The organism is Paenibacillus sp. GYB006, from assembly GCF_036577645.1.
Taxonomy (GTDB): domain Bacteria; phylum Bacillota; class Bacilli; order Paenibacillales; family Paenibacillaceae; genus Paenibacillus.
Window position 1 is genome coordinate 230,687 of the sequence record NZ_JARBDA010000004.1, and the last position, 115,343, is coordinate 346,029.

A 115,343-nucleotide genomic window follows, 5' to 3' on the forward strand; every position below is an offset into this window, starting at 1 on the left:
TTTTTGATGGTGAACGGTTAATCGGATTCGGAGTTCTTGCACACCGGCTTAGAGGGAAGAACCAGGATCAACTTCAGGTGGACTTGATGTATGTTTCAAGAGCAATGGCAGCGTCATAACTGAGGAGTTGGATCAGGAGCTTTTTGATAAATAACCCAAAGATATACATATGGTGATACAGCTGTAGTTTAAAGATCATAACTTCCCCCATGACAAAAAACCTCGAAATTTGAGGTTTTTTGTTGTAAAAAGATTCAAAATCTTGAGAAAACATCCTAGAAAACAGTTTAGAAAACGCTTACAATTACTTTTGAAACCAAGCGTGGATGATATAAGGTCCACCGAATAGGAGGATGAATGAAGTTGAACAAGAAGGGATTAGGGAGGAAATTAATGACCGTATTACTCAGTGTATCTATGCTGCTATTGACGCTAGGTTCAGTAGGCAACTCGCCTGTTGAAGCTGCACCTAGTTTTGCTAAAGGAGCTGATATAAGCTGGGTGGCAGGAATGGAAGCACAAGGGTACAAATGGAAAGACAAGAACGGAGTCACTCGAGATGTACTGGAAATATTGAAGAACGATTATCAAATGAACTCTGTTCGTTTACGTGTATGGGTGAACCCAAATATGAGTGATTACGCAAGCGGTTACATGAATGCAGAGAAAGCGTCTGAACTAGCCTTACGTGCAAAAAAACTAGGTATGAGTGTTATGCTTACCCTGCATTACAGTGATTCTTGGGCAGATCCAGGACAGCAGAACAAACCTTATGCATGGCGTAATTATACGTTTGAGCAGCTAATGGATGCTGTGTGGACTCATACTGTGTACGTGATGAATACGATGAAGAACAAAGGAGTTACTCCAGACTGGGTGCAGATCGGCAACGAGACGAATGATGGAATGCTGTGGGATGACGGGAAAGCATCGGTGAACATGAAAAATTACGCATGGCTAGTGAATACAGGTAATAACGCAGTTAAATCGGTTAGCAGCAGTACGAAGACCATCGTTCATATAGCGAATGGTGATAACGGAACGGTACTTGATTGGAATATTGGTGGACTTGTTGCAAACGGAGCGACTTTCGATGCTGTTGGTCTATCCTTGTACCCGTCTTCCACAGACTGGTCTAGCGCAGTAACAAAGACAGTAACAAATGCGAAACTTATGGTCTCGAAGTATGGGAAAGAAGTACTCATGTCCGAAATTGGAATGGACTACAATCAACCCACTGAGGCTAAAAATTTTATTGCCAAAATAAAAACGGAATTCCGCAATATCTCTGGAGGTAAAGGTTTAGGCGTATTCTATTGGGAACCGCAAGCTACACCAGGATATAATGGGGGTTACAATAAAGGAGCTTGGCAAGCAGATGGTAAACCAACCATCGCATTAGATGGATTCTTGAATTAATAGCACACTTATATTTTTTAAATCGTTATAATAGACAGAAAGAGCCGCCATTAGACGCGGTTCTTTTTGTTGTCACACAATTAAACCGGCTTTCACTCAATCGATCGTATAAAGTGCAAGAATTACATAGATATAATGATAAATCATAGGCTATAATTAGCCAAAGGGATTATTCCTCTGACTGCATATCAATAATAGGCCAGATCGCTTGAGGGAAGGGCTGAACTAACTAGACATAAAGGGGGGGATAATGGTTGGTTGAGATTGTAAGAGGTGATATTGCTTATGCTGCGGAGGATATCATTGGCCATCTGGTGAATTGTAAGGGAATCATGGGAGGCAGTATTGCAAAACAAATTAAAGTAGAATACCCAGAAGCCTATTCTTCCTACATTACACTGACCAATAGTGAGATTTCACTATTAGGACAAGTTCAATTTATTCAGACCAAAGGAAAGTTCATCGCGAATCTCTTTGGACAGAAATATTATAAAAGAGGTATATTACGTAAAAAGCAATCGTGTAATAAAAAAGCGTTAGAAAAAGCATTGGTGGAACTTCGCCACTTTGCTAAGTCTCATCAATATTCTATCGCTTTACCTTATCGTATGAGCTTTAATCGGACGGGTACGGAGTACCAGGATATCCTTAATATAATTCACCGGGTGTTCGCTGATTATCCGGTCACTTTATATTCTATTATTGATCTAGAAAATCAAAGTGAGGAAGAGTGAATTACATACTTACGCTCTCAGCAAGCTGTCATACATACATATAGCTTATTTCATCATATGTTCCATCATGAAGCCGTCATTTTGACGGTTTTTGTTTGTAGACGAGATCAGTTTTGATTTTTGGCCGATCAGCTGGGAACGTGCGGAACGAATGGCCTCTTTTCATGAATCAAAAACGACAATTATCGCAGACAGTAAACTTCTCTATGTTCGTTCTGAGGAAGATAAAGAGCGTTTCTTGAAATTACGTGATACTATATTGGACTTTCAAAGACCAGAGAATCGTATGAAATGGGTTGAAAAAGCAGAATCGGAATTGGATAATGTATATGTACACTTATATAAGTTAGAGACAGCAAGTCTTCCCAATCAGATCACTTTTTACCGAATCGAAGCTCACGCTATCCTAACGAACTTACTTGAAAGTCTAGCACTCTTAAATCAAACGTATTTCACCAAAGGTTTCGGTAAGAATAGAGAGCAAATCATGGGCTTTCCTCTTAAACCAGCTAACTTGGAGAAAGACATGAACATCATATTACATAGTGATCGAAGAGAAGACATCTTACAAGCTTGTCAGCAGCTGACAAAGGAAACACTTGAAATCATTTTAGCTGAAAAAGAGAAGTACCCGGGCTCTCCTTCATACCCCGATCGACTAAAAGGATTTTACGAAGAGTTCAAAGGAGCGTTAGATAAAATCATTACAGCTTGTGAACAAGGTGATTATGATACTGCCTTCTTCAATAGCATTCATGTGCAGGATGAAACTGCTCGTTCTTTATATTTCGCTGAAAAGGGGCGCTGGCCAACGAACCTGACCTCACATTCGGCCTACATGGATGGATATATAAGAGCAGGACTTCCTGAACTGATTCCACTATTAGATGTTAATCGTTTATCCGTATTACAAGCAGCTGTAGAGCGCCTGAGCACATTACTAGAACACCATCTTCAAGTAAATGGTGTTATCATTAATCGATTCGATGATAATGAACACTTTGCCGCATTTCTTCGAGACTCACACATTAAATAAAACAATCCTTAAAAATGGTAAGGAAGAAATTCTTATTCGTTTAGAGGAATATTTCGGGGCTTTTTTTGTTGAAGAAGTGCATTAAGATACAAAAATTAGACCCTACTGGCGAAGTGCTGGTAGGGTCTTTGCCTTGTTTCTAAGAGATCTCGTTTATATTGTTACCTTTAACTAATAGCGTTGTGAATATAAATGTTAATAAGACGATGATACCCAAACTTGCTATTTGTAAAAAGGTGTTAAGTGGTTCAGGGAATATGATATATTGGAAAATTATATCTTTAAAAATAAAAAATAAAATTTTGAAGATTCCCCAAAACACCAAAACATTAATTACCCATTTTCTGATGTTGATGATAATATCACCTTCTTTATTAACTTATTAAGTATTTATCTGTATTTTCTGCAACTTCTCCATTATCTTGGAAATTTTTATTTAAATCAATATTTTCGAAGCCATCTGTTTTTTCAACAGCTTATAATTTTCAAATACATAGTATCACCGACTGAAAACGATTTGTCAGATCATCAATATAAGTTTCGTACACCGATGTCACATTAAGTCCCTACCAATAGTTATATATCATAAGCAGTTAAAAAAGGGTGGACGAAAGGGGGAACGGGGCGTTGGAATTACAAGATCATATTGATCAGATTCTCCAGGGTCATGTGGAGTTATTTGAGCAAATTGTGCAGAAACATCAGCGAAGTATTTCTACCTTCTGTTATTTTATGCTTGGTGACCAGCAGGAGGCAGAAGATGCGACGCAGGAGGTATTTTTTAAAGCTTACCGGAATTTAGGCAATTATCGACATAACAGTGAAGCACTCTTTAAGTCATGGCTGTATAAGATTGCATCGAATTACTGCAGCAGTTTACTGCGAAGGAAGAAAATGTGGCAGCTTCTCATGCCCTTGATTCGTAATGAAGAATCTGAGAAAAGTGCAGAACAGATTTTTTCTGAGCAATTTGATCCTCATTTGCCCTGGATGAAAGTATTAAGCCCGGGCGAGAAAGAAATGTTAGCGCTGCGAGTCATCGAAGATAAGCCTTTTGATGAGATTTCTCAGATCTTAGGTATTAGTCCGGCAGCCGGGAGAAAGAGATATGAACGATTGAAGAACAAACTAAATAAGAATAGAACCCAGTGGGAGGCTTGGAAGTATGAACAACGAACAGAAAGTTGATCAATTGATTAAGTGCATGCAAAATCAAAGTACAAGCTTACCTGATATGGATGTGAAGGATCGTGTAATGGATCGGGTGTACAGCTTTCACAGATTCCATTTTACTAAAGATTTCGGGAGAAAAATACGGAAGTATCCGGTATGGCTTACAGCGGCAGCACTTCTATTCGTCACAACGGTATCCGTCAGTGCGGCGACATTCTTTACAACAGACTGGAACGGGATTCAGGTTAGGATTGATGGTTCTATTGAAGGTTCGACTCCAAATGCCTCTGTGGGCAGTAGAGCACCTTTTAAAACGCAGCTGGATGAAGCCGTCGCTAAGATGAGTGATACTTGGAAGGTCGTATCCATAGAAGAAGCGGAAGAGCAAATGGATTTTACTGCATTAAGACCGAAAATAATAGATCCTAATTATATTTTATCTGAATCATTTGGCGTACTCACGCATGATACCAACTACCGAGTAAAGTCAGCAGATGAATGGTGGTTAGGCGGGATATATGATGTGTTTCGCTTGGATCAAAACGATATTGTTGTTAAGCAAACGATAGATCTTGAGATGACACAATCAATTAGGGATCAAAAGACAATGTCTCTCACCTTCCAAGATGCCTCATGGGAAAATATCGAAATAGCTAATGATGCGCTGGCGATGTATACTACAACCGGTAATGAAAACTTATTGATAATTAATTACAAAAATTCGCATCATCAGGTGATCTCTATTGAACTACAGGGAAATGTTACAAAAGAAGAGTTAATCCAGCTGGCTAAAAGCTACCTTTAATGTGATAGACATATCTTAATTCAATGATGATGAGCAGGCGCTTTGGCGCTTGCTTTTGTTTTTTTGACTGTATACACAAACAACTATAATATGAAAACATGAATTACATAGGAGAGGAATTATACCATGACTAAAAAGATGTACTACGATTCTGCTTATCAGACGGAGTGGGAGACAAATATAATAGAAACCATCGAGAGAGAAGATGGTTATGATGTCGTTTTAGAAAAGACTGCTTTCTATCCGCACGGTGGTGGACAACCCTGTGACACAGGCTACATTCAGGGCATTCCAGTAATAGATGTCGTAACTCATGGAGATCGTGTCCTACATAAGCTTGATCGTGTTCCTGAGGATCGTGCGGTATCATGTAAGATCGATTGGGACCGGCGATTTGATCATATGCAGCAGCATAGTGGACAGCATTTACTCTCGGCAGTATGTCTGGATTTGTATGAAATGAAGACACTGAGCTTTCATTTAGGTGTTGATTATTGCACGATTGATGTGGAAACGGCTGAACTAAAAGCGGAGCAACTTGAGAACATTGAGCGCGAGGCGAACCGCCACATCTATCTCAATCATCCGATTCTTTCTTATTGGGTGGATGAGACAGAAGTGAAATCAATCAACCTGGTGAAACAGCCTACCGTGAGTGATGATATTCGTATTGTAGAAATCAAAGATGTGGAATACAACGCATGCGGTGGAACACACGTCTCGTCAACGGGCGAAATCGGTATCATTAAGCTGCTCAAAATGGAAAAACAGAAGGGGAACACTCGTATTTACTTTAAATGTGGATATAGAGCGCTAGAAGAGTTTAATGAAACACAGCAGATCCTCGGAGCTTTGTCCTCCCGATTCAAAACAGCGAAGGATGAGATTCTTCACCGAATTGAGAAATGGGAGCAAGAGCAAAAACAACTGCAAGCGGAGCTTGCTCTGCTTAAAGAACAAAATAACGAGTATCTTGCAGCGCAGTTACTAAATAACCAAGACGGAAATATCATTGCAGAAATCTTTGAAGATAAAACAGTTAAGGACCTGCAAAGCCTAGCAAGTACACTTTCCGCGCGCAGTCATGCTGCGATATTGCTGACAACCAAGGCAGAGAATAAAGTTGTCTTGTCACAGAATAAGGAAGCAGGTCATTCCTGCGGGGCATTTTTCAAAGCTCACTTAGGAGCGTATAACGGAAAAGGCGGAGGCAGCGAGATACTGGCTCAGGCAGGATTTTCAACTTGGGAGGATGCTCAAGCATTTTATGAATTTTCCTCTCAGACCCTTAAAGGACAATAGAGAAGCAGAAGAACAGGATGAGCCTAGCAGGGCTTGTCCTTATTTTTTTGTGAAAGGATACAGCGAAATGTTATCGAATTAGATGAATACCAGACTTTTGGAGGGGATAACTTGATTTCTGAACTGACTATACAAATTCGAGTTTCGGATTTTGAAGAAGGGCTGCATTGGTATACAACGTTATTACAAAGGACACCTGATTTTATTCCTCACAACGGTTTTGCTGAATGGGAAGTCTTACCTGGTTGTTGGCTTCAAGTAGCCGAAGGTATTCCCTCTGAAGGAAGCGGCCCCATCCGGTTCGGGGTAACTTCAATTGAAGAAGAAAGAAGCAGATTGATGAGTGAACTTCATATGGTTCATTTTGAAATATGCTCAAGAGAAGAGGTGCCTGCTAAATGGGCTACTTTTGCAGATCCTTGGGGGAACCGGCTAGGTTTCTTTGAAAATATTAATGAGTAACGGAGGTGGGTCATGTTTGGGTATATGGAGGAATTCACGGAGCACTACACTATGTTGCTGAAATACACTAACTTTACCGCTACCGATCAGTCAATATCTCCATCTTATGAATTTACATATCAACATCCAAATGATCCTCATCTTAGGAAGCTCCGCGAGCAATACCATTTGAACGAAGTTGCGGGTACAGGGGATGAAGTATCACAGATTATCAATTTGATGAAATGGGTGGATCAAAGATTGATACATGGAAATGAACCTCCACCTAAACTTGTTCATGCCCTTGCTGTGTTAGAGATGACGGAACATGCAGTTATGAAAGTGAATTGTTACGTAATTGCAACGGTACTAACTGAAGTTTATCTCAGTTTAGGTTTTCCTGCGCGCCGTATTCACTGTGGGCCTTATGATGCGTACGATCTGGACAGTCATGTTGTTACTGCTGTGTATTCGTATCAGCTCAGGAAATGGTTGTATATGGACGCTTCATGGGGTGTTTATGTTACCGATTCTGAAGGAGTCTTAATGAGTCCAGAGGAATTCCGTTACCATATGGCGTCGAATGTCCCCCTCATAATTCAAAGCACAAATAAGAATGAGGAATGGAGCGATTTCTACAAAGGCTATATGACCAAAAATCTGTTTTGGTTTCTTTGCCCATGTGATAGTCAATTTCATTACGAAGGTACCAACCCGAAGAAAGAGTTCTGTGCCTTAGTACCGGAACATTATTATCCCCTTGAACTCAGGGCCGAATCTCCATATCGAACTAGTGTTCATGTCACATCAGAGAACTCCGTATTTTGGCGAGCTCCCGAAGTATAACATCATATAATAGAATAAGAAAAAGCCGTAGTCTCATGACTTCGGCTTGTCTCATTACGCTGTCTTTACAAGGTATGTTGTTAATAGATGAGTTCAATCTCATGTTCTTGAAACAGTTGTTTCCATGTATCCGAAGGCTCTTGGTCCGTAATGACAACATCAATGTTTTCAAAATGAGACAAATGAACAAAAGCGGTTCGATCAAACTTAGTATGATCAGCCAAAAGAATAACTTGTTCAGCTTGTTGAATCATTTTCCGTTTAAGCTCACATTCTGCTTCGTTAGAATCCATAATACCGTGATCAAGAGATAAGGCTTTACAGCTCATAATAAACTTGTCTACATGATATTTGCGGGCTGTCTCATGCGCCACGGTTCCCACTAACGACATAGAAGGGGCTCTTAGCGTACCTCCCGTAGAAATAATCTGGTGACCTGAAGCAGCAAATTCTTGGAGTATAATTGAACTTGTAATTACGGTTAGACCTTGGCGCATATTTAGTATTTTCAGTAATTCGATAGAACTTGTACTTGGATCCATCATTAATGTGTCACCATTATGAATATACGAAAGCGCTTTCTGTGCAATATCTTGTTTAATGTGCAAATTGGTAGCATGACGCGTGTAGAAGGGGAGATCTTCATTGGAATGTCGGTTCATAATAGCTCCGCCATAGGTCCGGGTGAGCACCCCTTCCTTCTCCAGTTTCTCTAAATCTCGCCGTATGGTCTCTTCGGTGACTTGAAATTTTTGGCTAAGTTCGGATACGAGTACTCGTTTATCCTTGTTGGCAATATCGATGATCATCTGGCGTCTTTCGGCTGCGAGCATACGAACTCCTTTCTGAAACGAGGCAATATTTGTATGATTATTATAATTTGAAATCAAGAAAAAGTATAGAAATCGCCCGATATTAGACTGATAAGTGTTGATTTCGTAAATAAATATTGAAGTTTTGATCTATATCAGATATAATCGGGAACAATTCAGTTCTTTGTTACATAAAAAGGAGATTGCCTTATGAACTGCTTCCCATTATTACAATCTTATTATCATTTTAATCAGCGTTAGCACGCCTTCGATAAAATCGGAGGAAGGCTAACGCATTTCGCGTTTGGCCTTCCTGCGGCAAGTAAAAACGCGCAGGACCAAAAGGTCCGGCGCGTTTTTTATTTTTGCCAATGGAAGGGAGAGAATTACGATGATGAATACACAAATCATTGCTAATCAAAACTTACGGAACAAGGAACAAATCGAAAATTACACAAGAAAGGTCATCGCTTTGTTTTCTAAGGGCAATCAATTCATGATTGCTAGTGAAAAAAGTTCGAATGAAAAAGAGTCAGCAGCATGGGTTCGGATTCATAATAGCGAATCCCCTCAGATTGACAGCTTAAAACAAGAAGGTCAAATGTTGTGCATGGTGTTAGACATATTTGAACATTTGGAGATCCCAATCATCATTCGGTGGAGTGCTAAGCACGGAAGGAGAGATGCAGATTCCTCTTCACTCATTGATATGATGGATAAGTTAGGGATTCTGAGCCAATCTGAGTATGAAGATCTAAACTCTTTTTTATTAGAAGAAGGGATCGTGACCTACGAAATTATAGAGCAGGAGAGCCGGCAGGTACTTGGTACTGGAACAAGCTGGAGTAAGACGAGGTCTGCTGCTTGGCAGTTTGATACTCGGTTGATAGCTGGGGCCTACATGTCGATTCAAGAGAAGAGTCTGCATATAAAGAGAAAGTTCGATGTACTCATCCGATCTGGAGTAGAGCTTTTGTCTACATCGAGACTAATGGCTGCTGAACTGCGAGATGCTGGTTTCCAAGTTGAGATCAACCAAGTACCGGCTCTTACCGTAGATAGTGAACATGCAAGATTCATTACAGATTCAGAGGCACGTTACTTCATTACACCGGGTGAGAGACATAAGATAATTGGTGAGACCCCTGTATTATTAAAGGATCAGCTGGTACAGACCATGATAGATGTTAAAATGGATCACGCCATTCATTTGATGACTCAGGTTTTATTATAATGATATCTAATATATTCCGAGATTCAGAAGGTTTGAAATGGTTTATAAGCTCTATATGCTTTTCAAATCAGAAATTTTCATGTACATTAAAGAAGAATACTTGAAAATAAGGAAATTAGAGGAAAATAAAATGAATAATAATGTAGATATCTTAACGAAGGAACATATGACGATGGCTAACCTAGAAGAGTACGATCATCCTGCTCTATACGACGTGGAGAATGAAGGATATGATAGTGATTTTGCTTTTATTGAGAAATGGGCATCGCTCATGGGAGGCACGGTCATAGACCTGGCTTGCGGGACCGGAAGAACAACAATCCCTTTAGCAGAGCGGGGATACCCTATGATTGGAATTGATTTTCATGAAGGTATGCTTGAACGTGCTAGACATAAGTCTGCACAAGAGCATTCGGATATTCGTTGGGAACTACAGAATTGTGAGGAACTGAACCTTGATGTGAAGAGTGCACTTATATTTATGGTAGGTAATGGTTTTCAGCATTTCCTAACGAACGAAGCACAAGATAAACTGCTTCATTCTGTATGTAAGCACTTAAAAGAAAGCGGTATATTTATATTTAACACGCGTTTCCCTAACAAAGAAGAGTTGCTAGCACCGGCAGAAGAGGAATACTGGAAGACTTATAAGGACGAGCAAGGTAAAGAAATAGATGTGTATACAAAAAGTGATTACGATGCGCTGACGCAAGTGCAAGAGTATGAAATATCTCGCAGATTAAAACAAGAAGATGGAACAGTGCAGTCTGTTCATCAAAGCAGATTGAAACTCCGCTATACGTATCCGATGGAGATGGAAAGAACGCTCGCAAAACATGGTCTAAAGGTTATTGAATTGTATGGAGACTGGGAAGAGAATCCTCCCGCGGATTCGAAACCGGAACTGATATATGTCTGTCAGAAAGAAAAAGAATGTATCCAATAAGGAGCGGACCGAGAACCTTCTCGAAAGAGATATTTCTCGGTCTTTTTTATAAGAAAACTACCTGCGAGAGGATGAATGGTTTGAAACAGAGGACATTCTTTATGATTTTTCTCTTCATCATCGTAAGCCTTGTTGGAGTGACGATAGGGGTGCAATACGCTCGTACCTTTACCTCTTTCCAATATCTCGTCATGAAACATATAAGCGATACAGATGAAGTGACATCCCTCCGAATTAGTTATACACCACGGGATGAAGAGTGGATTGAAGTTACCGATCAGAATCAAATTCATGAGATAGTGGACGATTTAGCTGACATTCGACTGATGAGAACAAAGGATATCCCATCCTTCGATTCAATGATTTACAAAATGGAGATTGTAGTGAACAAAACTGATTATAGATTTACTATTGTCTATGGAGCAGATAATTATCTATATATCCGTACTAGTGGTAAGCTCAAAAATCACAAATCTTATTCTCAAGGATATAAAATCATAAGTGATTATGATCCAGCGGATGTATTGTCTATCAGTAATAATCATTAAGATAGAAATGTCGTAGATCTAAGGGGAAAAGAGGGAGAATGTTGAACAATGAATCGATTGAAATAAAGAAGATCAGAAAAAATACGCTTCGCTTGATTACAATTGTTGGCTTAGCCTGTATCAGTATCTTAGGCTATGCCGTCTATTGGGCCTTGTTCGATACGAATAGATTACCAAGAGGAGAATATCTTACAGAAGTGGACTCACCAGACGGAGCATATACAGTAAAAGCTTACCGTATAAATGGAGGAGCCACCACGTCCTTTGCGATACGAGGGGAGCTAGTCATGAACGACCAGAAAGGCAAGTCCAAAACGATCTATTGGAATTACCGCGAAGATAACGCAGCTGTGAAATGGATTGACAGCGACACGGTACATATTAATGGGCATACTCTAAACGTGCCTAATGAGAAATTCGATTTTAGAACACAATAAAATACATACAAAAAAAGGCACTGCTCCGAAGGAACAGCGCCTTTTAAAGTTACATAAAAAGATCCATAATGAGGACACCAGCAAGTCCTACCAACGAAATAATGGTTACCATGACAGACCAAGTTTTAATGGTTTTACCGATACTAAGGTTAAAGTACTCTTTGTAAATCCAGAAACCTGCATCATTCACGTGTGAGAAGGTAACGCTTCCCGCGCCAGCAGCAAGTACCATAAGCTCTGGACTTACTCCAGTTGCAGCAACAAGAGGTGCGGCAATACCAGCGGCTGTCATACCTGCTACCGTAGCAGAACCTACCGCAATTCTTAGAATAGCTGCGATCAGCCAGGTAAGAAGTAGCGGAGAGAGGCTCGAACCCGACATAAGATCGGATATATACTGATCAATATGGCTGTCAACCAGCACCTGTTTGAACGCACCGCCGCCTGCAATAATGAGGAGGATCATTCCGATACCGCTTACAGATTCACTAAGAGATTGCATAACTTCCGGCATTTTTTTACCTAAATTTAAACCGAAAGTGAAGATCGCGACAATAACGGAGATTAACAGAGCTACATTCGCGTTACCGATAAAATTAGTGATGGGTGCAATCGCTGAATCGGGTGCAACAAGTTCAACCACGGTTTGCAGTGCGATTAAAATCACGGGTAGTAGAGCAGTGAAAAGGCTGATTCCAAATTTAGGAAGTTCTTCTTCTTTAAATTCTTTTGGATTAAATAGACCTTTTGGAATTTCAATTTCTAGAAATTCTTTTTTGAATAACTTAGTATACACAGGGCCTGCAAGAACAAAAGCAGGAATAGCAATGATGATTCCTAGGATCATAGTGAGCCCGATATTAGCTTCAAACACATTGGCAACGGCTGTTGGGCCAGGGTGCGGGGGCACAAAACCATGCATCGTAATTAGGGCAGCGATTACAGGCATACCCAGATAAAGCACCGGAACTCTAGCTGCAAGAGCAATCGTAAATACTAAAGGAATCAAAACAACAACACCAGTTTCAAAGAATAAAGCGATTCCAACAATAGCAGCTGTAAAGACAGCCGCAAGCTGTGTTCTCTTTTCTCCGAAGGCACTAATCATCGTTGTCGCAATACGCTGCGCACCGCCTGAGTCCGTCATTAGCTTCCCAAGAATCCCCCCAAAGATAATAATCATGGTGAGATGCCCAAGTGTACCTCCCAGCCCAGATTCAATAGATCCTATGGCCTCGGTCGGTGTCATTCCTTCTAGCATAGCAACCGCTAGAGAAACAATAATCAAAGATAAGAAAGCGTTTAACTTACAAACCATCATTAATACTAATAATAGTACAACTCCAATAGTAACAGATATAATCGGCATTCATTTTTCCTCTTTTCCATTATCACTTCATTAAAGAAGGCCACTTCCATAAGGAGTGTACTCACATATTAACTTTTTAGATGAATAAACATTCTTCACGAAAGAGTAATTACTAAGTTACACCCCTTACTTCAGGACTCAGTTACAAATAAAACAGATTACTTTTTGCTTAACATTTCAACAACTTCTCTTAAATCCGTTTTCGTTCCTACGTTTCCAGGGAAGATAACATAGGAGATTCCAGGGAATTTGCTCTCATCATCTGTAGTCCAGACCGGAATTCCTGGACGAATTTGACCTGCTACCGTCGCTCTTTTTACTTCAAGACCGTTTGTTCCAATGTCACTTGAGGTAATGCCGCCTTTAGCAATAATGTAGGAAGGTCTAACTTCTAAACGTTTCACGATACTTGTAACTGCATCTGAAATTTTTACAGAAAGCTTCAACTCTTCTTCTTGTTTGCCTTCTCCAAGATCTAAACGTTCTCTTCTTGTGTATACGGCAACATTGGTCCCATTTAAAATAAGTTTATTGGTTTCTTCAATGACTCGATTCAATTCATTTTCGAATTTCTCAGGTTCTAACACAAGATGAACGTCAAACTCAATGAATTCGATGTCATTTGATTTTCTTAGTTCCTCGAATTGTTCCGTTGTTTTCTTAACATGGGATCCGATAATGACGAGTCCGCCGTGGTTAGTAGATTCACTCATAATCTCATCACGAGAGAGCAGGGCTTTATCACTCACACCGCCGATTACTTTTGTAAGTGCTGCAGCACTTCTGAACAGGAAGTTCTTTCCTTTATTCATTGCTCGAATAAGGGCAATGGTAAAGACTTTTACATCAGAATAGTCGACCGCATTCACAATTACTTTATTAAAATCTTCCACTTTCAGCAGCTGCTGTTCAATCGTTTCGATATCCACTGCGCGCAGGCTGTCCAGCGAAATATAAGTCATATCCTCAGCTTTATATTCACCGTTCGATTTTTCTTCAGCCCATTCACCTAAATGTGATTTGGTATAACCAAAGGTGCGATCTTTCGCAAATTCAGTTTCGCCGGCAGGAACGAGCTCCGTATCGTTTTGAACATAGTGAATATTATCAATGGTGAAACGGCCGCCTTCTTTAAAGAAAGGAAGAATGATCTCACCATCAAATTTCATATCCGAATTCGCTTCCACCGTTTCTTTCAACACTTGTGTTTCCAGTGGGTAGTGTCCGCGTAATGTAGAATCACCACGGCTGATGATGGTAAATTCGCGATCATTTCTCTTCGCAGCTTCCACGATATTTGCAGCAATTTCTTGATGCGCCTTTGTTGTTTCAGCAGCCGTAAATCCACGTGAATTCGTTAAGATAAAGAACATGGAGTTCTCTTCTTGAAAACCTTTTTCAATACTGTCCAAAGACCAATCCGTATAAACGGAAATACCGTGAACGGTTTGAACACCTGTTGGGTCATCATCGAGAACAATGATTTTTTTGTTGAAATTTGATAACTCTTTTTGAATCGTTTCATTCACATGCGTTGTATCAAAAGAAGGGATTTTGCTGAAGACTTCCTCCACAGATCTTTTATTTGTGCTCATTGCTAGAACCCCCAACTTCGACATTCGCTAGTTTTTCGTAATACTGTACGATACCGCCGTGATCATCCATCAGTTTGCCGTCAACTTTCAAGGCATGGAAGATTTCTAAGAGGTGACTAGATAGAGGGAGAGGTACACCAATTTCATGCGCAGTATCCATTACATTCGTAATATCCTTCATATTGATCGCAATTGTTCCACCTGGAGCAAAGTTTCTGTCCAAGATTAAAGGAACTTTAGCATCGAGTACTGCACTTCCTGCTAGTCCGCCTCGGATGGCTTGATACATCTTCTCAATATCGATACCTGCTTTTGCAGCTAGGACAAGAGCTTCTGACATCGCAGCAATGTTAAGGTTTACAATGATCTGGTTTGCGAGTTTCGCAGTAACACCGCATCCGCTGTCTCCGACGAGAGTAACAGCACTACCCATATCAAATAGAACTGATTTTGCTGCTTCGAATACGCTTTCTTTACCGCCGACCATAATAGCTAATGTACCATCTATAGCTTTAGGTTCACCGCCGCTGACTGGTGCATCTAAGAAACCGACGCCTTTTTGGGCTGCTTCTTCAGCAAGTGCTTTGGTAACGGCAGGGGTAATGGAACTCATATCAATAATAATGGAACCTTCTTTAGCTCCAGCTAAAATTCCGTTCTCACCGAGTACAACAGATTGTACATGTTTAGAAGCAGGAAGCATGGTGATGATGATTTCGCTGTTTTCCGCAACTTCTTTTGGTGTATTTGCAGCAGTTGCACCTGCTTTTAGTAATGTTTGAACCGCTTCTTGATTCAGGTCATTAACGATTAGTGTGTGTCCGGCTTTTCTGAGGTTTAAAGCCATTGGTTTCCCCATAATACCTAGTCCGATAAATCCTACTTTTTTTGCCATGATTTTTTCCTCCTATTAGAAAATTTTATGTAAGGTCTGAAGTGACCTTGATTTGGTTCTTGCCCATGTACTTCACTATAATCAGTCATTCGCTTATCGTTATCAGATCAGTGATTCTGTGGAAAGTAAAAAGGCAACCGCTTACAATCGTGTTTTCGTTCTTATTGTATACTATAACAATGATTTTGTATACAATTAGACTTAAAATTGTATACAAAAAGTGTGTTGGTTGTAGACAACTATGAATTTATCGTATGCTATATCTCTCTTGCCAATTATATATATAAGATTTTTCTGTGGTAATTTGGTAATATGAGTAATAACTTGTAATGAAAACGGAGGTGAAGTTAGTGCTTGAAGGTAACAACTCACGACCGGCGTATCATCAATGTTACGAAATTCTCCGTGATAAAATATTAACCGGTGAGCTTTCTAGCGGTACGAAGATCGTCGAAGAAAAACTCGCTGCAGAACTTGGCGTCAGCAGAACACCCATAAGAGACTCTATACGCAAATTAGAAAATGAAGGTCTTATTGTTAAAAAGAAAGTAGTAAAGCCAACGGAGAAGGACTTGCGAAATATATTTAGTGTGAGAATCTTGCTGGAAGGGTACTCAGCTCGGTGTGCGGCAATTTTCTTAAAAGATAATGAAATTGAAAAACTGTACCAATATGTAGAGGTTGGCAGAAAGGGAACGAAAGAAGAGATTATGTCTGCCAATGAAGATTTTCATAATGATATTGTGAGAGCAAGCAATAATCCGTTGATGATTGATATCATTGACCGGATGCAAGCTATCATTTACTTACTCCGAAAAACCGTTGTTATCTATAATCGGCCTCATCTCATTGATGAACATGAAGAAATATATGAGGCAATCAAGATCAGAGATGGAGATAAAGCGGAAGAATTGATGAAAAAACACTTAGAAAATGACTTGAACTTTTATCTGCATGTCATGAGTAATGACTAGTGTTTTCATTCTAATAGGTATAGAAATCATCTCACTTCACTAAAGTGAGAAATGTTTTTCTATCCATTTTCGTAACTGATTCATATTACATGTCGTTATTACCTACATAAGAATACAGGTAACTGAATACGAATAGGTGGTGACGGTATGGTAAGTGAACCAGCTGGTTTTTGGTCGCGTTTTTTAGCAGGGCTGCTTGATGGAATCATCGTAGGTCTCCCGTTGTACATTTTGTCTAATCTCCTGACCGGATCTACGGACGACAATTGGGTGACGCAACTGCTTCTTTTCCTTTATTCGCTGCTTCTCCCTGTCTTTTGGGGAGGATGTACTATCGGAAAACGACTATGTGGTATCAAAATACAAACGGTATCAGACGAGGGACCCCCAGGAATCGGAACGATGCTGCTGCGCAATCTGGTAGCGGGCTTCGTATATGGAATTACGCTCGGGATAGGCTGGATTATCAGCTTGTTTATGGTCGTATTCAGAGAAGATAAACGTTCGATTCACGATTTTATTGCGGGGACAGAAGTAGTTCAATTTAAGTAATGACTACGAAATCAGGACGATTGGGATTTTCTCAAAGTCCTGATTTTTTTGTTCTATTCTCTCCATAGAGTCCGTATAAGGAAGATGATTTGAAGAAAAAGATATTTGGTTTACATAACAATTATTATGTAAACCAAATAAAATGATTACTTAAATAAGATCATTTTAAGTACAAAATTAAAGCTCACCATATCCTGATAGAAACTGATTTTCATAGAATCCCTAGTTTTAATTAAAGGCATATGTCCTTTCCCTTCTTTTCAAGGTATTATTTAATAGAAACCAAATGGTTGCTGTAAAAGTATAAAAGAAAGAGATGACACAAGATGAGTACATATAAGACGTTGTTTTTTGATGTAGATGACACGCTGCTTGATTTTGGTGCGGCAGAAAATAATGCCCTTCAGCTGTTATGTAAAGATATGAAGCTTCCTTTCACACCTGAAATAGAAGCCAGTTACAGAACGATTAACAAGCAGTTATGGAGAGCTTTTGAAGAAGGGACGATTAGTAGAGATGAAGTGTTACATACTCGATTTTCCCTTTTCTTTAAGGAATGGGGATTCGAAGCGGATGGCATTCAATTGGAGCAAACGTACCGAAGTTATCTTGAACAAGGACATATGCTCATGGATGGGGCCATGGAATTAATAACGGAGCTGCAGAACCATTATGATATTTATATCGTAACGAATGGAGTTTCAAGGACACAAGATATTCGATTGCGTAATTCAGGGCTTCACCCGCATATGAAGCAAATTTTTGTCTCCGAAGATACCGGTTATCAGAAACCGATGAAAGAGTTCTTTGATTATGTATTTGACCGGATTCCGGATTTTGATCCTTCGTCTGGACTAATCATTGGCGATTCGCTGAGTGCAGATATTAAAGGCGGCCACCTTGCCGGTCTTGATACCTGTTGGTTTAATCCAAAAAGGCTAGTTAATTCTACAGATATCATCCCTACGTATGAAATTTCAAATTTACAACAGTTACACACCATATTATAGAAAAATTACCATCTAAATCAGAAACCGCATTGTATACATACGATGCGGTTTCTACTTGTTTTATGAAGTTTGACTCCACATTTAGAATTAGGAATACAAAACTAATAATCTTATAAATCCTCACTATTATTAGTTTTTATCACCTTAATGTTCGTAAATAAAACAAAATTCGACATGAAAATCCTAAAATCATTGACAATTTTCTACTTTTTACTTATGATGGGGATGTTCTTTTGACATGTATAAATATTAAATTGAATATAAAACGACCTAACTGGGGGACACAGCATGAGTACTTTCACAAAACAGTATGAAGAAATTAAACAAATTGCTAACCGTATTTTTGACAATCCTGAATTAGGTTACAAGGAACACAAAACACACCAAACGGTTCTAGAATTTTTACTTGAAGTTAATCCTGAGCTTACATATGAGGTGTTCTGTGGCACAGGAATTAAAACGACACTCGGAACAGGTAAATCGCTGAACCTTGGATTTATAGCTGAACTCGATGCGGTTTATGCACCGTCTCATTTTCACGCAGATCAGGAAACCGGTGCAGCACATAACTGCGGACATTACACGCAAGTAGCAATAGCCCTCGCACTGTATAAGCACTATTTTACGACGAAAGCATATGAATCCTTAGATTTTGCACTTACCTTTATTTTTGTTCCTGCGGAAGAGTATCTTGATTTACCTTATCGTGCTGGACTGAAAGCGAAAGGGAAAATAACCTACTACGGCGGTAAACCTGAAGCGATGAAACGTGGCATTTTTGACGATATTGACCTGGGAGTATGTGTTCATTCCATGGGCGGAGAATATCCGAAACGTACCATTGAAATCAATTGTGATCTAGCAGGTTTTCTGTATAAGAAGTATACATTTAAAGGTCGTGCATCTCATGCCGGATTTGATCCATCTTCAGGTACAAATGCGTATAGCATGTCCACTTTATTTAATGTAGCGCTTGGTATGCAAAGACAGCATTTTAAAGATGCAGAAAAAGTGAGAATGAACCCCATTGTGATGCAGTCGGATATGTCTACGAATGTAATCCCTAACCAAATCACAGTCGGAACGGACCTTCGTACACAGTCTGTCGAATATATGAAGGAAGTTGCTAAGCAGATGGATCAGGCTGCAAAAGGAAGTGCCATTGCCATGGGCGGAGAGGTTGAAGCTTCTACACAGATGGGTTATTTACCATTTGTACAAGATCGTTATCTTTCTGAATTTGCGCTGGCTGCATACAAAGAGAATGAAGCGATTGAAGAAATACTTGAAGGTAACGCAATTAGTGCGGCAGGGGATATTGGAGATTTATCGTTCATGATGCCTTGCATTCAAATTGGCTACAGTGGTTTTACAGGTACGATTCATGGTGATGATTTCAAAGATATTGATCCGGAATTCATTTATGAAATTTTCCCTAGATATTTGACAGAAGTTTTTAACAAAATGAACGGCCAACTCGACAAATCTAGAATCTATCGCCGTACGTTCGCTGAGTATGAAGCTCTTCTAACTTCTATTACGGAGTAATCTTTATTCACTAAATAGATCAATGAGACAACAAAGAATATACAGAAATGAGGATTTTGGTTCATGAAATCAAAAGGACATCTTGTTTATCTTATCTTATTTGCTTTATTTCTCATTACAGCGGCAGAATGGATTGGAACTCAGTCCATACCGATCGGCAGCATTACTATTAACTTGCTTCCACTAGTGTTTGCTATTCTAATTGCTATGATTCTAGGAACTGCTATTTTTAGACGCGGTATTATGAAAAAGGTGTACAGTAAAGAAAACGTGAACTTCGCAAGTAAATATCTGATTTACATCATGTTACCTCTTATGGCACGTTACGGAGCGGATGTTGCTCCTAAATTGAGAGAAATTCTTGATGTTGGCTGGGTCTTCTTGCTGCAAGAGATCGGTAACCTCGGAACTGTACTGCTTGGTCTTCCTGTGGCGATTCTACTGGGTCTTCGCAGGGAAGCGATTGGAGCTACACTAGGGCTTGGACGTGAAGGTGAACTTGCTTATATCTCTGAGAAATATACACTCGATTCCAGCGAAGGACGCGGGGTATTATCACTGTATATTATAGGTACACTTTTTGGAACCTTGTTCTTTAGTATTATTGCACCTATTCTTCACGCTTTAGGTTTCTCTATTGAAGCACTGGCTATGTCTTCCGGAGTGGGTTCATCTAGTATGATGGTTGGAGCTTCTTCTTCCCTGATCGCCTTAGCTCCAGATCAAGCTGAAGTCATCAACAGTTATGCTGCAGCGAGTCAATTACTGACAAGCTTCCTTGGAACGTACACCATGGTATTTTTGGCTGTTCCGCTGCAACGTTTTATGTATAATCTGTTTACTGGAGGTAAAAGGTAATGGTACTGGATAAAAAACATTGGATGAAAGCAGGACTTGTACTTTTGCTAAGTGTCTCGCTTATCCTATTTACGGATATTATGAAACAACTTCGGATCGGTGAGGGCGTTACCGTCTCATGGCATACGATTGGCGGACTGGCTGTATTATGGTTGTTCTCTATGATTGGTATTTTGATTTCTTCATTAATGAAGAAAGTGCCTGTTAAAGTACTGCAAGAGTTTCCTGTACTTGGCTGGGTATCGATTACATCACTCATATTCTGCCTTAGTTCTGATGTGTTTGTAGAAGCTATTCAAGCGGTTAACTTCTTATCGATTACTACACCTATTTTGGCTTTCGCTGGGATCTCCGTCGTAGATCGTCTGTCAGATCTTCGTAAAACATCTTGGCGTGTTGCTATTGTTGCGTTATTCGTATTTACCGGCACATACCTTGGCAGTGCCATCTTATCTGAAATTGGTCTTTCGTTAACTCGTTAGTAATACTATTTTCACTTATGCAAATACTATACAAAGAAATGGCAAATAACCTATTCATAAGAATAGGTTATTTCTTTTATTTCGGGTAAAAAGACAGTGAGTTTCAGATATACAAATATATCTAGGCATAAAAAAACAGAAATCTGTATATAATTGCAAGATGTCCTCTTTGTAATATATCTTGACATGAAAAAATGATTTTTATACTATAAAATTAATATAGCGTAAATTAATAAAAATAAGTATAATACAAAAATGCGTTATTAAATTTTTATGTTAATAATACTAACAAGAGATCGTTAAGGACATCGTTCCCTTAAACGAATATACAACATGATGGAGGTTTGAGATGCAAGACATTTTACAAAAAGGAATTAGTTTGATTAACGATGTGCTTTGGTCTTACGTTCTAATCGTCTTATTGGTTGCGATCGGGATTTACTTCACATGGAAATCAGGTTTTATGCAGTTCACTTACATAAAAGACATGTTCCGTGAACTCAAAGGATCGAACAAGAAACAAAAAGGTGAAATTACTGCTTTCCAAGCATTTTGCATCAGTATGGCTGCTCGTGTCGGAACAGGTAACATCACGGGTATCGCTCTCGCAATCGGTATTGGGGGTCCCGGTGCTGTATTCTGGATGTGGATTATTGCAATCATCGGATCTGCATCTAGTTTTGTAGAAAGTACACTTGCTCAGGTTTATAAAATCAAAGACAAACAAGGGTTCCGCGGTGGACCTGCCTATTATATGGAACAAGGGCTTAACAAGCGCTGGATGGGAATCCTGTTTGCTATCCTGATTACCGTATCCTTTGGACTCGTATTTAATGCAGTTCAAGCCAATACAGTAGCAACAGCTTTCCAAAATTCATTTGGAGTTGAACCGTTATGGCTCGGAATTGCGATGGTTGTAGCTTTCGGAATTATTATTTTTGGCGGTATTAAACGAATCGCGAAAATCTCCGAGTACATTGTCGTTGTCATGGCCGTTATTTATATCGGTATTGCTTTCATTGCGGTACTAATCAATATTACGGAAGTTCCTGCGATGATTGCTACCATTGTTAAACATGCATTTGGTTTTGAACAGTTTGCGGGTGGTACACTTGGTGCAGCGCTCATGCAAGGGGTTAAAAGAGGACTCTTCTCCAATGAAGCAGGTATGGGTAGTGCGCCAAATGCGGCTGCTACAGCAACAACAAGTCACCCAGCTAAACAAGGTCTAATTCAAGCTTTAGCTGTTTTGATTGATACGCTGATTATTTGTACAAGTACTGCTTTCTTGGTACTGCTCTCAGGTGCTTACACAGATCCATCTGTTAATACAGAAGGGATTGTACTTACACAAACTGCACTGAGCATCCATTTTGGTGATTGGGCATCAGGTATGCTTGCATTAATGATTTTCCTATTTGCATTTAGTACGCTGATTGGTAACTACTATTATGGTGAAACAAATATCGAATTCATTAAATCAAGCAAAACAACGCTTGTGGTTTACCGAATTGCTGTTCTTGCTATGATCATGTTTGGTTCGATCGCTAGCGTAAAGCTCGTCTGGGATATGGCCGACCTGTTTATGGGCTTCATGGTTATTGTTAACTTAATAGCCATTGCGCTCTTATCAAAGGTCGCATTCGCTGCGTTGAAGGACTATTCAAAACAAAGATTAGAAGGCAAAGATCCTGTATTCTACAAAGATTCCATTCCTGGAATCGAGAATGTAACAGGCTGGGAAGAATCACCTGAAGTGAAATCTTAATTTGAGAATTATCAAAGATTGTAGACAGACTAGTTTAAGTTAGTTTGTCTACAGTCGGGCTCCTACCATTCGGTAGGAGTTTTTTTGTATCATTAATTGAATGACGTAGTTAAATTCATTATAATGAACAAATACCTATAATTTTCTAGTAATTGTTTCGTTTGGGAATTTGTTGTTCAATAAAAGGGGGAGTAGGGCTGAGGCAGCTGAAAGATATCATTCATGAGATGGAAGACCAAGATGTCAGGCAGGCTCTTCTCGCATATCTATATACAGTCAAGCAGTATAAGGAAGAACCTGACCAAAAGGATATTTTCATTTCAGACATTGTCCATATATATAATGAACTAGTCGTTACCCCGGAAGAAGCAGCAAAACAAAGGCTAGTTCCGGATAGCAAAACGAAAACAGTCCATATCGTGTTTGGTTATTCTACGGTAGGAAGTGTAAGAGAGACCATCAAACAGCTGAGTTTACAGGAGTCTGATGGGATGATATGTTTTCCAGATCTGTTTTCAGTGGGACCCATATGGAAACTTCATGAACCAGAAGGAAGACGATATCGTGAAGAATGGATGAGAACTCACCTCGATCCAGAATATACAGATCATCATTTCGCTCATCATGGTGAATTGAATCCTATCCAAATGGTTCAGCAGATACCAGAACAAGCTCGAATTGTAATTTGGGGTGGAGATTCAGCTCATGAAAAAATAGGATCAAGGTACGTTCAATATTTATTAAAAGAGTATAAGAATGAAGTAATTGAAATCAATGCTGTTAAGATATGTGAAAGAAAGCACAATACACCCAAGCATCAGCAATATTATCGTCATACGGGAGAAATCGTGCCAGAGAAACTTATTGAAGTATTTCATGAAATGAAACGAATCGGTCCTTTAACTGCAGAACAAAGAAGTAAGTACGAACAAGAATGGTTGGGATATGCTGAGACGAAGCAGGTGCTTAGGCTATGGAATAATGGGGAAGTAAATACGGTAGAAGAAAATGATTTAGATGAATACTTGCTTCATACTGTCTATAAGTTACAGAGTCGCTCTAATTCAGATGGTTTTATGAAAGCAGCGCGGGTCGTAGGGGAAGCAATGGGGTATTTGGATCAGCATATCGGTGATGTGTTTTTTGAGTATCGATTACGGAGTTTAATCTATGAGGGCAAACTTGAGATTCGAGGAGTACCCAGTGCGATGAGATATTATTCGGTTCGTATAAAATCTTAACGAATGAGGTGAGATATATGGGGAAGGTTGTGCTAGCCGGCGGAACAGGGTTTATCGGCCAATTTTTCGAGAAGAAATGTAAGGAAAAAGGCGACACCGTATACATTATATCAAGGCAAGAGGGTCATATCTCTTGGGATGATAAACAGTCCATCATAGAAGCACTGGAAGGAGCAGAACTGCTCGTTAACCTAGCAGGAAAATCAGTCAATTGCCGCTATAATGAGCGCAACAAGCGTGAAATCCTGGAATCTAGGAAACGGACTACTAGGATCTTAGGAGAAGCGATAGAAGCTTGTATAGAGCCGCCCAAGCTCTGGATCAACTCAAGTACAGCTACGATCTACAGACATGCAGAAGATCGTCCCATGACAGAGGAGCAGGGAGAGATCGGCACAGGCTTCTCAGTAGATGTTGCAAAAGCGTGGGAAGAGGCGTTTTTCTCCTTCTCATTAGATCAGACTCGCCAAGTTGCCCTCCGGATTTCCATTGTGCTGGGTAAAGATGGGGGAGTGATGACTCCTTATCTCTACTTAACTCGATTTGGCCTCGGGGGTAAGCAAGGACCTGGAACACAGAAATTCAGTTTTATACATGTGGAGGATCTATACCGGATTGTACAGTTTATTCAGCAGCGAGAGGATCTCCGCGGTGTGTTTAATGCGGCGACTCCTTATCCTGTGTCTAATGAAAAGTTAATGGCTGAAATGCGTAAGAAGATGAACGTCCCAATAGGAATTCCTACTCCCGGGTGGATGTTAGAGATGGGAGCTGTATTCATTCGGACGGAAACGGAGCTGATTTTAAAAAGCAGATGGGTAGTACCCGAAAGGTTACTAGCGGAAGGTTTTGAATTTCGTTATCCCACAATAGAAGATACATTAGAAGCTGTGCTGAAATAAATCAGTTATTTATGTAAAGCTCGATCACATACGGCTAATCATAAGATGTCGAATTACATGATTATTATCAAAAATTGAAACGCCAAAAAAGGTGTCTTGATTCCTACGAATCAGGCGCCTTTTTTATGCTTATAGAGGTAATAAGAGAGAGCGATGACTTCTAGCGTATTTCGGCATTTATTTTGTTATGTCTAATTATGTAGCGGGTTTAGGAGGTTTTTCGGCTGTTTTAAGGCATAGTATTACATAAAACGTCGTTATTTTACTAGCAAATAAGGATTATTTCGAAACTTCATATAACAACCATAGTTCATAGAAAAATTCAGCTTTCATTACATTAAAAAACTGCGTATAATATAAATTATACGCAGTTTCTGTTTATATTCGATTTATTTAAGAGAGTCGACCACTTACCTAAGTTCGAAGACGTAGATCGACACGTATTTTGCTTAAAAACTCTATTTTTGAAGAATGGTAGGTGATGATGTTGAATGCAGAAATTTTAGAAACCATTTTAGAAACCTATGCTGAAGAACTCGAAGCATTTGATATCTGGCTGAAAGATGCGGGGTATACTAGCCACACCATTAAATCTTATAAAAGTGATGTGTTTGAGTTTTTATCTTCTCTAAATGGGAAGTCACTAGATAAAGTGAAGAAGCTACATATTCTCTCTTTTCTGTCGAAGGCTCGTGATCGGGGGATCAGTGATTCAACTCGGAATCGTAAACACGCTTCGGTGCATTGTTTCTTCAAAGCGCTGATTGAACTCGAACTTCTCGAAGTGAATCCGGCAACAGGAATTAAGAAATCGAGAACAGAGAAAAATAAAGCACCCGTATTTTTAGATGAAGTAGATCTGCCGAAATTCATGAAATCGGTGGAGGGGAAATATCGGAATCGTAATCTAGCGATTTTTCTGCTCATGGCATATATGGGTCTGCGGGTAGGCGAAGTTCATTCTTTGAATGTTGGAGATTATAATTCGCAGCGTAGTACGATTGATGTATTTGGTAAGGGGAGAAAGTGGCGTACGTTACCCGTTCCTGCAGCGGTAAGAGATGTGCTTGATGAAGTGCTAGCCGAGAGGATTGAACCTCGTAAATCGAAGGAAGAAGCATTCTTCATTTCTCAGCAAGGGAGAAGGCTGTCCATTCGGACAATTCAGCTGATTGCAGCCGAAACGTTTGATCGTTTTCAAGAGAGGGAAGGGGTATCCCGTAAAAAGGCATATTCCAGTCATAAACTGCGGCATTCTTTTGCGACGATGATGCTTCGTAAAGGTGCCGACCTTCGTACAGTACAAGAGTTACTTGGTCACTCATCGATTGAAACGACTACCGTGTACACTCACGTAACCAATCGGGAGAAGGAACAAGCCATGGCCATGCTTGAGATTGATATTCCATAATAGAGTCCTATTGAAGGTATAAAAAAGGTCTGAATTTAATCAGACCTTTTTTACGACTATTTAAAAATATTTAAATCGGATAACATCGTTTTTAAATTGATATAATCCCAAGGTAAAAACTCTGCTATTGTTAGTCCAACGACATCATTTCCTTTAAAAATCCCGGTTAGAATTTCTAACAATTCTTTAGGAGTCATTTTACCTGAAGCGGAAGGAAATTCATCAACTCCTGGCTCGGAGAAGTATAAAGATCTAAAGAATGTAGGGTCTAATACATCTAAATCAAGATGAATGGCGATTTTAGTAAAACCATTCTCTTTAATCCACTTTTGTATTTCTCCCATTTTTAAATTTTCTTTGTCTTGAACAATATAATTTAGATGTAAACCCTCTAATAATTCAACTTCAACATCAAGTGGTTTTTGTAAGCCAACATACAAAAATTGATCTGAATCAAAAGGGAATTCCACAATTTTAGATAACTCTGGATCTCCCGCACCTAATAAATTTCCTAAAACCATAGCATGTTCGTGATGATGTTCCTTCGGAGTTGAAACATCAGGATGAGAATCGATCCAAATGACCCCGAGATCTTTTCCATATTTACCATGAAGGTAATCAAACGGTGCTTGAGAGACTAAACAGTTTCCGCCAAACGTGATAATCTTATCTGGTAATTCACTTTTCAATACTTCTGCTGCCATACTCACATTTTGTTTAACAATCGATTGAGCAACTACACCATTTTCTTTTTCTAATACTTCATTTTTCGGTTTCTCAATATCTAGCGTAATCTCTTTTTGGCTATTATGATTTGGAGCTAACCATGAAAGTAGTTCTGCACCAAAATAATATGCCTGCTTATTTCCTCCTTGCCAATCAGGAGCTATTAATCGAATTGTTTTAGTCATATCATTATCTCCACCTTTCGTGGTTAAATGATAAACTCTATAGTAACTAGAGGGTCAATCATTTTCTTTCACCTTTATTCTAAGTTCTGTTATAAAGTCATCTTCTTCATAAGAAGAGTATCTGTTAGGTAAAGAAACCTCGTAGACAGGGCCTTCTGTGAGCATGTTATTGTTAATAATGTACTCATAGAACGTTTTGTAATACTGTAAATATTGAGACACAGACCATTTGAAACAAATACAGACATATATTCCTTTTGGAATATGTTTTTTTGTGATTTCAGGTGTTGGTTTATCGGACAATTGCTCGTCTCCAATTAAGGATGTATAAATACTCGAGTAGACGATTTGGTCCGTATCTTGATAATCTTTCAATTCATATACGCACCCGTAAAAATTACCAACCACACGATCTTCCTTAGTTTCTAGGAGGTTAGCTAAGTCACGCATATATACATCCGGATTTCCACGAGGTGTGAGGTCTGTAGTTGAGAGGTGCAGTTGATTCTGCTCTTCTACAAATCGAGTATAAACTTGCCCTTGAGGCCGATTTGCTAAGCTGTTTTGTTCTTTAATTTGCAGATAACGATGATGAATCATTTTCTTTGCTTCTTGGAGCTGGCTTATTTTCTTGTCCATTATATGTGCTTGTTCTTCTAAAAAAGGTAACATTTGAACTGCATCTTGTGTTATTAATTCTTTAATTTGGGACAGTGGTGTATCGATGTATTTTAGATACTTTATAATATCTAGATAAAAGAACTGTTTCTCATGATAGTACCTGTAGTTGCTTACAGGATCTATAAAAGCGGGGGCAAACAATCCGATTTTGTCATAATATCTTAATGTTTGAATGGAAATGTTATTTAATTCTGCAACCTCTCCTATAGAATACATCTGCTTATTCATATCGCATTCTCCTCTAAATTGTCTTAAACATTTGCCACAACCAAAATATAGGTATAGCAACGACTCTATAGTTACTATAGTGTTTATCATTTACTCATTCAATGATCGATATATTACAATTTGGTTTACATAATATTTATTATGAAAACTAGTTAGGAATTATCTATATTTACATCTACTTGAGATTAACCAAAGGAACATAAGGGGGTTAACATAAAACCAGGCAACCGTAGTAATGAAGCTGCCTGGTTCATTTTGTATATATGTTTATTTCTTTATAGCATGAATAAAATGTATCGTCTCAAAAGCACATAGGTAATCTCTATTTCATGATACGTAAAACAAGCTTTCATCGGTTCTCCACTCATGGCTGCCATGTTCACCATGTTTTCTACTCGGTTAGAGTGTCCTTTTTCTTCGAATAGGGTATCATCTGCATAACCAAAAATGATTATTCTAATCGTTTGGCGGTTTTGTATTATCAACATATAAGTTATATGAGATAATAGGTTTACATAATAATTATTATGTTCGCTAACAGAATGATTAACTATCGATTTTCACCTTTTTAAAAATTTACTATCGCTGAAACGTGCCTCATATAATAATCCCCGTTTTTAATACTCAATTCAACGATACTCTCTTTCGGAGGAACCCCTCAATTGCACTAAAAAACTCCGTGGGAACAAATCGTCTCATACCGATTTTAGTCCTACGGAGCTTATAACTGCTAATTCAGCCATTTGAAAATATCTTCTTGGGATATGGTCGCTACGCTATATAACAGAAGCATATCATCAAAATGATGTTCCTCCAGATACTCGTCTACATCCATCTGGAAGTAACGCATGTCAATCATATGAATGGTGGAGTAATGCTGGGCTAGAAACGGCACCATTGCATTAGCGTAGGAGTCTTTAAACACGATAATACTGCGATCTTTATTAACTTCCTCATGAGCAACGTTGATCGTGACAAGCGGGAAGTTCCCGCCAAAAAACACCTTGTATTTATCCCGCTCATTCTGTGCATCCATATCGTAAAAAGAATTCTCACATCTGTTCTGTCCCTCGATACAGACTTCGTATTCCGGAAGAGAAGACTCCAGCAATTCCAGACGATCAGGAGTAATATCACGCTGGTTTGCTTTTGTATAAAACGTACCGTAGAACGAATCGCTGAACTGCTTTGCCTCAAGTGCTGCTTCAGGAGTAGGAGAGAGGCCAATCGTATCCGCAAAGGCTTGATATCCATAGTACGCGCCGCGTGTCGTCCAGTGATGATCGGTACGATAATAGATTTGTGTGGTACTTTTCTTCTGCTGTAGTACTTCTCTGATATCAACGGGTGCAACCCGTCCACTCAGTTCGCTAAAGATTTGATCCATCAGTGGTGACTGGGGAGCGTCCGTTGCTTCCGCATATTTGGGTAAATACTCGCCATTCAGCGTTTGGGAGTTGGGAACAAGCAGAAGGGATAACGAATCTACATCCTTCTGATGACGCTCAGCAAAACGAGCAATCTGTTTTATATTCTGGTCCAACTGTTCCTCTTCGTAAATAAACCGTTCAAACAGATATCCTGAACTACCGAAGAATACTTGATTATTCTCCGTCTTACCTGACATTCGCTCCATATCTGATTTAAGTCCGACCCAGTTGTCACGACCTACAAACTGATCCACTAGATAATCGTCCAATTGATCTGTATATCGTCCACTCCAGAGTTTATCCCAGGAGAAGGAGGGGAACTTAGCTAAGACGCGATTTTCAAATTCGGATAAGGTCCGGTCCGGTTCCCATAAGCTCCACATACCAAAACAGCTGATAAAAAGAAGAAAGCCGCTGGTTACGATAACTGCTCTTTTACGATCCAATGATCATCACCTCCTAAAAACGGAAATACAGAAATGGATTATACGAGTCATCAATAATGTACGCTGTGGAAGCGAGCAGAAGGATGGTTAAGACAATCGCTTCGAGGATCGCCATGACTGTACGATTCATTCTGTTATTTAATTTTGATGCCAAACGTGCCGCAATGGGTGTCGAGGCGAACGTTAATACCACGAGCAGTGCTCCATACGATTGTAGATAGTAAAGATTCGTTCTACTTATCCATTCCGCTTGGCTAAATCCAAGCATCACATGAAGATAGTGAGGAAGTTGAGTAAGATCCTCAATAGCGAATAAAGTCCAGCCAATCAGGATGACAGCTATAAAATACAGATGCCGGAAAGGACGCCAGATCCTTTCAAGCCATTTTCCAAGCCATAACTTCTCGATCGCAATGAGGAAGCCAAAATACAGACCCCACAGTACAAAGTTCCAGCTCGCTCCATGCCATAATCCAGTCAAAAACCATACAATAAATAGATTTACGAGAAGCCTCCACTTACGAACCCTGCTTCCCCCGAGTGGGAAATATACATAATCTCGAAACCACGAGCCGAGCGTAATATGCCATCTTCGCCAGAACTCCGAAGCATTTTCAGATATGTAGGGATAACGAAAGTTCTCAGGAAATTCAAAGCCGAGCATTCTACCAAGTCCAATGGCCATATCTGAATAACCGCTGAAGTCAAAATAAATCTGAAAAGCAAACGCAAGAATCCCAATCCACGCACCCATGATGGTTAGTTCACTGCTTCCAGATAGCGTAGTGTCCCACAGCATACCAATGTTATTGGCAAGCAGTACTTTTTTGGCTAGACCGATGATAAAGCGGCGCACACCACTTGCAAAAAGCTCCATGGATACGTGGCGGCGAGCGAGCTGTTTATCAATATCTTCATACCTGACAATAGGTCCTGCTACTAACTGCGGAAACATGGATACAAATGCTGCAAAGTTAATAAAACTCCGCTGCGCACGAACATTTCGGCGGTAAACATCAATCATATAGGACATCGTTTGGAACGTATAAAAAGAAATTCCAATCGGAAGCGGCAGATCGAGAGCCGCAAAGTTAGTACCCAGCAGATCGTTCGCAGAATGAATAAGAAAATCAGCATATTTGAAAAAACTGAGTACGCCAATATTTACGATCAGGGAGAATACAAGGATGAATCGGCGTATTTTCTCGCGCTCATCATATCGATCCATTAGAAGACCATTCATGTAATCTATCACTGAAGAAAACAGCAGCAGAAGAATATATACCGGTTCTCCCCAAGCGTAAAAGAGCAAACTAATAAGAAGAAGCGCCGCATTCTTCCATCGCTGCGGCGCTACAAAATATACTAATAAAGCTATGGGTAAAAAGTAAAACAAAAAGGCTACAGAGCTAAAAACCAAGGATATTCCCTCCAGTCTTCCTTCAAAGGGCTCGTGAGTTATTTGCTCTCAGAAGTCAAAGCATTAGTAAAGGCTTGTTCCATTTTTTCAGCGTCGTCTGAAATAAGGAGTGCCAAATAGTTGCCTTGTTGCTTAATAATGTGGTTCTTCACTTTTTCGTATTGTTCCGGTAAATAAGTACTCCAGTTTCGTTCTTGATTAGCAACTTCTTTCTCCAGTGCAGCTTTTAGTTCTTCTACATTCGAAGCATCAGATGCTTTTAAAATAATAAATTCATCGGCATGTACATTCATCATCGCTTTCATGTACTGTCCTTCTTCAATAATTGTCGGATCAATACCTAAGTTTTTTGCCGTCTCTGTATCTTCTTTGAGATTTATGTCGAAGAACTGGTCTTTATTCATCTCCGTTTTCTGCATAATAACTTCCATTAATTGACTTACCGGTACGTTAACTTCATTAACTTCCTCCGCTTTTTGTGTCCCACATCCAGCGATCACCATCGTAAACGTCATTAACATCAAAATCATTTTCTTCATTTCTTAGCAACTCCTTCTAATTCTCATGATGTGAAATATTCTTTCCTTAGAGTTAGACAAATTAATCATTTAGAAGGTTCCCTTTTCAAAAAAACTTTTTTTCTCTAAAAAACACAATCGAACGAGATAAAGAAAGCTACGAAGAGATTTTTAATCTGCGGTACATAATTCCTGTATGTATTCGGCTTCGTTTGATTTCTTTAGACCTTCGTGCTCCTTTACCATCTAAAGGCAATGGGAGTATGATTCATCTGCTGAGAAGATATATACATAGAAAAGTAAACTCAGCACTAGATACGGGGTAAAGAGGGAGATCTTTATGGTTAGAAAAATGAAGCGATTATTGATTGGACGCCCTATGAAAAACAGCGAATTAGAAGGAGAGAAACTAAGTAAATTAAAGGCACTCGCCGTACTTTCTTCAGATGCATTATCGTCCGTAGCTTATGGTACAGAACAAATTCTCATTGTTTTGATGGCAGTGGGTGCTGCAGCTGCCTGGTATTCCATACCTATTTCACTTGCAGTACTCGGACTACTCGTCATTCTAATATTCTCATATAGACAAACGATTTATTCATACCCCTCAGGCGGGGGCGCCTATATCGTAGCAAAAGATAACATCGGGTTATCAAGCGGTCTGCTCGCAGGAGGATCTCTGCTTGTCGATTACATCTTGACCGTTGCCGTAAGTTCTTCCGCAGGAACGGATGCCATTACGTCGGCTTTTCCCGTGCTGCATGATTACCGGGTGCTTATTGCACTCACCATGATTCTACTGCTCACGATCCTAAATCTAAGGGGGATTACGGAGTCTGCTTCCGTACTTGCATTACCGGTTTACTTATTTGTCTTTGCCATTGTTGTGCTGATTATTACTGGATTTATTAAATACGCGATGGGTGGAGCAGAACCAGCCGTTCCAGTGGAATGGGGGAGCGCCGCAAACAATGTAAGTCTCTTTCTCTTGTTAAAAGCTTTCAGTTCCGGGTGTTCTGCGCTGACGGGTGTAGAAGCGGTATCCAATGCCATTCCTAACTTCCGGGCCCCAGCAGAGAAGAACGCTGCAAAAACGTTAGTCATGATGGGGTCTATACTTGGCTTTATGTTTATAGGTATCAGCTTACTTGCCTACTGGTATGGGATTATACCAAGCGAAAAAGAAACGGTCGTATCGCAAATTGCGAATTCCGTTTTTGGCAGGGGGACGATTTATTACATCATCCAAGGGATTACAGCACTCATTCTATTTTTAGCAGCAAATACGGCTTATTCTGCTTTTCCATTACTTGCCTTTATGTTAGCAAAAGATAAATTTATGCCGCATATGTTTCTCGTCCGCGGGGATCGGCTTGGTTATTCCAACGGTATTATTTTCCTTGGGGTTCTATCAGCTGTACTTGTGATTGCTTTCCACGGGAATACAGAAGGATTAATTCCACTGTATGCAGTTGGGGTATTTATCCCCTTTACCTTGTCCCAACTCGGTATGATGATCCGCTGGATTAAGCTGAAACCATCTGGTTGGCACATTAAGCTTCTTATTAATACGGTTGGTATGCTGACTACGCTAAGTATTACACTGATCTTTATTTTCACTAAATTCAGTCAAGTATGGGCCGTCTTTATTTTCTTACCGCTGGTCATTTGGATCTTTATGCGGATTCACCGTCACTATATTCATGTAGCAGATCAGCTTCGGATTAATATCCAGGATGATAAACTACAGATTAAAGGAAGTACGGTCGTCGTTCCAATTGGGGGGATCACAAGTGTTGTGCGCAATTCACTCAGTTATGCCAAGTCATTAACCGATAATGTGGTTGCCGTATATGTAGGCTTTGACGATGACAGCATTCATAAGATGGAAGAGAAGTGGGAGGGATGGAATCCGGGCGTTAGACTCATCACCCTGAAATCGAGTTACCGAAGTATTGTAAAGCCGCTCATTAAATTTATAGATACGGTGGAATGGAAGAAAAATGAGACGGATCATATCACCATTTTGATTCCTCAGTTTATTACAAAACATTGGTGGCAGTACGTTCTTCATAATCAAACCAGCCTGCTGCTTCGAGCTTATCTTTTCCGGCATAAGGACGTCGTCATTTCTACAGTGACTTATCATCTTGATAAATAATACGGAGGGAAGAAGCCGTCTCTTAGGAGGCGGTTTTCTTTTTGATCTTGTAGTACATAATCAGTCTATATAATGAAGGGAAATAAAACTTGCTTCTTTTTAAGAAGGGGATTCGATAATCATAGCTAAATATGTTACTCTTTAAGGTAGCATTTGATTACTAAGTAACTAAAGGTGGATTTGTCTTTGAAACGAGAGAAAAACAAAAAAAATATACTCACTTTTGTAAAAGAAAATAAGGAACTTGAAGTACCGATCAAAGCAACAGGTTCTTTGAACTGGGTTGGCTCTTTTCGCCTATTTAATGCATATCGAAAAGTAAAACCTACGCGTATGATTCTGCCTGCGCTCATTATATTGTACTTTATTTTGGCTCAGATTATCATTATGTTCTTCTCCATCCTGGTGTCCACGTCATTTTTTCCCGCCTTTCTGGTAGGTTTTGCGGTATGGGCGCTCCTGAACAAATATTTAATCTGGGTGCTAAAAGAAACTACGGTCAGAACGGTGATCAAAGAAGGATATACACCTCTTGAAAATGCAGACAAGCAGTATGTAGATTCTTTGTATCTATAATTTTGATGTGTCACATAGCTGTTACTCAAAAAACCGTCATGTACGGTTTTTTTGTTTTTTATAAACCAAGATAAGCAAAATAACCCATTTTAATGTAGATTTATAGTAGAATAGTAGTGGTAGTTACTAGATTTATAGTTAATTACCACCACTACAGAAGAATGGGGAAAACATATGAGACCATGGGGAAAATTAATTTTAAGCTGTGCCATACTACTAGGAGGTACTATAGGAAGTACCGGTATTCCTTCCACTTATGCAGCAACGAATCAAGTAAAAATAGTGCTGGACGGTTACTCACTTCCGTTCCCAGTAGCACCTGTCGTTATTAGCGGAACAACAATGGTTCCTTTCAGAGCTATTTCTGAAGCCCTCGGTATTAATGTACAGTGGAATCAGAAACTGAAAAAAATTACAGCAACGAAACAGACTGATGAAGGAAGTAAAGTCGTAGAACTCACAATGGGAAGTAAGACAGCTAAAGTAAATGGACAAAATGTACCCCTTACTCTCGCACCAAGGACCATCAGTAATACAACCATGATCCCGCTTAGCTTTTTCAGTCAGCAGTTTGGAGCAGCCGTCGGCTGGAATCAAGCCGCAAAGACCGTGTCCATCACTTCTCCAAGAGAAGAAATGTATACACTGGGATTCTATGCTCTTCGTTCTTATGATGAAATCAAGTATCTGCCAAGCCTGGATGCTGCCGCTTTCGGTTGGGGTCGAATTGACCGGGAAGGAAACTTCACAACCACAGGTGACGAATATAAATGGCCTTCTTCATTAGGAGAAATCACAGGAGAGAGTATTGTACAAGAAGCACAGAGCGTGGGGACAGCTTCTTCTTTCATGGTATATGCCTTAGATGGGCAGCTTGAGCTTACGAAGAATTTAGAAGACAAGCAGCTTCAAGATAGGACCATTGAGGGTATCGTGACTACAGCGGTAGAAAAAGGGTTTAAAGGAATTACACTTGATTTCGAAGGGCTTGGACTCACTGGTGATTCTGCCAAGGTGAAAAGTGATTACAATGCTTTTGTCAAAGCGATTGCTACACGGGCTCACTCGGAAGGACTTACCTTAACTCTTGCTCTCCATCCGATTAACAGTTCCTACAAAGGCTACGACTACAAAACGCTAGGAAATCTTGCTGATGAACTTATTATCATGGCATATGCTTTCGAAAATGAAAAAGGACCCGAACCTCTTGCCAAGGTAGACGAAGCGATTCGCCTTGCACTGAAAGAGACAAGTAAAGATAAACTGCTCCTTGGTATTTCCAGAGGTAGTGAAGATGCAGCAAGCATTAACAGTAAGATTGGTCTTGCCAAACGGTACGATCTAAAAGGAATAGCACTGTGGAGACTAGGCATTATTGGTCCTGCGGCTTGGACTGAGATGAATAAGTCTATTGTACTTGACTAATTAAACTCATTCTTCATATAAGTAAGCTAAAGAACACAGCCCCTCATTTGTGAGGTTGTGTTCTTTTTATTGTTATGAAGTGAATCGATTTCATTATACCTTTTAATAAGTGAAGAAATTGAAATTTCTTTAATCGTAAATATTTGGAACTTGTTTTTCCTGAATTTAACTGATCATTTCTATAAACATCCTATATAATATGAAAACAAACGATTTTAGAAAGAGGGATGAGACATGGGTTTTTTTGATGGATTGCTAGGTAATGCTTCTCAAGTCAATTTAAATGAAATACAGAAGGAGTTCGCTCCTTTGCTTGCTCCAAATGAACAAATAGAGCGTGCGTACAAATTAATAAGGGATATGTTTATTTTTACGAATAAGCGTCTGATTATTGTCGATAAACAAGGGCTAACAGGGAGAAAAGTGGAGTATCATTCGGTTCCATATAAAAGTATCTCGCATTACTCCATTGAGACGGCAGGACATTTCGATATGGAAGCTGAGCTGAAAATCTATATCTCCAGCAGTACAGTACCGATTCAGAAAAACTTTAATAAAAGTACAAATATTTATGAAGTACAAAGTGTGTTGTCCTATTATATTTTGAATTAAATGAAACAAGCAGATATCAGTCATCATGGACAGTCAGGAGCGAGAAGATTATATCGATTGAAGTGTTAAATCATATACTCTTTGCAGCAAGCGTGGTCTTCGTTTGCTGCATCGTTAGTATATTTTGTATTTGGCTAAGTAGAGGTATGTTAAAGCTCTATAGAATGGTTAGAAGAGTAAGAATCAACCAAGTGTATTTAGAACCACAGGAACGTTTGAGGCTAGGAGAGTGGGCTGAACTGTTTTTATATGGGACAGCTATATTAACTCTTTTATTTTTTTGTATCATTCGAATTGTTATCGTTTTTCTAGCACCTGAAGATGCGATGGATCTACCTGAATCTGAAGGTCTAACATATAGAGATATTGTATTGTACTTCTTCAATGGACACAGAAATGAACTTGGGTGGAATCATTATATTGCGATTAGTTTAAATTCTTTAGGTGCTTTCTTTTTCGTTATCTTACTCATTATCTTGATTCTTAAATTGGCGTTAGCTATATCTGATAAATTGAGAAAAGAGCGATCCTTTCGTAGTGGAAAAGGAATGAGATTGTTAGGTAAAGAAGAAAGCAGGATAAGTACGAAATTTGTAAGTATATTCGTTTTTTTATCCGGGATTTTTCGTTATACAAGCCAACTATTTCTTTACTGGTATGAATAGATAAAAGTAAGATGCCTCTTAGTACAGTCAGAAGGGAAAATGGATTTTGGATAATGACGCAAGGACTGGGTTTACAGTAACATTGCAACATATCATAAGCGGAGATCTGAGCGAAATCATGTGGAATGATTATATAGCTCTTAGTTTATACATAGTAGGCGCGATCTGGCTTATTTCTTCTCTATATGTAGATATCAAACGGTACTGCAAACGCAGAACGAAAAAGCGTCAAGGTAGGAGTGAAAGGGACATCGCTTCAAGCAGATGGGAACAACATGCACGGGCGCGTAAGTCGCGTGGATATATAGAACCTGGGATACTCATCGCGGTTGCCTTTTTGTTTAGAGATTGGTATGCCCTTTTCTAAATGGATATTGTCTATAGCATTTATCGTCATTTGATATTATACTGTAAAAAAAATACATATGTTTGTGATGATGGGTCTCGTTATTCGGAAGAGAATCTACAGAGAACTGCTGGTACGCTGAGAGGCAGGATGAAGGCCGAAGAACTGCTCACCCCGGAGCAAGAGTGGATCATAATGTCATAATGATTGATACTCCGTCTAACCAGCGTTAACAGGTCTTTAAGATGTGGTGAAATATAAGATGTAGGATTGTCTATATCTCATCACGAAGAAGAGTGGTACCGCGTCAGACGTTTGCCTGTCGCCTCTTTTGAGGCGGCGGGCTTTTTATTTTCGATAAGGGAGGCAGTTGCTATGAGTCATATTATTGATTACTATTCCCGCTTTGATGAATGGGGAAGGCTTGACCGCGAACCACTCGAGTTTATCGTGAACATGCATTTTATAAATAAGTATTTACCGCAGCAGGGACATCTGCTGGATAACGGAGCAGGACCAGGAAAATATGCAATGAAGCTCGCACAGGAAGGATACCGGATTAGTTTATCTGATTTGACGCCTGCTCTTGTAGAAATCGCGCGAGAGCAAGCAAAGAAGCTGCACTTGGAGTCTTCCTTTACTGGTTTTCACGTTCAGAATGCGACAGATTTACATGAGCTAACAGATAACTCATTTGATGCAAGTCTGATGCTTGGGCCTATGTACCATCTTCAAAGCGAAGAAGAAAGGTTGGCAGCAGTCCAGGAGCTATATAGAGTGACCAAAGAGGAAGGGATCGTATTTGTCGCTTTCCAATCCCGTACGAGGATGCTGTTCAATTCACTCCAGAATCCCGTGCATTGGAAGCCGAATCATACGATGGAAGGGATCGAAGCGTTTTTAACCAGCAGCAGCTTTACACATGATGAACCAGGCAGATTTACGGGTGCTTACTACTATGGTGTGGAAGAAATTCAACCTTTTATGGAAAGTAACGGATTCAGTACAATTGAACTGATTGGTTCAACCAGTATCGGGGGAATGCTGGACGCAAAGGCACAAGAATACTGGAAAGAGCAAGGGGAAGAAGCTTATCAGAAGTTTATATCCATTATGATTCAAACGGCAGCTGACCCTTCGATCCTTGGCTTATCTTCCCACTTACTGTATATAGGACGTAAAAACAAAATGAAATAGGAACGTTTTCCTGATTCATATTTTTTCTTGTGAAGCACGCTGAGCAGGAGATACACACATCATAATAAAGACAATAAGAAGAAGACCGCTAGCAACCCATACAGCTTGATCTTCTAGATGATACGTAGCAAATGTTCCGATAAAAGCCCCGCCTAAAAATGAACTGATGATTGTGGCAAACTTTTTAAATTGAACGGTTGCAGATTGATCTTTACGAAACAAAGAAATATAGAGGGCTCTAGATGCTGTATATAAATTCCCTGTTGTTACCGTCGTATTATAAGTCCACCCCTCTAGAGAACGAAAGGTCGAGATTTGTAGAGAGCCGACAAATACAATTAGGATCGTTACAATCATGTTAGGAACGGACGCAGGAAGAAACCCGACGCCGAAAAGAACGAGAATCTCTAGCAAAAGTACAGCTCTCGAAGGATCTAATAATTTCCGTATGATCCAGGGATGATTGAGCATTTGCGCGACGAATACTCCGGTTATAAAGGCTGCAATAGGTGGAATGCGTACAAGAGCTTCATGCACGTTCCCCTTGGCAGCCTCGATACCGAGAAGAACCATATTCCCTGTCTGGGCGGTAGAGAATACCCCATCCCTGCCAATGTATGTATAAGCATCAAGATAACCTGCGACGAGTGATAATAAAGCACCGATATAAACCGATTCTGGAGTTAATTTCAGTGTTTTTCGTTTACTGTACATATTAGACTTCCTTTATCATTTACTTGTCTTCAAGATGCCTAATCTGTCCTTATTTTATTCACTTTAGAATGATTTAGGCTTGATACCTCGTAAGGTCAATTCGCTTCGAAAGATGGAGCTCAACACCTTCGCTCTCAAGTAAACTTTGCTGTAGCAAACGGTGTCCTTCATCACTCATCGAAATTTCCCCTTGCTTATTCACTACCCGATGCCATGGAAGACTATATTTTTCACTCATGGAATGCAGGATTCGTACGACTTGTCTTGCTCCCCGGGGACTGCCTGCCAAAGCGGCTACTTGTCCATAGGTCATCACTTTTCCCTCAGGAATCGATTGTATGATATCGATTACTCTTGCTGTAAAAGGCTGCATACTATAAACTCTCCTTCTCTTAGTCTCATGTATTTTAGTATAGCAGAAGATATAGAAGTTGAATAAAGTACGAGTTCCCCCTTCGTTAATTTCAAAATCCTGGTTCAATATATAGTAAATTGAATAATAAGGTTTATAGCCTTAATAGGATGGTTGATGTACAAGGGAGGGAACTACCCATGATTTTGAAAAAGAAAAACGGGATTTATTTAGCAGTTGCAGTTATCATTCTTATGATCATTCTTGTTTATTTTATAAGTAGGCCTGCAGGGTTGTATGGGAACGATCAAGAGTCTATTGAGAAGATTCTTCAATCTGAGCAAGTGTTTCAAAATACAGAAATAGAAATTTTAGAAATCAAAGATATCTATAATAGAAGGGAGGTTGCTTTTCTAAGCGATCAAGATCCTGCTTATGCTGAATTCAGAAAAGATGAGAAGGGGAATTATCTTCTTTCTAAGTTTCAAGATCGAAATGGGGAAGCTTTGTCTTCTTTTCTTATTCAAGAATTTGAAGATCAAGACGAAGTTCATGCCGCATCCATGTTGTATATTGCGAATCAAGATAACACGATCTCGAAGCTTGAACTTACCGTAAATGAAGAGCAAGTATTCGAGCGGGAGTTCGAGGTGAATCAGAAAGCTGTGGAATGGATTGAACTTCCGGAGTCTAATGAGTTTCAGTTCAAGTATAGATATTATGATGAGAATGGCAAACCGTTAAATGAATAAAGACAAAACTCTCTGCTCCGTTGAAGCAGGGAGTTTTTTTGATAAGAAGGTAAAATTACAAAATTATGGGTTGACTGGATGTGAAAACAAACGGTAATATATTGGTGCAAACGGTTTCATTATGGAGTGGAACAGAAACATAGATATAGAAGTGAAAACCCTATACTGTTCTTAATAAAAAGTAGAGGAGATGAGGTGATAGCCTTCTTTCAGAGACGTCAGATCATTCTGAAACTCGACACATAAGGGCAATGGTTGTCGTTTTGTGCAAACGTTTCCACAAAAGAAATGTACTTTTTAATAACTGAATAAATCAAACGAAGGAGGAATTTTTATGATGTATTCTGTCAGGCGAATGGCCATTTTGTTGTTAGTTTGTATGCTCATGATTACAGGATCAGGCTGGCCTGCACTCACTGCTTTTGCCTCGGACAATGAGGTTCCTAAGCAGCATCTACGCATCCATTACGAAGGAGACGGTGAAGGATTAGGCGTATGGACATGGGAGGATGTGGCTTCTCCGTCTCAAACATGGGCTACAGATGCAATCCCCTTTTCCGCAGAACAGCAGGATACATATGGAGCCTACGTTGATGTACAGCTAAAAGAAGATGCTCAAAAAGTAGGATTCTTAATCGTAAACCGGGAGACGGGACAAAAAGATGGGGGAGACAAAATGGTCAACTTAGAGAACTTGACTGTGAATGAAGTATGGGTGAAGAAAGGATCTGACAAAGTATATCTTATTGAACCGGAGATTACTACGGAATTGTTATCGGCAAAAGTAACTTCTGAAAATGAGATTCAGCTCCGCTTTTCAGATACAAAAGGACTGTCAGATGAACAAATCTTAAGCGAAATCATCGCAAAAGATCGTAATGGTGAAGTGGTTCAAGTGAATAAGGCAGAGATCGTGAGTGACAGAATTGTCAATCTCACAGCAGAAGTGACAATGGACAAATTGCCCGTAACCATCACTTATGCAGGGATCACAGTCACAGCTATAACCGACTATAAAATGATTGATGCTGGGTATTCGTATGATGGTAACGACCTTGGAGCTAGCTATACTCCAGAAAAAGTGACATTTAAAATCTGGTCTCCTACCGCTTCAAGCGTAACCTTGAACGTCTATGACAAGGATGATTCAACGATTCAGATTGGAAGCAAGCCGCTTACGTTGGGTGAGAAAGGCGTATGGGAAGCAGAAGTTCAGCCGTACGAGATGAATTTAGCGGATTTGAAAGGTTACTTTTATCAGTATGATGTAGTGAATAACGGAGTAAGCCGAAAAGTATTAGACCCTTACGCGAAATCAATGGCTGTGTTTCAAGTCGATACGAACGGGAATGCAGGACCTGATGAAGATACCGTTGGGAAAGCAGCCATAGTGAATCTTGAGGGTACAGACCCGCAGGGATACGATTATGCAACGATTGATGGATATAAGAAGAGGGAAGATGCAATCATCTACGAACTGCATGTGAGAGATTTTACATCAGACCCTTCTATTGAAGGTGAGTTAGGTGAAGCAAGGTGGGGATCATACGCAGCAGTTAAACAAAAACTCAGCTATATTAAATCGTTAGGAGTAACTCACGTACAGCTTCTTCCTATTATGGCTTGGTATTATGGTGATGAGACGAAGATGGGCGAACGGGAACTAACTTATTCTGCTAAAAACAATGAGTACAACTGGGGTTATGATCCGCATCATTACTTTTCTCCCGATGGTGCATATTCCGAAGATCCAGCTGATCCCGAGCTTAGGATTCGTGAAACGAAAGAAATGATCGATGCAATCCATGATGCCGGTATGGGGGTTGTTCTCGATGTTGTGTATACCCATATGGCAAAAGCAGAACTGTTGAATGATATTGTACCTAATTATTACGCATGGCAGGACGAAACAGGAAGTTTTGTTGGGGGATTCGGAAACAACCTCGCTACGAATCATGCAATGGCTGAGAAATTAATGATTGATTCTGTAAAATACTGGTTTGATGAATACAAAATTGATGGTATGCGCTTTGATATGATGGGCGATGCCACATACAGCTCCATTCAAAAAGCGTACGATGCAGCTGCATCGCTTAATCCAAAGGCTTTATTCATCGGAGAAGGCTGGAGAACCTTTAGCGGTGCCTTAGCAGAACCTTCGCTTGCCGGACAGGGTGCGGATCAAGACTGGATGGATCAGACGGATGATGTGGGTGTCTTCTCTGATGAGATCCGAAATGAACTCAAATCCGGATTTGGATCGGAAGGAGAACCGCGGTTTCTTACAGGTGGGGCTCGTGATATAGATCTCATTCTGAACAATATTAAAGGACAGCCAAGCAATACACCAGCAGATGCTCCAGGCGATATGGTTCAGTACATCGAAGCCCACGACAATCTGCCTTTATATGACGTTATTGCGCAGTCGATTAAGAAGAACCCTGCCATTCCGGAAAATGATGTGGAAATTCATCAGCGTATTCGGCTGGGGAATCTCATGATTCTTACATCACAAGGAACGGCGTTCCTTCATGCTGGTCAAGAATATGGACGAACAAAACAGTGGCTTGGAGAGGGAGTTCCGGAGCAAAAGTATACTGCCTTTGAAGACGAGGAAGGTAACGTCTTTGGTTATTTCATTCATGATTCCTATGATTCTTCAGATGCGATAAATAAATTTGATTGGTCCAAGGCGATGGATTTAAATAAATACCCGGTAAATAATGTAACACGAAAGTATACAGAAGGACTTATTCAACTCCGTAAATCAACCAATGCATTTCGTTTGGGAGATAAAGAACTGGTTGACCGTAATATCAGTTTAATCGCTGCCCCAGAGATAAAAGAGAACGATTTGATCATTGCCTACAAAAACCAATCAACAGACCAAACAGGTGATTACTATGTCTTCTTAAATGCAGACCGTTCTGAAAGAACATTAACGCTTCCTGTTGATTTAACAAAAGGAACAGTGATCGTGGATCAAGATGAAGCAGGGATATCACAGGTAGAGAACCCTTCAGGTTATGTTTTGAAGAAAGATTCCATCACTTTGGAGCCGCTTACCGCTGTCGTTATCAAAATGAATTCATCTGCTGAAAACCCTGCGGTACCAGAACCTTCAGAGCCATCAGAACCTTCTGTACCGTCAAAACCAACCCATACAACTCCTACAGCGTCTTCCGGATCAGGTCAAGAAGAGAAGTGGGAGCAAGAGTTAACTGCTTTGCTTACTAACATTCCTGCAGATCCGAAGACAGCTGCAAAAGAAATTGTAGGTATAGTTAAACCACTACTCACCGTGAATAAATTCAGTACCACCATAGACCAGACGGGAACTACAATCGTTACACCTGACTCCTCCGCATTGAATCAAGCCTATAAACGTCTTCATAGCGCACGGGATCAGATTTCAAAACTAAATAAAACACAGCATAAAGATCTGTTGCTTATATTACAGCAAGAGCTTCAGGTGGTACTCGATACAAAATCAGTTCAAGGGGAAAAGATAGCCGTCGATCTTCAGACTTCTTTTGTAGAACAAGTCCATCAATTATCATCAGGCGTTCAGTTTATATCAAATTCAGGAAGTGTGACGATCCCAGCAGGGGCGATCGAGGCGAACCATTTTATTCCTAATGGCTCTTTTGTAATAACATTATCCAAAGCTTCTGATTCCTCAACTGCGCATGATGCTTCTATGAAAGCAGTGGGAGATGGACTGACTTTCTCAATGAAGGTCATTCAAAATGGAAATGGCGGCGCCACGAGTGAAATTCATCATTTCGTAAAACCTGTGTTGCTAGAAGGATTGAACCTGTCAGAACAAGTGTCAAACTTGAATAAGACAGGATGGTATATGAAATCTAGTGATGATCAAAAGCGTAAGTACGTAAGTGATGTAAATGAGACACAGGTCAACTTATTAGAAACAAAACAAACGGGAACCTACTTCTTGCTTGAATCAACACTTACGTTCAGTGATATCCATCATAGCTATGCTAAAAATGATATTGAGTATCTTAGTGCAAGACAGATCGTAAATGGAATAACAAACAGTACATTTGCTTCTCAGATGAAGGTGACGAGGGGACAGGTTGCGGTTATTCTTGGCCGGATGTTAGGTCTATCTGAGGAGACAGCTGCAAAACATAAATTCACAGATGTTGAACCTCAGAAGTTTTACAGCGGTTATATAAATGCTCTGTCTTCAGCTGGAATTGTAGAAGGAGATCCTAATCATACGTTCCGCCCAGAACAAAACATCACCCGAGAAGAAACGATAACTGCCCTGATGAATGCGTATGAATACAAAACAGGTCAGAAATTATCCGATATTCCAGGGTATGAAGAAGCTGAATTCCGTGATATTTCTGAGGTAAGTGCTTATGCGAAATCTGCTGTGAAAGCGGCTAAAGCGCTTGGAATCATAGAAGGGAATGGGGGACAATTTCAGCCAAAAGAAATAGCCACTAGGGAGCAACTCGCGAAAATGGCAGTACAGTTCCTGAAATCTACGGATGCAGTAACTGAAGAATAAGCAGAAGGATAACAAGGAATGATTCTTGCAAATTTTCTTCTTATATTTGAATGAAAAAAGGGACAGCGAGCATGCTGTCCCTTTTTTCTATTTTGTTAGAAATGTTCGAGTACCAATTTTCCAATCATATTCCCTTGTTCGACGATGGAATGAGCTTTTCTGAGATTAGCTGCATGGATTGGTTCAAGTCTCTTCGTAAGTGTCGTTTGGATCTTCTTCTGATCCGCAAGAGTACTTAGTTTATTAAGGATGTCGTGCTGTCTGATCATATCTTCAGTCTCATACATGGCCCGAGTAAACATATACTCCCAGACCAATCCTGCACTTTTGCTTTTCAGCGGAGAGAGGTCGAGGGGATGATCCGATTCAACGATAGTTCCTATTGTCCCTTGGGGTGCAATCAGTTCACACATCGCTTCATAATGCTCTCCCGTACTATTTAGACAGAAGATGTAGTCAATATAGGTGTAACCTAGTTCTCTAACTTGAAAGACCAGATCTTCTCTATGATTTACCACATGATCTGCGCCTTGTTTCTTAACCCAGTTGATAGATTCCGGGCGAGAGGCCGTAGCAATGACTGTTAGACCAGCATACTTACCTAGCTGCGTTGCGATCGAACCCACTCCACCTGCTCCGCTAATAATAAGGAGTGTTTTATTCTGATTATCATTCGCATTTTCAGAGATGCCGATTCTATCAAACATCCCTTCCCAAGCAGTTAGGCCTGTTAAAGGCAGAGCTGCAGCTTCTGCAAAAGATAATGAAGCAGGCTTACCTCCTACGATCCGCTCATCAACAAGATGAAATTCACTATTTCCCCCCTGGCGAGTGATTGTTCCCGCGTAGAATACTTCATCTCCTGGTTTAAATAACGTGCAGGATTCACCCGTTTCTTCCACAATACCCGCCACATCATAACCAAGTATTTTGGGCTGTTCTTCTTTTTTATCCTTAGGTGCTCGGACCTTTGTATCTACGGGATTTACAGAGATCGCCTTTACTTTTACTAGCAAATCTCGACCGGACGGAGTTGGTTTTTCTATGGTTAAGTCCATGAGACTCTCTGGATCTTCAATAGGTAAGTATCTATATAACCCCACCGCTTTCATTAGCTTATCTGACATGATGAATCCTCTCCTTTTTACATATGTTCTTCATTCTCTCATCATACACTCCCTATATTACTAACCATGTTTTTGCGGAGCTATGCAGTGATGATATTCACGGAGGAATCTATGGAGAATGTATGTTTATGATTGATGATTCTTATAAAAAGGGTAAGAAGAGGGAGGAGGGATGTACAGATGATCGTAATAACACATATCGGATTATCCGTTCCAGATTTAGATCAAGCGATACGTTGGTATGAAGAAGTGCTCGGTTTTGAAAAAATAGCAGGTCCATACTCTTTCGATCAAAAAAGCGAGAATGAACATAATATGACAAACGACCTGCAAGGACAGGAAGTACGGAAAATGCGAAATGCTCATTTAACTTGTGGGAATCAGGTGGGACTTGAATTATTTGAATTCGAGGAGCCGAGAAGACAACAGGTGCCAAAGGGAGAATATGATGGATTCTTTCATCTTTGTTTGCTGGTAGACGATATTGAAGCGGTGGCTAACCGGATTGAGGCTGCAGGCGGTAAAAAGACAAGTGAAATGTGGAATACGAGGACTGATAAACCTTATTACCTGCAGTATTGCGAAGATCCGTTCGGAAATATTCTTGAATTATATAACAAAAGTACGGAACTAATGTATGGAAATAAAGAAAACTAACGTTTTATCTATAAGAAATAAGGAGAACTTCCACTTGGGTCATGGACCTGATCTTGTGGGAGTTTTTTTTATTTTGGATACGAATAGGGGTTCCTAATAAGGTTTATCAGCTTAACTAATAAGTGCTATAAGATGATTCTAATTGACCAGGTATTAACAGCTGTGGTAGTTTCAGTATAGATAAATAATTCTGATGAACTTACTGAGAATTAAATTCAATCATCCGAGGTGGATCTTATTGGAACTTCAGGCGAATAACAGCCCATTTACTCAGGAACAGACGGAACTACTTAATCGTTTATTACCTACTCTATCACAAACACAGCTCATTTGGTTAAGTGGATATTTTACCGCCAAACAAGCTGCTGGAACTCAAGTTGTTTCTAGTGATGGACCAAGCAGTCCAGTTTCTACGATCAATGAGACTTCAGCTCCTGCAGCTGTAGTTAGTAAAGACATTACAGTGCTATTCGGTTCTCAAACTGGTAATAGTAGCAGCCTAGCTAAAAAAATGACGAAAAAACTGGAGGAGCAAGGATTCCAAGTGAATCTGAGCTCGATGAGTGATTTTAAGACAAACCAACTTAAAAAGCTTCAAAACCTCCTCATTGTAGTCAGTACTCATGGAGAAGGGGAACCGCCGGATAGTGCGATTGCATTCCATGAGTTTTTGAATAGTAAACGTGCACCGAAGCTTGAACAGCTGAAATATTCCGTTCTTGCGCTTGGGGATACCTCTTATGAGTTCTTCTGCCAAACAGGTAAAGATTTTGATACACGCCTTGAAGAACTTGGGGCAAGTCGTCTGACACCGCGTATCGATTGTGATGTTGATTTTGATGAATCTGCTGCGGAATGGATGAGTCAGGTATTAGAATCCCTGGGTGAGAAGTCGGCCGCAAATCTAGTAAGTGTAAGCAGTGTAGGTGCAGCAGCATCTGTTGCCACAGAGTCAGTATATAGCCGCTCCAATCCATTCCAGGCTGAAGTGCTTGAGAATCTGAATCTGAACGGACGAGGATCGGACCGGGAAACAAGGCATTTGGAATTATCACTGGAAGGTTCGGGGCTCACTTATCAGGCAGGCGACAGTCTCGGAATTTATCCGCAGAATCACCCGGAACTTGTTGAAGATATCATCTCAGCTTCGGGGTGGAATGCAGAAGAACTCGTGTCCTTATCCAAAAATAAAGGCGAAGTTTCATTAAGAGAAGCTCTTCGATCCCATTATGAAATTACCGTTCTTACCAAACCGCTGCTTGAGCAGATTGTGAAGATTACAGCAAATGCTGAACTGAGAAAACTGCTTGAACCAGGCAATGAACAACAGCTCCGCAGTTATATTTCGGAACATGATTTACTTGATCTTATACAGGATTACAAGCTCGAAGGTGTATCTGCTAAAGACTTGGTATCTGTGCTTCGTAAAGTTCCAGCTAGACTATATTCGATAGCAAGCAGTCCAAGTGCTTATCCAGATGAAGTGCATTTGACGGTGCGTACAGTTCGCTACGAACACAAAGGACGTAATCGGTACGGAGTATGCTCTACACAACTGGCAGAACGCATTCAGCCAGGGGAGACATTACCTGTTTTTATCCAGCATAATGATGGGTTTAAGCTTCCTGATAGCCCTGACGCGCCGATCATCATGATTGGACCAGGTACGGGTGTTGCGCCGTTTAGAGCATTTCTTGGTGAAAGAGAAGAAAGCGGCAGCGAGGGCAAGAACTGGCTCTTTTATGGAGATCAGCATTTTGCAACCGACTTTCTCTATCAAGTGGAATGGCAGCGCTGGCTTGCAGACGGAATTCTTACCAATATGGATGTTGCCTTCTCCCGTGACACGGATCAGAAAGTATACGTTCAACACCGGATGCAGGAAAGAAGCCGAGAGATTTATGAGTGGCTGCAAGAAGGTGCATACATCTATGTATGTGGGGATGAGAAAAAGATGGCACACGACGTTCATTCCACGCTTGCTGCCATCCTTGTACAAGAAGGCGGCATGACGATGGAACAAGCAACCGATTATCTGATAGAGCTTCAACAGCAAAAACGATACCAGCGTGATGTCTATTAAGCCTACGGCTTTAATAGATACGAGAGGAGATTCCAGCATGGCTATAAATGAACTTTATCCACCTCAGAATGCGCCTCACAGTGATGTCGAGGAGATTAAACGCCGCAGTGATTTCTTAAGAGGAAGTCTTGTCCAAACTTTAAAAGATCCAATCACAGGATCCATTCCGGAAGATGATAACCGGTTAATGAAACACCACGGAAGTTACATGCAGGATGATCGTGACTTGCGTAATGAGCGTGCCAAACAAAAGCTTGAGCCGGCATATCAGTTCATGCTTCGTGTTCGCGCCTCAGGTGGAGTGGTCACGCCAGAACAATGGCTTATGATGGACCGTATCTCACATAAGTATGGTAATGACACCATCCGTTTAACCACTCGTCAGTCTTTTCAGCTGCATGGAGTACTGAAGTGGAATCTAAAGAATACCATTCGTGAAGTAAACGATGCGCTGCTCAGCACCTTGGCAGCGTGCGGGGATGTAAACCGGAACGTAATGTGTAATCCGAACCCTTACCAGTCTGAAGTACACGAAGAAGTATACGAGTGGGCTCGCAAAGTAAGTGAGCATCTCGATCCGAGAACGCGTGCTTACCACGAGATCTGGCTGGATGAAGAGAAGATTATCGATAGCCGTGACAACGAATGGGAACAAGAACCGATCTATGGAGCTGTATACTTACCGCGTAAGTTTAAGATCGGGATTGCAGTACCTCCAATGAATGATGTCGATGTATTTTCACAGGATTTAGGTCTTATCGCCATCGTAGAAGATGGGAAACTGAAGGGATTTAATGTCTCTGTCGGCGGCGGGATGGGAATGTCTCACGGAGATACCAAGACGTATCCGCAAGTTGGTAAGGTCATTGGTTTCTGCACGCCTGAGCAAATGGTTGATATTGCTGAGAAAATTGTAACCATTCAGCGGGACTACGGAGATCGTGCGGTTCGGAAGCATGCTCGTTTTAAATATACGATTGATGACCGCGGTATAGGCTGGCTAAAGAATGAATTAACCGCAAGACTGGGTTATTCCCTGGAAGAAGCAAGACCTTATGAATTTGATCATAACGGAGATCGTTACGGCTGGATTCAAGGAAGCAATGGGAAGTGGCATTTCACGCTGTTTATCCAGAATGGCCGTATCGTAGATCTTGAGGATTACCCGCTCATGACAGGACTTCGCGAAATTGCCAAGATTCACAAAGGGGATTTCCGCTTAACAGCGAATCAGAACCTGATCATTGGTAATGTAGGGAACAAAAGCAAGAAGAAGATTGAAAAATTGATTCAGGAATACAGACTCACAGATGGACTTCATTATTCTGCTCTTCGCAGAAGCTCGATGGCTTGTGTTGCGCTTCCTACCTGCGGACTGGCTATGGCTGAATCTGAACGTTATTTACCTTCCTTAATGGACAAAATCGAGCCTATGCTCGAACGTAATGGCCTTCGTGATAAAGAGATTGTGATTCGGATGACCGGTTGTCCTAATGGATGTGCTCGTCCGATGCTCGCAGAACTTTCGTTTATTGGAAAAGGTCCTGGTAAGTACAATATGTACTTAGGCGGAGCTCATAATGGATCTCGTCTTAATAAACTTTATAAGGAAAACATCGGGGAAACCGAGATTTTGGAATCTCTTGAGCCGATCATTTCAAGATATGCTGTAGAACGTTACGATGGTGAACACTTCGGTGATTTCGTGATCCGTGCGGAGTACGTAGCAGCAGTTTATGACGGTCAGCAATTTCATGCGTAATCGATAGTATACAGAGGTGCCTAGTACAGGCGCCTCTTCTATTTGTTTTTATATCATTTGACATACAAAGAAATCGTTGAAAATACATAAGGTTAATGATAACGTATGCGAAGATGCTGAGCGGCCATCTATAGCAGAGTCTACATAACATGTAATTACATACGATGGGGTGGTACTTCAACATGGCAACATTATTTCTGGTTATTATTTATCTTTCTTTTATTAGCTTAGGATTACCAGATTCATTGATTGGTGTAGCTTGGCCGGTTATGCAGCCAGATATCGGCGCATCTTTTGAATCAGCAGGTCTTTTATCTATGGTAGTGGCAGGGGGAACGATCGTATCCAGCCTTGCGAGCGGGAAAATTATTGAAAAGTTAGGGACGGGGTTAGTCACGCTGATCAGCTGTGTAATGACAGCAGGCGCATTGTTTGGCTTTTCTTTTGCTCCCTCTCTAGCATGGCTTATATTGTTAGCGATTCCACTTGGACTCGGCGCAGGGGCGGTTGATTCAGGGCTTAATCATTATGTTGCAACTCATTACAAAGCACATCATATGAGCTGGCTTCATTGTTTTTGGGGAGTAGGTGCGACCGCAGGTCCTATTATTATGTCCTTTTATATTGCAAGTAATGGGTGGAGAAATGGGTATACTGCTGTTGCATTTGTCCAGTTCGGACTCGTTATACTGCTTTTTGTGACACTACCGCTGTGGAAAAAGGTCGCTGCACTGCATCAGTCTTCTGGTCCAGAAGCGAAGGGTGCTTCTACAGGTGCAGAAGAAGAGCAGAGCGCAGATTCTGACCAAACTGGAATAAAACCACTAAAAATTAGAGGCGTGAAGGTTACGCTCATTGCATTCTTATTCTATTGTGGAGTTGAAATGACTGTAGGGTTATGGGGAGCGAGCTTTCTGGTGGGAATAAAAGAGTTATCTGCCGAGACGGCGGCAACGTGGGTATCCATGTATTATGGAGGAATTACCGTAGGCAGATTGATTACGGGATTTATTACGTTAAAAGTGAGTAATCAAACCTTAATTCGTATGGGACAAATAACCGCGCTTTGTGGTGTAGTACTCCTGCTGCTGCCTTTACATAGCATATTTGCTCTCTTTGGTCTTGTTCTCATCGGATTAGGACTTGCCCCGATTTTTCCATGCTTACTGCATGAAACACCCGTCCGTTTTGGCAAGGAGCACTCTTCACGTATAATGGGATATCAGATGGCCGTTGCTTATACAGGAACGACATTTCTTCCACCATTGTTCGGCGTACTTGCATCGCAATGGACCGTTGCTTTATTTCCCGTTGTGGTCTTCCTTTTCATCGTTGCCATGTTTATGGGATCAGAAAAGGTCAACCGTATGATTCAGCATCAGTAATCTATAAGGACGTGTTACCGTGGCAGAGCCGCTTAAAAATGTATATAATGAAGCTTTTTTGCTTCAGTTAAGTCAAAAAATATCAGCTGTTTATTCTCCTTTTTCAGTAGAATCCTTCATTCAGCAAGTCATGGATAAGAACTGGGAAGAGAAAGCTTTAAAAGAACGAATGCGTACGATCACGTTAGCGATGGGATCTTTTTTACCTGAGAATTACGAAGATTCCATCCAGATCTTATTTACCGTGAACGAATTTTGTTCCGGTTTTCCATATCTGATCATGCCAGACTTTGTGGAGGTCTTTGGTCAAGAGGAACAGCATTGGGACCTATCCATGCAGGCATTAGAAAAATTCACACAGCACTCCTCTGCGGAGTTTGCAGTAAGGCCATTCATTATCCGCCATCCGGAAAGAATGATGGAACAAATGATAAAATGGTCTCTACATCCTGTTGACCATGTAAGACGCTTAGCTAGTGAAGGGTGCAGACCTAGACTGCCTTGGGGACAGGCGCTCACCCTATTTAAACAAGATCCAGCTCCGATTCTTCCGATTCTGGAACAATTAAAGGCAGATCCTTCTCTATATGTACGCAAGAGTGTTGCCAATAACTTAAATGACATAGCCAAGGATCATCCGAATATCGTAATAGAAACGGCGCGTAGATGGATTGGGCAAGACCCCCATACGGACTGGATTGTAAGACACGGCTGCAGAACACTGATACGTAAAGCAGAACCAGAGGTGATGGCTCTCTTCGGATATGCTGAATCAGCGGAAGGGGCAGCATTAGTAACTGAGGCAGCGATTACGGCGAGTCCAGCCGCCTTGCACATCGGAGAAAGCTGTGATCTTAGTTATAACCTAATTGTAAGGGAAGGCGATCCTGCGCGGCTGCGTATCGAGTATGGAATAGATTTTGTGAAGTCGAGCGGACAAGTTTCACGTAAGAAGTTTCTATTGTCTGATAAAACGGTAGCGGGAGGAACACGTCTCAGTGGATCTAGAAAACACCGCTGGGCTGATTTAACGACCCGCAAGCATTATGTAGGGGTTCACCAAATCGCACTCCTCATTAATGGGCAGGAATCAGCATTTACGGAGATTGATTTGAAGCCTGCTAACTTCTCTGATTAATCCCTTTGAATTTATATACCTACGACCGAGACTGCTCAACTTCATTGAGCAGTCTTTTTTACGTCAACTCGGGGTAGGTTCCTGTTGATAATCTAGCTTTGTTTCTTAAGATGAAGATGAGCAAAAGGACACTTGGACTCTGCCGTCGAAGTATTATCATCATTTAGGAAATACTGCTTCCATTCATAATTGTCCTGACTTCCGTATGTTTGGAGATCGGGATGAATACCCACCTCGTCATAAGCTTCAATTCGTTCTCTTATTTTTGTTTTGAGCTGTGCAGATGCTTGAGCATTGGAATTAAACTCGGTAAGTACCCAGCGCGGCGTTATCGCATATATAAAATACGGGAAATAGCGGCTTTGTCTGCAATCGTGTGCGGGGGTTGCGCAGTACATAAAATACTGTTCGCCCGCATAACAATATTCCCATGCATGATGGTGCGGATCGGTTGGGATATGAGAGGGCCATTCTTCTTGATCCCTGCTGCTAACTTTACTTAGGAGGTCCCAGAACAATTGACGATAATCAGAGACCTGGTAGTTCTTTTGTATATCTGGCGGAGTATCGAAGAAAGCAATTAATGAAGTGTATTTACCAAATGCTTGAGACTGCTCTCCATACATACTCAGCAGTTCAGCAAGTTCATCAGCTGCCTGATCGGACCTCGGATCACTAAGAAAACCATATCTAAAGTGATTTAATTTAAATCCAATTGTAGCAGGTATACAAGGAAACTTATGTGTTTTATCTGTCATTTTCAATTCAAAAAGTTGAAAGGCATCTTGCTGCCATCCCCCTAGTGACAAAGTGCTTAGTTTTTCTTTCTCAAACAAGAGCATGTATGACTTCCTCCTTTGTTGCTAACGTATTAATGGAGGTCGTTATGTGTGTTTGTCCTATCTATTTAGTTTTAGCATGAAAGGAACGAATAGATGATCATAACTTTTATCATTGCTTGTGAAATTGGATTTTGGATATTCGTATTGGGCGGTCTCTACTGCAGGTATGTATTACATAAGAAAAGACTCGGAAATATACTTCTCTTCTGTACTCCGGTCATTGATCTTGCTCTGCTTGTTGCTACTGTAATTAGTCTTCAAAATGGTGCCCCAGCGACGTTTGCTCACGCACTAGCTGCTGTATATATTGGTGTGTCGATCGGGCTAGGACATCGAATGATTAGTTGGATGGATCAGAGGTTTGCTTATTGGTTTGCCAAAGGGCCAAAACCGCAGAAGAAGTATGGAAAAGAACATGCTAGAGAAGAAATGCGAGGCTTTGCCGCCCACTTGGTGTCTTGGCTGATTGGCTGCTCGCTGCTATACGGTATGATAATTTGGATAAATAACGAGTTGAATTCGGAACCTTTCCGAGAAACGATAAAGGTCTGGTCTATTATCCTTGTTTTTGATCTATTGATCAGTGCAAGCTACACGCTTTGGCCCCGCCTTGAAAAGCAGAGTAAAACAAATAGTTAGCATAAAATTGTTGTGAAAGTTTGAAGGATGCCAAAAGGCATTCTTCTTTTATTTTGGCTATGTTAAATCTCAATGTTGATGATTAGTCAAAAAATAAACGCCCTATAAAGGGCGGTTTAATAAGTTATCGTGCTTCGTTAGGTCGATGAGGTAATAAGGAATTACTCAGCATGTTTAAAATTCTTATCATCCTTACCTTCCATAGGAGCAACGCCATTTTGAGTTATATCTTTGTTTTCTGATTTATAGTTATATTTATAAACATAAATTACGTTCGGCTCATCGTTAAAAACTACATTAATGGCATAAGGACCTCCGAACTTACCTTCTCCTGATTTATTATATTTAACTTCGATATTAAACTCATTTTCTTTGTAGCCTTTTGAAACAAGATGAGCGACCACTTTCTGTTTAACCGATTCTTCAGATTCTGGTGGTCCTGAAAATATATTGCAAGCAGTTGAAAGAATACTCATTGTCAAGATAATAATTAGCAAAGCAACATTTCTCTTAAATATCATGCATATCTTCTCCCTAAACATTTTGACCAACATATCTTTCTTATTCGATGTGGTATTCTCATATTCCTTGCTGTCTAAGTAACGAAACCAAGCCAAATAATGTTTGGTTGCAACACCATTGAAACGCTCCATCCATTTCTTCAAGCGGCTGTAGTAACTGTTTACGTTTTGGATATGGTAAACGTCCTTAACGCGCTGTTTTCCAATGGATTTGAATCGGTAATGAGCCAATCCTTTTGAATTCGCATAAAAGCTGAATGCTCTCCATGAATCAGTGCAAAGCACGTTTGAGTCGGATAGATGTCCACCAATCGCTTCATCCAGCTTTGATCTATCGTTATGAATGAATTTACATATATAAATTAAGGAGCTTTTATGAAATAGCGTTACTGTTCTTGCCTATTCGGGTATAGATAATCAGATGCAAGATCGGGTTCAGATTCCTATTTGCCTCAAGATTATACTAGAAAAGGATGAGGATACATGAAAAAGACAATTGCAGATGCGGTAGTAGATTCTCTTATTAACGCAGGAGTGAAACGGATTTATGGAATCGTTGGCGATTCTTTGAATGCGGTACTCGACTCCGTTCGAAGATCAGGAAAAATCGAATGGATTCATGTACGGCATGAAGAAGTGGCTGCATTTGCAGCAGGCGCGGATGCGGAATTAGAAGGAAGTATTGCTGTATGTGCAGGGAGCAGCGGACCTGGGAATCTCCATCTAATTAATGGACTCTATGATTGTTACCGAAATCGTGTACCCGTGCTGGCCTTGGCTGCGCAAATTCCAAGTGACGAAACCGGCAGCGGTTATTTTCAGGAGACACATCCGGAGCAAATCTTCCAGGAATGCAGTGCTTTCTGTGAAGTGATTATGACAAAAAAACAAATGCCTCGAACGATTTCGATGGCGATTCAGACAGCTGTTGCTAACTCCACGGTATCTGTTGTTATTCTGCCCGGGGATATCGCGGCATTAGAAGCAGGAGAAGATGAAGTGCCCGAGCAAACTTCGTATATTACGAAACCGGTGATTCATCCTTCTGAAGAGGAATTAGCAATCCTTGCTGGGTATTTGAATGCAGGTAAAAATGTAACTTTGCTCTGCGGGGCAGGGGCAAAAGATGCTCGCAAAGAGCTCATGGAGCTCTGTAGTATTTTGAAATCCCCTATGGTAACGGCTCTGCGCGGTAAGGAGTATTTAGAAGACAATAATCCGTATTTCGTCGGTCTGACGGGTCTTCTTGGATACTCTTCTGGATACAAAGCAGTTATGGACTGTGATGTCCTGTTCATGCTCGGTACTGACTTCCCTTATCGGCAGTTTTATCCGGAGAATGCAACCATACTCCAAGTGGATATCGATGCATCCCATTTGGGTAGACGGGCTCCTCTTACGTATGGATTATGCGGAACGGTAAAGGATACGCTGCAGAAACTACAGCCTTATCTAACGATAAAAGAAGATACAAAACATCTGGAGAAGTCTGTGGAACGTTATGTAAAAGATCGGAAAGAACTTGATGGATATGCTGAATTTAAACCGGGGCATACGCCGATCCATCCTCAGTATGTAACTCGTCTAATCAATGAAATGGCATCCGATGATGCAATCTTCACTTGTGACGTCGGAACACCTACCGTTTGGGCTGCTCGTTATTTAGAGCTACACGGCGAGCGCCGTCTGTTAGGTTCGTTTATTCATGGAACCATGGCAAATGCTTTGCCACAAGCCATCGGTGCTCAGGTAGCTACTCCGGATCGCCAAGTGATTTCACTCTCCGGGGATGGCGGACTTTCGATGCTGCTTGGAGATCTACTAACGCTTAAACAGCATCAGCTCCCCATCAAAGTAATTGTGTATAACAATGATGCACTTGGTTTTGTGGAACTCGAGATGAAAGCAGCAGGATATTTAGAGACAGGGACAGACCTTGCAAATCCAAACTTTGCAGCTGTAGCAAGTGGTCTTGGGATTGAAGGAATCAGAGTCGATAAGCCAGAAGATCTTCCAGCGGCCTTAGAACGAGCTTTCATGATTGATGGTCCTGTTATTGTAGATGTGGCAGTGAATCGCCAAGAACTGTCTATGCCGCCGAAAATTAGTCTAGAGCAAGCGCAAGGTTTCACGATATGGGCTGCAAAAGCATTGCTGAATGGAGAAGGTAATAAAATCATTGATCTCGCGAAAAGTAACCTATTAAGATAATTGGTAAGATACCATGGATGGTCAATTTCATAATACAGACTTGACTACTGGGAATAATTGGTTTAATCTATTCTCCATAGCTAAGCCGATTGGACAGCCAAAGGCTCTAAGTCTCTCTTTTCTTATGATTAGAGAGGCCTAGAGCCTTTTTGTATATCTGCAAAGCTTAAAAACGCTGTTACATAGGAACGAGAGGAGATAGATACATGGGACACCCTACAATTTATCCGACAGGAACCACCGTTTATTTACCTAACAAAGCATGGAGTGGTTACACCATCTTTCAAGCCGCAGATACGGGCGCTCTGCTCATTGATATGAATGGGAGAGAAGTGCGCTTATGGAAAGGGCTTAGAGGTTTCCCGAATAAACTGTTCCCGGGCGGTTACGTTCTTGGAAGCACCGCAGAGCGAGATCCGAAGTATGGATTTCAGGATGAAGCCAATTTGGTTCAAGTTGATTGGGACGGTAATGTGGTATGGAAATTCGACCATTACGAGTGGATTGAAGATCCTGGACACAGCGGAGAATGGATGGCTCGTCAGCATCATGATTATCAGCGTGAAGGAAGCTCTGTGGGGTACTATGCTCCTAATCAAGAGCCGAAGATTGACTCGGGTAACACTCTTATTTTGGCTCATAAAAATGTAAACCGTCCTGAAATATCTGATATCGAACTGCTTGATGATACGATTATTGAAGTTGATTATGAAGGCAATATCGTGTGGGAATGGGCCGTCAGTGACCATTTTGATGAACTTGGATTTGATGAGGAAGCAAAACAAGCGATTTATAAAGATCCCAATACTCGGGGATTTGGTGAACATGCAGGGGACTGGATGCATATTAATTCCGTTTCGGTTCTTGGACCCAATAAACATTATGATGCGGGTGACCAACGTTTTCATCCAGATAACATCATATGGGATGCAAGAGAATCGAATATTATCGCTATTATTGATAAAACATCCGGAAACATTGTCTGGCAGCTTGGGCCAAACTATGATACGGAAGAAACGAAGCACATTGGCTGGATTATCGGTCAACATCATGCTCATCTTGTACCCAAAGGTCTTCCTGGAGAAGGAAACATCCTTATTTTTGATAATGGTGGTTGGGGTGGTTATGGCCGGCCTGGTCCGGTATCCTCTGATGGGCTAAAAGTGGCTCGTCGTGACTACTCACGCGTGCTTGAGATTAATCCCGTTACTCTTGAGATTGAATGGCAATACACGCCTACAGAAGCAGGATTTGTTGCTCCGCTGGATTCATACCGATTCTATAGTCCGTATATCAGCTCTGCGCAGCGTTTGCCAAATGGAAATACGCTAATTACAGAGGGAGCAGATGGACGAATATTTGAGGTAACAAGAGATCATGAACTGGTATGGGAGTATATTTCCCCCTATAAAAATAAACGAAATGCGAACATGGTATACCGTGCTTACCGAGTCCCTTACGAATGGGTACCACAGCTTAAACTTCCGGTTCAGACGGAGATTGCCCCGATCAGCGTTGCCGATTTCCGTTTGCCTGGTGCTGCGCCAAGAGGGGCTGCCGTTACCGTAGTCATTGAAGGAGCCGTCTCCTATGATGATGGAGCCTTTTGTGTAGCTACCACAGATGAATCACTGCTCAAAGATGCAGATGTAGCGGAGTGAATGGATTATGCGGCACGTTTTGAACTAGAGCGATGCTTTATGATCAGTAAGATAAAAAGGATTAGTGGAAACCCAAATTGTAACAAGGTAAACACGTAAGCGCTTGTCTTCATCCATCCCAAATGCTGGTGGAAGTCTTTTTCTATAAAAGAAGCTCCATAGATGATACCGCCCACCGGCAAAATCCATTTTTTAATTTGAACTGTAGTTAAGCGAACAAGACTCTGTACTGCACAATAATAAAAAATTACCATTTTGAATAACAGACTAAAGTAAAGGAGCAAGACGACGAGAATATCAATCCTTTCGATAAACTTCAGATTAGATAAAGTACGAGCTGACTTAACGAAGGGTAAATAAATAATAGAGTTCAGCTCCGGACCAAGTATGGCGATCAATATTGCGGTAAGAAATACAAGAAAGAGACTGACACCTAAGTATGCAAAAAGAATTCCTTTCATCGGGACCCCTGGTTTGTTCCATTTGTGCCATATCATTAAGAATACGATCATTTGTCCAAAGGGAAGCGTTAGGGTTCCCGGTATCGAAGTACTCAGTACAGGAATGAAGCCATGTTCCAATATCGGGGTTAACTCACGGAAGTTAACTGATCCGAGTACAATCATTAAACAAATAATGGTTCCAAATAGAAGGGCGATAATGGGAAGCAGAATCTCGGGAAATCTAGAAATCACCTCAAATCCTTGCCAGAGAAAATAAGAAGCAGTTAGTACGAAAATAAGCATAGTTATGTACATGGGTGTGAGCGGGAGAATAGACAATGATGTTAATTCTCCCAAATCACGAACATTCCGCATGGCTTCATAGCTGAAGTACAAGAAATATAATACACCGAGAGCATACCCGGCAATTTTGCCAAAAGCATGCTGTAGTATCTCAATTAGATCAAGTTTTGGAGCCTTTTTTTGAATCCCAAGAAACAGTAGTACACCTATCAAACCGAGAATCGCTCCCATACCTACAGCAATCCAGGAATCACGCCCTGCATCTTTGCCAGGACTCACGATCATTGAGCTGCCGATTTCAAACATGATGATCATATAAATGATCTGTGTCGTGGATATTTGTTCTTTACGGCTGCTCATCCTGATTCCGCTCCTTTTTTATCTATTTTCCTGCAGCAAGGCTTTAAATGATCGTCCCTGCATCCCTGTATTTTTGATTTGGATCTGTACGTGTGGTCGGACTTCAATATTTCTATAGGTTTGATCCCATAATTCCTTTTGTTGAATTTCGTTCCAACGAGCAGGATCTTGCCGGTGAATCCGGACAGAAAATTGTGCAGGATCCGCGTCCATCTCGCGTATTTTACGCCAAGCATTCTCTATTGCCTCTGTCAGTTTATCTTCAATAGAAGCTTGCATTTTGTTTATGGATTCTCTGTTAACTTCGATATCACTACCAATTTCATTAATATCTCCTTCACCTTTTACATGGATATCGATGACGTAATTTTCTCCATTCCAGGCAACTTTAACTTTAGAAGAAGCAGCTCGTAGCTGAAAAGAGGCATCTTCTTTATCTGTTCGATCGGGATTGGGTGAGAAGGATAAAGAAGTGCTATTGATTCGATTAGCTAGTAACCCCCATCCTAAAGATTCATTCTTATTGAGCCATCCCACTCTTTTGTCATTTTTAAACACAGCTAGACGAGTTAGTTCAAGCCGAGAGGGGGAGTCGGTCGTTCCTTTTTCATCTTCTTTATCTATAATTTCTTTTCCAACAAGTTCGATCTCAGGGACTACTGCGCTGTTTGATACAGAACTGATATCTTTAGCGAGTTCATATAATCGAACTGCGGGAAACAAAGATTCATCCGTTGATTCCTGCTCAATCAAAGTCTCAATTCCTGATCCTTGATTCTCTGAAAGCTGAACAATTTGACTGAGTAATTCTCCGGCGTTGCCCTTCGTTATAAATACATATAGCGTCTCACGACAATTTTCCCTTCTTAAAAAAACATCAACAAGCTCTGAAATTCCATGGGTAGCAGTATCGTCACTTAAGAACATAATTCGTGAGTTTGGAAAATAAAGCTGTCTTGTACTGGACAAATCGGCACGGCTAATGGTCTCCATAATCGTCTTTCCTAGATAAGAAAACGTGTAAAATGGGGGAATAGGAGCATTACCTCCGGTTGTTCCACCTTGTCCAGGAGCTGGGTTTACGATCTGAAAGGTAGCTTTCCATGATTCACCCGCTCTGTCGTATGCAGAGCCAGAAACAATTCCGATTTCATTGAGTTCATTTCGATCCCAACAAGCACTAAGTAAGGTCATCAACAAAAGACTGAGGATCAGAACTAATCTTCGTAATACATACTGCAGAAATTTACTCATGGTTTTTCTTTCCTTGTCTTTTTTTGTTCTTTTTTCGTAAGAAATCAGGTCTATCCCCCATGCTCCGTATTGGTTTGCGGATTAACACATCTTTTAGTTCCGAAGGTTTTAGAGGTGCAATAGGTGACAAATAAGGCACGCCGAATGAGCGAAGTCCAAGTAAATGTACAAGGATAGTCGCAACAAGAGTCAAAATTCCATATAAACCTAATACACCGGCAGCCAGCATCATGACATAGCGAAGCAGACGTATGGAATTAGATATAGACTGAGAAGGAAGCACTAAGTTAGAGATGGCTGAAATTGAAACAATAATGACCATCGCTGCCGAGATAAATCCAGCTTCTACAGCAGCCTGGCCGAGAACAAGCGCCCCTACGATAGAAATCGCTGAGGATATTGCGCGCGGCATCCGGACTCCGGCTTCTCGAAGAATATCAAACGCAAGCTCCATCAGGATACCTTCAAATAAAGCAGGAAAAGGCACGCCTTCCCTTTGAGACGCCAAACTAATAATCAAAGGGGTAGGCAGCATATCTTGATGGTACGTAGTGATTGCAATGAATAAGGCAGGCAATAGAAGAGATACACAATAACAAAAATAACGGATGATTCGAAGAAAGGAAGCAATATCAATCCGCTGATAATAATCTTCACTTGTTTGAAAAAAACTAAAAAAGGTGAAGGGTGCAAGCAGTGCAAAAGGAGTGCCTTCCACAATGATCCCAACCTGACCTTCAAGAATACCCGCAGCAAGAGAGTCGGGCCGTTCTGTATTTTGGATCGTTGGAAAAGGACTGTTAGGTGCGTCCTGTATGCATTCTTCGATGTAATTACTCTCCAATATGCTATCTGTATCTATCGAATTCAAACGAGAGCGGATCTCTTTTACTACACTCTCATCTGCTGTGCCCTCAAGATATATGAGAACCACTCCAGTTTGTGTTTGTTTGCCGATTTTGAATTCTTCAATTCGCAACTGTTCATTCTTAATCTTGCGCCGAATTAAAGAGGTACCTGTTCTCAGGCTCTCTGTAAAAGCTTCTTTCGGTCCCCGAATAACAGTTTGGGTGGTAGGTTCGGCTATACTTCGTTTATCATATCCAGTTACATTTGCGGCAAGCGCTATGTTCACATCATCCAGCAGCAATATTACATTTCCTTCAAGAATGGACCGAATCGAGTCATGAATCGTAGTAACGGATGACAGGCTACCGATCGGAAGTAGATGTTTTTGTATATTCAGAACTGCTTGCCCTGGAGTTGGGGTAGTATGTACGGCAGAAGATTCATGAAGTAAAGGTTCTAAGATCATTTGATTAACCGTGTCTATATTAACAATTCCATCTATATAGATGAGGGCAAGAGGGCCGCACGATAGACTGGAATTAGAAAAATGACGTACCATGATATCTGAACTTTTCCCTAGTTTTTGAAGCAAGCGAGTAAGATTGTCATGAAGATCATAACTCAGTACATTAGAAGAAGAGACAGAAGGATCTTCCAAAGCTTCTTGTTTTTTATGCTGATTGGCAGACCTCTTTGTCACTTGGCTTCCTCCTTATACTGACTTTGAAGAGTATTATATCCTTTTGGGTAGAGAGTATTCGATCGAGTGGTTAACGAGTAGAAAATCTGTAAAACAAAATAAAAAAGACTGTAGGTAAACTAGTTTAAGCTAGTTTGTCTACAGTCTGCCTCTTTCTCTAATCAAATTGAGAAAGAGGTTTTTACTATTGCGGTAAACTCTAAAATTAAAATCTTACCTATGTTAAAACAATGACAAAACAACGTTAATTCTTTACCTTTAACAGCTTTGCAATAAAGACGGCTGCTTCCGCGCGGGTGGTTAATTGCTTGGGAGCAAACCGATTTTGTCCCACACCGCTTACAAGACCTGATTTAACGCCTGCTGCAACATATGGAACTGCCCATGCGGGAACAGAATCTTTATCCGTAAAGGAGAGGGAGGCGTTGTTATTTACCGTAAGTCCTGCTGCACGAACCATCCAGGTCGTTATTTCTGAACGATTCAGTTGTTTACCTGCTCTAAATGTACCGTCTGTATACCCGCTTACAATCCCTGCTTCTACAGCTTGAGCGATATAGGAGGATGCCCAAGATGGTATTTGCTTTGCATCCGTAAAGGAAAGTGAACTTGTTGTTTCCTTCATTTGTAAAGCACGGCCTAGCATTGTAATAAATTCAGCACGATTGATATGCGCATTTGGTTTAAACGTCTCATCTTGATAGCCTTTTATATATCCTGCGTTGATCCCAGACTGAATGGCGCTCTCTGCCCAGTGACCAGAAATGTCTTTTAAAGATACCACTGGATCCGTGCTTGCGGCCGTGTCTTTCTTGATGATCCCGAATTGATCTACAATGAAAGGCTTAGCTTCATTTTTATTTTGATCGATTTCATATGTCACCGCAGTGAACTTGTCTCCATCGATTGTGATGCCGACAAAATTCTGTACTTGGCTTCGTTTTGGTCTGTCGTTTTTATCTGGATCGGGTCCATATATGGCAGCATGATGCTCTTCAGCCTTTTCGAAAAGACGATAGTAGCTGTCTCCGAGTTCTTCGCTTTTATTTTTGTAATATACCTTGGGCCCCGCTGTCGCTGGAATAACGTAGATACTTCCATCTGGATTCACACTGTATTCAATTGTTTCTCCATTTAAGGTTTCCGTTATTTTCTCTGGTGAGGTTGCTTTTCCTTCAGAAGTGATCGGTTTTGTACGTGCGTAGATATGATCGTGCCCCTGCATAACAAAATCAATATCAAGCTGTGCCATGAGCGGTGCGATTTGGTTACGTACGCCATTCTCACCCATAATATCTTCATCTGTTGCGTGGTGAGAAGTCGTATAAGGACCTTTATGAATGTTTACAATAATCCACTTTGCTCCCGCTTTTTTCGCAGCAGTTGCGTCCTTCTTTAACCATTCCACTTGTTCTTCAGAAAAATTAGCATATTCGGCCGAATTTTCATTTGAGTTCAGTACGATAAAATGCGCATTGCTGTAATCAAAAGAGTAATATGCTCCTGTTTCTGTAGCAGAGCCGTCAGGTTCGTTGATATGGAAGTGTTCATAGAAAGCAAAGTTCTCATCTTCATGATTACCTGCAGAAGGAACAATCGTCGTCTGCAGCAGGCTATCTTGAGAATGGCCTAAGAGCCAGTTCCACTGATCTTCTTTTGTTCCTGTATCTACGATATCGCCGTTGTGAACGACAAACTGAGCGTTAGTAACGGTTTGAAGTGCTTTTTCAAGCGTTTCGGAAGAGAGGATCGCTTCTTCTTCCGTTTTTGCTTGCGTATCCGCGATATCAATAAAAGTAAATGCACCGCTGTGAGGAGAGGTTTGGAAAGTACCCACCTTGCTCCATATTCCTCGTACCTTGTCACCTACACGATAGTAATAAACCGTATTTGCTTCAAGACCCGAAGCTTCTGCTTTATGTACAAGCTCTTCTTGTGAATTGGTGGATATCGAAGAGGTGCCTGTAAAAGTGAGGGCTTTGTTAAAATCAGGCTCTGCCCCCGTTTTCTTGATTACTTGAACGGTACTGTCCGTAAGTTGTTTCGAAGTATACCATGTAAACCCCTTCGAACTTGTTGTATCTCCATAAAAGGTGGTTGTTACTTTGCTGATCTCCTGATTCTGTAGTGAACCTGATCGTTCTGCTGATTCTGCGCTAGCCGGCAAGGCGGAAGGAATAGTGACCAAGCTAAGCACCAAAATAAACGATAACATAAATGCCGTTCCCTTTTTAAACATGTTAAACATTAAGTACACTCCTCTGTATGATGTATATGTCAAATCCGACATGACAAGCATAACAACCGTTTGTTAATTCTAAGGTTTGAATCATAGCGTATTATGTAAAGTATTATGTAATCCATAAACAAATGTAAAAATGCATATACGGATGTGTGATCCTTTATAAGATGTCCAATTCAAAGAATCTATCTAATGAATCGTTTATCTTTTTATATCTGTTGTTAGAGGGAGAAGGATGACACGTGCATAATATAATGATGTTATGACTTTCATAGCAAGCGAAAACAGGAGAGGGTGGATCAGATGGGAGAACCTACTTTTCTTGAGACAGGTCATATGACGGAAGGATTTCCTATACGCGTGATTCATACGAGTAGACAATTCAATTATGCCTCTCACTGGCATGAAGAAGTCGAAATGGTCGTTGTGAGGGGGAAGAATGCGAAGATTAGAGTATATAACCGTCTTTATGAACTTGAGCAGGGAGATATACTGATTATTAAACCGGGGGATGTTCACTGTTTCTTGCCGGGTACGGATCAGCTTACCATTCTTTTATTTCGTCTAGAACTGATCACGGGGAGTTTCGTAGTCACAGAAGATGCAAAGGAAATGGTAGAACTTTTTCATGAGACTACTTTAATCCCTTCAACCATCTGTTGTGAAAATAATCTAAGCGCCTATTTAGATATTTTATCCGATGAAAGCATCAAACAGCAGGCGGGATACCGCTGGTCCATGATTGCCAGGTTTTATGATCTCATTGTTCATTTATTGCGTATAAAAACACCGACACCCCAAACTTCGAAGTCAGGGCGAGTATGTTCACCATCTAAGAAGTTTGAATTCATCGAATCGATCTGTGAGTACCTAGAAGAGCACTATGCGGAAAATATTAAGCTCGATCAGGTGGCGGAGCATATTAAATTCAGTAAGTTTTATGTATGTACACTGTTTAAAGAGCTTAAGGGAGTCACCCTAATGGAGTATTTAAATCATTTTCGCATTATCAAATCGGAATGGGCATTACTATTCAGTAAAGACTCTATTCTAGATATCTCCATAAGGCACGGATTTAACAATATCAACTCCTACAATCGGCTATTTAAAAAATACAATAACTGCACTCCCACCGAATTTCGAAAGAAGCATCGCACAAAGATCACAACATATGAAGGATAATTCGCAATATCTGAAGAGAAAGCCCTCTGCAAAATCACTATACTCTAATAAATGTAAGCGTTTACTTTAATGGAGGAGGGGGCAAATGAAGAAGAAGTTCAATCGAAAATATATCTCGGTCATTGCTATTCTCACTGCGGCAATGATGTTATCTGGATGCAACGCTACAGGAACGACTCATTCAAAACAAGAGGAGATTACAATTTGGAGTTTTACGGATGAAGCGGGTTATGCGATTGAGAAATTTGAAGAAAAATATCCAGACATTAAAGTAAACTTCGTCAATATCCCTGGGAGTTTCTATATTACGAAATTGAAATCAGCACTACAGACCGCATCCAAAGCACCCGATGTCTTTATGATTGAGAACGCCAATATAAGAGAGCTCATTGATGTTCCTTATTTAGAGAATTTGTCAGCAGCGCCATATGATGCGAATGAGCTTATTAAGGAGCAATACCCTTTTGTTCAGTCTAATGAAAAGGATAGCGAAGGAAACGTCAGAGCGATTGGCTATCAAGGCACACCAGGGGGGATCTATTACCGCAGAGATTTGGCAAAACAATATTTGGGGACGGATGACCCGAAGAAAGTTAGCCAGATGATTAGCACTTGGGAGGACATTTTTAAGATTGGAGAGCGGGTACAACAGGAAAGCGGCAATAAAGTTCATGCGCTGGCGAACTGGAATGCGATATCGAATTCATATGACGGTATTCCTTGGGTGAAGGATGGGAAACTCGTCATTGATGATACCTATATGAAGGTTCTGGATCTTGTGCGTGAAGCTCGTCAGCGGCGTGTGCTTGGGGAGTATGACGATGGAAGTGCCGGCTATGCTGCATCGATGCAAAAAGGTCAGGTTATGTTCTATCCAGGAGCAACTTGGGCACTGCAGTATACGTTTAAGGCGAATGCACCGGATACAAAGGGACTATGGGGTCTCGCTCAGGGACCATCTGCTTTTAGTTCAGGCGGCACGTATATTGCGATGTATAGCAAAAGTGATAAAAAGGATCTTGCCTGGAAGTTTATTGAGTTTTATAACTTTGATCATGATTTCTTATCCGAACTTGCAAAAGAACAGGATTATTTTACTAGCAATATGGTTGTGAATGATGAGCTTGCCAAAACCGTTAATTCTGATTATTTAGGAGGACAGAAACATTTTGAGTTCTTCTCAGAGGCAGCAAAGCAGGTACCTGTGTATGAGCGAACCAAATACGATACGACCATTAATGCGGATATTTTTAAAATTGTACTTCAGTTATATCTTAATAACGACATTCAGACCAAAGAAGAAGCAGTGAAGAGAATAAAAAGGGATGTGAAATTAAGGTTTCCGGAACTAGAAGTCGATTAGCTTTGAAGTAAAGGGCTATACATTTCCGATGACGGGGGGTACCATTCATGTTTGCTAAGTCGATCCGCAAAGACCACTACGGTTACTACTTCATTGCGCCATTCTTTCTCATTTTCCTCATATTTGGACTCTATCCTATTCTCTACTCTCTATATCTTAGTTTTACGAATTGGGACGGAATCACTTCCCCCGAGTTTGTCGGACTGGGCAATTATATTGCTGTTCTACAAGATCCGCTTTTTTATAAAACACTCTTTAACACGCTTTTTATTTGGGGAGTCTCTGTTGTTCCGCAGCTTACTGTTTCTCTTGTGCTCGCCTTTATTCTCAACGACAAACTACTGAAGGGGCGAGACATCTTTCGAGCCGTCTATTTCTTCCCGAATATCGTTACTGCTGCTTCGCTGGGTCTGCTTGTAAGTCTAATCTTTGATTGGCAGTCTGGGGGGCTGAATCACTTTCTGGTTCAAGTCGGAATCATCGATGATCCAATCAATTGGAAGAATGATCCTTGGTTTATGCGCCTTATTGTTTCTTCTATTCTATTCTTTCAATATTTTGGATACTCCATGGTGATCTATCTTGCGGGACTGCAAGGAATAGATCCTTCGCTGCAAGAAGCTGCGCAAATTGATGGTGCTGAGAAAAAACATATTTTCTTTCATATCATTGTGCCGATGCTTCGTCCGATCATTCTCTTTCAGATTATTACGTCAATCATTGGAGGTATCCAAATTTTTGATCAGCCGTTTACACTGACGAATGGCTCAGGCGGCCCGGATCGTGCAGCGATGACAAGTATCATGTATCTATATAATGTCGCATTCCAGAGTACTCGTTTTGGTTACGGAGCTGCCATTGCCTTTTGTTTATTCGTAATCATCATTCTGTTCTCAGCCATATCCTTTATGATGACCAAGCGGAAGAGCAGTTCATAGGGAGGAGGGAAATCATATGCAACCGGCAAAAATGGCAGATCAGCCTATCGCTGTACAGAAACAAACAAATATGAAGAGTATGACCATAGGGAAAATACTAGTGTATTTCATACTAGTGAGCCTCGCGATCCTCTGTATCATCCCTTTTTATTTAATGCTTATCTATTCCACACATAACAATGCAACGATTGCATCAACATTTACTTTCCTTCCTGGACAGTTTCTTATCGATAATTATCTCAACATGGCTTCCAAAATAAATATTTGGAGAGGTTTCGCCAACAGCTTTTTTATTGCGGGATCTTCTACCGTACTTTCTTTATATATAGGGGCGCTTACCGCATATGGTTTTGCAAAGTATAAGTTTAAAGGACGTACCGGGCTGTTCTTGTTTCTGCTCGCTACGATGATGGTTCCAGGCCAGCTTGCTCTAATCGGAATGTATCGCTTGTTTAGTACACTTGGGCTGCTAGACAGTTATGCGGCCATTATCTTACCCGCAGCAGCTAATGCGTTTAATGTGTTTTTTATCAAACAGTTTATTGAAGGCAGTATTCCCGATGAAATTATTGAATCTGCTCGTGTAGATAGTGCAGGAGAGTTTCGAACATTTAATCAGATTGTGTTACCGATTCTTGGACCTGCTATTGCGGCACTCGGGATCTTTACGTTCATTGGATCATGGAATAACTTTCTCACACCGCTTGTCCTTCTTTTCTCATTAGATAAATATCCGCTCCCTGTGCTCGTCGCATTGGTGCAAGGATATTATGGAATGGACTATGGATTACTATATTTAGGTGTGGCCATCTCGATCGTACCTATTATCATTGTATTCTCCATCTTCTCAAAGCAAATTATAGGCAGCGTAGCGCTTGGGGCTGTGAAAGGATAGTTTAGGATATAAGGTTAAAGTTATAAAATAAACATAGCAAAGCTGCTCTGCCTAATTCGCAGGTGGCTTTGCTTTTTTGTGATGTGCATGAGTCCACGCATTACGGTGATCTGTTGAAGAATGATGAATGAACGGGATACTGTATAGGAACGTACGTTCTTGCGTCCGTCAAAATCAAACATTTTGAACACTAAATAGACGTAATCAGTGGTTGTTTTATAGCGTGGAAATATAGAAATGCTGCTAACGAAAGCTGCATGGGGAGCTCTTCGTATCCATAACGCTGTATTCATGGGAAAAAGGATTCTTTATTTACCTTACAACTACTTAAAAAGGGAATTAATGTGAAATATATACGGAAATATAGCTAAAAATGATCAAAAAATGCTGTTTTTACGAGTACCGAACATATGTTCTGAAATGAGAATAGTATCAAAAACTATAGATGAAAGAGCTTAAAATCAGAAGATTTCTTCTTTTTATATCTAAAAATGAGTGTACAAGAATAAAAAAGTAGACAACAAAAGAAGAAAAAGTGCGGTTTTTTATGAGAGGGAACGTACGTTCTTAATTAGATGATATCAGCTTATATATACATAAGGACTAAACATAGAACCATGTGTAATTTCATGGAAGTGCAGATCGATACGAAAAATCTCTATCCAAGTTAAAAATGAAGTTTACCTTGACATGTACAGAACGCATCGTATACATTTGTATACAAACAACACAACGTATACATTTGTATACGATAAGAAAAGGGAGGAAACTGCTCATGCGTGAAAGACAAGGACATGAAGGTAGACAGGGACGTAGAGATCATGAACATCGAGGTCAGCGAGGCCCGAGGTCATCTGATAAGGAGGGAAAAAGAGATTTTAACGGGTCTCATCATAAAAAGGTCCAAACGTTTCGGCGCGGAAGAGCGATTGCTTTTTTAGAGAAACTCCAAGTAAATCGTTCGACTTTACAGCGTCAGTTAGAAGATCCGCAATTTGAATCAATTAAACAAGTAATCTGCGGTGAACTGAAGGCAATCGAAATGGTGATGGATGATTTTATCCATATGTTTCAGCTTGATGTGACGGAAGGCAGTGTAGTTGATGCATCAGAAGAAGTTACTCAATCAGTAGAAGATGCTAATGAAGGAGGAAAAAATCAAATTTGATGCCAAACGGTATATTAAAGCCCTATTTTAAAGAAACATGGAAAATCTATGTCTCCTCGATCACGCTTCATGCGGCAGCAAGTATAATCTTTGCTTGCTTCCCTAAAGTTCTCGGTTACTTTACAGATCGTCTGCAAACGGGGGATTTAATCAGGGACGATGTAGTTCGTTATAGTCTATTACTGCTATTTATCGGAGCAGGTTATGCACTGATTGGCGGATATGGCCAGTATCTCATCATGTATGTCGGACGTTTATTTGAACTCATCACTCGCCGGAGGTTATTCACGCACTTATCTGGACTTAGTGAAGACTATTATTCAAAAAATGGTACAGGAAAGCTTTTAAGCTATTTTATGAATGACGTTACGGGTGTAAGGGAATCGATCTCGATGGGGATCAATCAGATGGCTATGGGATCGATGTTATTAATATCTTGTATCGGAGCTATGGTTCTTAGTGATATCCCGCTCTATCTTATTGCTGTAGCTGTTGGACCCTTATTCTTGATTCCGTGGATTGTGACAAGGTTTGGACCCTCTATTCGTAAACGGTCTTTAAAAGTACAGGAGTCACTTGCTGCCATGACGGAGTCTGCGGAAGAGCAGTTTGGCGGTATACGTGTTACGAAAAAATTCGCAGTAGAACAGGTCATGATTAAACGGTTTGGTTCTTATGTTGATCAAATACGTGATAATCAGCTTTCCCTTATTCGCATCTCATCGTTATTTCAAGCACTTATTCCGTTTCTTGGGTCTATGTCTTTGATTCTAGCGATCGCCCTTGGCGGTTATCTCACCATTAATGGAAGGATCACGCTTGGGAATTTCGTTGCACTGACATTATATGTTCGAATGCTTATAGGCCCCCTTCAGCAGATCGGGAACGTAATTAATACCGTGCAGAGGTCAAGCGCCTCCTTACAGCGACTGAATGATCTCGTAACTGTGGAGCCGGATATTAAAGAAGCAGAAGACGCTGTTCCACTCGAGATGAATCAAGCAGCAATACATATCGAAGGGTTAAGTTTTACCTATCCAGAAACGTCTCAGCCAGCACTGCACGATATTGATCTGTACATTGAACCCGGTATGACGGTCGGTATTGTTGGACGTACAGGAAGCGGTAAGACGACCCTTGTGAAGCTGCTACTTCGAATCTATGAGTCTCCAAAACAAACGATCTCGATCGGCGGAATGGATATCCAGCGCATAGAACTTGAAAGTTTGCGCAGCCAGATTGCTTATGTACCACAAGACGGCTTCCTCTTTAGTACAAGTATACGAGAGAACATTGCTTTTGCTAAAAGGAACGCAGGACAAAAAGAAATCGAGATCGCGGCGAAAAAAGCACGAATCTATGATAATATTATGGATTTTCCTGATCGATTTGAAACGAAACTTGGAGAACGCGGCATTACTCTATCTGGAGGACAAAGACAGCGAACAAGTCTTGCACGAGGTCTTATCAAACAAGCTCCCTTCATGATTCTAGATGACAGCGTAAGTGCAGTCGATGCGGTAACGGAGACTGAAATTCTACAGACGATTCAAGAAGAACGCCAAGGAAAGACCACGATTATTATTGCGAATCGAATTAGTGCTCTGAGGCACGCAGATCTAATCATCGTTATGGATGAAGGAAGAATCGTGCAGCGAGGAACGCATGAAGAGTTATTAGCTGAAATTGGGCCATATGCTGTGCTTCATGCGATTCAAGAGGAGGGAAGTAAGCATGCCGTGTCCTATTCATGTTACCGGGAATATAGAACATAAGTCGGAAGGCAAGCCGAAACCAAAGTATAAGTCAGCCTTTCGAATCCTCGGTTCCTATATGATTCCGCATCGATTTACGTTTATTTTGGTTGTCATCTGTACGATCATTGCCATTGCATCCGAACTGTTTCAACCTTATTTAGTCAAAGTCGTTATTGACGACAACCTGATGACGGGGGAGAACAATTTTAATCGGATCCTTATCATCTGTATGATTTATTTTGGTTTATCAGTTTCAGGATTTGTGTTTACTTATTTGCAGAACAATTTACTGCAATACGCAGGTCAAAATATCGTAGCCAAAATAAGAAAAGAGTTATTTGAACATATTACAAAGTTCTCTATGTCTTATTTCGATAAAACACCGAACGGCAGTCTGATTACTCATGTTTCCAGCGATACAGAAGCCGTTAACCAATTCTTTAATCAAGTACTGCTCACCCTTTTACGAGATGGTCTTTCGTTAATTTTTATCATGGTCATGATGTTCCAGCTTGATCCTACGCTTGGCGCATATTGTCTCGTTCTACTTCCGATCATTGCACTGATATCAATCTCATTCCGTACCTATATGCGAAATACGTTCCAGATGGCTCGTACCCGGCTATCCCGGCTTATAGCGTTCGTATCAGAGAATCTATCTGGTATGAATCTGATTCAGGTCTTTCAGCAACAGAAAGCACAAGCAGATCAGTTTAATGAAAAGAATGAAGCCTATTTTAAAGCAAATCTGCGCGAGATTCGTACGATGGTTCTATTTAATCGTTCCTTTGATTTACTTAGTAATCTAACCATCGCTTTTGTGACTTGGATTGGCGGTTTAGCCGTACTCGGTCATACACTAGAATTTGGTGTACTATATGCATTTATTACGTATATTCGTCAGTTCTTTCAGCCGATCAATGCGATTACTCAGCAGTGGAACACACTACAATCTGCTACGGTTGCGGTTAATCGGATCTGGAGCGTGTTTGATACGAAAACGGAGATCTTGGACCAGCCGAATACACGCCATGTAGATCTAGAATCCATACAAGGACGTGTTGATTTTAATGAAATCACCTTCGGATATAAAAGCGGACAACCGGTATTTCGCGGGTTAGATCTTCATATCCGCCCAGGAGAGATGATCGGTGTCGTTGGTACAACGGGGGCAGGGAAAAGTTCGCTCATGAGTCTGTTATGCCGGTTTTATGATGTGCAGGAGGGAAGTATCCAAATAGATGGTCATGATATTCGTGACATGAAGCAGGAACAATTGCAGCGGGTCGTCGGTCTTGTTCAGCAAGAACCTTATCTGTATGCAGGCAGTGTTATTGATAACGTCCGAATGTTCGACGACACGATCAGCCGTGAAGAGGTCATTCGTGCTTGTGAGTTCGTAGGAGCAGATCCAATGATAGGTCGTCTGCCTGATGGATACGATACGAGATTGTCTGAGCGTGGGAGCGGGTTATCTGCTGGAGAGCGTCAGCTTTTGTCCTTTGCACGAATTATCGTCTATCGTCCGAAAATTCTTATTCTCGATGAAGCTACCGCTAATCTCGATTCGCAGACAGAGCAGTCGATTCAGCAAGCACTGAATGTCGTATCCAAAGGTCGAACAACCCTTGTTATTGCGCACCGTTTATCAACGATCATGCATGCGGACCGTATTGTGGTCTTGCGTCAAGGAGAGATTGTGGAGACAGGAACACATAAAGAGCTTTTAGAGATAGAAGGTTTTTATGAGGAATTATATCGTCATTCTAAGGGAGAGGGTATCCCTTTAACCCCATCATATGTCTGAAAAGGGGGATCTAAAAAAAAGTGCCAAGAGAGTCTATATGACTTTTGGGCACTTTTTATTTTGTAGAGTGATAAATAGGAATCGCTATTATTAATAAGTGAACTTAATATATATTATGTTAACCATTGATTGGATTCCTACATAGATTATCTTTATACATACGGTTGAATAATTTATTTTTAACTTGTAGATAACAAACGGTTTAAAGTCAGTTGTTGTATTACAAATATAATAAGAGTGGAAATATAGGAAAAGATGACCTTGATCTCAATCTAACGAGAATAGATCGCTTCATTTCATAGGGGGGAACTTCAAAAAGTGAATTCGAAGACAAAGAATACAGTGGTCATTACACTGCTGGAAACAAGTGATGTGCATGGTCACATTTACCCAACAGATTATCGGGGGGCAGGTGATAAGCCGCTTGGTTTTGCGAAACTGTCTACAATCATTCGTAAGGAACGGGAAATAGATCCGCATCTCTTACTTATCGATAACGGTGACCTTTTGCAGGGAACTCCCTTCATGTATTACTATGCTAAATACGATAGAACAGGGCTGCATCCGGCAACGAAACTGTTAAATCACCTTACATACGATGCAGCTGTACTTGGTAATCATGAATTCAATTACGGTTTAGAGCTGCTGAATAGCCATATGAAAGACGCTAGGTGTCCTTATTTATCTGCCAATATCGTAACGGAGTCCAATGGTGATCCGGCATTCGGCCCGCCTTACCGAATATTTACGATGCAGGAAGGTATCCGTGTTGCCGTGCTCGGTATAATAACGCATTATGTTCCTAACTGGGAAGATTCGGCGAACATCCGTGGACTTGAATTCAAAGATGCGTTATCGTCTGCACAAGAGTGGATTACTCATATTCGCAAAACCGATCAGCCGGATGCTGTCGTCGTCTGCTACCATGGAGGATTTGAATGTGATCCAGTCACCGGAAAGGCTACAGAGCCTCTTACAGGGGAAAATCAGGGCTATGAGATGTGTATGCACCTCGAAGGGGTGGATGTTTTGCTCACGGGACATCAGCATCGGCTACTTACCGGAGAATTAAATGGAGTGTTGTATGCGCAGCCTGGTTCAGCTGGACAAGCGATTGCTAAAGTGGAACTTCAATTTGAGCAGGATGTGCAAGGCAGATGGGGAATATGCGATAAGAAGGCACAACTGATACATGCAAGCGAGGCAGAAGCAGATCAGGAAGTGCTTGCGCTTTTTGCAGAGGCGGAACGAAATACCCAGGCATGGCTGGATCAGCCCATTGGCAAAGCAGAAGGCGATTTATCGATACCCGATCCATTTACAGCTAGACAAAAGGATCATGCCTTCACAGAATTTATTAATCGGGTGCAGATGGAGGTCACGGGTGCAGCTATCTCCTGCGCCTCTATTTTTACCAATAAGGCAAAAGGGTTCTCAGAACACATCACCATGCGTGACGTCGTATCTAACTATATCTATCCAAATACCCTAAAGGTACTTCTACTGACAGGCCGTGATATTCGGGATGCCCTGGAGCAGAACGCCCTTTACTTTACGCTCGAGGAGAATATCGGGAGATTACAAGTATCCGAGGGGTATCTGCAACCTAAACCGCAGCACTTTAATTATGACATGTGGGAAGGCATCGAATACGAACTGGATATCTCAAGACCCGAAGGGAGCCGTGTTAGTAAGCTATTGTTTAACGGTGCTCCTATGAACCTGGACGCTTCCTTTGAAGTAGTAATGAACAGCTACCGAGCGGGTGGAGGAGGCAACTTCGGAATGCTGATGGATAAACCTGTGATCCGAGAAATACCTACTGACATGACCGAGATTTTGGCTGATTATATCAGGAAGCGAAAGGTTATCTATGCATCATGTGATCACAACTGGAAGGTCGTCTTCTGAAAAAGACCATTATCTATTATTGGTATATACAAAAAAACCTCCAATACCATGGATCCAATGGATTCGGAGGTTTTTGCTGTCTTATTTTGATGAAGATAACTACTGCTGAACAATACTTATCCATGGATGAGTTTGGAACGAAGGCGGTTTGATACCCATTCGATAAGGAGAATTAGAACCACTAAACCGATTAAGATCGAGCCGACTTGATTCCAACGATAGCTGTTCATGGCAAAGATCAGTGGTGCTCCAATTCCACCAGCTCCAACCAATCCGAGGATAGATGCTTCACGCATATTCATGTCAAACCGATAGATCGTAACCGATAGGAATAATGAGAACAGCTGCGGTAAAATGCCGAAGCGGATTTTTTCAAAGGTCGTACAGCCTAGGGAGGTCATCGACTCTAGTACTTTCTTATCCAGCTCTTCAATGGTGTCGACATAGAGTTTCGATAACATTCCGATCGAAGTGAGTCCTATGGTAAGCACACCTGTGAATGGTCCAGGTCCGGACACGCGGATGAACATTAAACCGTAGACCAGCGCTGGAATGGTTCGAATCATAATAAGGAGTAGTCTTGTAATCCAAGCAATCGGTTTCGGAACAATATTGGAGGCCGCTAGAAAAGCGAACGGAACAGAAAGCACTGCACCTACAAGGGTACCCAAAAAAGCGATGGCTGTCGTTTGAATAAGTAAATAGATGACACCTTGTTTAGATAAGTTGAACAGCAGCTCTAGATCCGGACTGCCCAATCCTTTTAGGATGTTCAGCGCGATCACGAATCCATTCTGATTCATGTCTTTAAAGCTTACTGTGTTTAAAGACCAGATGAACAGAATAAGCACAATAGCCGTAACGGTTAGCACATACCTGTGATTTCGAGGGGAAGCCAGCATTTGCCTTTCTATTGTTGTCATCAAATTAGCCTCCTCAAGTTAACTTTTTTCTGAAATGCTCGCTGATCGTTTCAATTACAAATACGGTGACGATCAGCGACAAAATAATCATTCCCACTCTGGAATAATCTCGCCAGCCGATGTTCTCATGGATCAGCAGGCCAATTCCTCCAGCACCTACGTATCCGAGAATAGCTGCGTATCGCACGTTTCCTTCAAAACAAAATAAGGAAGTAGATAGATAACGAGAGAGCACCTGCGGATATATCGAATATCGAAAGGCCTCCACACGGTTCATCCCAATCGATTCCATCGCTTCAAAAGATCCCATATCGACGTTTTCGATCTGTTCATATACTAATTTACCGACATAGGAGAGGGTAAAGAGCATAATGGCCACCAGTCCTGCCATCGGGCCTAAACCGAACACATAGGTAGCGATCAGTGCCGTTACTAGCGTAGGCAGCGTTCTAAGCAGGCTGAGCATGATTTTAAATACAGCTACGACGGATTTATTACGAATGACGTTAGAAGAAGCCATCATGGCGAACGGAAGAGCCAGAGCAGCGCCAATAATAGATCCTAAGAAAGACATTTGCAAGGTTGAAATCATTGCATCCCACAGGTGAGGAAAGTAACTCCATTTTGGAGGAATCATCTCGCCTATAATAATAAAAAACTGATTGATCCGGTTGAAGAGCATTTGAATATCGAAATCAGTCAGTTGGGTGGATGTCGCTGTTAAGGCGGCAAGAATCAGGAGTATGAAGGGGAGCCGTGATCTTTTCTCCATGATGACTTTTCCGTTTGACAGAACCAGCTTTTTTGGAGGGAAGAGTTTATCATACATGTCCTGAAACCACCTCTAACGTAGATGCAACTTCTTCGTTCTTCTCATCAGCATCAGAGACATTTCCATAAATGGTGTTCAAAACTCGCTTTGTTACCTCAGAGGGCGCACCATCAAATACAATTCCTCCTTCACGAACCCCGATAATGCGGTTTGCATACTCCAGAGCGATCTCTACATGATGGATGTTCATGATCACGGAGATATTCATGGTTTGATTGATTCTCTTGAAATCTTCCATCACAATTTTAGAAGTTACCGGATCAAGGGAGGCGATTGGTTCGTCCGCAAGGATGATGTCTGGATTTTGGGCGAGTGTACGGGCAAGCGCAACCCGCTGTTGTTGTCCGCCAGATAGCTGATCTACACGGATATACGCTTTATCCAAAATTCCTACTTTATCTAAAGCCTCTAATGCTAAGAGTTTTTGTTCTTTCGTAAAAATGCCGGTCAGCTTACGCCATATGGATAGATCCGGTACGAAAGAAACGAGCACGTTTTTTATTACACTTATTCGATTGACGAGATTGAAAGATTGAAAAATCATCCCAATTCTTCTTCGGAAACGGCGAATTTGTTTGCCGCGTAACTTCGATACATCCACATGGTCTACTAATAACTGTCCATCTGTAATGTCGTGCATCCGATTAATACATCTGATGAGTGTCGACTTGCCAGCGCCGGATAAACCAATGACGGCTACAAACTCACCTTGTTCAATCTTTAGATTTATGTTGCTCAGAGCGGTTGTACCGTTCGGGTACGTCTTTTGTACATTCATAAATTCGATCATGGAAAAACTCCAATCTTATAGTCTTCATCTGCCAAGCAGAAAAGGAGAACATCTTAAAAATCACGATGCTCTCGCTTTTTTAGCTGATGCTTACCTGATTTATGCTCTATTAGTTTTTCATTTCTCTAATAATATCTTGAGCTTTTCTTTCAGCATCATAGTCTGAAGATTGTGCTGCTTGATAACCTTCATGGCTATAGACTGCAATTACTTTTTTGCCATCTTCCGTTTGTGCGATGGAGATAAACGCCTGTTGAAGGGCTTTTTTAAGATCATCCGTTATAATCGGACTGTTTTTACTAACGCTGATCGTATCATTGTAAATTCCATCCGTTACGGCGATTACATTGGTTTCATCCCAAATGGAGCCAGGGCGACTAAATTCATTCGTCCATTGTTCGCTGTAGTCACGTCTTGCATCTGCGAAGGCTACAATAACATCGACTTGTTTAGCTGCTAGACGGGCAAAGGAGCTGCCGTATGAGTCAGATGTAACCACGTGTGCTAGATCAGTAATGCTTTTATTAAAGTTTTCTTGAAGCCATAGGGTAGGGTAGATATATCCAGCAGAGGAGGAGGTAGACATCACCGCCCAATTCGCATCGTTTACATCTTCCCATGTCAGATTTCCGCCATTGTTGACTTTTTCAGCTAATGCCTGTCCTTTAGCCGAAGGGCCTGCGATGAATAGGGAGCGATAATACGTTGCCTGGTCAGTTGTCGGTTCGGTTGGCTTGTTATCGTTCCAGTCTTTAGCTAATTCAGAGTCATTAGACAATCCTGCTCGTGTTGCCGTTAAAATAACGTCAGCTCCATCATCGTATAGAGCATAAGTTCCACCCGGTACAAATCCGATATCTGTCGTGCCTGCAGTCAAAGCTTCACCTACAGCTTCATATGTAGTGCCTACATCAATGCTGATTTCTCCAACATTGAAACCTTCTGTTGCCAATTGCTTTTTTAGTAATTCTTTTAGTGGATCCGTTGCTGTAATAATATCCTCTGGATCTTTGGATGGAACAAAACTGATTCTCAGCTTCTCAATATCCTTTGATTCAGTACCTGTATCACCCGATGTTTCGTTGTTATCAGCACCTGAAGATGAAGAGTCCGGGGAAGATGTGTTTTGCGGCGAACTACTGCTGCTACTGGTTCCACAACCTGCGATCAGCGCCATGACTAAAGTGAATAACGTGAAAAGCATGATTCTTTTTTTCAATTCATTACCCCCGATTATATTTGTAATTTTCAAAGGCGGACGGAAGACGCTCGCTATTGAAAGACAAACTCATTGTATAATCTCTTTGTTCGTGATTTATAAAGGTGATGTCAAACTAATGATAAAATTTGCGGAGATATCCTTTGTTTTGTCAAATAGGATGTGATGATGATGTTTTTTAACATGAAGTTAATAATCCAAGTGATTGAAGTGAGAATTGGTGGGATCATGTTGCAGTTTTTTTGATTTTTGAGGAGTGGATTGTGATAGGTCATAAAAGAAGATGCAGAAGATGCAGAAGATGCAGTGAATATTAATTTGAAAATAATGGCAAAATAATTAATGAGGTGAGCAGATCAGAAAATATATAGTGGGATCTAATTTAATAGATTAGAGTAAAGTAGCTGGTTTAATTAGGATAAGAACATTATGGAAAATTAATTAATAAGAATAGTTTTGATTGTTGAGAGTTGTGATTGATTGTTTAGAATTAAAGAAAAACTAATGGAAAGTAAACAAAAAAAGCTGCAAATGAACAAAAAGAAGCAAAGACCAACAATAAGCTTGATATAAGAAGAACAAAATAATCAATGAATAATCTTGATCCATAAGCGTTTTTTCTTATACATTTTCACAAAACCCGTATTTTGTACATATGTCTTAATCCCCCTGAAGCAAAAAAAGTTACAAGTCTTCTCCTCGCCTTCGTAAAATAAATAAAATAGATTTAGTTTCTTGTATTCCATACTAAATTTCTCCCCTATATTTTGACTACAACATTGTCTTGTTGATTATAGGTTCTTTTTTAACTACCTTTGTTGGGTTACGCTGACTGATGTCTCATCTCAGCCTTTTAGTTTACTTCATCAATCAAATAGCCCTTTAGCTGAATAAACATAGATTCCGATTGTTGTAAGGTCGAATTTATCTTAGTTCAGATACCTATCAATGTGTTCCAATTCAAATAATCCACTCTCACGGATGAATTGCTTAAGTAAATAATTATGACTGCTTCCATAAATGACAAGAATCCGATCATCTTCTGTAGCCAATCTAGCAATGTTGGAATAAATAATTAAGTTTCTCATGTACCACCAACGCAACCAGAAGCTTCCGATGTAATCTGGGTATTCACCGAAACGTGCTCTGTACCGAATATAGTATTGATGATCGAAAGCATTTAGGACCGCTTTCAAAGTAAGCAGATTGGTGCATTCTCGCTAATGTAGTACTGCTGTAAGTAATATCCGCCATTTTTGTTAGTATAGCGTTATTTTTAATGCCATTACTGTGAATAATCTTGTTTATAAATGAGTCCGTAAAATAAGGTCTGAAATGTGTTCGGATTTGGGAATAGCTTGAGAGATCGGTGGCCTCATTTATTTTTTCATTAAGTACATTTATTCTTTCCTGACTCATTCTCCAAGACTTGAGCGGCTCTGTATAAATATAAACCTGCTCTTGACCGATCGTAATGGTTGCTTTTCGTTCTTGTTGAGACCACAGCGCTGTTCCGCCAAACGCTTCAGCAAAGGCACGTGCTGGTATATAAGTTGTTCCACTATAAATTTTTGCTGGCACATCAAGACTGAAAGCAGCGTTATTTAATAAAGCATCGCGAGAATTAATATGCAACAATAGCTCTCGTTTTCCACGAGTAATCGTAATGCTTTTCTTTTCCTGGTTCCAGACCACTTCTAAATCGAATCTCTCTGAAACTGAACGTAATGGAATTAGCATTCTTCCATTTTCAATTTTTCCGTTGTCAACCATATTCGTAAAAGAATTGGCGAAGCTTATCGCTGGACTACCGATTATTAAAGTGCACACTAAAGATAGAGTTAGTGTGATTATTGTTTTTTTCAAAGATGCTTCCTCCCGTTATTCCATTAAAATCCTTAGATCATTTGAAACTATCAAATATCCTATATGAATTAATTAATCCTAGCGATAATCAAATCCCTTCATACTTTAACCAAAATAAAGTCTACAACTATCCCTCTAGCATTTATGCCGAAGGGATCAAGCAGAAATTGACTAAGTTATTTTTGTTCAAATATGATAACCGTTTTGGGATTTGCCATGTATTCTACGGGGGATCCTAACAACTCAGACACTAAGCGTACGGGTATAAACGAACTATTCTTCTTCAACAGTAATGTAGCATCAAATAAAACGGTTTCTCCATTTACGCTTGCTTTCTTATCATTCACTATCCAGCGGATCGTCGTGTTGTCTTTGCTGATCGTTACCTCTTTTTTGCTTTGGTTCCACCCTACCTTCGAACCCAATCGCTCTGAGACAAATCGAATCGGGACATACGTTCTGCTCGATGCTATAAACGGGGCTTCGCTTAGCACAAAGGATCTCTCCCCTACATAAGCAGTTCTACTCCCGATCACTAATCGCTGGGCTTTCAGTTGGGAGGATCCATCTCCACCGAGCTTGTTGAGAAGTTGATACGTTTTGGTCGTACTTCTTAGATCCAAATAGTTACCGCTTAAATCCAACGCGTATCTTATTGCTCCCGTATCATAATGAGGAGAACCGAACGTATGATTTCGAATGGGATCCAAATTCCATACACGGTTATCTGCTAGATATAAATAATGAAGTTTGCTGAGGGATTTCAATGGCTCAAGATTGTAAACCAAATTAGAGTTTAGATTCAAGGAAGACAGGTTAGCCATTTTTTTCAGTGAATCTAGATTCTTGATCTGATTGTTTTCCGCGGAAAGAGCCCCCATTTGTGTCATCCCTTCAAGCGCACGGAGATCCGAGATTCCATTGCTTCCGATGTTAAGGCTCATTAAACTTTTGGATAGCGGCTTAAGTGGACTCAGGTCCGAGATCCGATTTCTCGCTAGTTCTAAATTTTTTAGCTTGGTTAGTTTGCTCAAGGGCTGGATTTTCGATATCTGGTTCCCGTTCAATTTTAACCATGTTAATTCTGTGGCCGATGATAAAGCCGTAATGTTCGAGATTTGATTATCGTCCGCTTCGAATGTATGCAGACGCCCAAGCTGCTTGATCACATCAATCGACGAAATTTGGTTTCGGTTTACTATTAACATTTCCATATCCGTCATAACGGACAAATCCTGAATTGAAGCGATCTGATTGCCGGAAATATCAAGTTCGCGAATCTTAGTCAATGGCTTGAGTGGCATGATATCGTCAATTTCATTATTGGACAAGTCAACATATCTCAAATTTGAAGCGTATTGCAAGCCTTGAATGCTTTTAATTCCTCGTCTTGAAAGATCAAGTAAGGTTAATGATTGCATATCTTTCTGCGTAACGGCGGCAGTCTCGTCTTTTTCTAAAATCTGCTTTATTGCTTGCTCCAATTGCTCGTCCTGAAAACTTATGTCCAGTGAAGCCTGCTCCATATATGCCCTTCCTGGTAAGCTGACCAAGATCACCAGAACTAATACTAGGCCTGATAAAACCTTATTCATTACGTTCCTATCTCCCCTCTTCTACTGATGTCTAATGATAGTGACGTTAATTATTCATAAATGTTTCTCTCCAATTTTTTCCATAATGCCCAAAAGACGATAGTATAGCAAACTGAAGATTGATTTGTGGTTACAATGTTTTTGTCACCCGACATTTAGTGTCATACAAATACACCATAAACCATATAGCTCGATTTTTCGTTCTGTTTTTTTATAAGTTCCCCTTCCTTTTGCAGTAAAAAAGCAATTCGGATTTAATCCGATTTGCTTTTTCTTTGAATACTGGTGCTCCGGTACCGCCAACGGAAAGGCCAAGCGATGTCAAACCCTTTTCAAGTGCCGGCTTTATCATTCATCCTGGATTCCCGGCAACTCATAACGTTGTTACAAATGGCAATCCTAAAACATCAGCTATTGTTCCGCATTTTTATTAATTACTCCTTTAATCCTTCTAACTCCAGCAGCAGAAGACTGTTCTTTTTTAATACTGAATTTTCCTAAGTTTGTTGTATCTTCTACATGAGGTCCTCCACATACTTCTCGACTCCAAACTTTCCCTTCGTTATCTTTGATTGTATACACCTTAACGATATCTGGATATTTATCCTAAAAATTCCTTTCAACATTACTTTCTTTCGCTTTAATTTTAGGCATCTCTGAAATATAGGTAACTGCTTTTGATGAAATCGCATCATTCACATACTTCTCCACCGCAGATATTTGCTCTGACGTAAGTTTTTCATCATGACTGAAGTCAAACCGTAATCGTTCTGCAGTAATATTACTTCCTTGTTGATGAACATGATCACCCAAAACTTCCCTTAAACCAGCAAGTAATAAATGAGATACCGTGTGCAGCGCTGTTGTTTCCGTTGAATGTTCAGCTAATCCACCTTTAAATTTACCCGCAGAAGCAGTTCTGCTCTTTTCAGCATGTTTCTTTGCAGCCTCTATATAAGACGTCTTGTCCTCCATGCTATATCCAACTTCAGTTAGAAACTCTTCCGTCAACTCCAAGGGAAACCCATATGTTTCGTAAAAATAAAAGGCATCTGCACCTGTAACTTTACCCTTATTCTTAAGATGTTTTTGTATTTCAAATTCTCCTTGCTGTAAAGTTCTATAGAAAAGATTTTCTTCCTTATTTACGATTTCGATAACTTTCTTTTTATTACCGATCAAATCTTCATAAGCTGTTGCTTCATCTATGAAAACTTCAGACAACTCGCCCACAAAACTTCCTTGTATACCTATTTTTTTACCTGCACGAATTGCCCTTCTTAATAACCTTCTTGTTATATACCCTGCATCACTATTAGCTGGCTCCGCACCATCATTAATTAGAAAAGTAGCCGCTCTCACATGATCAAGTATGATTCTAAACGACTTTAAATCGTCAGTATATTGTTTACCACTTAACTCCATTAATTTTTTCTTGGGATTAAGGAAGAAAGCCGTATTATAAAAATCCTTGTCACCATTAAGGGCTGTTGCAACCCTTTCTAATCCGCCTCCATAATCAATATTGGGATTTTGCATTTTTACAAATCCTGTGTCTTCTTTTTTGTAACACATAAATACGTTGTTCCCAATTTCTAAAAACCTCTGGCTTACAGAAGCAGGATGATCCAATGAATCACCGCCTGGTTCAAGATCATAGAACATTTCACTATCAGGCCCACCCGGTTCACCAACAGGCATATCCAATGGACTTCCGGATCGACTCCACCAATTTTCTTTTTCATCGTATAGGAATATTCTTCCGCCTCTAGATGCCCCATATTGATAGGGATCATCTTCAATGATAGGTTCTATACCAACGGATTTATATTTTTCTGACCAGATTTGAATGGCTTCCGTATCTTTCTGTATATTCAAATCATCACTTCCTATAAAAGCACTGATGTACAGCCTGCCAGGATCAATTCCTAATTCGATAATATGCCAATTCCAAATGGCATCGATTTGCTTTTTCTTATAGTTATTTTCATTTGCTTTAAACTCCCATCGACCTATCATTTCAAAAAATGTCAGATGCGACGTATCTCCTACTTCATCAATATCCACTGTCCTTAAACACTTCTGGATATTAGCAATCTCATTACCTATCGGATGCTTTTCCCCCAATAAATAGGGAACCATAGGTTGCATCCCACTTCCTGTAAACAACGTTGAGGGATCATTCTCTGGTAACAAGCTAGAAGAGGGCACTTGGCTAGCCCCTATTCCTTTCATAAAATCAATATATGATTTTCTTAACTCATCTGGTGTCATTTTCACCATCCTCAACACCTCCATTTCAATTATTATTTATTCTCAGAAAAATATTTTTCAAATATTTAAACGAGAAGAATTAAAACAAAAAAGCCCTAAGCCGACATATTTCTTGTCAACTTAGGGCGAACTATTATGTCCGTGTTACCACCTAATTTCAGATTTCTCTGCACTCTATCAATACGGGATATCTCCGATATTGTTTCCTGAATAACGGTGGAACTCCGTTGAAGCCTACTAAGATTCCTCTGTTCGGTTCACAGCTCCGAGACTGCTTCACTATTAGATCAATGAAGATTCGCACCAACCATCTTCTCTCTGTGAGATCCCTAATAGCTACTATTTCTCATCATAGCCTTTTCGTTTTAAGTTAAACCAATGCTATCACACTCAACTTATTCTGTAAATTAATTCCACTATTTTTTATAAGGTAATGATTTTCCTTGAAGGCTCGATGCCGAAAAGAAAACGGAGGTAAAACACATGAGAAAGACAGCCAAGGATCTTCGTGGCCGTCTTTCTCATGTGTTCGTTTCTTCCAAGCTTTTGTTGGCTTGATGGCAATTATGCAATATCAACCATCGCAACATGTTTTTTCATAGCGTTCATTCCTCTTTTGACCCCGATGCAGCGGCATGTCCTGTAGGTCGATTTCACTTACCTCGTTACATCCTCCACCGTTGTATATCTCACTTCTGAGTGTCTGCAAAACCAGACTCTTCACATCATGTGACCATTATTTGAAGAGATTACGCCTGTCAATAACGCAAATACATTCAAGAGCAATCTGTCACCTAGTCTGACTATTTCATCTGTTCCTGAACCCAGATCGCAGAACCGGCCAGCATCTCCATCAATCCGTTAAAATGAGGCGCTACCTCCTGAAATGGATAATCTCCTGCATAGTCGTGGATAAGTATCAAAACTTTACCCGAATTCCGTTCCAGAACAGCAATACTTCCTTCTCCAAAACCGCCAATCGGGAACGGATTCAGGTCTTCAGGCAGGTCGCATTCTCTCTTATACTCTTGATATGCTTCCACAAATGCAGGGTACGCCCAGTCCAATTCCTGTACGGAATAGAGCGCAGGATCACCGAAGTTGCAGGCACCGTAGTACAGCAATAGGTCTCGGTACGACTCGGGAAGAATAACGTTGTACTTTTTCTCAAAATCAACGATCGCCTGCTCCGATTCCCGCGTACAGCTCATCCCCATTTCGGTCTGATATGCCTGATTCAAAAGAATCCGAATTGGTTCTAATGCCGCTGATTCCATGAAACATCCTCCTTTTATAGGTGAGATAAAGCCTGTCATCATTGTACGATGTAAAATATTATTGATTAGGCCCTCGATCTAACGAATTCGAGTTCGTCTCTTACTGTTAATAACAATACAACTCTGATAGGGTTTTATGAAATAGAATTTTTTAGCCTTCGTTATTCCTGGTTGTCATCATCTCCAGCAAGCCACGTAATGCGGCCGATAGATGTTTCACTATGGGCATGTACAAGTTCCACTTCTAACCTACAGTATAGCTCTACTCATCGACGTTATTATAGAATTCTGATCAACCACGATTAATATATCGTAGCCGAACATAATACGCCGGCTGCAGTTGTGTTGCCTGGACTATAGTCTCCTCTTAACTCAGTTCTCTACCTATGACAGCGGATTGTTCTTTAAAATACATTAAAGCTGCACAATAGTTTAACCACAAAAATTCTGCCGGCTCAATCGGGAGAATTTTTGCATAATCGGCCCACGTAGCACTTAATAGTGCTCTCGAAAAAGGATTAATAATTCGCAAACTATACTGTATCACCAGGTAGATAAACGAATTACGTCAATCGTTCAAATTATTTTATTTTATATTTGCAAAGTAAAATGCTACAATGATGAAATCTTTTTAATTTTGATCGGAGGCAGACCGTTGTAAAATCTCATTCCTTTTCCTGAATTAACTGAATATAGGGAAGGATGGGTCTAATGCTAACAAAATCATTTCATAGACTCTGGCTTAGTCAAGCTCTATCTATTTTAGGTGACACATGGTATATTTTAGCGCTTGTCGTTACGCTATACCATGTATCTGGTTCTGCCACCATAACCGCTTTGTACCCACTCCTCAGAGCTGCTGGTATGACAGTCGGTAGTATATCGGCTCCTGTTATCATGCGTAAGCTGCGCTTGAACCGTCTACTTGCTACTAGTCTTGGGGGACAAACTCTTGGCTTGAGCTTGCTGACCATATATATGCTACTAGTTGGTGAAGATAATCTCAATATTTCAATATTGGTCGGGATAGTTTTCGGAATATCTATTCTGGAGGGTGTGGCGGTTCCCGTGAGATCGTCTCTTGTTGCTCTAACCGTACCTGAAGCTTCGCTGCTCAAAGCGAACAGCATTCTATCGGGTATTGTACAATCTTGTTCTCTGGCCGGATGGGCGTTCGGATCAATGACGGTCAGTTGGCTCGGTGCAAGCCAAGTGCTGCTCCTTTCAACTGTGCTATTGGGTAGTGCTTGCTTATCATCCTGCATGATAAGTAAAGTCAGAAACAACACACACCAAACTCCAGCCGGTTCTTGGAGACGCTCGCTTCAAGATGGATGGCGGAATTATTTTATGTTACCGAAGTTACGTGTCTTGTTATGGATGGATTTTTGGGAAGGCTTATTTAGAGGTGTATTCGCTGGGGCACTATTGCTCGTGTTCGTAGGCGAACGATTACATGTTGGTTATGTATGGTGGGGTTGGATGAACGGCGCTAATTTAGGTGGTTTCGTTCTTATTAGCATTCTTATGAGCCGCTTATCGAACGGAATGTGGAATCTTGGGCTCATGCTAGCTGTAGGCAGCGGATGCGTTGCTGCACTAACACTCGGCTTCAGTTTTTCTACTAGCCCGCTGGCGACACTATTTATCATGTTCGCAATTGGGGCTTCCCAAGCCATAAAAGATTTAGCGGAACGTACTTCTTACCAAACAAGCGTTCCAGCTTCAGAGCTGCCACCGTTATTTGCCGCCCAATCATCACTTACCTCAATTTTATATGGAGTATCTTTATTATTATCCGGCTGGCTAGCGGATACCGTAGGAATTCAAATGCTATATATCTATGCATCGGTTGGATTTTCCCTTTCCTTCGTGGGTGCTCTTATGTACCGAAAGAATGCACTGCAAAAAAACAGAACCAACGATACAGAAGACACATCCATTAAGGAGTTAATGAGGTTAGACTTATAATATTTGTTTTGTCAGCTTGATGTGTAGTACCTTATGATCAGGTTATCCAGAACTTACTGGATGGCCTTTTTTTTTATAGAAAAATGTGATCCCTATGCGTATGCTTTTGTTTTCTGAAGATTAGATTATTGCGTAACCTGAGCGATTGCATTGACAAATTTTTTGACTGATTCATTGGCTTCTTTGGAATATAGTAAGCCAAAAGGTACGCTGGTTCCATTCCATTTTAGAGGAATAGTAATGAGTGAAGGATGGATATTGGCCCAACTATCTAACGTTAAAAGAACACTCCCTGTTTGTGCACAGCGGTTAAAAACTTCTATATCATAAAAATATGCGGTATCAATAATTTGAATAGTTGGATGGTTTTCTTCAATATATGCCCGAAATTCATCATTGGGATTGCTGTCTCCCGCCCGAACCATCATTAAATGTTCCTCATGTAAATCTTCTAAATTAATAATCTCCTTAGTAGCAAGTGGGTGATCTGATGATACAGCACAACTTAGCTTATATTCGCTTAATGGGTAAAGATTACAATGCTCTAACCACTGATTTGAACCAAAAGCACCAATAATACAATCGAACTGTGTTCCCAGAGACTTTATCGTATCCATAATTGTATTTTTATTATCATCAAATGGAATGATTTGTAATTTGAATTGCGGAAAAAGTTCACTGACTTTATTCCAAATAGGAATAAATGATTTAACTGGATTTAAAAAAGAACTACCAATTCGTATGATATATGGTGAATCAGCAGCTATTTGACGGGCTTTTTGAACAGCATTTCGAGACAGACTTATGATTCGTTCGGCATCTTCATAATAAGATTGTCCAGCGGGAGTTAATGAAATACCTTGATTGGATCGCTCTACAACAGAAACTCCTAATTGATCTTCTAACAAATTGATTTGCTTCATAACAGCAGTTGTAGAAAGAAATAATTTATCTGCTGCTTTATTAAAACTTCCGCTTTCTACTACTGCAACAAAAATTTCAATTTGACGACTATACATGCAAAGCCTCCGTATAAACCTGTAGTTTAAACTACATTAACTTATCTACTATTCATTGTCAAAAATTTAATACTTATAATGAAATACAGAAACAGAATTAATTAATGTGGAGGAATTGGTATGCAAAAGGTTATTTTAAACAATGGTGTTGAGATGCCTAAGATCGGCTTTGGAGTTTTTCAGATGGAGGATCCACAAATTTGCGAACAAGCAGTCTGTGATGCAATGGATGCAGGATATCGTTTAATTGATACAGCTTCTGCTTATTTGAATGAAGAGGCAGTCGGCAGAGCCATCAAACGGAGTGGTGTACCAAGAGAAGAGCTATTTATTACAACTAAACTTATCATTCAAGAACAAGGCTATAAAGAAGCAAAAGAAGCATTTGATAAATCTTTGAAAAAACTTCAATTAGATTATTTAGACTTATATCTTGTTCACCAGCCATTAGGAGATTACTATGGCTCATGGAGAGCGTTAGAGGAACTATACAAAGAAGGGAAAATTCGAGCGATTGGTGTGAGTAATTTTTATCCTGACCGTTTGATCGACCTCATCCAACACAATGAGATTGTTCCAGCTGTTAATCAAGTGGAGACTCATCCCTTTACGCAACAAATTGAAAGTCAAAAGATTATGAAAGAATTTAACGTACAAATTCAGTCATGGGCCCCTCTAGCTGAAGGGAAAAATAACATTTTTGAAAATGAAAAATTACTTCAGTTGGCAAATAAACATGGAAAAAGCGTAGCACAAATTATTTTGCGTTGGCTTGTTCAAAGAGATATCGTAGTAATTCCGAAATCAATCCACAAGGAAAGAATTATTGAAAATATCAACATTTTTGATTTTGAACTTGATGAATCTGACATGAATCAGATCAGTACGTTAGATACAGGTGAACATTTAATCGTTAATCACCGTGATCCTGATTTAGTCAAATGGTTTGGTACGATAAAATTTGATATTTAATATGATTTATCATAAAAAACCGATTTCCAATAGGATTCGGTTTTTTAATTGAAAGACCAAAGGAGACTAAATGAATGACTAAACAAAATAGCCTACTTATCCTAATTTTGACCGTAGGAGTTTTCGGTATCCTAACGACTGAAATGGGAGTTGCAGGGATATTACCTTTACTTGCTGAGCATTTTGATATCACAGTATCTACAGCAGGGCTGCTAGTGAGTCTCTTTGCACTTGCTGTAGCCATATCTGGCCCCATCATGCCGTTATTGTTTTCAGGTATCAACCGCAAGAAGGTAATGCTTCTTGTTCTGGGTATTTTCATTGTAGGTAACATTGTCTCCATATTTGTATATAACTTTTCCCTATTGTTACTTGCTCGTGTAATCCCAGCCTTTTTTCATCCAGTTTACTGTTCGCTGGCTCTGACAGTAGCTGCTACGTCCGTTAGTAAGGAAGAAGTACCAAAGGCCGTTTCTAAAGTGATTTTGGGTGTAACTGCAGGGATGGTACTTGGTGTACCAATTACAAACTATATTGCTAGTTCCAGTTCACTGGAAATGACTTTTGTTTTCTTTGCCATCGTAAATGCGATTGCCTTCATCGCTACATTGATATTTGTTCCCTCCTTACCTGTTAAAGAAAGACTTTCATATGGAGCTCAAGTAAGTATATTGAAGAAGCCGATTTTTTGGTTAGCTATAGCAACCGTGGTATTTATAGGTTCGGCAACTGCAAGTGTGAATACTTTCATCACGGAATATCTTGAAACGGTTACCAATATAACAGGTACAACCTTAACTTTTGCATTACTAGTTTTGGGCTTAGCAAGTCTAGTTGGAAATTTAACAGGAGGAAAATTACTTACTAAAAATGCTATTAAAACAGCCACATTTTTTCCAATCGCATTAGGAATCGTTCATGTTTTGTCATTCGTCACAGGTAAGTTCACTGTCCCTATGATGATCACTATTGTATTGTGGGGGATATTATTTGCAATAGGAAATAATGTTAGTCAATATTGGATTACTTCTGCTGCTCCAAATGCTCCAGATTTTGCTAATGGAATATTTTTAGCGGGTAGTAACTTAGGAACAACAATTGGCACTGCAGTAGCGGGATTTATCATATCAGGAATGGGCACACAATATATCGTATTAGGAGGAATGCTATTTTTGATATTGAGTTTAGCATCTATTGTACTAAGAAACTATATGTTTAATTCGATAACCAAACAAAGCGCTAGTTAACATTGATTATGAAATGATGTTAGACAAATTCTACAACCTCTTTCACATCAAGCGAATGATGGTTGGAGGAGGCGGAACGATCAATTGGTCTTTTGTACAAAACGGACTAGTTGATGAAGTTAGTGTCATCTTAGCTCCTATCGCAAATGGCGATCCAGAAGCCCACCGGTTCTTCGTCGCAAAAGAACCGTATTCCAGCATTAAAGAAATTGCCTTTAAACTTAAATCCGTTGAAGAATTGGATTACGGAACATTATGGATTCGTTATTCCGTGAGAGAGAATTAGTGTGAGAAACGATAAGTAGGTTAAAACCCGTACTTATCGTTTTTGATTTGAAGGCTCATTTTTAATACCTAACCTCTCGTCTTTACCTTTCAATCCGTGAATCGATATTTGGCGGGAGTGATTCCGTGCTCTCGTTTGAATATACGCACAAAATAGTTTAAATCCATACCTACCATTGTCGCGATCTCACCTACAGACAGCTCTGAATGTTCAGATAAAAGCTCTGCCCCTTTGTGTAATCGAAGGCGCTGTAGATAGTGACTGGGATTCACGCCATATATCTCTTTAAACTTACGTTGAAAATGCTGCTTGGAGTAACCGACCGTATCTGCAATATTAGCGAGGCTTAAGTCTTCCATATAATGCTGTTCCATATATTGTACCGAGGCGCGAAGCATTTCTTTGGCGCTCGTGCTCCTTCGATAGTTTTGCATTGGCTTCTCGCTATGAGTCGTTGTAGCGATGTACGTTATCATACTATATATTTTCGTAGAAGCCGTATGATATGGATCGCTCTCCTCAGTTTCACTTACATGCCATAACTCCTTGATATCTGATTCAAGCTGCTGTATCGTTGATTCATTCACTGAGATTGGTTTCATAATTGTAAGTTGTAGTGCGTTAACAAGGGACTCAACAAAGCTTCCCTCGATTCCCATATATCCTAATAGCCAGGGTTCAGTTGCCGATGGACCATAATCATGAGCGAGTTTGCCTGGCACAAACAAGATATCTCCCCTTTTCATCTTAATGTAAGGCATGTTTTCAAAGTGAAAGGTACCTGATCCTCCAAAGCAAATCATGCACTGAAATGTTGGATAACCAATAGGCCGATGCATCATGTGCTGGTGATGTAATCCGCAACTATACAATGACAATGGTAATTCGATTTTGCCTTTATTATGAAAAAGCCTGAATGGTAACATGCTCCTCTTAGATCTCTCCTTCAAAATGAGACAACAATACTGTTCTGAAGTACTGCAATCTGAATGTAGTTATATTCTAATCTTAGACTTATATATAATTATAGATCAGTAATTAATCGAAATGAACTAAGGATTGATTAATCCCAACAAGGTGATGAACTTAGTTCATGATTAGTACCCATCGTTAAATAAAACCAGAACCCTCTCAAATGTAGGATTCTGGTTTTTAAATACATGAACTCATGTTAATAAATCTACGCTGCTTCAAATCTACTGTATAACTTTCTTAATGGTTCTTGCTTTCAAACTCTCTATAGAAATCGTCTCGTATTTCCGATACCGCAAGGTAACATTGCTTTCCATTCAACAACCTTGCTGGTACTCTCCACACATCTCCATAATAATAACTGTCAGCAACGAGTTCTTCATCTGCGTAGATTTGTGCTACATCGCCATAGTAATCAATATCTAAGAACCCTTCTGATCCTGTAACGGAAATTTTTTGCCATTTGACTTTTCGCTCCCCGCCTATATGAAGTTGCTCTGTATGTTTCGGTTCAAAAGGAGGCTGTTCTACATCATAGTACGTAATAGCAGGTGCTGTATAAGATTGCTGAATAGACTTTCGGTTAAATCTTACACCATTCCAATACCAATATTGGAATTCACCGTCTTCCACAGAGCGAATGTCGTCAGCAACTTTATACAGGTCACATCCATCACCTACATAAAGCTCCCCATCCAGTCTGCGCAGATAACGTGCCTGATCCCAACTAAGTGTAACAACAGTGGTGCCGTTGACCTGAAATGCAGATTCAAACCCCGCCTGAGCTGTTATATTCTGTCCATCACTAAATTGATATTCTGCTGTAATTCCAGGAATTTGCGCAAAGAAGTAGGTATCTCCTTCTCTGCATAACGGTTGCACTGTGGCATAGTCAAGAACAATACCTGACAACACCATGTGGAACGGCATGAAGAAGCTTACTTCACCACATACATTAATCGACGGGAATATGACACTGCCTGTATCAATTATAACGTTCTGCACATCTTTAAGCTTAGAAAGCCTTTGATAATGGTTAACAAATACATATCCACTCTTACCATCTGTCCGCATCACATATCGCAATGAGGTAGTATCCTCTCTTGAAACTGAATTCTCAGCTTCCACTCTGGTCATCGGTGCAAGTGTTTCTTCAAAATCCTGTACAAACAAATGAAGGATATTCAGCAGTCTGTACTGCTCTCGAACTTCTCCATACTCCGATAATGCACACTGAAAATCATATGAAAGAATGGGATAATCATTCGGATAACCTGTTGCTTTTGATTCCTGGAAAGTCGACAGCTTGCCAATTTTATTGGTTCCACCATGGTACATATAGTAGCCAATCAGATTGTTACCATCACCAATCTTTACAAGCGATATGCTGTAAATATCCATACCTTTAATTATTGGTCTGCGGTGATGTGTGACTTGAATACCTCCACCCAATTCGCAAGTTGCAAATGGATATCTTTCATATGGCAATCGCCATTGCCCATCTTCTTCAATTTCTTGAGGAAGGAGATCAGCTCCTATGCCTGTGTCATTTCTCATACCAGTAAAGAAATAATGAGGAGATGGCGGAAGTTGATTTAGGTGATCGTCCCATGGAGCATCACAGTATCCCCCAAATACAGGAAACACCTCATCAACAGGAATTCGAGCTCCCTCCACAGCATTCCATCCAGTTACCGTATATATTGGAGCAATCATACCGCAATCCACAGCCATTTCTTTTAACGTGGCCAGATGCTCAGCATCATTGGTTAACTCATTTTCCAACTGAACGGCAATGATGTTTCCTCCATCTTTGTAGAAAAGTCCTTGTACCTGCTTCGAAATATTTTCATAAAAGATATGTACTTTCTTAAGATATTCTGGATTGTTCTCACGCAGCTTAAATGGTTTCTGGAGCAGCCAATCCGGAAGTCCGCCGTTCCTGCATTCGCCATGCGCCCATGGTCCAATCCTTATAACTGCTTCAAGCCCAGCCTTCTTACATTCCAATATAAAAGCACGGAGATCATTGTCACCTGAGAAGTCGAATACCCCTTCGCTCTCTTCATGATAGATCCAGAACACATAGGTAGATACAAGCGTTATTCCGCCTGCTTTCATTTTACAAAGCTCTTCATACCAGTCACTTCTATTGTATCTGGAATAATGAAATTCACCCATGACCGGAATAGAAGGCTTACCATTGCGTGTAATATATAAACTTGTTACACTAATCTTTTCTCCTACAGGATTTTCCCCTCCAAGATTTAAATGATTTTGCAAAACCTCAGGTTTCTGATATTTTTTAAATTTATACATCACAGTCTCCCTCTCGTAATCTAAATCTTAATCTTGTCTTATACTGATGTCATTGTAACGTAGAGGAAGATCGGTACGTTAGGATTATCATGATGATAAAATAGTACAAAATGAACATTTTTATGAAAGTAAGTATGTAAACAGAAATGCTCGGTAAGTCATAGTGAACGCATAGGTCTACATTCTCGGCTGAATTGCAAAGCTGGAAAGAACTTAAAACAAGTGAAAGTGTTGTATCTGTAGAATTGACACACAAAAATGGAGCGATATCCCAACAAAGGGATACCACTCTATTTAACCCGTACATCTAATCACTATTTAGTTATGTGTCAGATCGATAATCGGTCTATGTTCTTCTTCTTGGCTCTGGACAACAACTTGTGCTGAATACCTTTTTCATGCGCTTTACGCGCGACATCAATTCAGTGATTATTAAATTGTAGACAAACTGGATTCCCTTTCTTTATTCTGCCGTTCATAATCTATAACGGAACCCATAACAATGCCTAATAACATTCCAAAACCGGCCCCCAGTGCAATACTGAAACCTATGTTAAGGTCTAAGAAATCACATATTATCATGCCTATACAAGCCCCAATAATAAATCCAACAACAAGAAATACCGATAAAAATTTATGTTTATCGTTTTTCATCGTTTCCTCCTCAAATTGATCTTCATATATCAACACCTACTATCAAAAATATAATATAAAGCTGCTATATCTAAACAATGTAGGTTTAATGATCTTAAACTTATTGTTATGTCTCTTGGAAACACAGGGTTATGATAACTAACTTCTGCTACTATTTCATTATCCTCACTTGTTGAAAAGAAAACTCTCTTATCTCCTACGTCTTTTTTAATTTTCAAGAAAATCTCTCCATCAATTTGAACATCAACTCTTAGATTAGTTTTTATCTTAGTTCGATCAACAACCGTAAAATCTCCCATAATAATGGAAGTGCCCTCCCATTTAGATTTTATCAAATTATCAAGCCCTAATTTTTCGTTTATATTACAAACAACATTATCACTATTATCAGATGCCTTAATATTTACAACAAAGGTATGATTCATCATTAGATCACAAATTCTCTGAAATCTATTTTTGTAAACCCTTTGAACTTTTTTTGTGATTTGGATATTCATTGAAAATAATTAAAGCAGATGGAGACTTATCTGTAAGTGCCATCTGCTCTTTGCAATCAGTTGTACTGTTTTAATCCTCAAAAATATTTATTTTTTGATTTTGATATAATTCATTGCCTTCTATCTCCGCATTTTCTCTAATAAATGCTTTACTTGCTTCTTCGTCATCTTGTAATTGCCACATAAACCAAGCTGTCACATAGCCATCTGCCGCATACAACATGTCTCCATGTTCATGGCCCGTTTTACGCATCATAACTTTTGGAGCATTTATCTTTTCATACATTGTTTTCATACTTTCCAGAGGAATAACCATCTGAGTTTCAAAGTTTCCAGTACCCGCAATTAACATTGTCGGAATCTTTATTTTTGTTAAGTCGTATGGAATATTTAGCTTAATAGCTGCTTCTTCATGTGTTGGGGAAAGGGCTACAGCAGTTTTATAAAGATCACTATGATTGTTTTCTGTTATTGCATTAAATACCCCTACTCCACCTTGAGAATGCCCGGATATGCCGATATTATCTAAATCAACTCTATTGTGAAAAATACTATCTTTGTTACTATTTTCATTAATAATATACTCTAGTGTTTTATCTGCGGATTCTCCTGACCACGTTCCAGGATCCTCATTACCTAACACAATGAAGCCCCAAGATGATAAATGTTTAAATAAGGCTTTATATTTTGATCCATATACACCAGTTCCATTTACAAATACGACTACTGGATATTTTCTTTCACTTTGTTCTAACTCTTCAGGATAATATACTTCATATTGTTTCAATACTTCAGTCGTTTTTTCTTCCTTATATTTCACTTCATAATTACCCATCGCTAAATATTTTGCTTCAATATCTCCTCCAGTTACGACGGTTTGCGTATAATCATTAGGAACCATTGGGGTTCGTACTATCTTAACAACTAGTAAAGTTAATAGAACAACAAAAACTAGTATTATAATTCCAATGATTTTCAACATTTTTTTTAACGCTCTTTTCATCTTGCTTAATCTCCTTCTTAGTGCATTCAATACCAGTTAGAATCTGTCCGAAAGTAATCATAGAACGACCGAACAGAGATAGTTGCTGCATATTTTGAAAATCTGCTAGTGCATTTGATTAACATTAACATGAAAAAATAAACTGAAAATAAACTACAAGCAGAGTAATCCCCCTTCACTTGAAGGGGGATTTTGTGATTGAATGCAGTTCACTTACGTACAGATGTCCAAGAAGGGAATAAGGAAGACATGCAAAATCCTCATTGTAGAAGACGACAAAAATACAGCTAAATTAATTAAGATCGCTACTGGGTCTGCAGGAAATGAGGCATTCTTGGCGGAGAATGGCATGTTGGCTGTTACATACGGATTCTGTGTTTTAATTTAGTGGATCGCACACAAGATGATTTGACACCGTTACTTGTTCTCCATGATAATGCGTCTTCAAATATAGTACAGAGAGCAAATAGGCGGGGCTTGAACTCTTTTTACTATTCAGTTTTAAGTCCGTATAATGTAACAGGCGTAAAATATAACTATTCATACTGGATGGGGTTTTAGAGCAATGTTTAGTATATCGGTTGGAATAGCGTCCCCTTTGTAAACATTTGTGGATTAACGATTTGTTTTGAATTCCATTCTTCTTACTAGAACTGTTCCTTAACTCTTCTCTATTAATTTCAATGCTTGCTGGAGATCTATATCTTCTTCAATGTGTTTAGGTGTCCATTTTATATATACATGAGGCTGAATTCCCTTTCCATGTATGGGATCTATTTCTGTCTTCTGCTGAAGTCTTGATATTGGATAACATAGGGAGAATTGTTTGTCCCACTGGACACACACGATGTCACTATAATCGTTTAATCCCATGGTGGCACGTCCTACGATGGTTACTTTGGATGAATCTTTACTGGTTTCAACAAATTCTTCTCCCGCACTTGCACAGTAATAGTCAGATAAGATAATTACCTTTTCTGGGGTGTCTTCCCCCTCGAAATTGTTTTCTAAATCTGCAATATATTCCGAAAAGTCAAAAGCAACAAATCCTTGATTCCAATATGTTTTAAATTGGTTTTCACCGTACTCTACCATTTTAAGTGTTTCTTCATTATTTGTTGAACTTCGAACTTTCTCAGCCTGTTCTAAAAAAAGTTCCACATTACGGTCAGAACAATTAAATTCTCGGACTTTAAGAGGAGAACTTGGCTTCTCTCCTTTTTTAAAGATATATCTCAATAGAGAAGAAGAAGCATGAGAATTACCTCCCCTATTATTCCGAACATCAACAATCACATTTTTACTTTCAAGCAGGTCATCCTTATGTTGTTCTATTAAATTCACTATTCTATTGGTATCTGCAAAATCAGAAAAAGTTAATAATAAAGTGCTCTCATTGATAAAATCAATAGTATAAGTAGATTTTCTAGGAGAACGTTTGTATAATTTTAATTCCAGTTTTACTAATTCTTCATTCTCGTTGATAAGTTCAAAATATGTAGCTCTGCTCAGGATTTCATCCCATTCTTCTCTCTCAGGATGAGATTCCCTAAGCATGGTATGGTGCATTTTTCTTATAGAAGAAATGGATTCTCCATCGATAAAAACAATTTTTGCCCCTTTTTCAAATCGATCCTCTTCATTCGTCTCTGTTACGTATAAAGTGTCTTCGTAATTTCTTACCGTAAAACCACAAGTTTTAACTTCTACCTTTTCTGAATTATGCAAATTAAAATACATATGACGATCTTGGAAACTAATAAGGTATTCATTCACAAGTTCAGCAAACAGTTGCGGCGTAATGAACCCACTTCTTTCAAGCTCCTCTATTTTCTTTGTATAATAATCAGGATGATCCCAACCTTTTTTCTCCTCATATCCTGCATAATCCTGATGCATAATAGATACAATTTCAGCAAATATATTTGAGTACTTCAATTTAATATTCCCCCTCCAAATCTTTATATAAAATAACCCCCAATCAAATGATTTGGTTGGAGGTTATATTGAATATGTGTTGTCTTATAGATCCGTCGTCTAGGAGACACTAACATTTCTCTTATGTAAATTCTTGAATACCGAGTATTCAATATCGGACTTAATATAACTTAATATCTTTTCGGCACATTCTGCTGGATTCAACTCTTCTGTATTTACTTCGAGGTCATATTCGTCAAAGCAATATACTTTGCTAAACTGTGAAGCTGCTAGTCCAATCTGTCTATCTCCTCTTGCTTGCTCTCTTCTTGTGAGTTCTTCCTTTGAGCATGTTACACCTACAAATAACGTAGGCCGATTGAAAAATTGATCAAGAAACGCAGTAAACCTTTTGTCATTGTCGATTACGGTATCGGCTATTACATTAAAACCCAATTCCAATAACAATGTAATTGTCGAATGGTACACTGAGAATATGGAATCATCAACGATTTGTGAGACAACTTGATGATCTATTCCTCTTGGAGCTTCATCTGGAAATTTATTGTTAACAAAATGATTGTAATTAATAAAAAATTCATCAATAGATAAATGATAAAAATGAATTTCTTTCTGATTTATCAGTTCAGTCGATATGGATGTCTTTCCAGAACTTGAAGTCCCATTTAAGTATACTAATATCCCTTGCTTCAGAGTAATCATCCCTTCAAAATGTAATCACTGCGTCTCTTTAGAATAACGTGATATTTACAAATTACACAAAATTATCCAACCTGGAAAGTATTCGCGTGATGATTAAAATATTCCTGCCAGTCCGTTCAACGAGCTGCCGATTGAGTTCTCCTTCCTGTGTGGATCTCTCCCCCTCATATAAAGAAATCCATACAGCAAAAAGACACTGATATTCTACCCATCAGTGTCTCTTTCGGTTATAGCAGTTTAATTAGCTCTTCTAACTCATCTACTAATACTTTTGCTAATTCAAAATTAGTATCCTTTAAAGCCAATTCTATTTTCATTTCAATCGATTTTTTCTTTTGTTCCATTTCGAGATAGTCTTTATTAAAATGACTCGTATAAATCATCTGTCTAAATTCTTGCATACTCATTTTACTAATCGTCTTATCGTCAATGATTAAAACGTAGTCCATCCCATTTACAACAGAATAGAAATCATGAGAAATCATGAGAACCGCACCTTTATAGTCTTGGGTGGCTTTCTCCAGTGCGATTTGTGTATAGGTGTCTAAATGGCTTGTCGGTTCATCAAGAAGTAATACGTTTGCTTTAGTGGCAGAAACCTTAGCCAATTGAAGCAAGTTTTTTTCTCCACCAGATAATGATCCAATCTTTTGATCAAGGATTTCTCCTTCAAAGCCATAGTTTGCAACATACGACCTAATCTCATCATAAGTTTTAAACCCAGCATCGATGAACTCATCTAGTATTGTATTCGAATCCGTTAGCATTTCGCCTTGAACCTGAGATAAATAAGCCGCGGTAACATCCGCATTTATTTCAATTGAATCATGACTGTTTTTAAAGATATCTCGGAGTAACGTCGTTTTCCCGGTACCGTTTGGACCGATAATGGCTACTTTATCTGTAGATTTAATCTCAAAGCTAACATTGTCTAACAGCAGCTCGTCGAAGGCAACACGATAATTACTGACATTTATAACCGTAGTGTCATCCATCTCATGATCCATATCAAAACGAATATTCGGCTGCTTAATATCAACAAATGGTGCTTTAATTCTACGTGCTTCCAATCTCTCTTGGAATCTAACTCTAGCTTTTAATGCTCTCCCTCTAGATGCTTCTGAATTAATAGTTGCGATCGCTCTAAGATTATCAATGATGCCATCGTATCTTTCAATTTCTTCTTGTTCAGCGACTGCGATTTCTTGCAACTCTATTTTTGTCTGAAGTAATGAGAAATTATACTCAATATATCGACCATCAAACTCTTGGATCTCTGTGTTTTCAAGGTGTATAATTTTGTTGAAACAATGGTTCAATAGATATCGGTTGTGTGTAACAACGAGCAGCATTCCCTTGTGAGAATTAATCAAATTTTTAAGCGCTCTTAGATTTTCAAAATCCAAAAATACATCGGGTTCATCCATAATCATGAGGTCCGGACGACTAAGCATTTCCTTCATCACTTGAATGAGTTTGAATTCCCCTCCGCTTATGGAGGATATGTTAAGATCTTTTAGCTTCATAAGGTTTGCCAGATTCAGCTGCTTATTAATGGTGCTTTCAAAATTATCCCCATCCATCGACTCAAAGGCGTCCAAAGCAGATTGATACTTTTCCAAGAGCGCATCCATATCCGACGTGGTTGCCATTTCAGCATAAATCGATGTGATTTCATCTTGTATCTTAATAAATTCTTCTCCTATATATTCAAAAACGGTCATTTCTTTCGTTTTGTCTACTTGTGAGAACTGACTTACGTACCCGATGCTGCAATCCGGGTCTATCTCTAACTTGCCATCGAACAAATGTCTTTCGGGATCCATCAGTATATCGATCAGTGTACTTTTCCCACTGCCACTGGTTCCTATAAAAGCGCAATGTTGCGCCTCTTCAAGCGTAAACGAAATGTTATTATATAGTTCCTTTTGTGGAAATGAGAAGGATAAGTTATCAACTTTTATCATCGTGTTACCTTTCTTTACAACTAAAATGTTGGCTATTATTAATAGTATTATCAAACACAGACTTTTAGAGTAACACTGTTTACTACCAAGTACAATTCATTTTTAGCCCTCACCCACAATTCGAAATTCTTTGTTACTTTCATGAGTTTTGCTTCTTATGATTGCTTCAAGTATTTTTTTGCCTGCAGAGTCTATCATCGTTCCTTGCGAAGGCTCTTTTTTAGTAATCCATTTCTTTAGTTGAGCGATATAATAATCGATAAGAGAATTCGAGAAAAATGAATAATTGGATAGCAATACAACTCCTGCACGGAGTTCCTTACTGAAAGCTAGATAACTATTAAAACCAGCGGTAGCCCCGTTATGCCAGAGGATTCCTTGATTTAGAAGATTATCCTCAGCCCAGCCAAAATAACGGTTTGATTTTTCAATCGATATAGGAAGATGACTTTTTAGCAGTGTAGAGGCTACCGGATTATCATCATTTAGATTGGCTTGGACAAATAAGCTCAAATCGCTAACAGATGACTTAATCCCCCCAGCTCCTTCATGTATAGAAAGATCATCCCAATGAGGGACTCTTTTCCCACTTGAAGCATGTCCATTTAAAAACCTGCCATTCTGTTCTGAAACAAGCTTAACGGCTGTCTCGTTCATCTTTAATGGACTCGTTATGTATTTTTTCAACAGTTCGTCATACGTATGACCTGACACCTTACATAGAATGTTTCCAAGTATGGCCGCACCGATATTGGAATATCCAAAAGAACCGATCTGATCCGTGAAGTCTGCAGTAGATAAAAAAGCAGTTAAATCTTCCTCGGTATAAATTAAATAAGGATTCGATCTGTTTTTAGATAAAATGTGGTTTGTTGCTAATACAGGTAATCCAGAGGTATGGGTAGCAAGGCTTTTCAAGGTAATCTTATTCAAATAATCGTTGTTGGCATTTGGCACGTACTTACCAACGATGTCATCCGAGGAAAGAAGTTTTTCCCTTTCCATTTCTAATAAGAGTATGGATGTAAAAACTTTAGTAATGGAGCCGATTTCAAACAACCTATGTTCAGGGGGGATCATACTTTTCTTTTTATTATTGCAAAACGAGTAGTATTCAACATCTCCATCCCTAATCATCCCGATAACAAGTTGTAAATGTTTTTTATCTTTCGTGTAATCTGAGACCAAACTATGTATATCCTTCATTGTAAAAGTACTCCTTTTCGTTTTATGAGCCCTCTCATTACTCGAATTTAAAAATCTAAGTTATCCTGACTATTTCGAGCAGATAAATGATGTATTCGTTACCATATTCCATTCTTCCTGTCCGCTAGCTTAGAATTAACGAACGTAATCAATTAGAAACGTGTCCAATCGGAAATGGGAGATACAATAAAAAAAGCCGCTAAAATAGCGACTTTCAGGTATTTTCCTTTATTCTACTTTTCTTTTGAATTCATTTGGACAACCATAATTTCATCCTTGTTCGCAGTCGTTTGAATGCCTGTATTCACATTCATAGCTGCAACCTCCTCTATACCCGAAGGAATGAGTACAGGAGTAATCGTAGACAGTCCAGCTTCTGAGATGTAATCCATATCGAATTCTAGCAACAATTGTCCTTCTTTTATTGAATCTCCAGTCTGAACATGAGTTGTAAACCCAGATCCTTTAAGTGAAACCGTATCAATCCCTACATGAATCAAGAGCTGTACACCACTCTCATGCTCCAATATTAGTGCATGTTTACTTTTATTCATCAGGTGTGCAACAACACCGTCAAAAGGAGCATATACTTTACCTTCCGCAGGCTCAATAGCATATCCCTCTCCCATATGTTTCTCAGCAAAAGCCGGATCTGGGACAGATTCAAGCGGTATAGTCTTCCCAGTAATAGGTGATGGAAATTTTAGAGTGTATCCATCTTCTTTCTTCGCAGTGTTTTCTGATCTACTCGGTATATTTGATGTATCTGATGTAATAACACTACTACTCATAGTAGTTTTCTGAACACGTTCCTTACTTTGTACACCTTCCGAGATTGCCTCGATCTTGTCATCTTTATAACCGAACATCCAGGTTAATATAAAAGCAATTGCCATCGCAACAACGTTACATAAAATGTACAGAAACAGTTGATTGTTTAAATAAAGCAGCGTTCCGGGAATTACGGTGATTGCCATTCCTGTTCCTGCCAAACCGAATATGGATGCCATGAAACCACCTACGGCTCCACCGATGAGTGCCATAACAAATGGCTTCATATATCGTAAATTCACACCAAAGATTGCGGGTTCCGATATTCCGAGAAAAGATGAGAACGATGAAGGAAGGGCCAGTGCTTTTAGCTTCGCATTCTTCGTTTTTAATCCGACTGCCAAACATGCGGCACCTTGAGCGGCCATAGAACAAGTGATAATGGCGTTAAATGGATTCGAACCGGTCTTCTCCAGCAGCTGGATTTCTAAAAAATTGAATATATGATGCACACCGGTTACTACGATGATTTGATTGAAGAAACCGATAATGAGGCCTGATATTCCTAAAGGAAGATCTAATAAGAACATCGTTCCGTGTAGGACCCAATCCTCAACCGTATGGAACACAGGTCCGATGGCAAACAATCCAAGCGTTATGATGGCAAGCAGTGTAATAAATGGAGTTACAATGAGATCAATGGATTCGGGTACTCTTTTTCTTAGAAATTTCTCGAATTTTGCTCCAAGAAAACCTACAAAGAATGCAGGAAGAACAGACCCCTGATATCCCACGATAGGAATGAATCCGAACATGTAAAGCGCTTCTTCTGATCCGTTAGCAACATTGTATGCGTTGGGAAGAGCCGGATTTACCAACATCAGGCCAAGTACAATCCCAAGTACCGGACTTCCGCCGAATACACGAAATGCAGACCATGCTACAAGCGCGGGTAAAAAGGCAAATGCGGTATCCGTCAATACCTCAGTAAAAAGCAAGAAATTGGGGGAGATATCAGCAGCCGTTATTCCAAACAGCGCCAGAACTTGCTCTTGCGTAAGAAGTCCACGTAAACCCATAAATAAACCGGTTGCAACGAGTACGGGAATAATCGGGACGAAAACATCGCCAAATGTTCTTATCGCTCTTTGAAAAACATTTCCTTCTTTCTTCCCCTGACTTTTCACTTCTTCTTTCGAAGTACCTTTAATTCCAAGCTTCTCAACCTCATCGAAGATCCGATTAACGGTACCGGTTCCAAAAATGATTTGAAATTGTCCTGCGTTAAAGAATGCACCTTTTACCTTATCGATGTTTTCTACACGGGCTTGATCGATAAGCTCCTTATCGTGGACCATTATACGTAGACGGGTAGCGCAATGGGCGAATGAGGCAACATTCTCCTTGCCGCCAATGGCCTCAATAACCTGCTTAGCTATTTCGTGATTTTCAGACATATAACACTGCTCCTTTTCTATTCGGTTTTCTATTACGTCAAATCCTCCAAAGCGATGCTTCTAATGAAACGGCTCCTCCGCTAGAGAAAAAGCGAATTTCCGTACTGTCTTTACTTGGAAAAATACGGCTTGCGAAAACTTCCTCTCCATCGTTGACAAAGACTTCAACCGAGGAGGTATCAACAAACAGTTGGAATTTGACTTTGTCAGCATCTAATGGGCAGCGTCGTACATTTCCGTAGGCTGACTCGATAGGCTCACCGGATATAGAGCGATCCAGTATCACTTTCTTGCTCAGATGATCGTACCACAGGACCGTTTTTTCATTCTTCCCTGCTCGGAATTCAACACCAAACCGCTGTGCATTCATATTCGTAAATTCACAAATCAGTTCATAAGTAGTGCCATTAAAATCCGGGAATATTTTTGTTTCATCTCTCAACAAGTCTTGAACATCGGACTGTTCTTTGCGTAACTGTTCTAGTTCGCGTACCGGACGCTGAATCATTTTGCCTTGATTAAGGATCAATTCCCTTGGCAGAGTTAAGCAATTCGCCCAGCCCTGATTGTCTGTTGGGTATTTTGATTCAGGGAGTCCCATCCATCCAACTAAAATTCGGCGGCCATCCGGCGTTTCGGTGGTTTGCTGTGCATAAAAGTCAAACCCTCGGTCCAGCTCTTGAAATGGGCCATGGTTGAATATTCTAGTTGACAGATCAAGTGGCTCTCCAATGATGTAACCCGATTGATAGATATTATTGAAAGCATCAGCCTCAGGACTAACACCTTGAGGTGAAAATAATAATACACCTTGATTGTCCATTTCGAAGTAATCTGGACACTCCCACATATACCCGAATTGATCTAATTTTGTAACAATTTCTCCTTCAAATGTCCATTCGATTAAATCTGGAGAATGATACATTACCGCGCATCCCGACATGTTTGTTCGTTGTGCACCGATTACACAATAATATGAGCCCTCACTTCCCCACACCTTGGGGTCTCTGAAATGCTCGGTGTATCCATCGGGTACCGAATCAATGACAGGACTGTTCTTTTTGATAATATTCCCCTCTGTATCCATTACAGCTAAATTTTGATACGGATGTCTCACCCACTCCTCATCACGTGAGTTCCCAGTATACATAAGATAGAGCTTGTCATCTTTCACAATACCGCTTCCAGAATAAGCACCATGTGAATCGTAGGGTCCTCCAGGCTCTATTCCAATACCGACATTCTCCCAGTGAGCCAAATCCCTAGATTTAGTATGATACCAATACTTCATCCCATGATAGGTTCCGAGAGGAAACCACTGATAGAATAAGTGATATTCTCCCTGAAAGAAGGTAAAACCATTGGGATCATTAAGAAGACCGGTAAGCGGCTGAATATGAAACAACTGTCTCCATGGTGACTTTCCAACAAGAGCAATAAGGTTGTCTACTTCTCCGGGAAAAGCTTGTTCAAGCTTCCTGTACTTTTCTTCCCTTGTTATTTTCATCTTATAAATCTCCACCTAATGAATTGAATAAGTTCTGAGTAGAACCGGTTCCAAAAGAGATTAAAAAAACGGAACCGGTTCCAAACGATTTAAAAAATAAGTTTCATAATTCGTTCCTGAGCAAGAAAAAATCATGAAACCGTTTTTTTAGAATTATAAAGCAGGAAATTATTGTTTGTCAACGCTCTCTCGATCAAGCAAGATGAAATCCATCATCGTAACGTCTTCAATTTCTTCCTCTCGCACCAGTCTTACAATATTCTGGGCAGCGCGCTTTCCTGCCTCTTTATATTGAAATTGTACCGTAGTTAAGGCCGGATGAATAATCTCAGTGACATCGTAGCCTCCAAATCCTGTAACGGATAAATCCCCAGGAATATTGATTTGTTTTACATTCGCTGCCTTCATGACGCCAAGCGCAATGTTATCCGTAGCACAAACAATAATGGAAGGATCATATTCCTCTAATATATGAGCGGCGGTCACCATAGCTTCCGTCATTTTAAATCCGGTTTCATAATACTGTACATAACAAGAACTGCCTTCCAAGCTTTTTTTAAATCCTTCTTTTCTCTGGACGCCAACGGAAATATCTTTTTCGGTCACACCTAAATATGCAATTCGGCGGTGTCCTTTTTCAAGAATATGACGACCCATCATATAACCCGCCTTATAATCATCATGTATCAAGCTGTGAAGATCAGGATGCTGTTGGCCAACAAGCAGTACAGGAACCCCGCACTCTTTTATCGCTATCAGATGTTCATCCTTCACCTGGGCTGCAAGCAAAATGATTCCGGATACCTTCTGCCTTGCAAAATTGTAGATTGCCTCAATTTCTCTCTCAAAATCCTGACTCGTATTAGAGATTAACATATGATAGTTAACGTTTCGCAGTTCTTCATCGATGCCTATTAATGTTTGTGAGGATGCAAAGGAGTCCAATCTTGGCACTACAGTCCCTATAATATTTGTTTTTTTGGCCTTCAAACTTTGTGCAAAGGTATTAGGAACATAATGATGCTCCTTAATGACGTGTTCAATTTTTCTGCGAGTGTTTTCGCTTACTGAACCTCCGTTCAAATAACGGGATACTGTACTCTTTGCTACGCCAGCAATCGAGGCTATATCTGATATGGTTTTGTTCATTAATTATCCCTTCTCTTTACCTATAAATCTGTCACGAATAAATATAAATGATGATAACAGTATACTTGCTTTTTCTCCGATATGCGATCCCTTGAAATCTCCACAGCTGCAAAAAAAAGCAACCGGTCAGTTTGAACATTCATAGTGTTCGTAGATCTTTTTTGAAAATGGAAATAGCTCAAAAATACAAAAACAACCTTAACCATAATTATGGCTAGGATTATCATTTAAAGGCTTCAGTTGATGAGATATATAAGCGATTTGGATATATAGATGTCTGAGAGATGCTTGTATTCAAAAAAACAGATATGCAGTGCCCTGTTCGTATATTATTTACTACGACAGGTACTGCATATCTGTTTAAAATCATCAAACAAAAAGTTAATTAATCCGTCTTGATCATGCTTTAACTTTCAATGAACCTGGCGTTCAAACAACACAGTCACCACGCTACTGAGCCGCGAAGAGCATTTGCATTGGTTACCAGTTTGTAACCAATCAGCCATTCCGTGGACGTTCCAAAAGGATGCGCCATTCATCGAGCGTACTTACGTCGTTTTTACAGAGTCATTCGGATATGCAGGCGGGTTATACTTATTAGCATTACTATTTTGTATCTAATGACTGTTATACTTTGGATTTCTTTATTTTCACTTGATAGACTGCGATCATAAAAAAGACCATAATGCATATCAAACAAAGGATGGCTGCGCCCAAAGCACTCGTAGATTTATCGCTTGCTTGCAGCCACTGCATCGATATTTGCGGCAAAGAACCTGGACTGTAGGCCGTAAACGATGGCAGCCATTGGGAAGCAATGGACAGCAGTATTGCCACCGCTAAGCTAACGAAGGCGATACCTGCTGCAGAATTCAGGAGAGAGCTCATGAGCAGCGTAAGCGATCCGGCAAACCAGAGCCAGAGCAAATAGAGGAGTCCTGCTTTTATGGCTGCCCCGGTCTCGACGCTTCCGATCATCTGCACAGTATAATACCAAGCCCCCGCATAGCCAAGAACGAAAGACACAGTGACAAGAGACAGCATGCTTGCCCACTTCGCTGCCGCATAGGATACGTAAGACACCGGCTTTGCAAAAATCATCTGTGAAACCCCGCTTTGACGCTCACCAGAAATCATTGTCATGATGGACAGCACCAAGATCATAAGTCCGACTGAGTTATATTGACTAAGCGTCTGTGCCATCACTTCTGTTCCAGTAGGAAGCTCCATGGTAATCGTCATGCCTTCAGGCATATTTCCAGCAGATTCTAAAATTTCCGGCAAAAAACGTGTCACCACTGGCTGCATGATCCCCAGCATCAAAAACACAATCGGCACCCACAACCATTTATAGCTGCGCCCCATCTCAAGCATTTCTTTACGAAAAAACAATATGAACTGCCTCACGATTGCACCACCCTCTCAAACAAGTCTTCGAGTGTGCTATGACCTGCTTCCAGCGAACGGATCACAATGCGTTGGGATACAGCGTCCGCCATAAGTGTAAGGGAAGCTTGTTCAACGTTCGCGACCCTGAGCTTCGCACGTCCTCCGGAAACTTCCGAATAGATGACAAAATCCTTGCTGCAGATAGCGGTCAACCAGGACCGTGATGCCTCGTCCCCGTCAACCTCTAGGCTGATCACTGGCTCGCTATATGTTCGGCGAATATGTTCAAGGTTGCCTTGAAGGGCAATATTTCCATTATGAATCATGAGAATTTCATCACAAACCTCTTCTACGTCATGCAGCACATGTGTGGAAAATAGGACTGTCGTCTCCCGGCGAATGTCCCGGAGCAGAGTCAGTACATCCTTGCGTCCTGTGGGATCGAGTGCTGACACTGGCTCATCGAGAATGAGCAGCTTCGGCCTATGAATGAGTGCCTGGGCAAGCCCCAAACGTTGTTTCATTCCGCCTGAATAGCCGCCGATCCTGCGCTTACCCGCGTCCCGAATACCTACTGCCTCCAGCCACTTGTCGGTCTCCCTCTTGGCCTCACGACTTGTCAACCCGGCAAGCTCTCCGGCATAAAGCAAAAACTCAGCTCCGGTCATCCAAGGATAAAACACGGGCATTTGCGGTAAAAAGCCAATATATGGCCGCCGGTCCGTAGTCGGTCTTCCGTTTAGCAATAGCTCAATCGATCCTGCTGACGGCTGAAGTAATCCAGCCAGCATATTGATCGTCGTTGTTTTACCGGCACCGTTTGGTCCGAGTAGAGCGGCACAGCTGCCTTCGGTGATACTGAACGATATTCCGTTGACAACTTCACGCTCTTTAAAGCGCTTGGATAAATCTTTTACCTGCAACAAAGTCCGGGTCATGATGCATCCTTCCTTCCGAAGACAAAATAAGCGACTGATCCCAGAATGTTACCGCACAAGATGATGATGACCCACAACCATTTCGGTCCGCGAGTTGCTTCCGCTTTATATAATGATACCAATCCCACCACAGCCAAAATCAACTGCAAGACGATGATAGGCATGATCAAATTCCAAGGTATGCTTGAATTCATTGTATCCATGAGTGTTTCCCCCCTCTTATTCGTATGGTTGATTGCGATCATTCCCTATCTTCCGGAGTTCTTTTCTTCTCGGCAAATAAATATGAACAATCCAATAGGCAATAAGCGGTCCAGGAGCTTGGATCAGTCCCACGATCCCCCAGATCCAGTAGTATTTTGTATGACGGCGGGAATGAATGAACAAAAATAGGCTTTGTATCAGCAGGATGCAGGCGACAAGTATTAAGACCCATACGGGAACCGTATCGAGATTTGTTTTATGCATGGCTGGATTTCACCTTCTTCTTCGAGCGATAAAAAAATCGTACAGCAAACGCGATCGCACCGACAAAGACCAGCCCCTGAATGGCGACAAATACAACAATGTTCATAGATGCCAAAAGAATATTGCTTCCTATTAAAGTTAGAGCAATGATCATAAACAGTACAACTTCCAGGCCTGCACGTTTGCGAAGCCTTTGCTGCTCAGCTGCGACAAGCTGCTCCAGCTCATGCAGTGGCGGCGGCTCCGGACTCCGGATGGCCAGCTCCATCTGATCGAATCCATGCAGCAGCTCAGCGATTAGAACCTGATCCTCTGCAGATGATTCTTCGTGGAAGCCTTCACCATGCGTATGATTCTTCTCATTCAGATCGGCAGTTCGTTCCCGCATTCCTTTATTCCTTTTCATCTGTCGCCAGCTCCTTTCTTAACTGCTGTAATCCATGATGGATTCTGGACTTAACCGTCCCAGGCGGAATGTCCATCATGTCTGCGATTTCATCATAGCTATAGCCGTAATAATGCTTGAGCAAAATCGGCAGCCGCCATTCGTACCCCAGCCTGGACAAAGCCTGCATCGCATCAGTCCATTCCTCATGCTGAGCTTTGATCTGCCACTCTGTTCGCCGAGATGCCTGCTCCCGGTCCCTCCACTGCTTTTCTACCTTAGTGCGACGCATCTGATCGATATAAATCCTGGTAGCTATCGTAATCATCCATGAAGAGAACTTCGATTTTCCGTTATATTGATGAATCTTCTCAATACACTTCAGCATGGTTTCCTGCGCCACATCCTCGGCCATCTCAGGATTCATCGTCATTTTGATGAGATACTTTGTTAAAAAGGAGTAGTGGGCATGCAGCAGTTGCGCCATCGCCTGACTATCCCCGCGTTGCGCGCGTTTTATTAGCTTGTGCTCTTCCAACTGCAGTCTCTGCTCCTTTCCTCGGTTTCATATTTGCCATATGACCACATCCGTACGTACGCGACTCATGCAATCAAACATATTACGAACAAGTACAGGAAATCGTTCACTACATCCTAAAAAAATGTAAGAATGTCCTTATCAATAACTCAAACTCATTTTTCGTAGCCGCTGTTGTGTCTATTCCTATACTACCTTCTATCATTGGCCGACTAATGAATAAGCAAGGGCTTAAATAGGTTTCCATATGCCCCAGGCAGCTATCATGAACAGCAAAAACTCAATTTATAATTCAACAAACATGCGAATCATATAATGATACGCATGTTTGTATTAACCTAAACTCTCAATTGCGTCAAACTGCCCGTTAGTCAAATGAGCGATTATCTGCATTGGTGAGTTTATCATTATATTTTGGTGAATCTCATCTTCTCATTAAGTCCATTTATTCCTTCTTCAGCTAACCTACCCCGTTTTACAATAAGGAATAAAACAAAAAAGCATTAATCCTTCTTGGATCAACGCTTCCGTCAGTGTATGTAAATCCCCTTAGAATCTCTGTTAAAGTATATGTAAATTTGGGTCTATGAATTTGATTATTTTAATTATAATCCTTTAATAATTGGGAACTATAATCTCACCTTTTCTTGGCATTGAACTAACATTTATATCTTTAAAATACAAAGGAAGTCCTTCAGCTAATACAGGATGTATAGTTTTGATTGGATTTTGTCTTTGATGATGAATATGCAAATGGGGTTCTGAAGATGAACCACTATTCCCTACACGCCCCAATAAATCACCCGGCTTCACTTCATCTCCTACCTTCACTATTACGCTATCTTTTTTTAAATGGTTAAGTAAAAGGTAAGTATTTGTTTCTTCTATTTTTATATATACATAATTACCTTCCAATGACTTAAAATCTTCTGAGCCCGGCGTAATATCATCTTCACCATCATAAGCGGAAATTACTAAACCAGAAACAGGTGAATAAATTAATTTATTCCATATACCATAATCTTCGTTATTATCACTATTGATGTTAAATGGTTCTATTAATAAATCATATGCCCATCTCTCTGATGACCATACAGCATGCGGTAAATTGTCGTTAACATTATTTCCACCCCAACCAACGACTGTCTGTTCCTTTAAAGGAAAATACACAGTGACGGACGGTTGGGCGTGTTCAGCTGTGTTAGGATAAGCAAAAGGAATCATGTTCATAGTCATAAGTATAGGAATAACCATTAGTATATTTACTATTACATTAAAAGCTAACTTTAAACTTTTTATTCTTTTAAATAATAAAATAATAAAAATGACTAAATTCATTAACAATCCCAGTATACCGACAAAGGGCAAAACTAGTTTTAGTAGTGTCCATGAATATGTGGCAACGATACCTCCAATTAAAAATACACTAATCCATAATAATAGAAGGAATCCGATTGATATGCATTTTATGTAACCAACCTTTCGAATGACTGCCTTCAATTAAGCTCACCCTTTATTAAAAATATGAAAAATTACGAACCTATCCTTCGTTTTAAATAGTTAGAGGTACTTATTAGCAAATAATAATTATTCTCTATTGTTTTTATAAAATCCTTCTTTCGCTAACCGACTCGTTAGCTTAATGGATTAACGTGCATACATCGTTTAGATACATGTCTAATCGGTAAATGAGAGCATGTTCTTTCCCTCGACAGTACTTGTGCATGTTGTTAAAGAAGATTGGGAATAATTTATCCAACCAAGTATGTAGCATCTTATCCACGGCCTTAGTAAATAGCTCTATTATGCAGAGTTTTCATGTGAAAATATTGAGCTATGCTGCTCGTTAGCTTTATAAGGCTCTATTTAGTAATATTTCAACTTCGGCTAACGATGAAAGTTCTTATGTGTGTAGGTTCTTGTCCTCTGACGTTGTTATTTAATGAACTTATAATTGTCGGTTTCGTCAAATTTCTCACTCAATTCCCCCTCTTATCTTTATATCATGATTCAACTATAGTGCTCTGTTAGCGGAAACTCGAATCATTCCTTGTTTCTTATTCTACAATGCTAAGATATATTTGGAGGTTGAATAAATTTGCATATTATACATATTTTTCTTTTGTTAATTAGTTCATTAATCAGCGGATGGGAACAAGAAGCTAATCCTCCTCTCCAATCACAAATCGGGAAAAAACAATCTGCACTAGAAATTCAATCTATGTCTCAAGTTAACGCAGAATCTATTCCTATCTTGATGTACCATTCGATTAGCATTAATGGGTCTAATACACTTTGTGTACCTCCTGAGGTGTTTTTTAAACAAATGGAACATTTAAAAAAATCAGGATATAATACAATCACTTTCAAGGATTTAATGAGTTGGAAGACGAATCAATCGATCCCTGATAAACCGATTTTAATTACTTTTGACGATGGCTATTTAGATAATTTTACAGTCGCTTATCCAATCTTAAAAAAACTTCAAATGAAAGCAACAATATTCGTCACCAGCGATTATATTGGTTCACCCAATCACTTCAATTGGAGTCAATCGAAGGAAATGGAACAATCAGGTGTCATTGAAATTGGCGCGCATACACGGCATCATGTAGATTTGACAAAAAGTAATCAGTCACAACTTGTAGACGAAATTTCGGGAGCCAAACAAAGGTTGGAGGAGAGATTGGGACACCCCGTAA

The 115,343-nt window shown here is 40.1% G+C and carries 102 protein-coding genes, 3 pseudogenes and 1 other annotated feature (2 of these 106 running past the window's edge); of the genes and pseudogenes, 54 read left to right on the forward strand and 51 right to left on the reverse strand.

The genetic code is table 11. From position 1 onward, the window contains the following. The 9 genes from PV403_RS12320 to PV403_RS12360 form a co-directional block, all read left to right on the forward strand. A protein-coding gene (locus PV403_RS12320) for a hypothetical protein (protein ID WP_332084823.1) crosses the window boundary here: on the forward strand, positions 1 to 119 show its 3' portion. It extends 88 nt beyond the left edge of the window; the window shows 119 of its 207 coding nt (coding positions 89–207); its start codon lies beyond the left edge, outside the window; the stop codon is at positions 117 to 119. 274 nt (positions 120 to 393) lie between these two features. After that, positions 394 to 1,419: a glycoside hydrolase family 53 protein gene (locus tag PV403_RS12325; protein ID WP_442951758.1), complete on the forward strand. Its 1,026-nt coding sequence runs from the start codon at positions 394 to 396 to the stop codon at positions 1,417 to 1,419. 254 nt (positions 1,420 to 1,673) lie between these two features. After that, positions 1,674 to 2,153 carry an Appr-1-p processing protein gene (locus PV403_RS12330; RefSeq protein ID WP_332084825.1) on the forward strand — a complete coding sequence of 160 codons (480 nt, stop codon included), beginning with the start codon at positions 1,674 to 1,676 and terminating at the stop codon, positions 2,151 to 2,153. A gap of 91 nt (positions 2,154 to 2,244) precedes the next feature. After that, positions 2,245 to 3,189: a hypothetical protein gene (locus PV403_RS12335; RefSeq protein WP_332084826.1), complete on the forward strand. Its 945-nt coding sequence runs from the start codon at positions 2,245 to 2,247 to the stop codon at positions 3,187 to 3,189. A gap of 627 nt (positions 3,190 to 3,816) precedes the next feature. Beyond that, complete coding sequence (locus PV403_RS12340) at positions 3,817 to 4,377, forward strand: RNA polymerase sigma factor (protein WP_213533743.1); 561 nt, start codon at positions 3,817 to 3,819, stop codon at positions 4,375 to 4,377. Beyond that, positions 4,355 to 5,167, forward strand: a complete 813-nt coding sequence (locus tag PV403_RS12345) for a hypothetical protein (protein ID WP_332084827.1) — start codon at positions 4,355 to 4,357, stop codon at positions 5,165 to 5,167. Before PV403_RS12340 ends, PV403_RS12345 begins: the two co-directional genes overlap by 23 nt. Before the next feature lie 126 nt (positions 5,168 to 5,293). Beyond that, positions 5,294 to 6,469: an alanyl-tRNA editing protein gene (locus tag PV403_RS12350; RefSeq protein ID WP_332084828.1), complete on the forward strand. Its 1,176-nt coding sequence runs from the start codon at positions 5,294 to 5,296 to the stop codon at positions 6,467 to 6,469. A gap of 111 nt (positions 6,470 to 6,580) precedes the next feature. Further along, the gene (locus PV403_RS12355) at positions 6,581 to 6,931 is read left to right on the forward strand and encodes a VOC family protein (protein WP_332084829.1); all 351 of its coding nucleotides are present in this window, start codon (positions 6,581 to 6,583) and stop codon (positions 6,929 to 6,931) included. Positions 6,932 to 6,943: 12 nt separating this feature from the next. Continuing rightward, the gene (locus PV403_RS12360) at positions 6,944 to 7,756 is read left to right on the forward strand and encodes a transglutaminase-like domain-containing protein (RefSeq protein ID WP_213533749.1); all 813 of its coding nucleotides are present in this window, start codon (positions 6,944 to 6,946) and stop codon (positions 7,754 to 7,756) included. Positions 7,757 to 7,836: 80 nt separating this feature from the next. Here PV403_RS12360 and PV403_RS12365 read toward each other — a convergent pair whose 3' ends face one another. Continuing rightward, positions 7,837 to 8,589: a DeoR/GlpR family DNA-binding transcription regulator gene (locus PV403_RS12365; protein WP_213533751.1), complete on the reverse strand. Its 753-nt coding sequence runs from the start codon at positions 8,587 to 8,589 to the stop codon at positions 7,837 to 7,839. A 370-nt stretch (positions 8,590 to 8,959) separates the two neighbouring features. On the opposite strand from PV403_RS12365, the gene PV403_RS12370 reads away from it, so the two are divergent. The 4 genes from PV403_RS12370 (at position 8,960) to PV403_RS12385 (ending at position 11,733) form a co-directional block, all read left to right on the forward strand. Beyond that, positions 8,960 to 9,802 carry a hypothetical protein gene (locus PV403_RS12370; protein WP_332084830.1) on the forward strand — a complete coding sequence of 281 codons (843 nt, stop codon included), beginning with the start codon at positions 8,960 to 8,962 and terminating at the stop codon, positions 9,800 to 9,802. A 130-nt stretch (positions 9,803 to 9,932) separates the two neighbouring features. Next, positions 9,933 to 10,748, forward strand: a complete 816-nt coding sequence (locus PV403_RS12375; protein WP_249717413.1) for a class I SAM-dependent methyltransferase — start codon at positions 9,933 to 9,935, stop codon at positions 10,746 to 10,748. A gap of 80 nt (positions 10,749 to 10,828) precedes the next feature. After that, positions 10,829 to 11,296 (forward strand): DUF5301 domain-containing protein, encoded by a 468-nt coding sequence (locus PV403_RS12380; protein WP_213533755.1) that lies wholly within the window; start codon positions 10,829 to 10,831, stop codon positions 11,294 to 11,296. Between the two features lie 41 nt (positions 11,297 to 11,337). Continuing rightward, a complete protein-coding gene (locus PV403_RS12385; RefSeq protein ID WP_374705824.1) occupies positions 11,338 to 11,733 on the forward strand; it encodes a DUF5412 domain-containing protein in 396 nt (131 codons plus the stop codon). A gap of 49 nt (positions 11,734 to 11,782) precedes the next feature. Here the strand turns inward: PV403_RS12385 and PV403_RS12390 are convergent, their stop codons facing one another. The 3 genes from PV403_RS12390 to garR all read right to left on the reverse strand — a co-directional run bounded on the left by PV403_RS12390 (position 11,783) and on the right by garR (position 15,592). Further along, the gene (locus PV403_RS12390) at positions 11,783 to 13,102 is read right to left on the reverse strand and encodes a gluconate:H+ symporter (protein WP_332084831.1); all 1,320 of its coding nucleotides are present in this window, start codon (positions 13,100 to 13,102) and stop codon (positions 11,783 to 11,785) included. A 158-nt stretch (positions 13,103 to 13,260) separates the two neighbouring features. Next, positions 13,261 to 14,697, reverse strand: coding sequence for a four-carbon acid sugar kinase family protein (locus tag PV403_RS12395; protein WP_332084832.1), 1,437 nt, complete (start codon positions 14,695 to 14,697; stop codon positions 13,261 to 13,263). After that, positions 14,684 to 15,592, reverse strand: coding sequence for a 2-hydroxy-3-oxopropionate reductase (gene garR / locus PV403_RS12400; RefSeq protein ID WP_213533763.1), 909 nt, complete (start codon positions 15,590 to 15,592; stop codon positions 14,684 to 14,686). Before garR ends, PV403_RS12395 begins: the two co-directional genes overlap by 14 nt. Positions 15,593 to 15,921: 329 nt before the next feature. Between garR and PV403_RS12405 the strand changes: the two genes are divergently transcribed. From PV403_RS12405 to PV403_RS12450, 10 genes are all read left to right on the forward strand, one after another. Next, positions 15,922 to 16,566, forward strand: a complete 645-nt coding sequence (locus PV403_RS12405; RefSeq protein WP_213533765.1) for a GntR family transcriptional regulator — start codon at positions 15,922 to 15,924, stop codon at positions 16,564 to 16,566. Positions 16,567 to 16,713: 147 nt separating this feature from the next. Next, positions 16,714 to 17,118 (forward strand): RDD family protein, encoded by a 405-nt coding sequence (locus PV403_RS12410; protein WP_213533767.1) that lies wholly within the window; start codon positions 16,714 to 16,716, stop codon positions 17,116 to 17,118. 326 nt (positions 17,119 to 17,444) lie between these two features. Further along, positions 17,445 to 18,128 carry a YjjG family noncanonical pyrimidine nucleotidase gene (locus PV403_RS12415; RefSeq protein WP_213533768.1) on the forward strand — a complete coding sequence of 228 codons (684 nt, stop codon included), beginning with the start codon at positions 17,445 to 17,447 and terminating at the stop codon, positions 18,126 to 18,128. A gap of 288 nt (positions 18,129 to 18,416) precedes the next feature. After that, positions 18,417 to 19,676: a M20/M25/M40 family metallo-hydrolase gene (locus PV403_RS12420; RefSeq protein WP_213533771.1), complete on the forward strand. Its 1,260-nt coding sequence runs from the start codon at positions 18,417 to 18,419 to the stop codon at positions 19,674 to 19,676. Between the two features lie 63 nt (positions 19,677 to 19,739). After that, the gene (locus PV403_RS12425) at positions 19,740 to 20,534 is read left to right on the forward strand and encodes a DUF3100 domain-containing protein (RefSeq protein ID WP_213533773.1); all 795 of its coding nucleotides are present in this window, start codon (positions 19,740 to 19,742) and stop codon (positions 20,532 to 20,534) included. Next, on the forward strand, positions 20,534 to 21,016 hold the full coding sequence (locus PV403_RS12430; protein WP_160036134.1) for a hypothetical protein: 483 nt from the start codon (positions 20,534 to 20,536) through the stop codon (positions 21,014 to 21,016). Before PV403_RS12425 ends, PV403_RS12430 begins: the two co-directional genes overlap by 1 nt. 349 nt (positions 21,017 to 21,365) lie before the next feature. Beyond that, positions 21,366 to 22,784, forward strand: coding sequence for an alanine/glycine:cation symporter family protein (locus tag PV403_RS12435; protein WP_213533774.1), 1,419 nt, complete (start codon positions 21,366 to 21,368; stop codon positions 22,782 to 22,784). Positions 22,785 to 23,011: 227 nt separating this feature from the next. Then, the gene (locus PV403_RS12440; RefSeq protein ID WP_213533776.1) at positions 23,012 to 24,025 is read left to right on the forward strand and encodes a DUF1835 domain-containing protein; all 1,014 of its coding nucleotides are present in this window, start codon (positions 23,012 to 23,014) and stop codon (positions 24,023 to 24,025) included. Between the two features lie 17 nt (positions 24,026 to 24,042). Beyond that, complete coding sequence (locus PV403_RS12445) at positions 24,043 to 24,927, forward strand: TIGR01777 family oxidoreductase (protein WP_213533778.1); 885 nt, start codon at positions 24,043 to 24,045, stop codon at positions 24,925 to 24,927. A gap of 481 nt (positions 24,928 to 25,408) precedes the next feature. After that, a complete protein-coding gene (locus PV403_RS12450; protein ID WP_332084997.1) occupies positions 25,409 to 26,338 on the forward strand; it encodes a tyrosine-type recombinase/integrase in 930 nt (309 codons plus the stop codon). Between the two features lie 56 nt (positions 26,339 to 26,394). Here PV403_RS12450 and PV403_RS12455 read toward each other — a convergent pair whose 3' ends face one another. The 6 genes and pseudogenes from PV403_RS12455 to PV403_RS12480 form a co-directional block, all read right to left on the reverse strand. Then, positions 26,395 to 27,249: an arginase family protein gene (locus PV403_RS12455; RefSeq protein WP_332084834.1), complete on the reverse strand. Its 855-nt coding sequence runs from the start codon at positions 27,247 to 27,249 to the stop codon at positions 26,395 to 26,397. A gap of 54 nt (positions 27,250 to 27,303) precedes the next feature. After that, entirely contained in the window at positions 27,304 to 28,158 is an 855-nt protein-coding gene (locus PV403_RS12460) for a MerR family transcriptional regulator (RefSeq protein ID WP_332084835.1), read from the reverse strand. Between the two features lie 267 nt (positions 28,159 to 28,425). Next, a pseudogene (locus PV403_RS12465) lies at positions 28,426 to 28,610 on the reverse strand (class I SAM-dependent methyltransferase); the annotation flags it as partial. A 278-nt stretch (positions 28,611 to 28,888) separates the two neighbouring features. Beyond that, the gene (locus PV403_RS12470; protein ID WP_332084836.1) at positions 28,889 to 30,034 is read right to left on the reverse strand and encodes a DHHW family protein; all 1,146 of its coding nucleotides are present in this window, start codon (positions 30,032 to 30,034) and stop codon (positions 28,889 to 28,891) included. Between the two features lie 13 nt (positions 30,035 to 30,047). Beyond that, positions 30,048 to 31,454 (reverse strand): MBOAT family O-acyltransferase, encoded by a 1,407-nt coding sequence (locus PV403_RS12475; protein WP_332084837.1) that lies wholly within the window; start codon positions 31,452 to 31,454, stop codon positions 30,048 to 30,050. Positions 31,455 to 31,492: 38 nt separating this feature from the next. Then, a complete protein-coding gene (locus tag PV403_RS12480) occupies positions 31,493 to 31,993 on the reverse strand; it encodes a DUF4358 domain-containing protein (RefSeq protein ID WP_332084838.1) in 501 nt (166 codons plus the stop codon). Positions 31,994 to 32,312: 319 nt separating this feature from the next. Here PV403_RS12480 and PV403_RS12485 point away from each other — a divergent pair, with 319 nt between their 5' ends. The 7 genes from PV403_RS12485 (at position 32,313) to PV403_RS12515 (ending at position 38,954) form a co-directional block, all read left to right on the forward strand. Then, a complete protein-coding gene (locus tag PV403_RS12485; protein ID WP_332084839.1) occupies positions 32,313 to 34,133 on the forward strand; it encodes an APC family permease in 1,821 nt (606 codons plus the stop codon). Between the two features lie 186 nt (positions 34,134 to 34,319). Continuing rightward, positions 34,320 to 34,709 (forward strand): hypothetical protein, encoded by a 390-nt coding sequence (locus tag PV403_RS12490; RefSeq protein ID WP_332084840.1) that lies wholly within the window; start codon positions 34,320 to 34,322, stop codon positions 34,707 to 34,709. 174 nt (positions 34,710 to 34,883) lie between these two features. Beyond that, a complete protein-coding gene (locus tag PV403_RS12495) occupies positions 34,884 to 36,134 on the forward strand; it encodes a stalk domain-containing protein (RefSeq protein WP_332084841.1) in 1,251 nt (416 codons plus the stop codon). 234 nt (positions 36,135 to 36,368) lie between these two features. Beyond that, a complete protein-coding gene (locus PV403_RS12500; protein ID WP_332084842.1) occupies positions 36,369 to 36,746 on the forward strand; it encodes a PH domain-containing protein in 378 nt (125 codons plus the stop codon). Positions 36,747 to 36,910: 164 nt separating this feature from the next. Beyond that, positions 36,911 to 37,411, forward strand: coding sequence for a hypothetical protein (locus PV403_RS12505; RefSeq protein WP_332084844.1), 501 nt, complete (start codon positions 36,911 to 36,913; stop codon positions 37,409 to 37,411). 46 nt (positions 37,412 to 37,457) lie between these two features. After that, positions 37,458 to 37,778, forward strand: a complete 321-nt coding sequence (locus PV403_RS12510) for a hypothetical protein (RefSeq protein WP_332084845.1) — start codon at positions 37,458 to 37,460, stop codon at positions 37,776 to 37,778. A gap of 354 nt (positions 37,779 to 38,132) precedes the next feature. Next, positions 38,133 to 38,954: a class I SAM-dependent methyltransferase gene (locus PV403_RS12515; protein ID WP_332084847.1), complete on the forward strand. Its 822-nt coding sequence runs from the start codon at positions 38,133 to 38,135 to the stop codon at positions 38,952 to 38,954. A 15-nt stretch (positions 38,955 to 38,969) separates the two neighbouring features. Here PV403_RS12515 and PV403_RS12520 read toward each other — a convergent pair whose 3' ends face one another. Together PV403_RS12520 and PV403_RS12525 are read right to left on the reverse strand one after the other, a co-directional pair. After that, positions 38,970 to 39,668, reverse strand: coding sequence for a YoaK family protein (locus PV403_RS12520; protein WP_213533796.1), 699 nt, complete (start codon positions 39,666 to 39,668; stop codon positions 38,970 to 38,972). Positions 39,669 to 39,741: 73 nt separating this feature from the next. Next, positions 39,742 to 40,041 (reverse strand): MGMT family protein, encoded by a 300-nt coding sequence (locus tag PV403_RS12525; RefSeq protein WP_213533798.1) that lies wholly within the window; start codon positions 40,039 to 40,041, stop codon positions 39,742 to 39,744. Positions 40,042 to 40,220: 179 nt separating this feature from the next. Here PV403_RS12525 and PV403_RS12530 point away from each other — a divergent pair, with 179 nt between their 5' ends. Both PV403_RS12530 and PV403_RS12535 read left to right on the forward strand, forming a co-directional pair. Further along, positions 40,221 to 40,772 (forward strand): hypothetical protein, encoded by a 552-nt coding sequence (locus PV403_RS12530; RefSeq protein WP_332084848.1) that lies wholly within the window; start codon positions 40,221 to 40,223, stop codon positions 40,770 to 40,772. A 334-nt stretch (positions 40,773 to 41,106) separates the two neighbouring features. After that, positions 41,107 to 45,312 carry an S-layer homology domain-containing protein gene (locus PV403_RS12535; RefSeq protein ID WP_332084849.1) on the forward strand — a complete coding sequence of 1,402 codons (4,206 nt, stop codon included), beginning with the start codon at positions 41,107 to 41,109 and terminating at the stop codon, positions 45,310 to 45,312. Positions 45,313 to 45,407: 95 nt separating this feature from the next. Here PV403_RS12535 and PV403_RS12540 read toward each other — a convergent pair whose 3' ends face one another. Beyond that, positions 45,408 to 46,439, reverse strand: coding sequence for a zinc-binding alcohol dehydrogenase family protein (locus tag PV403_RS12540; RefSeq protein WP_332084850.1), 1,032 nt, complete (start codon positions 46,437 to 46,439; stop codon positions 45,408 to 45,410). Between the two features lie 180 nt (positions 46,440 to 46,619). Between PV403_RS12540 and PV403_RS12545 the strand changes: the two genes are divergently transcribed. The 5 genes from PV403_RS12545 to PV403_RS12565 all read left to right on the forward strand — a co-directional run bounded on the left by PV403_RS12545 (position 46,620) and on the right by PV403_RS12565 (position 53,464). After that, a complete protein-coding gene (locus tag PV403_RS12545; RefSeq protein WP_332084851.1) occupies positions 46,620 to 47,096 on the forward strand; it encodes a VOC family protein in 477 nt (158 codons plus the stop codon). 238 nt (positions 47,097 to 47,334) lie between these two features. Beyond that, positions 47,335 to 49,179, forward strand: coding sequence for an assimilatory sulfite reductase (NADPH) flavoprotein subunit (locus tag PV403_RS12550; protein ID WP_332084853.1), 1,845 nt, complete (start codon positions 47,335 to 47,337; stop codon positions 49,177 to 49,179). Positions 49,180 to 49,216: 37 nt separating this feature from the next. Beyond that, complete coding sequence (gene cysI, locus PV403_RS12555) at positions 49,217 to 50,941, forward strand: assimilatory sulfite reductase (NADPH) hemoprotein subunit (RefSeq protein WP_332084855.1); 1,725 nt, start codon at positions 49,217 to 49,219, stop codon at positions 50,939 to 50,941. A gap of 182 nt (positions 50,942 to 51,123) precedes the next feature. Continuing rightward, positions 51,124 to 52,326, forward strand: a complete 1,203-nt coding sequence (locus PV403_RS12560) for an MFS transporter (protein WP_332084856.1) — start codon at positions 51,124 to 51,126, stop codon at positions 52,324 to 52,326. A 19-nt stretch (positions 52,327 to 52,345) separates the two neighbouring features. Then, entirely contained in the window at positions 52,346 to 53,464 is a 1,119-nt protein-coding gene (locus tag PV403_RS12565; RefSeq protein WP_332084857.1) for a hypothetical protein, read from the forward strand. A gap of 92 nt (positions 53,465 to 53,556) precedes the next feature. Here PV403_RS12565 and PV403_RS12570 read toward each other — a convergent pair whose 3' ends face one another. Next, positions 53,557 to 54,306 (reverse strand): YqcI/YcgG family protein, encoded by a 750-nt coding sequence (locus tag PV403_RS12570; protein ID WP_332084858.1) that lies wholly within the window; start codon positions 54,304 to 54,306, stop codon positions 53,557 to 53,559. Between the two features lie 93 nt (positions 54,307 to 54,399). Between PV403_RS12570 and PV403_RS12575 the strand changes: the two genes are divergently transcribed. Further along, positions 54,400 to 54,945, forward strand: a complete 546-nt coding sequence (locus tag PV403_RS12575; protein ID WP_332084859.1) for a hypothetical protein — start codon at positions 54,400 to 54,402, stop codon at positions 54,943 to 54,945. Between the two features lie 161 nt (positions 54,946 to 55,106). Here PV403_RS12575 and PV403_RS12580 read toward each other — a convergent pair whose 3' ends face one another. After that, positions 55,107 to 55,499 carry a DUF3139 domain-containing protein gene (locus PV403_RS12580; RefSeq protein ID WP_332084998.1) on the reverse strand — a complete coding sequence of 131 codons (393 nt, stop codon included), beginning with the start codon at positions 55,497 to 55,499 and terminating at the stop codon, positions 55,107 to 55,109. Further along, a pseudogene (locus PV403_RS12585) lies at positions 55,488 to 55,799 on the reverse strand (IS1595 family transposase); the annotation flags it as partial. The gene PV403_RS12580 and the pseudogene PV403_RS12585, both read right to left, overlap by 12 nt. A 150-nt stretch (positions 55,800 to 55,949) precedes the next feature. Between PV403_RS12585 and poxB the strand changes: the two are divergent. Both poxB and PV403_RS12595 read left to right on the forward strand, forming a co-directional pair. Then, positions 55,950 to 57,677, forward strand: coding sequence for a ubiquinone-dependent pyruvate dehydrogenase (poxB, locus tag PV403_RS12590; protein ID WP_332084860.1), 1,728 nt, complete (start codon positions 55,950 to 55,952; stop codon positions 57,675 to 57,677). Positions 57,678 to 57,883: 206 nt separating this feature from the next. After that, positions 57,884 to 59,338 (forward strand): aryl-sulfate sulfotransferase, encoded by a 1,455-nt coding sequence (locus tag PV403_RS12595; RefSeq protein ID WP_332084861.1) that lies wholly within the window; start codon positions 57,884 to 57,886, stop codon positions 59,336 to 59,338. Positions 59,339 to 59,343: 5 nt separating this feature from the next. Here the strand turns inward: PV403_RS12595 and PV403_RS12600 are convergent, their stop codons facing one another. The 5 genes and pseudogenes from PV403_RS12600 to PV403_RS12615 all read right to left on the reverse strand — a co-directional run. Continuing rightward, positions 59,344 to 60,444 carry a GerAB/ArcD/ProY family transporter gene (locus PV403_RS12600; protein ID WP_332084862.1) on the reverse strand — a complete coding sequence of 367 codons (1,101 nt, stop codon included), beginning with the start codon at positions 60,442 to 60,444 and terminating at the stop codon, positions 59,344 to 59,346. An 18-nt stretch (positions 60,445 to 60,462) separates the two neighbouring features. After that, positions 60,463 to 61,698, reverse strand: a complete 1,236-nt coding sequence (locus PV403_RS12605; protein WP_332084863.1) for a Ger(x)C family spore germination protein — start codon at positions 61,696 to 61,698, stop codon at positions 60,463 to 60,465. After that, a complete protein-coding gene (locus PV403_RS12610; protein WP_332084864.1) occupies positions 61,691 to 63,247 on the reverse strand; it encodes a spore germination protein in 1,557 nt (518 codons plus the stop codon). Before PV403_RS12610 ends, PV403_RS12605 begins: the two co-directional genes overlap by 8 nt. Positions 63,248 to 63,491: 244 nt before the next feature. Further along, positions 63,492 to 64,031, reverse strand: coding sequence for an S-layer homology domain-containing protein (locus PV403_RS25310; RefSeq protein WP_442951764.1), 540 nt, complete (start codon positions 64,029 to 64,031; stop codon positions 63,492 to 63,494). A gap of 24 nt (positions 64,032 to 64,055) precedes the next feature. Then, a pseudogene (locus tag PV403_RS12615) lies at positions 64,056 to 65,495 on the reverse strand (metallophosphoesterase); the annotation flags it as partial. Positions 65,496 to 65,792: 297 nt separating this feature from the next. On the opposite strand from PV403_RS12615, the gene PV403_RS12620 reads away from it, so the two are divergent. From PV403_RS12620 to PV403_RS12655, 8 genes are all read left to right on the forward strand, one after another. Then, positions 65,793 to 66,671: an AraC family transcriptional regulator gene (locus tag PV403_RS12620; RefSeq protein ID WP_332084867.1), complete on the forward strand. Its 879-nt coding sequence runs from the start codon at positions 65,793 to 65,795 to the stop codon at positions 66,669 to 66,671. A gap of 85 nt (positions 66,672 to 66,756) precedes the next feature. Beyond that, on the forward strand, positions 66,757 to 68,034 hold the full coding sequence (locus PV403_RS12625; RefSeq protein WP_332084869.1) for an ABC transporter substrate-binding protein: 1,278 nt from the start codon (positions 66,757 to 66,759) through the stop codon (positions 68,032 to 68,034). Positions 68,035 to 68,081: 47 nt separating this feature from the next. After that, positions 68,082 to 68,972, forward strand: a complete 891-nt coding sequence (locus PV403_RS12630) for a carbohydrate ABC transporter permease (protein ID WP_213533826.1) — start codon at positions 68,082 to 68,084, stop codon at positions 68,970 to 68,972. Between the two features lie 16 nt (positions 68,973 to 68,988). Beyond that, positions 68,989 to 69,867, forward strand: a complete 879-nt coding sequence (locus tag PV403_RS12635) for a carbohydrate ABC transporter permease (RefSeq protein ID WP_332084870.1) — start codon at positions 68,989 to 68,991, stop codon at positions 69,865 to 69,867. 775 nt (positions 69,868 to 70,642) lie between these two features. Then, complete coding sequence (locus PV403_RS12640) at positions 70,643 to 71,035, forward strand: hypothetical protein (RefSeq protein ID WP_332084871.1); 393 nt, start codon at positions 70,643 to 70,645, stop codon at positions 71,033 to 71,035. Further along, positions 71,035 to 72,810, forward strand: coding sequence for an ABC transporter ATP-binding protein (locus PV403_RS12645; RefSeq protein WP_332084999.1), 1,776 nt, complete (start codon positions 71,035 to 71,037; stop codon positions 72,808 to 72,810). Before PV403_RS12640 ends, PV403_RS12645 begins: the two co-directional genes overlap by 1 nt. Further along, positions 72,770 to 74,599, forward strand: coding sequence for an ABC transporter ATP-binding protein (locus PV403_RS12650; protein WP_332084872.1), 1,830 nt, complete (start codon positions 72,770 to 72,772; stop codon positions 74,597 to 74,599). Before PV403_RS12645 ends, PV403_RS12650 begins: the two co-directional genes overlap by 41 nt. A gap of 318 nt (positions 74,600 to 74,917) precedes the next feature. After that, positions 74,918 to 76,510, forward strand: coding sequence for a bifunctional metallophosphatase/5'-nucleotidase (locus PV403_RS12655; protein WP_332084873.1), 1,593 nt, complete (start codon positions 74,918 to 74,920; stop codon positions 76,508 to 76,510). A gap of 116 nt (positions 76,511 to 76,626) precedes the next feature. Here the strand turns inward: PV403_RS12655 and phnE (PV403_RS12660) are convergent, their stop codons facing one another. The 10 genes from phnE (PV403_RS12660) to PV403_RS12700 all read right to left on the reverse strand — a co-directional run bounded on the left by phnE (PV403_RS12660) (position 76,627) and on the right by PV403_RS12700 (position 87,286). Further along, on the reverse strand, positions 76,627 to 77,433 hold the full coding sequence (phnE, locus tag PV403_RS12660) for a phosphonate ABC transporter, permease protein PhnE (protein ID WP_332084874.1): 807 nt from the start codon (positions 77,431 to 77,433) through the stop codon (positions 76,627 to 76,629). Between the two features lie 13 nt (positions 77,434 to 77,446). Next, a complete protein-coding gene (gene phnE / locus PV403_RS12665) occupies positions 77,447 to 78,262 on the reverse strand; it encodes a phosphonate ABC transporter, permease protein PhnE (RefSeq protein ID WP_332084875.1) in 816 nt (271 codons plus the stop codon). Then, the gene (gene phnC / locus PV403_RS12670) at positions 78,255 to 79,055 is read right to left on the reverse strand and encodes a phosphonate ABC transporter ATP-binding protein (RefSeq protein WP_332084876.1); all 801 of its coding nucleotides are present in this window, start codon (positions 79,053 to 79,055) and stop codon (positions 78,255 to 78,257) included. The genes phnE (PV403_RS12665) and phnC overlap by 8 nt, the downstream gene beginning before the upstream one ends. A gap of 109 nt (positions 79,056 to 79,164) precedes the next feature. After that, complete coding sequence (locus tag PV403_RS12675; protein WP_442951759.1) at positions 79,165 to 80,274, reverse strand: phosphate/phosphite/phosphonate ABC transporter substrate-binding protein; 1,110 nt, start codon at positions 80,272 to 80,274, stop codon at positions 79,165 to 79,167. A gap of 929 nt (positions 80,275 to 81,203) precedes the next feature. Continuing rightward, complete coding sequence (locus tag PV403_RS12680) at positions 81,204 to 81,470, reverse strand: DUF5694 domain-containing protein (protein ID WP_332084877.1); 267 nt, start codon at positions 81,468 to 81,470, stop codon at positions 81,204 to 81,206. Continuing rightward, positions 81,406 to 82,140 (reverse strand): copper amine oxidase N-terminal domain-containing protein, encoded by a 735-nt coding sequence (locus tag PV403_RS12685; protein WP_332084878.1) that lies wholly within the window; start codon positions 82,138 to 82,140, stop codon positions 81,406 to 81,408. Before PV403_RS12685 ends, PV403_RS12680 begins: the two co-directional genes overlap by 65 nt. Positions 82,141 to 82,316: 176 nt before the next feature. Beyond that, entirely contained in the window at positions 82,317 to 83,735 is a 1,419-nt protein-coding gene (locus tag PV403_RS12690; protein ID WP_332084879.1) for a stalk domain-containing protein, read from the reverse strand. 411 nt (positions 83,736 to 84,146) lie between these two features. Next, positions 84,147 to 84,317, reverse strand: a complete 171-nt coding sequence (locus PV403_RS25315) for a hypothetical protein (RefSeq protein WP_442951760.1) — start codon at positions 84,315 to 84,317, stop codon at positions 84,147 to 84,149. A 24-nt stretch (positions 84,318 to 84,341) separates the two neighbouring features. Then, positions 84,342 to 86,018: an alanine--tRNA ligase-related protein gene (locus PV403_RS12695; RefSeq protein ID WP_332084880.1), complete on the reverse strand. Its 1,677-nt coding sequence runs from the start codon at positions 86,016 to 86,018 to the stop codon at positions 84,342 to 84,344. A gap of 109 nt (positions 86,019 to 86,127) precedes the next feature. After that, positions 86,128 to 86,371 (reverse strand) — a binding site (T-box leader). 441 nt (positions 86,372 to 86,812) lie between these two features. After that, positions 86,813 to 87,286 (reverse strand): SMI1/KNR4 family protein, encoded by a 474-nt coding sequence (locus PV403_RS12700; RefSeq protein WP_213533871.1) that lies wholly within the window; start codon positions 87,284 to 87,286, stop codon positions 86,813 to 86,815. 711 nt (positions 87,287 to 87,997) lie between these two features. Here PV403_RS12700 and PV403_RS12705 point away from each other — a divergent pair. Continuing rightward, positions 87,998 to 89,257, forward strand: coding sequence for an MFS transporter (locus PV403_RS12705; protein ID WP_213533873.1), 1,260 nt, complete (start codon positions 87,998 to 88,000; stop codon positions 89,255 to 89,257). A 125-nt stretch (positions 89,258 to 89,382) separates the two neighbouring features. Here PV403_RS12705 and PV403_RS12710 read toward each other — a convergent pair whose 3' ends face one another. Beyond that, complete coding sequence (locus tag PV403_RS12710; protein ID WP_213533875.1) at positions 89,383 to 90,276, reverse strand: LysR family transcriptional regulator; 894 nt, start codon at positions 90,274 to 90,276, stop codon at positions 89,383 to 89,385. 120 nt (positions 90,277 to 90,396) lie between these two features. Here PV403_RS12710 and PV403_RS12715 point away from each other — a divergent pair, with 120 nt between their 5' ends. The 3 genes from PV403_RS12715 (at position 90,397) to PV403_RS12725 (ending at position 92,781) form a co-directional block, all read left to right on the forward strand. Beyond that, complete coding sequence (locus tag PV403_RS12715; RefSeq protein ID WP_213533877.1) at positions 90,397 to 91,248, forward strand: aldo/keto reductase; 852 nt, start codon at positions 90,397 to 90,399, stop codon at positions 91,246 to 91,248. Between the two features lie 74 nt (positions 91,249 to 91,322). Continuing rightward, positions 91,323 to 92,495 (forward strand): MFS transporter, encoded by a 1,173-nt coding sequence (locus tag PV403_RS12720; RefSeq protein ID WP_332084881.1) that lies wholly within the window; start codon positions 91,323 to 91,325, stop codon positions 92,493 to 92,495. A 1-nt stretch (position 92,496) separates the two neighbouring features. Then, entirely contained in the window at positions 92,497 to 92,781 is a 285-nt protein-coding gene (locus tag PV403_RS12725) for a dihydrofolate reductase family protein (RefSeq protein ID WP_283771294.1), read from the forward strand. A gap of 89 nt (positions 92,782 to 92,870) precedes the next feature. Here the strand turns inward: PV403_RS12725 and PV403_RS12730 are convergent, their stop codons facing one another. From PV403_RS12730 to PV403_RS12750, 5 genes are all read right to left on the reverse strand, one after another. Continuing rightward, positions 92,871 to 93,707, reverse strand: coding sequence for an AraC family transcriptional regulator (locus PV403_RS12730; RefSeq protein ID WP_332084882.1), 837 nt, complete (start codon positions 93,705 to 93,707; stop codon positions 92,871 to 92,873). Positions 93,708 to 93,993: 286 nt separating this feature from the next. Next, the gene (locus PV403_RS12735) at positions 93,994 to 96,072 is read right to left on the reverse strand and encodes a beta-galactosidase (protein WP_332084883.1); all 2,079 of its coding nucleotides are present in this window, start codon (positions 96,070 to 96,072) and stop codon (positions 93,994 to 93,996) included. Positions 96,073 to 96,504: 432 nt separating this feature from the next. Then, a complete protein-coding gene (locus tag PV403_RS12740; protein WP_332084884.1) occupies positions 96,505 to 96,726 on the reverse strand; it encodes a hypothetical protein in 222 nt (73 codons plus the stop codon). A 29-nt stretch (positions 96,727 to 96,755) separates the two neighbouring features. After that, positions 96,756 to 97,223 (reverse strand): tubby C-terminal domain-like protein, encoded by a 468-nt coding sequence (locus PV403_RS12745; RefSeq protein WP_442951761.1) that lies wholly within the window; start codon positions 97,221 to 97,223, stop codon positions 96,756 to 96,758. Positions 97,224 to 97,293: 70 nt separating this feature from the next. Continuing rightward, positions 97,294 to 98,226 (reverse strand): alpha/beta hydrolase family protein, encoded by a 933-nt coding sequence (locus PV403_RS12750; protein ID WP_332084886.1) that lies wholly within the window; start codon positions 98,224 to 98,226, stop codon positions 97,294 to 97,296. A 202-nt stretch (positions 98,227 to 98,428) separates the two neighbouring features. Between PV403_RS12750 and PV403_RS12755 the strand changes: the two genes are divergently transcribed. After that, positions 98,429 to 98,614, forward strand: coding sequence for a response regulator (locus PV403_RS12755; RefSeq protein WP_332084887.1), 186 nt, complete (start codon positions 98,429 to 98,431; stop codon positions 98,612 to 98,614). 272 nt (positions 98,615 to 98,886) lie between these two features. Here PV403_RS12755 and PV403_RS12760 read toward each other — a convergent pair whose 3' ends face one another. The 14 genes from PV403_RS12760 to PV403_RS12825 form a co-directional block, all read right to left on the reverse strand. Continuing rightward, positions 98,887 to 100,164 carry a S41 family peptidase gene (locus PV403_RS12760; protein ID WP_332084888.1) on the reverse strand — a complete coding sequence of 426 codons (1,278 nt, stop codon included), beginning with the start codon at positions 100,162 to 100,164 and terminating at the stop codon, positions 98,887 to 98,889. Between the two features lie 99 nt (positions 100,165 to 100,263). Further along, positions 100,264 to 100,857, reverse strand: a complete 594-nt coding sequence (locus PV403_RS12765; protein ID WP_332085001.1) for a chloramphenicol phosphotransferase CPT family protein — start codon at positions 100,855 to 100,857, stop codon at positions 100,264 to 100,266. Positions 100,858 to 101,093: 236 nt separating this feature from the next. Continuing rightward, a complete protein-coding gene (locus tag PV403_RS12770; protein ID WP_213536290.1) occupies positions 101,094 to 102,833 on the reverse strand; it encodes an ABC-F family ATP-binding cassette domain-containing protein in 1,740 nt (579 codons plus the stop codon). A 102-nt stretch (positions 102,834 to 102,935) separates the two neighbouring features. Next, entirely contained in the window at positions 102,936 to 104,039 is a 1,104-nt protein-coding gene (locus PV403_RS12775) for a serine hydrolase domain-containing protein (protein ID WP_213536291.1), read from the reverse strand. 233 nt (positions 104,040 to 104,272) lie between these two features. Then, entirely contained in the window at positions 104,273 to 106,267 is a 1,995-nt protein-coding gene (locus PV403_RS12780) for a sucrose-specific PTS transporter subunit IIBC (RefSeq protein WP_332084889.1), read from the reverse strand. 37 nt (positions 106,268 to 106,304) lie between these two features. Further along, positions 106,305 to 107,774, reverse strand: coding sequence for a glycoside hydrolase family 32 protein (locus PV403_RS12785; RefSeq protein WP_213536082.1), 1,470 nt, complete (start codon positions 107,772 to 107,774; stop codon positions 106,305 to 106,307). A 168-nt stretch (positions 107,775 to 107,942) separates the two neighbouring features. After that, positions 107,943 to 108,923 (reverse strand): LacI family DNA-binding transcriptional regulator, encoded by a 981-nt coding sequence (locus PV403_RS12790; protein WP_213536080.1) that lies wholly within the window; start codon positions 108,921 to 108,923, stop codon positions 107,943 to 107,945. A 627-nt stretch (positions 108,924 to 109,550) separates the two neighbouring features. Then, positions 109,551 to 110,330: an ABC transporter permease gene (locus PV403_RS12795; protein ID WP_332084890.1), complete on the reverse strand. Its 780-nt coding sequence runs from the start codon at positions 110,328 to 110,330 to the stop codon at positions 109,551 to 109,553. Next, a complete protein-coding gene (locus PV403_RS12800; RefSeq protein ID WP_332084891.1) occupies positions 110,327 to 111,250 on the reverse strand; it encodes an ABC transporter ATP-binding protein in 924 nt (307 codons plus the stop codon). Before PV403_RS12800 ends, PV403_RS12795 begins: the two co-directional genes overlap by 4 nt. Beyond that, entirely contained in the window at positions 111,247 to 111,444 is a 198-nt protein-coding gene (locus PV403_RS12805; protein WP_213536091.1) for a PLD nuclease N-terminal domain-containing protein, read from the reverse strand. Before PV403_RS12805 ends, PV403_RS12800 begins: the two co-directional genes overlap by 4 nt. A 25-nt stretch (positions 111,445 to 111,469) precedes the next feature. Beyond that, on the reverse strand, positions 111,470 to 111,718 hold the full coding sequence (locus PV403_RS12810; RefSeq protein ID WP_332084892.1) for a transcriptional regulator: 249 nt from the start codon (positions 111,716 to 111,718) through the stop codon (positions 111,470 to 111,472). Continuing rightward, positions 111,711 to 112,124, reverse strand: coding sequence for a YxlC family protein (locus PV403_RS12815; protein WP_332084893.1), 414 nt, complete (start codon positions 112,122 to 112,124; stop codon positions 111,711 to 111,713). The genes PV403_RS12810 and PV403_RS12815 overlap by 8 nt, the downstream gene beginning before the upstream one ends. Next, positions 112,111 to 112,590, reverse strand: a complete 480-nt coding sequence (gene sigY, locus PV403_RS12820; protein WP_442951762.1) for an RNA polymerase sigma factor SigY — start codon at positions 112,588 to 112,590, stop codon at positions 112,111 to 112,113. Before sigY ends, PV403_RS12815 begins: the two co-directional genes overlap by 14 nt. 666 nt (positions 112,591 to 113,256) lie before the next feature. Further along, the gene (locus PV403_RS12825; RefSeq protein ID WP_249717862.1) at positions 113,257 to 114,141 is read right to left on the reverse strand and encodes a M23 family metallopeptidase; all 885 of its coding nucleotides are present in this window, start codon (positions 114,139 to 114,141) and stop codon (positions 113,257 to 113,259) included. Between the two features lie 598 nt (positions 114,142 to 114,739). Between PV403_RS12825 and PV403_RS12830 the strand changes: the two genes are divergently transcribed. Next, on the forward strand, positions 114,740 to 115,343 hold the 5' portion of the coding sequence (locus PV403_RS12830; RefSeq protein ID WP_213536069.1) for a polysaccharide deacetylase family protein. 188 nt of this gene lie beyond the right edge of the window; only the first 604 of its 792 coding nucleotides appear in the window; it begins with the start codon at positions 114,740 to 114,742; the stop codon falls past the right edge of the window.

Bases quoted from the DNA above. Each gene is read 5' to 3' on its own strand.
- PV403_RS12630 (WP_213533826.1), top strand. From the start codon at position 68,082: ATGTTTGCTAAGTCGATCCGCAAAGACCACTACGGTTACTACTTCATT.
- PV403_RS12600 (WP_332084862.1), bottom strand. From the start codon at position 60,444: ATGAGCAGCCGTAAAGAACAAATATCCACGACACAGATCATTTATATG.
- PV403_RS12535 (WP_332084849.1), top strand. From the start codon at position 41,107: ATGATGTATTCTGTCAGGCGAATGGCCATTTTGTTGTTAGTTTGTATG.
- PV403_RS12540 (WP_332084850.1), bottom strand. From the start codon at position 46,439: ATGTCAGATAAGCTAATGAAAGCGGTGGGGTTATATAGATACTTACCT.
- PV403_RS12485 (WP_332084839.1), top strand. From the start codon at position 32,313: ATGGTTAGAAAAATGAAGCGATTATTGATTGGACGCCCTATGAAAAAC.
- PV403_RS12390 (WP_332084831.1), bottom strand. From the start codon at position 13,102: ATGCCGATTATATCTGTTACTATTGGAGTTGTACTATTATTAGTATTA.
- PV403_RS12525 (WP_213533798.1), bottom strand. From the start codon at position 40,041: ATGCAGCCTTTTACAGCAAGAGTAATCGATATCATACAATCGATTCCT.
- PV403_RS12500 (WP_332084842.1), top strand. From the start codon at position 36,369: ATGGGTTTTTTTGATGGATTGCTAGGTAATGCTTCTCAAGTCAATTTA.
- PV403_RS12530 (WP_332084848.1), top strand. From the start codon at position 40,221: ATGATTTTGAAAAAGAAAAACGGGATTTATTTAGCAGTTGCAGTTATC.
- sigY (WP_442951762.1), bottom strand. From the start codon at position 112,590: ATGGCGCAACTGCTGCATGCCCACTACTCCTTTTTAACAAAGTATCTC.
- PV403_RS12430 (WP_160036134.1), top strand. From the start codon at position 20,534: ATGGTACTGGATAAAAAACATTGGATGAAAGCAGGACTTGTACTTTTG.
- PV403_RS12785 (WP_213536082.1), bottom strand. From the start codon at position 107,774: ATGAAAATAACAAGGGAAGAAAAGTACAGGAAGCTTGAACAAGCTTTT.
- PV403_RS12705 (WP_213533873.1), top strand. From the start codon at position 87,998: ATGCTAACAAAATCATTTCATAGACTCTGGCTTAGTCAAGCTCTATCT.
- PV403_RS12440 (WP_213533776.1), top strand. From the start codon at position 23,012: ATGGAAGACCAAGATGTCAGGCAGGCTCTTCTCGCATATCTATATACA.
- PV403_RS12405 (WP_213533765.1), top strand. From the start codon at position 15,922: ATGAAAACGGAGGTGAAGTTAGTGCTTGAAGGTAACAACTCACGACCG.
- PV403_RS12700 (WP_213533871.1), bottom strand. From the start codon at position 87,286: ATGGAATCAGCGGCATTAGAACCAATTCGGATTCTTTTGAATCAGGCA.
- PV403_RS12640 (WP_332084871.1), top strand. From the start codon at position 70,643: ATGCGTGAAAGACAAGGACATGAAGGTAGACAGGGACGTAGAGATCAT.
- PV403_RS12545 (WP_332084851.1), top strand. From the start codon at position 46,620: ATGATCGTAATAACACATATCGGATTATCCGTTCCAGATTTAGATCAA.
- PV403_RS12770 (WP_213536290.1), bottom strand. From the start codon at position 102,833: ATGATAAAAGTTGATAACTTATCCTTCTCATTTCCACAAAAGGAACTA.
- PV403_RS12325 (WP_442951758.1), top strand. From the start codon at position 394: ATGACCGTATTACTCAGTGTATCTATGCTGCTATTGACGCTAGGTTCA.
- PV403_RS12520 (WP_213533796.1), bottom strand. From the start codon at position 39,668: ATGTACAGTAAACGAAAAACACTGAAATTAACTCCAGAATCGGTTTAT.
- PV403_RS12425 (WP_213533773.1), top strand. From the start codon at position 19,740: ATGAAATCAAAAGGACATCTTGTTTATCTTATCTTATTTGCTTTATTT.
- PV403_RS12350 (WP_332084828.1), top strand. From the start codon at position 5,294: ATGACTAAAAAGATGTACTACGATTCTGCTTATCAGACGGAGTGGGAG.
- cysI (WP_332084855.1), top strand. From the start codon at position 49,217: ATGGCTATAAATGAACTTTATCCACCTCAGAATGCGCCTCACAGTGAT.
- PV403_RS12790 (WP_213536080.1), bottom strand. From the start codon at position 108,923: ATGAACAAAACCATATCAGATATAGCCTCGATTGCTGGCGTAGCAAAG.
- PV403_RS12560 (WP_332084856.1), top strand. From the start codon at position 51,124: ATGGCAACATTATTTCTGGTTATTATTTATCTTTCTTTTATTAGCTTA.
- PV403_RS12780 (WP_332084889.1), bottom strand. From the start codon at position 106,267: ATGTCTGAAAATCACGAAATAGCTAAGCAGGTTATTGAGGCCATTGGC.
- garR (WP_213533763.1), bottom strand. From the start codon at position 15,592: ATGGCAAAAAAAGTAGGATTTATCGGACTAGGTATTATGGGGAAACCA.
- PV403_RS12395 (WP_332084832.1), bottom strand. From the start codon at position 14,697: ATGAGCACAAATAAAAGATCTGTGGAGGAAGTCTTCAGCAAAATCCCT.
- phnE (WP_332084874.1), bottom strand. From the start codon at position 77,433: ATGACAACAATAGAAAGGCAAATGCTGGCTTCCCCTCGAAATCACAGG.
- PV403_RS12375 (WP_249717413.1), top strand. From the start codon at position 9,933: ATGAATAATAATGTAGATATCTTAACGAAGGAACATATGACGATGGCT.
- PV403_RS12460 (WP_332084835.1), bottom strand. From the start codon at position 28,158: ATGAATAAGCAGATGTATTCTATAGGAGAGGTTGCAGAATTAAATAAC.
- PV403_RS12720 (WP_332084881.1), top strand. From the start codon at position 91,323: ATGACTAAACAAAATAGCCTACTTATCCTAATTTTGACCGTAGGAGTT.
- PV403_RS12805 (WP_213536091.1), bottom strand. From the start codon at position 111,444: ATGAATTCAAGCATACCTTGGAATTTGATCATGCCTATCATCGTCTTG.
- PV403_RS12370 (WP_332084830.1), top strand. From the start codon at position 8,960: ATGATGAATACACAAATCATTGCTAATCAAAACTTACGGAACAAGGAA.
- PV403_RS12420 (WP_213533771.1), top strand. From the start codon at position 18,417: ATGAGTACTTTCACAAAACAGTATGAAGAAATTAAACAAATTGCTAAC.
- PV403_RS12755 (WP_332084887.1), top strand. From the start codon at position 98,429: ATGCAGTTCACTTACGTACAGATGTCCAAGAAGGGAATAAGGAAGACA.
- PV403_RS12435 (WP_213533774.1), top strand. From the start codon at position 21,366: ATGCAAGACATTTTACAAAAAGGAATTAGTTTGATTAACGATGTGCTT.
- PV403_RS12800 (WP_332084891.1), bottom strand. From the start codon at position 111,250: ATGACCCGGACTTTGTTGCAGGTAAAAGATTTATCCAAGCGCTTTAAA.
- PV403_RS12360 (WP_213533749.1), top strand. From the start codon at position 6,944: ATGTTTGGGTATATGGAGGAATTCACGGAGCACTACACTATGTTGCTG.
- PV403_RS12570 (WP_332084858.1), bottom strand. From the start codon at position 54,306: ATGCTCTTGTTTGAGAAAGAAAAACTAAGCACTTTGTCACTAGGGGGA.
- PV403_RS12750 (WP_332084886.1), bottom strand. From the start codon at position 98,226: ATGAAAAGAGCGTTAAAAAAAATGTTGAAAATCATTGGAATTATAATA.
- PV403_RS12575 (WP_332084859.1), top strand. From the start codon at position 54,400: ATGATCATAACTTTTATCATTGCTTGTGAAATTGGATTTTGGATATTC.
- PV403_RS12410 (WP_213533767.1), top strand. From the start codon at position 16,714: ATGGTAAGTGAACCAGCTGGTTTTTGGTCGCGTTTTTTAGCAGGGCTG.
- PV403_RS12445 (WP_213533778.1), top strand. From the start codon at position 24,043: ATGGGGAAGGTTGTGCTAGCCGGCGGAACAGGGTTTATCGGCCAATTT.
- PV403_RS12345 (WP_332084827.1), top strand. From the start codon at position 4,355: ATGAACAACGAACAGAAAGTTGATCAATTGATTAAGTGCATGCAAAAT.
- PV403_RS12625 (WP_332084869.1), top strand. From the start codon at position 66,757: ATGAAGAAGAAGTTCAATCGAAAATATATCTCGGTCATTGCTATTCTC.
- PV403_RS12480 (WP_332084838.1), bottom strand. From the start codon at position 31,993: ATGAAGAAAATGATTTTGATGTTAATGACGTTTACGATGGTGATCGCT.
- PV403_RS12495 (WP_332084841.1), top strand. From the start codon at position 34,884: ATGAGACCATGGGGAAAATTAATTTTAAGCTGTGCCATACTACTAGGA.
- PV403_RS12635 (WP_332084870.1), top strand. From the start codon at position 68,989: ATGCAACCGGCAAAAATGGCAGATCAGCCTATCGCTGTACAGAAACAA.
- PV403_RS12730 (WP_332084882.1), bottom strand. From the start codon at position 93,707: ATGTTACCATTCAGGCTTTTTCATAATAAAGGCAAAATCGAATTACCA.
- PV403_RS12580 (WP_332084998.1), bottom strand. From the start codon at position 55,499: ATGTTGGTCAAAATGTTTAGGGAGAAGATATGCATGATATTTAAGAGA.
- PV403_RS12515 (WP_332084847.1), top strand. From the start codon at position 38,133: ATGAGTCATATTATTGATTACTATTCCCGCTTTGATGAATGGGGAAGG.
- phnE (WP_332084875.1), bottom strand. From the start codon at position 78,262: ATGTATGATAAACTCTTCCCTCCAAAAAAGCTGGTTCTGTCAAACGGA.
- PV403_RS12695 (WP_332084880.1), bottom strand. From the start codon at position 86,018: ATGGTGAAAATGACACCAGATGAGTTAAGAAAATCATATATTGATTTT.
- PV403_RS12605 (WP_332084863.1), bottom strand. From the start codon at position 61,698: ATGAGTAAATTTCTGCAGTATGTATTACGAAGATTAGTTCTGATCCTC.
- PV403_RS12650 (WP_332084872.1), top strand. From the start codon at position 72,770: ATGCCGTGTCCTATTCATGTTACCGGGAATATAGAACATAAGTCGGAA.
- PV403_RS12690 (WP_332084879.1), bottom strand. From the start codon at position 83,735: ATGAATAAGGTTTTATCAGGCCTAGTATTAGTTCTGGTGATCTTGGTC.
- PV403_RS12745 (WP_442951761.1), bottom strand. From the start codon at position 97,223: ATGAATATCCAAATCACAAAAAAAGTTCAAAGGGTTTACAAAAATAGA.
- PV403_RS12740 (WP_332084884.1), bottom strand. From the start codon at position 96,726: ATGAAAAACGATAAACATAAATTTTTATCGGTATTTCTTGTTGTTGGA.
- PV403_RS12645 (WP_332084999.1), top strand. From the start codon at position 71,035: ATGCCAAACGGTATATTAAAGCCCTATTTTAAAGAAACATGGAAAATC.
- PV403_RS12450 (WP_332084997.1), top strand. From the start codon at position 25,409: ATGATGTTGAATGCAGAAATTTTAGAAACCATTTTAGAAACCTATGCT.
- PV403_RS12775 (WP_213536291.1), bottom strand. From the start codon at position 104,039: ATGAAGGATATACATAGTTTGGTCTCAGATTACACGAAAGATAAAAAA.
- PV403_RS12455 (WP_332084834.1), bottom strand. From the start codon at position 27,249: ATGACTAAAACAATTCGATTAATAGCTCCTGATTGGCAAGGAGGAAAT.
- PV403_RS12595 (WP_332084861.1), top strand. From the start codon at position 57,884: ATGGGACACCCTACAATTTATCCGACAGGAACCACCGTTTATTTACCT.
- phnC (WP_332084876.1), bottom strand. From the start codon at position 79,055: ATGATCGAATTTATGAATGTACAAAAGACGTACCCGAACGGTACAACC.
- PV403_RS12815 (WP_332084893.1), bottom strand. From the start codon at position 112,124: ATGAAAAGGAATAAAGGAATGCGGGAACGAACTGCCGATCTGAATGAG.
- PV403_RS12620 (WP_332084867.1), top strand. From the start codon at position 65,793: ATGGGAGAACCTACTTTTCTTGAGACAGGTCATATGACGGAAGGATTT.
- PV403_RS12365 (WP_213533751.1), bottom strand. From the start codon at position 8,589: ATGCTCGCAGCCGAAAGACGCCAGATGATCATCGATATTGCCAACAAG.
- PV403_RS12715 (WP_213533877.1), top strand. From the start codon at position 90,397: ATGCAAAAGGTTATTTTAAACAATGGTGTTGAGATGCCTAAGATCGGC.
- PV403_RS12735 (WP_332084883.1), bottom strand. From the start codon at position 96,072: ATGTATAAATTTAAAAAATATCAGAAACCTGAGGTTTTGCAAAATCAT.
- PV403_RS12505 (WP_332084844.1), top strand. From the start codon at position 36,911: ATGGTTAGAAGAGTAAGAATCAACCAAGTGTATTTAGAACCACAGGAA.
- PV403_RS12710 (WP_213533875.1), bottom strand. From the start codon at position 90,276: ATGTATAGTCGTCAAATTGAAATTTTTGTTGCAGTAGTAGAAAGCGGA.
- PV403_RS12415 (WP_213533768.1), top strand. From the start codon at position 17,445: ATGAGTACATATAAGACGTTGTTTTTTGATGTAGATGACACGCTGCTT.
- poxB (WP_332084860.1), top strand. From the start codon at position 55,950: ATGAAAAAGACAATTGCAGATGCGGTAGTAGATTCTCTTATTAACGCA.
- PV403_RS12810 (WP_332084892.1), bottom strand. From the start codon at position 111,718: ATGCATAAAACAAATCTCGATACGGTTCCCGTATGGGTCTTAATACTT.